The following is a 115,343-nucleotide window of genomic DNA, read 5'->3' on the forward strand; positions in this document are numbered from 1 at the left end:
CGCCAATGGCAGATGCGCGATGCAGCAGGGAGGGAAGAACCTGCGCGGTTGCGCGAAACGGTGGTGGTAAATGACCCTGCCGCAATGCGCATGGCGGCGCTGGTCGGCATGGGGGTGACGATGATCGCCAAGCCGGACGCGCTGCCCTATCTTGAAAGCGGGGACCTGATCCGGGTTCTGCCCCACTGGTATGCCGATGCCGGGCCGATCTCGATCTACTACGCCAACAGGACGCTTCTGCCGCTCAAGACCCGCGTGTTCGTCGATTTCGTCGTGGAAGCCTTCCAGCGGGAAAAATGGCCGGAACGCTTTGCCGGAAGCCTGGGATAGCCAAGGGAAGTTTTGGGCTTCAGAGGAAGCCTCAGTGATATTTAGCGGAATAATGACGCTACTCCACTTTCGGCGGACATGTCCCTGCGCCGTAGTTGATACGTGCCCCCTGCAGACGTCGCTGAGGGCTGAGCACCCTCATCTAAGCCGCCCTCCGAGGCCAGTGACACCACCAGTCATTAACTACGGATCAGGCCGAACCGATGAGCTTCGTTCAGCAGGTCGCGGACGGAGGAGGGCTGCCATTTCTTGCCACCTCTCGCAGGGCGTTCTCCCATCTGATCCATTTGGGCGGCAATGTCTCGCAGTGACAAGCCGGGATCGGTAATAGCGATGGCCGCCACGAGCTTCATATGGTGATCGTCTACTGGTCTGCGGGGAGAGCGGGCCAATAATCCAGGCTCTGCGAGCTTCTCCCTCACCATGCGATGGACGGCGCGGCGCAGGCGCTCGACAGTCCAGTCGTGGCCCTTCCGATTGAGGATTCGCACAACGTTGTCCCAGCTATGCTGCGGTCGAAGCTGCTTTACCATCGGAAGCCAGGTTTGGGCGGACGTGATTAGTTCGTCGAGGTAGACTTGGTTTTTGGCGGCCGCGGCCGCGCGGATCGCTTCTGGTCGTCGTTCGCGAAGGCCTGGGTTGCCTGCAAGGCGGCCACGAGCCTTGGCCGCGCTCATCCCGGACTTTGTCCGTTCAGCGATGAGCGCGCGCTCGAGCTGGGCGACTGCGCCAAGGACCTGCAGCGAGAACATGCCCTGTGGCGTCGATGTGTCGATCGGATCGCGAAGCGATCGGAAATGTACGCCGCGTTCCTCAAGGTTCTCGATGACATCGAGAAGGTGGCTGACGGATCGTGCCAGCCGGTCCAGTCGCACGACGACGAGAACGTCGCCGGCAGACAGCTCCTTCAGCACTCTGGTGAGAACCGGTCGAGCACGAGAGGCGCCAGAACCATGCTCTTGATGAATGCGGTCGCAGCCGGCCATCCGCAGTTCGTCGATCTGCGCATCATGGATCTGGTCGTCGGTGGAAACACGTGCATAGCCGATAAGCCGACGGGACGGGGGAGGGGCAATGTTCTTCGCCGGTTTTGCCATGGATTTTTGCCCTAATTCCGCTATCGCTGTTCAAATAAGGAATGCGCTGATAAAGGTTCCTTTGCAAGCGTGGATTAGCATAGGGACGCGAGTCTGTAGAGCGCGATTTTCGACCTGGTCCCGGCTATGGCCATTTACTGAGGTGAATGCGCTCCAGCGGCGTTCTGCGGCGGAAATGCTGGAAAATAAGGCTTCTGATGGCATGACGTTCGCTGATTGGCTCGCCGACGGGACAATACCGACCGAAGTTCGCTTCGCAGGCTGCGGCGACTGCGCTGTAGGCGAGCGGGCAAAGCGCGAAGGGCGGGTTGTATCCGCCGAATTAGGGCGAAATAGGCCACAAATGACCGGAAATGTGGGGAATCCGCTGAATAAGGATGGCCGACAGGGTGATTTGCGGCTCGAAATCAATCTACCATCGATAAACAGTGCTTATCGATGGTTATACATCGGAAACAGATCCGCACCCATGACGGATGTGGCTTTTACTTCCCGATTTCAATTGAAGTCCTAAGCTGAAAATCCGGCGTGCGGATTTGATCTAGCGCATTCACGGAGGGCAGGCGAGGCGGCTTACGGCTCGGCTCGCGGAGATCCTGGCTGGTCCTCGGTCTCGGGCACCAGTGCTCTCTGCGCTCCCGTGCGGATGATTGTCATAAAAGTGTCATAAAGCAGCGCAGGCAATTGAGACTGAAAGGGAAATTTGCCAACCTCAATTGTCATGAAGCCAAAGAAACGAGACAGTAAGCCCACGGTCGGCAACTCACAGACGCTGCTCCAACAGCTTGCTCGAACCCCGGACAAGCTGTTTGGGGAATCGTTTGGCCAGCAGTACGGTGCCCTGTGCTTCCGGTACAAGGAGGATAGTTCCGAGATTGACGTCCTGGTGATCACCTCGCGGGACAGTCGGCGATGGGTTATTCCCAAGGGATGGCCGATGAAGGGCAAGAAGCCCCACGAAGCGGCGGCCATCGAAGCATGGGAAGAAGCCGGCGTGCGCGGTCGAGCGAAAAAGAAGTCGGTGGGTCGTTATACCTACCTGAAAGAACTTGCTGACGGCAATGTTGCCTTCTGCATCGTAGATCTGTTTCAGATTGAAGTGACGGAGATCGGGACCGATTTCAAGGAGCGAGGACAACGCGTCTTCGACTGGGTTAGCCCGAGCGAGGCGGCTAGGCGCGTTCGCGAAATCGAGCTGAAATCCCTGCTGGTCAACTTCAAGCCGAATGCGAGCAAAGCCCGCGGCTGACACCGGGACAGGGGAGGGGGTCTTCAGAGCCCGGAGGCCTTGGTGAGATTGATTCGGAACCGATCGCGCCGGCGCTGATATTTGCGGGTCATTTCCGCGCTGGCATGGCCAAGCTGTTTCTGCACATAACGCTCATCGACCTCCGCCGAGGAGGCGAGGCCGGCACGTAGCGAGTGGCCAGAGAATTTCTCGGCACGTTCGCTCTCGGAAAGATCGCCTCGCACTCCGGCCGCCATTGCCGTCTGCTTGACGAGGCGGGCAACGTGCTTGTCGGCGAGGCGATCCGGGCCGACATCCTTGCCTTCACCAGTCACACGGCGGAACAGCGGACCGTGCGCGATTTTTGCAAGTTTCAGCCAGGTTTCCAAGGCGGTCACAGGACAGGTAGCGTCTGAGGAGCCACGGCCGATCTCGACTTCGCGCCAACCGGTCTTGCCGCGCAATGTCACCAGCAATCCCTTATCGAGCACCTCGACCCAGCCCGAGGAATCTTCCGTCTGATCGCGGCCGACGTCCAGCCCTACGATCTCCGAGCGCCGCAGGCCGCCGGCAAAACCCAGCAGCAGCATGGCGCGATCACGCAGGCCGCGCAATGAGCCGCGATCGAGGGTCTCCAGCATGGCAATCAGGTGCTCGGGCAGGACGGCTTCCTTTTGCCGGGGAGGGGAGGCGTGGGTGTTGCGAATGCCGGCGAGGACGGTGGCGATATGGCGGTCTTTCCGATCGAGTGGCGTGCCGCGCTGGGCAAAATTCCAGGAGAGGGCCGACAGCCGCCGTTCGATCGTCATGACGGAACTGGGCTTGCGGTCAGCCGTTGCGGTTCCCGAGGCGCAGGCGGTGATGTAAAGACCGATGGTTTGCGGGCTTGGCGGGACATAGGCAAGACCCTGGCGCCGGCACCAGCCGGTAAAATGTTTCCAGTCGGCGGCGTAGGCTTTACGGGTGTTGGCGGAGCTGGCGGCCTCGACATAGCCACGTGCGCGATCGGCGAGCTGTTCCAGATGCGCCGGCAGGCCGGCGCTCGCCTGCGGAGGGGAGGGGAGCCCGGCGCCGTGCATCGGGATACCGGCCGACGACTGTGGCGCCGAAACATCGTCGCCGGCGGCCGTGCCGTCTGGGGGAGCAGCACTCTCCTCAGCGTGATTTTTGGTGTTTTGCTCGATGATTTGGGCCATTCCTCTATAATGACAACAACGTCCGATAATGCAAGATTATCGGACATTATTTGTTGCCGACATAGCGTGCGGTTTGATGCTTTATTTGTGGCAAAAAGCGCGCATTCGGTTTATGTTTTGCCGCATGGATTCGCTCGCACCCTCCGCTTCAACGATCCCGACCTGGTCGCCCCTCCTGCCAGGCTGGATGCGGCCGCGCGCTCATGACATCACCGAAGCCGACGCCGCCTTCGCCGCCGGTACCGCTCTGAAATCGCTTGACGATCTGATCCGCGCCGAGCCGCCGTGGCTCGGCTGCTGGCGCGATCGCTTCGCCCTCAAATCGGCTGCCGTCGCAGCCCGGATGGTAGGTCGCGGCGAGGGGGAAAGCACCATCCGGGACGCCGTTTTGCTGACGGCCGCCGGTGATGATCCTGGGCCAGCCGGAAGGCTGTTTTTCGCCACACGAATGCTGACACGCCGATCCGGGACTATCGGAACCCCCTTTATCAGGGAGCTTGCCGAACTGTTCGCGATCCGATGGGATGACACTCTTGCCTCGATTCCCGACATAGTCGATTCTACGAATCAATCCGGACGAGCGGCACCCTTTGCCGTGGCGGACCTGATAACGGCAATCTTTGCCGTTCGTCCGGACGCCGAGGTCCTAGCCCTAGGGCTGGCCGACGCCGTGTTGGCGCAAAAACTGAAATGGCCGCAACCAATTTCCCTGTTGCTGCTCGGACGCTATGGTCCAGCCTTCCGGACTATCGGTGGGCGAGGTCGCGTGCGGCCCGGCGAGTCAGAGTATCCAAAAGCGATCTGCCTGGCATTGGTCGATGGTGCCGGAGCCGCATTGCGATCCGCCGTCGAGATCGACCGTCGCGCGGCGCGGCTGCTGGACGTGGCGCCAAAGATCAGGACCAAGGGCGCCGAACCTGTTATCCGAAAACTGTTGACCGAGGACGCTGTGCCGGCGTCGACCCCGGGCAGTGCCCTGTCGCGGTGGGCTGCCACTCGGTTGTTCGAGCGTCTCGAACGTTTCGAGGTCGTGCGCGAGCTGTCCGGCCGCTCGTCCTTCCGCATATTTGGGTTGTGACGATGGCGGAAGCGAGTGCAGCCAAAGCCCGTCGTCAAGCGAAAGAGCGGCAACAGGAAGTGTTGTATGATCGGGAGCTGGAGGATCTGCCGGCGGAGATGCGCTGGCGTGAATGGATGATGCGGGTCGAGGCGGTGATCTTTGCCTCGGCCGAGCCGGTTTCCCGCGAGACGCTGGCGCGGGTGGTCGGCAAGGATTGCAGTGTCGATCTGTTGATAGATGACCTCGTTGAGGAACTGCGCACTCGGCCTTACGAGCTGGTCTCCGTTGCCGGTGGCTGGCAGCATCGGACCCGGGTGCGGTTCGCCGAGACCATTCGCGCCTCATCGGCGCCGACGCGGGGAGGGGCGGCGGCAATGTCCGAATTCGAGGCGATGGTGCTGATGGCAGTGGGCTATTTCCAACCGGTCACCCGAGGCGAGTTGTCGAAAATCTTCGGCAGGGAAGTGTCGCGGGACACGATTGGCGCCTTGCGGGGCGCCGGCTTCCTCGGTTCTGGGCCGCGCAGCCCGACGCCGGGCTCGCCCTACACCTACGTGACCACGAAGCAATTCCTGTCGGCGTTTGGGTTGGAGACGTTGCGCGACCTTCCCGACATAGAGGCGCTTGAGGACGCGGGACTTCTCAGTCGCAGGGTTATCGAGCCTGATGCATTCGCTGAGCAGGACCGCGATGACAATGAACAGAATTAGTTCTTCGGTCATGCAAGTTGGTCAACAGGACTGGATCGACGGGTGCCACGCGGGTGATGATGGCCGAGGAAGCAGCTACGAGAATGGCGGTTTGCTACATGAAAAGCCGATACGGATACACGTTTCCTGGTAAGTCAGGAACGTTCGCGATCGTCCTAGCGAGCCGCTGTGAGTATCGGATACTGACCGGTACCGGGTCATACAGCGCGTCGTTGTTCCAGTCCATCTTGGTCAATGCGAGAGCTTCGTGAGCAGTAAGTTCGAGTGATCCGCTACCGGCATGTCTGATTAGTTGGAGAGGCTTGGGGATGCTCTTCTTGCCCTGGTAGTAGTCACCCTTGCTCGATACCTCGGGTGCATTGCCGGCAACCCAGACAAGCGCAGAGTTGCCTGATCGTATGACGACGGTTCCTCGAGGAACAGGGTATCCAGAAGGCTGGCTCGGTGGGCTAGTCCGGCCCGATTGAACGAGCCAGACGCCTCTCCAGCATGACGCCTGACTGACCTCGACGCATTCGACCTCCTGAACGCCCGCCAGTGCGTCAAACGCACCTTCTATTTCTGCTTGTTTGAACGCCGTTGTTTTGTGGATGACCAAACGTTTTGGCAGATTTCCGCCATTGCGTCCCTGGTAGAGTTCGAGGCTGCGGGCGAGCACCGCGCGCATATCGTCTCTGCTCAGGAAGGGGTTCCGCCGGGCCTCGGCAACGTCCGCGACAGGGTCACGCGCCTCGAAAGCAACGAATTGCATTCCGCCCCCATCCATATCGAACACTTGCGAACAGCAGGTCACATAGTGGGCGTCGCGCTGGTCGCCACGCAGCGCGTAGGCGAGTCCGATATAAGCTGTATCGTCGGGTACCCCTTTCAGGGGCGCAAGTTTCCAGGGTGTACCAGCCGCCTTCACATATATTGCGGTCGCAAGGCGCCAGGAACGCGAAGCCGTATGAGTAAATGAAAAGACGCGATCGTTCAGCACCTGCGTCGGAATATTGTATTTCGCCCCTAGCGCTTTGAGCGCATCATGTGCATCGAAGAATTTCCCTCGTGTTGCGAACGTCCAAGTATCGGGGAAATGCACCAACACAACGTCGAAATCATTGCGCACGCTGTCGAGCCGTCGCAATGCGGCGTCCATCGCTTGAAATAATCTGACTTGCGCGTTGCCGTCACCTGGAAGCTCGTCAATGGCATCGGGCCACTTGATGTGAGCATCCCGCGGGGCAGATTCGAGCTTTACTTGAAAGAGAGACTCAAATCCTGGATAGGGAGGGACGTATTCCGAGCGATCGCTGGGCTGGTGAGATTGGAGAAGCGAGGTCATTAGCTCGCCTCGGCGTTTGAACGCGCTTTCTGGCCCAACGGTGGCGATCCGCACCCGTGCTGTGTAGCCACCAAACGAGCCCTTGGAATAGGGTCCAAAATTAAGAAGTCCTCTCAATGGATGTACGTCCACCTGCTTATCGTCTGAGGACGAGAACGAGAGCAATGGCTCATCCAGCAGTGTAAACGGTGGAAGTTTGGATGTTAACGCAGAACTAGCCATCACTTACGCCTGTCAAAATAACGGTGATGATGTCCGGGTCTGCTCCACCCGGTGACACGCGATATGCGGAATACCGCATCGACACCCTCCCGATCATTCAGCTCGAACGCGCTCACACTGCCGTCCTGCGTGTTCGTCAACAGTTGCGCCCAGCCATCAATGATGTCCCCCCACTGTCTATTGTACTTCTGCGCCCAGCGCTCTCTTCGCCAGTCGCCAGCTGGATCTCCGCCGCGGCGCCCCATAGGTAAGCCGACCAGATCATCCGCGTCGTGTGGCGGTTGAATTTCTCCCGCCTTCTCGCCCTCAGCAACTCTCGGAACGTCTACAAAGGTGTAGGGCTCGAACCCACACCACCAGCGCCCCTCAATCTGCTCCAATTTCAAGAACACGCCTTCCTGATAGGGGAAGCCGAGCTGTGGCACACTACCTGTCAGTGCGCTCTTATAGGCCTCTCGAAGCTGGCGAAGAGCTGATTGTCGGTTGCGCGCTTTCTCCTGATCCTCGCCTTCGCGAGGTGCTGCAACAACCAGGGAATGGCCCGCGTGCTTAAACCGCGCAAGGAGCGGGCGTCGCCTGGATAAGGCTTTGACCAAAGCGTCATAAAGAAGCCCAAGTGCCCAGCTGTCCTTGGCTCCATCAAGTTCAAGCGTTCCAGCTGTTCGGGCTCCGAGCGGGGCGAGTGCAGCAAGGATTTCCTCGTCATTGCCGAATGCTGCCAGTTCTCGGCCGTTCGCGGCAACGACTGCTCTGCAGCGTTTTTCCTTCAGAAGTGCTCTTGCGGCGGCAGAGGTTGTGGTCTGGGAAAGTGCAATCTTCCGAGCAGTGCGCGGCAGTGAATCGATCAAAAGGGCGGAATACCGGAGAACGGGAAAAGGCCGAGCTTCGCGGCTCGGCAGATTCACCGGCACCAGCCGAGCGGCGGCCCGCCCCTGCATGACATGATCAACCAGTACTGTCGGTAGCTCAACTGCCTTGATGACATCTGCGGCGAGTTCATCGAACGTCTTGCACTCGACCACGGCGACATCCACCCCAGCGCGTTGGGCCGCTTCGAGGAATTGAGTGACCGCGGGCAGTAGTCGGGAGGCTGAAGACGCGACCCAATATAATCCGTTGGGAAATGGCGACTTCTCCTGGAGGACAGCACTCAGCGCCTCCATGACCGATGCGTCGCGCCCGCTATAGCCGACGAAAACCATGCCGAAGCGTTTACTGGCCTCGACCAGGACGTGTCGCATTTTTTCGTCCTGCTTTTCGAGTTCAGAACCTGTATTTTTGATGGAGACGGATTGATAGTCACCGTGTAGCTTTGCGACCAATGGCCAGTCTGACTCGTTCAGGCACCGCATGGCGCGTTCGGCTGAGTCGATCGCGGCAACAATCGGACGTGCCTGTTCCGTGACAGGAAGGAGTGCATTCGCGGATGTCGCGGACTCTTCAACGAGCGGGTCGAAATTGGTGGTGAACACGCAATCGACCGTCTGGCCGGCGATCAAACTTCCGAGAACCTTATGTCCGAAGCTTGGCGTGCCCTTGGAAATGGCATCGTCGATATATTGTCTGCGATGCCTGGGCTGGGGGTAGACCGCCTCGAAGGCGGCTGCGTATTCGGTAGGATCCCCATCCGGGGGCAGTATCGACGTCCGGCGGAAGAACTCATCAATCCGATCGATCCAGACTTGATCGCCTGTATCGATCTCCTTCTTGGAAAGGTTGTTCTCGCGGCAAAAAATCTGGGCTTTAAAGTCGCGGATCATGGCGTAGCCAGTCGGGATCCCGGACGCTGCCGACGCACCGGCACCCAGAAACCAGGCTACAAGATTTGGCCGCAACGCGAACGCCGTGGAAAATACAGCCGCCGAGATCGTCGGAATAGGATTAATAGTGATGTTCCTCTTCTACGCGATTCTAGACCTTATATATTCCAGTAATTGTGTTCACGGGATACGACTCAATAGGATGTTGTAGGTTAATCCACTATTGTTCTTGACGATGGACCGCAGAAAGACGCTCATGACGAAGATCGATATCGGGCTCCGGCAGGCTCGCAAGCTTACTAACTTGCCACATGACGAGCGTACCGCATTTATCTCCGAAGGCCTGCCGATGCTGTTGGAAAGCGCGCGGGGTCTCTATGCTGCATCGCAAACCGTTTCGCATATGCCGCGGGAATCGGCCGTGCTGAAGGGGCATGCGGAAGAAGAGGCAGCCAAGATTCTTATCCTAATGGATATCGTACGCTGCCCTAAGAAACTCGTCGCCGGCAGGATCGGTACGCTGATGGGCTGGTACTACGATCACCTTGCGCGGCTTCTCTATGCAGAAGCCTGCCGTTGGCGACCGATCAATCTCAAGGAATTGCGCACGATCATTGATCGCCGCCGCGTCACTCACTATCTCGAGGGTGGCATGGGCGAGTACATCGTACCCAACGATCTTATCTATCGTCGGGAAACAAGCCTCTATGCCGATATTGAGGCCCTCGACGACGGCATCTTCCAATGGATTGCACCGAGTGGGTATACAAGTCTGTTCGACGCCGCGCCCGACGCTCTGGTTGTCGCCGAGGCCCTCTCGGCCTTCGGCGCCTTCAGCGTCAAGGGTCTCAACGCGGTTTCGACGGTATGGAACGAGATGGATTTTCAGGATGATACAAGCTGCCACGAGAACGACCGGCTCATCCAAGCCACATTGCAGCGCCTGATTGACGAGCAATTGGCCTCGGAAGCGGCGAACGAGGACCATGTCCAAAGCCTATACGGTCGCTGGCAGATGCCTCTTTATGCACTGGAAATGAGAGCTAAGGAGGTGGACCGCTCGATATTGGTAGCGGAGCAGGAAAATATGCTGTGGGCTGAGATGGGTGTCAGCTATGAATATTGATGGTCAACGAGGGAGCGGACCCATCGCTGCATAGGCCTCGGGAAATTCGCTCTCCAGCAATGCCTCTTTCATATCGTTGAGACCGTGCAGCTTTTGAAGGGTTTCATCGCTGACCGTAGTAAGCGCGTGAGCCATTATCGTCGCGATAAGTATCGCGAAATGGAAACAGGCGAGAAGCGACCGATCATACTCAAGCGATCCCGCATGATGCAGGCCCGTCAGATCGACCTGGACGTGGGTACCGATATCTTTAGGCGGCTGCATATGGCTATAAACTGCTTTCGGGTTCGGATGTGCGCCATAGTCGATCGAGCCTTGATATGCTGCGATGATTACATCGGCTTTTGCCGGTTGCGACTCAGCCCTTGCTATGGCCTTGGCCACATCTGTCACCGCCGATGTAAAACGATTTCGCGCAGCTTTCGTTGATGCTTCGTCCTTATGGCGATCGAGCCATATCCTTTCCACCTCTGCGTCGCACGCCATTAGATGGCCGTAGCAAACGGATTCCAACGCCGTACGCAGCAAGGGATACGTAGCAGCTGCGTGGCCCGTCAGCGCCATTCTAATCGCACTCACATAGAGCATGAAACTATTCATCAACAGGACCGCGCCAGTCGGCGTAACATCCTGTTCACCTGTCAATAAACCATCTTTGAAGAAGGCGTAGCAGTCCTCGATGGCAGAAAGCCAAGGGGAGGGCGTGGACATCGTTTCTGTAAGGTTTGCATGCCCTCCGTCGATGTAATCGCGAAGGCTATTTTCCATTTTGAACAGCATCGAAGCGGCCTTTAGCGATGGGTTGTATTGCACCAAGCGTAGCGAAATCCTATCTAAAGCAAAGAAGCGTTTAGCCTAACAGGCTTAACAGGTGCGGGGGCAGTTCCCGCAGCGGCGCTCTGTGCCGTTGGCTTCTTCCTTCTTCTGCCCCTAATCGGGGTGCAATTCTTCCTGTTCAAGAATCTAGAGAGAAAGGGTACGCCTATGACCACAGAGACGACAACGCTAACGACCGGAACTAACCACCTTTGGAATGCAACCTTGCAAACTATCGTGGCCTTCGGCACGGGCGCCGCGTCAGGGCTTACCCTGTTAGGCTAAATGCTTCGATGACCAAACGGCGGCAACGCCATCTGGATGCCGCTCATGAGTGAAACCTACACCCCTTCCGCGATTGAGGATGCCGATTGGTACGACTGGCTCGTCATCTTCAACGATCGCGCCCGTGATTTCATCGGCGAAATCGCACTCGATCCTCCGCACCGTGAAGATCCGAGAGTTCAGTCCGCGAAATTCGCTATCGCGGCAAGGGCCTTCAACCTGATCCGTTCGGCGCTGATCCTGTTGGAACGGGGCGAGCAACTCGCGTTCCGGATACTGGCGCGGGGTATCATCGAATGTGCGATGCACATGGATGCGGCCTGCAACACCTCCGAATACCTGACCATCCTCTTCGAAGACGATAAGTCTAGCCGGGTCTCACGTGGCAAGCTTTTCCAGAAGATGGCGACCAATCTGTCAGAAGACGCTAATCGTGAGCTGCAACAATTCGTTATGGGCGAGGGCACGAAACCGAGAAGCCTGAATATCGGTGAACTGGCCAGGGGGAGCGATTTTCCGCGCTACCAGCTCCACTACCGGCAGATCTCTGCGGACACCGAACATGTGACCTGGACGTCGTTGTGCCGTCATCCGCAGGAAACGTTCGACAGGATACGCCTCGAGCTAGATCCCCAGCTTGAGAACTACGAAATGTTCGATACGGTCAGCCTCATCGCGCTTTCAGCGATGACGATCGTGAAGCAGTTGCGGGACTCGCTCGGCATCATCCAAAACGAGGGAGAGTTCTCGGCCCTCGGTCGTCGCTATCTCGAGCTGTATCGCGAAGGCGTCGCGGAATTCGGTGAGCAGCCGGACGCCGAAGAAGGTTGAAGTTTTAACTAGAGAATCTCTCAACAACGGGCTCAAGGATACTGGGGTGTTTCATCGGTGCGATGAGGCTATCCAAGCCATCCGGTCGCCGCCGCGATGAGCGTGGCTACCAGCCGCGGAAACGCGGCGACTTTCGCGCCTTGAATGTCAGAAAAAGATAAGCTATTTTCTGACATATGAAAACCGCCCGAATATCAGTTCCAAACCGAATCATGAAGCGCGCCCGTGCCAGCGGGCGTGGTGGCGTTTTCACGCCCAGTGACTTTTTGGACGTGGCCGCGCGGGCGACGGTCGATCAAGCCCTTTCCCGGTTGGCCAAGAATGGGAAACTCCGCCGTCTGGCGCGAGGCCTGTACGACTTCCCGAAGGTTCATCCGCAACTTGGTCCGCTTTCGCCGACCCCTGACGATGTCGCGCATGCGCTAGCGCGGGAGACCGGATCTCAGGTACAGATCGCCGGTGCCCGCGCGGCGAACGCCCTTGGCCTGTCAACACAGGTGCCAGCGAAGAGCACCTATCTGACCGATGGCCCTTCGCGTCGCGTCGTACTGGGCAAACGCGTCGTCGATCTGCGTCACGCTTCGCCCAAGCATCTTATCGCTCCGGGCAGTGCTGCCGGCACAGTCGTCCAGGCCCTTCGTCACGTCGGGGCAATACGTGCCGCCGACGTTGCGCACGTCGCCTCGCGCCGGCTGTCGGCCAGCGACAAGAAGACGCTTGCATCCAATGCGATCCAGGCCCCCGCATGGATGCGGCCGACGCTCGTCTCGATCGCCAACGCAGCATCGGGTGAGATCGATGGATAAGGTCGCTCTTCCTCCGGCCGACGATCGGGCGGCCCTCTTTGGCGAGACGGGCGCTGGCCGAGGCGTCGCCAATACGATCATAGAAAAGGACTTCTGGGTCTGCTGGACCTTGAAGCGGCTTTTCGGCCTGCAGCATAGGGATACTGCCACCCTTGTGTTCAAGGGTGGCACATCCCTTTCCAAGGCGTTCGGCGCCATCCGCCGCTTCTCCGAAGATATAGATCTATCTTTCGATCGGGCGGACCTCGGCTACACGGGTGACCGGGATCCCGAGAAGGAGGGCATCAGCAAGAAAAAGGCCGATAAGCTCATCGAAGCCCTGGTAAGCGATGTCGAGCAGCATATTGCCGAGAAACTGCTTCCGGCTCTTCGCTCCGCGATCGTCGGGCAACTCGGTGAGCCGACCAAAGGCGAGTGGTCGCTGGAGATCGACCCCAGCGACGCGCAGACTGTGAACTTCCACTATCCGACCGTGCTGCCCACCTCGGAATATGAAGGCATGGCCTATATTACGCCGCGGGTGAAACTCGAGCTCGGCGCGCGCGGCGATCCATGGCCCACCGAGGAGAGGGTCATTCGCTCCTATGCGGCGGAGGACTATCCCGACTTCTTCGAAGATCCTGACAGCACTGTCACCGTTCTCTCCGCGCAGCGGACCTTCTGGGAGAAGGCTACAGCGTTGCACGCAGAGGCGCATCGACCCGCAGAAACGGCGACACCGCAATATTTTTCGCGGCATTATTATGATCTGGCCATGCTTCTCGACACCGACGAGGGCAAAGCGGCTGCCGTGGATTTCGACCTACTGGCAACGGTGGCGAAGCACAAAGCGACCTTCTTTAGGTCGGGTTGGGCCAGCTACGACACCGCGCGGCCGGGCACGTTGAGACTGATGCCAAGCGCGGCACGGATTAAAGACCTGCGCGCCGATTATCGCGCCATGGCGCCGATGATGTTCGATGAAAGACCGCCCGCTTTCGACGACATACTTGCGAAAATCGAGAAGATGCAAGAAACAGTCAATACATAGCTTGATGCTACATGCTGGGGGAGGGAAGTTTATTAGCTCGATACGGTCCATAGATCTGCGTATTGTAGATGACCTCGTCGACTTCGTGCGAGGCCCTGGCTTTGTCCTGGACTTTTCAGACACCAGCTTCGCCGACTTTTTCGCTTCCGAACTCAAGGTCAGCATCGACGATCCCAAATATGCGGTGAACGGAGGGTCAAAGGGTAAACGCCTGCGTTACTTCCTGCAGAACTGCGACGACGCCACTGCGCTCCGCACCCTTGCGGCGCTCTGGGAGCACCGCTCGGAATATCTCGCCCGTACTGGTGGCAAGGATCCCGTCGTCAACGCCGAGACCCGTTATCAAGGGCTGATCAACCGGCTGTCGGGCGGGGGCGCTCCGCAACCAGCAACCCATAACTCGACGGCCGGCACAGTAGACCGGCAGAAGATCGCTCAGATCAAGTCGGACCTCTTGCAGGTCACCTCGCTTGCTCCTCATGCCCGCGGCTATGCGTTCGAAGGCTTTCTCAAGGATTTGTTCAACGCATTCGGCCTCGCCGCTCAGGAGCCTTTCCGGCTTCGGGGTGAACAGATCGACGGCAGCTTTCTGCTTGGAAGCGACACTTACTTGCTCGAGGCCAAATGGCACGGCCAGCCCCTCGGCGTCGCCGAGCTCCACACCTTCCATGGCAAGATCGAGCAGAAGGCGGCCTGGACCCGCGGCCTGTTCGTCAGCAACAGCGGATTCACCGATGACGGCCTTGTCGCCTTCGGGCGCGGCAAGCGCGTCATCTGCATGGACGGTCTCGACCTCTACGAAATGCTGGAGCGAGAGTTACCGCTCACTCACGTTCTCGAACGCAAGGTTCGCCGGGCCGCGGAAACCGGCTCCGCCTTTGTTCGCGTCCGCGACCTCTTTCCTCAGTAGCCGGGGAGGAGGGGTATGACGCAGTTCAATGATTGGTGCCTTTCGGTGGACGAGCCCGTCGGCAACCACTTCCGCCGGGTGATGACCGGACAGGCCGCGGGCTTGGCTACGGGGATCCAGGCGACGGCGGCCATTGTGCCCGGGCACTATGCGTCGGAAGAATCGGTTGCGCGGGCACTCAACCGACTCGGCAAGCCTGCCGCCGCAGCGCTCATCGAGGACAAGCTTCCGACAACGAAGAATATCCGTTCCGGCGATCTCGGCGAGATCTACGCAACGGAGTGGATCGACGCACACAGCGGCGGATACCGCGCGCCGATCAAACGCTTGCGCTGGAAGGATCACCGTAACATGGCGATGCGCGGTGATGACGTCATCGGCATCCTTCAAGATGCTGCCACAGAGCGCTTGCTCTTTCTTAAAACCGAGGCGAAGAGCCGCGTGGCGCTGACCGGTCAGGTTCTCACCGACGCGCGCGCGGGCCTGGACAAGGATGGCGGGCTGCCGTCCGCTCACGCGCTGTCCTTCATCTCGGCACGCCTTCTGGAACTGGACAATCTGCCACTCGCCGACGCGATCGACGATGCGCTGCTCAAGCACGGCATTCCCGTCCAGAACGTCAAGCACCTGCTTTTCACGTTTTCCGGCAATGCGCCGGACGCCCTGCTAACCGCTTCGCTCCAGGCCTACCCCGGACCTATCAACCAATGGGGTGTCGGCCTTCGAGTTGAGGCACACGCCGCCTTCATCGGCGCGGTCTATGATCGAGTAATCGCCGATGCCAACAACGCCTGAAGCAATCGCGGCCGACATTACAGAAGCGGCTACCGCCGGCTTTCGCGGCAGTCTCATCGCACGCGGTCAGGCGCGAGCGATCATCTGGCGGGACGGCGCGCTTCCGCCGGACGCACCGGCCTTTGCGTCGCAACTTAGCTACGACTTGCATTCTTATGGCTATGGCCTTCTCGGGCTCGGCCTTCGCCTTCGAGAGCTTGGCGGCGACGCCGCACAGGCGCGTACGGCCTTTGAACAGGCTGCCACAGCACTGGAGGCGGTGATTGCCAAAGGCGATCGCCTTGAGGCTGATCGCGACTTCCATTTCGTCATGGCGGCGGCGAGCTATCATCTCGCCCATCTCTCGGCCCGCGCCTACTCGCTGCTCGCGATCGTCGAAGCCGACGAGAATTTCGCGCCTATCGAACGGGCACTTGCCCTGCTGATGCGGCGAAACTTCAGCACACTTCGCATCAGCGTGCTCGACTATCGGGCGTCCAGCGAAGGGAGTGATGCCCGGATTACGGCCGGCATTCAGGCCAAGCTCGACCAGGTCGAGGCGGCGGGCAATCCCGCGGATGGCAGCAATGATTTCCTCTTCGATGGTCTCGACACCGCGCTAACCGACGCCTTTATGGCGGCCATGTCCCTGTTCCTCCTCGCCCTGGAACGTGGTGAGCGACCGCTGCTCGATCAGGCGTTGGAGCGGCTGCGCACGAGCCTTTCCATTTGCAGCGAGATGAACATGCTGCCGCAATGGTGGGCACATCGCATCGCGCTCCACCTCTTGTCTGATCTCTGGTCGAGCACCTTCCACGAAAAGGTGCCGCTCCAACCAGCCGGCGGCGAGGCGGCAGACTGGCCTCGACTGCGTGAGCTGTTCATCGCCCTGCTGCAACGGCGGCCAAGAGCCGAGGTCGACCTGTGGCCGTCGCAGATCGAGGCGACGACCCGCGCGGTTGACCAGTCCGACGATCTCGTGGTTTCGCTGCCTACCAGCGCGGGCAAGACCCGTATTGCCGAACTCTGCATCTTGCGCTGCCTGGCCGGCGGCAAGCGCGTGGTCTTCGTGACGCCGCTTCGCGCGCTGTCGGCACAGACGGAAACAACCCTGCAGAGGACCTTTGGTCCGCTCGGTAAGACGATCTCGGCACTCTATGGCAGCATCGGGGTCAGCGGCTTCGATGAAGACGCGATCCGCGAACGTGACATCGTCGTCGCAACGCCGGAGAAGCTCGACTTCGCACTCCGCAATGATCCGTCTCTTCTTGATGATGTTGGCCTGCTCGTTTTCGACGAAGGCCATATGATCGGGCTCAACGAGCGCGAGGTGCGCTATGAGGTTCAGATCCAGCGCCTGCTCCGCCGCCCCGACGCGCACACACGGCGTATCGTGTGCCTTTCGGCCATTCTGCCTGACGGAGACCAGCTCGACGACTTTGCCGGCTGGCTGCGGCGCGATCATCCGGGTGGCGTCATCAAGCACGACTGGCGTCCGACCCGGCTGCGCTTCGGCGAGGTCGTATGGACGTCGCCAAACGCGCGGTTGAACCTTCGCGTTGGCGAAGAGCGCCCGTGGGTCCAGCGCTTCCTTACGGGAACGGCACCCCCGAACTGGGTGCCGCCAAAGCGTAAGAGAACGAAGCTCTTCCCCGACGATCAACGGGAGCTCTGCCTGGCAACAGCCTGGCGGCTGATCGAGGATGGGCAAACTGTCCTGATCTTTTGCCCGCTACGCAAAAGCGTCGAGCCATTCGCCGACGTGATCGTTGATCTCCATGAGCGCGGGGCGCTGCGGACGCTTCTCGAAGCCGATCCCGCGATCCTCAGCACCGCAATCGCGCTTGGCGAGGAATGGCTGGGGCCGAACAGCGCAATCCTGAAATGCCTGCGCCTGGGCGTCGCCTTGCATCACGGTGCCCTTCCGACGGCTTACCGCAAAGAGGTGGAGCGCCTGCTGCGCGACGGTGTTCTCAAGGTGACGATCTCCTCACCGACCCTAGCACAGGGCCTCAATCTGTCGGCCACGGCCGTCATCATGCATTCGCTCCACCGCAGTGGGGAGAGGATAGACATCTCGGAGTTCAAGAATGTCATTGGCCGCGCCGGCCGCGCTTATGTCGACGTCGAAGGCATGGTGCTTTTTCCGATGTTCGACGATATTGCGAAGAAACGGCGTAATTGGGAAGCCCTCATCGGCGATCTTGGCGCGCGAAACATGGAAAGCGGACTGGCGCTTCTCGTCTGGACGCTGCTGTCTCGCATGCACGCGCGGATCGGCGGCGACCTGAATCAGGTCGTCGACTACGTCGCTAACAATGCCGCCGCCTGGACCTTTCCCGAGATCGCAAACGAGAAGCCCGAAGACCGCGAGCGCGCACTCGCTGATTGGGAGCGGCATGTCGCTACGCTTGACACGGCCATCCTCAGCCTCATCGGCGAAATTGATATTCCTGACGACGGCATCGAGGCCGCGCTGGACGACATCCTGCAATCATCTCTTTGGCACCGTCGCTTGCTGCGGCAAAACGAGCAGGTGCAGCAGGTTCTGAAGGCCGGCCTCGTGTCCCGAAGCCGCCTTATCTGGAGTCAGTCGACAGCAGCGCGTCGTCGAGGCTACTTCCTGGCTGGGGTCGGACTGACAACCGGGCATGCGTTGGACGCCATAGCGGAAGATGCGAACCTCCTCCTTATCCAGGCCAATGCGGGGATACTGGAAGACGATGCCGACGCGGCAATTGCGGCGATCACGGGTTTGGCCGAGCGCGTCTTCGAATTTTATCCCTTCACCCCTGATCCCTGGCCGGCGAACTGGCGCGATATTCTCCGCGCCTGGCTCCTCGGCCAGCCTCTTGCCGGCATCGCCGCCGGTCAGGAATCCGAAACACTGCAGTTCATTGAGGGGGGCCTAGTCTATCGCCTTCCCTGGGCCATGGAGGCGCTGCGCGTTCGCGCTGCCGCGAACGGCGATTTGGTTGGCGTCTTTAGCCTTGCGCTCGAAGACCATGAGATTGGCCTTGCTGTTCCTGCCGTCGAGACTGGAACGTTGAATCGATCTGCCTCCATCTTGATCCAGGCGGGTTTCAACTCAAGGCTTGCGGCTATCAAAGCCGTCACCGATACTGGCGCGATCTTCCAGACGGGCTCAGAGCTTCGCCAATGGCTGAACTCAGAAGCCGTCACTGCAATGAGCGCCCAGCCGGAATGGCCGACGGCCGAGACGAAGGCGATGTGGACGGAATTTACCCAAAGCTTCACCCCACCGGAAAACCGGACTTGGGCCGATCGCCGATACTGGGCAAATGTGTCGTGGTTTGGCGTCCCACCACCGCCGGGAACGCCGGTCCAACTCCACCATTGGGCCGATCACCCACGGGTGCTCTCGGCCGATGGTGCGCAGCTCGGCACGGTACAGGCCGCGCTCAATCCGGCTCGAGCGGGATTGGTACGCGCCCAGGTCGCTCAAGACGTCAACAGGATCGATATCAGCTATCTTGGACCGGCCGACCTATCAGCAGCGTGAAGCGCAGTTTCCAAAGGCGTCGGCGGATCGTGTGCTGATCGCCGGTGCCGAAGTCCTTGATCAGATCAGCCGTGTGCCGAACAAACTTCTTCGTGACGACCATAGCTCTTTGCCATGGTGGAAATCATTCTGCCCGGACATTTTCAGCTTTCGACTTGCCCGTCTTGCGATCCTGACCGAGTTCGTAGCTCACTTTCTGCCCGTCGCGAAGGGAGCCTGAGCCCTGTAAAGCGGACACATGCACAAACACATCGGCTCCCCCGTTGTCGGGCGTGATGAATCCGAAGCCCTTATCTTGGTTGAAAAATTTCACAGTCCCGGTGGCCATATCCCATCCTCATTTATTGGTCGGTTTCCTCGCCGCGCAATCTAGCGAGCGATGAGCTGCCATGCAACGCATCCCGCAAGCGTACAGAGCCACTTTAGTCGGTCCTGGCAACCTCGGGGTTTCGATTGCAGCAGGCGGGCCTAGATCGCTTGGCCAGCGATCGTCAGTTGCAATACCGGCACGCCCCGCACGCACTTTCTTCAACCAATTTGAGCTGTTCCAGCTTCCCCTTTTCCGACAAGCGCAATTGTCGCCCCCAGCGCGATCACACCGGCACATAGACGAATTCGCATCCGCCCGCGGGATTTCAGGTGAGACCTGCCGATCTGTCAGGCGATCGTCTCAAGAACCTCGTGATGGGCAACAAAGGCTCCCGGACCATTGTTCAGCAACGACAAAATGTTGGACTGAGAAATAGGTACCGTAACGATCTTTTCGATGTTTGTAGCCGTCCATTCGATATCGGAATCTGCCGCAAAGTCCTCGCGCATGGAAAGCACGGTGCGTCTTGCCTCTTCGTGATCGGTGAAAAAGATATCTCGCAGTCCCGTTGGCGTCCAGCGCTCTTCAAGCGGAACAGAGGCGTCGGAATATGTGTAGAACGTATAGGCAAGTCCTTCAGCCACGGTTTCTCCTTTCGCATACCGGCGGTACGCCCCCGCCATTGCATGCTCATTGACCCCTGGTGATCGGGGAGTTGGAAAACCGAGCGTACTCGATCCCTGGGCCTTTAGCTCGAAGAGCCTGTTGCATACGCCGCAGGCTCCCCGACCATAAGGTCAAGGAGTCGAAGCCATTCTGGTTGGCCTCCGACCAGTACGCTTAGGGGTTTCCACGCCCCGAAGCAGCGCGTACTGCTTCAACGGCAAACTTATGTCATCCCGTTGAATTTGTCCTGAAATTTCTTCATCCAGTCGCTGCCTCATCATCGTTACCGCTATTCCAACGCGGCCGTCGGCGCGGATGGCCGGAAGTAGGAGCGGGCGCGGCGGCAGGCGGTGAGGGCGGCGGCCAGGAAAGGAGTAAGAGGGGGGAAGGGGCGTTCTTGGCGGGTTGAGGTTGCTGGAGAGAGGCTCCGGCCGGCCCGCCAAGGAGCAACGACATGGCACAAGCCATTCAGAAAATCGCGCTCAACGCCGGACGCGATATCCCCTTCAACAAGCTCGTTCTCAGCCAGCAAAACGTACGCAAGACCAAGGCAGGCGTCTCGATCGAAGAGCTTGCCGACGACATTGCGCGGCGTGGCCTGCTTACCAGCCTCAATGTCCGCCCGGAATTCGACGCTGAGGGCAAGGAGACCGGCATCTATCGCATTCCGGCCGGCGGCCGCCGCTATCGCGCACTGAAACTGCTGGTCGACCGCAAGCAACTGACGAAGACCATGGGCATTCCCTGCATCGTCAGCGCGGGGGAGACCCTGGAAGCTGAAGACTCGCTTGCCGAAAACGTCAAGCGCGTCGACCTGCATCCGCTGGACGAGTTCCGTGCCATGATGGCCCTGCGTGAGCAGGGACTCGATGAGGAAGAAATCGCCGCCCGCTTCCATATCGCGGTTGCGACGGTGAAGCAGCGTTTGCGTCTGGCGTCGGTCTCGCCGCGCCTTCTCGATCTCTATGCAAACGACGAGATGAAACTCGGTCAGGTCATGGCGTTTTCAATCACCAATGACCATGCCCGGCAGGAGCAGGTCTGGGAGACTATCTCGCGGTCGCACAATCAAGATGCCTATTACATCCGCCGGATGCTGACCGAAACCGCGATCCGGGCTGCTGATCGCCGCGCAGTCTATGTCGGTATCGAGGCCTACGAGGCCGCCGGCGGTGTTGTCCTGCGCGATCTGTTCGAGCAGGACAATGGCGGATGGCTTCAGGATCCGGCGCTCATCGAGCAGCTCGTGTTCGAAAAGCTGGCGGCCGACGCGGAAGTGCTGAAGACCGATGAAGGCTGGAAGTGGGTCGATGCCGCGATCGACTTTCATTTCGGATACGCGTCCGGCTTTCGCCGCTTCTATGGCAAAAGGGCGGAATTCACGGAGGAAGAGTTTGCACGCCATGGCGAGCTGACTGCGGAATTCGACAGGCTCAGCGATGAATATGCCGCCGCTGACGATTACTCGGAGGCAACCGAGGCTCGGCTCGAAGAGCTCGACGACGAACTGAAGGCGCTGAACGACCGGCCATTTGTTTTTGATCCCGACGAAGTCGCCCGCGGCGGCGTGTTCGTTTCGCTTGCCGCCAATGGTCAGTTGAAGATTGAACGTGGCTACGTCCGGCCCGAAGACGAACCTGTTGTGGAGCCGGATATTGATGATGGTGATGGCTCCGGCGATGAAGTCGGCGGAGATAGCGATGCCGCCGTGGCCACCGCCTCTGCCGGCGGTGTTAGTATCAACGGCAAGCCCGTTGGCGTCGAAGAGCCGGAGGAGGACGACAGCAAGATCCGGCCGCTTTCCGATCGTCTCATCGAGGATTTGACTGCGGCCCGCACCGTTGCGCTCCGGAACGCGCTCGCCAATGATCCGGTAACGGCGTTCATCGCGGCGCTGTACGCTCTCGTGCTGAAGACCTTCTACAGCTACGGTGCAGCGTCCTGCCTCGAAATCACGGTGCAGAACTCGGTATCCAACCAGGCGCACGGGCTCGGCGACACCGTCTGGGCAAAGGAGATCGAGCAGCGGCAGGAGAACTGGGGACACGATCTCCCCGGCGAGGCCGATGCAGTCTGGGGCTATCTGATCGCGCTTGATCAGGATAGCCGCATGGCGCTGTTTGCCCATTGCACCTCGCTGACGCTCAACGCCACGATCCAGCAATGGAACAAGCGGGTGAGGGAAAACCATCACGCCCGGCAGCTCGCCCAATCGATCGGGTTCGGCATGGTCGAGGCGGGCTGGACGCCGACGGTCGACAGCTATCTTGGCCGTGTCACGAAAGCGTACATCCTGCAGGCCGTCCGGGAAGCCAAAGGCGAGCAGTCGGCGCAGCTCATCGACCATCTCAAGAAGCCCGATATGGCCCGCGAGGCCGCCCGGCTCCTGGAAGGCAGCGGATGGCTTCCGGAAGTGCTGCGCTATCCGGTCGACGAAACCGCGGTGGAGATCGTGGCCGCGACTGATGGTGCCGATACGCTCGTCGATGACGACGACACCAGCACCTCCGACGCGATTGACATCGATCTGCCGGCGTTCCTGACCGACGACGCGGATATCGTGGAAACACCGGCCAATCCTGCCGAGGATGAGGGCGGGCACCTCCAGGCAGCCGAATAGTCGGCCAGCTCATCATCACTCACTCAGAGGTCCGGCCATCGTGCCGGGCCCTTTCTATTTTCCAGTCATTGGAGACAAGACGATGTCGATGTCCGTTACCGCGCCTCAACGCGCCACCATAGTCCCCGAGGAGCGCCGTCTGCAGTTCCTGCCTGCCTTGTTCGGCCGCTCACTCCTGATGATCGCCGAAAACGCCGTTTATGGTTTCATGGAGCGCCTCAGTCCCCTCGATTACAGTGGCGGCTTCTGGGATTTTTACGAGCACGAAGGCAAACCGCTCTTCCTTGCTCCAAGATCCAAGTCCCGCTTCCGGATCACCGGTGACATCACCTGCTTCCAGGGTGAGGTTTCTGCTGAGGCGGCGGGGATCATCGCAACGATGTTCGCCCATTCGCACCTGTCGTTTCAGTTTCAGTCCGATCTGCTCTCTGAAGGATACGGGCGCCTCTACGCCTATTCGGCCGATCATCCCGAGGCTGCCGAGATCTACCAGGCGATCGACTGAGGCCCTCGCACGGGCCGCAAGACCTTTTTCAATCGCACCCTACTCAACCCCGCCCGGCCATCGCGCCGGGCTTTTGCGTTTCAAGGAGACGACGATGATCGCCGATCAAAACTGCAATGCCCCATATTCTTCTGGGCCTGAACACCTTGATAGTGCTCCCTCCCATGTAAACCTTCTCGCCGCGCTCGGAATCGTCGAGGTGACCTATCGTTTGAGTGGCGGCGGAGACTCAGGTGAGTGCGATCTGGAGCAGGTCGTTTACGCCGATGGTCGCCGCGGTGCGGTTCTTCCGTCCATTCCAATCGGCTTTTCGGACGACGGAACAATCCTGCTCCTCGACAGGGTTCTCGAAGACATCGCCGAAAACGCGCCCGAGGGCGATTGGGTCAACAACGAAGGGGGCCGGGGTACGGTCAGCTTCTTCCCGACCGAGACAGAGGTAGATGCCCGTCTCGTCTGCGACATGACCTATGGGGATGAAGACGATGAGGACAGTGACGATTTCACCGACTTCTTCGACGATATTGATCCGCCGGGCGAAGACGATGCCAGTGAGCAGTTGAACGTTTGCGGCACAACAGAGGAGGATGTCCAATGACGCGCTCCCCCTCGAAAACATGGCCCTCTCTCGTTTTGGTCGGCCGCGAACGCCTGATCGCCGTTCTTCCCGAGATCGAGCGGGTCGAGCATCCCGTGACCGATCTCCTTGCGGATATCATCGGGCTTTCCGAATGCCGGTTTGCTGCCGCCTTGATGCCGCACGCCGTCGATGCAACGGTCACGATTACGCCGGCTCTCCCTGACGATCCAGCCGCCGCCGGTTTCCACGACCTGATCAAGACGTCCATCACCGACCCCGCGCGCACGACGACCCTGGTGGCGCACTTGCCGGTCGGTCAGCGGATTGAGGACGCGGGCTTTCTGTCCTTTGTCATCAAGCTCCTGGGCGCCGGCGCGCAGCAGGAGGAGATCATGGCGATGGCGCGCATCGTATCGGAGGCGGTGACGACATTGGCCAACAATGTCCAGGTGCTCGCAGCCAAACATTTGCGGGCCGTGCTCGATCGTGATCTGCCGGCTGTTTCCGAAGGCTGGAAAATGCTCACTCCAACCTCGGTCTGGCTTCTCGCCACCCACCTTGCCGGTGATCCTCAACGGCCTGAGATCATCAAGCGTCGGCTCCAAGCGTTCCGCCTGTTCGCCGCATTGCCCCATGTTTTGACTGAGCAATCGATCACGACCGCGATCGACAACGGCGCTCCCCTCATTCCCGTTTTGGCAAAGCGCCTCGATCTTACGGAGGCGCAGGTGCGCAGCCTGCATGGCGCGGTCGCTCCCGACCCGGCTTCCTACAGGATCGCAACCACTTTCCTGGACGCGGTTCGCGAACTGAGGGCTCATTCCGTTCCGCTTCATGAGTGGCCAGGAGGGGGGAGACCGAACCAATCGCAGGCGTGGACCAGCACGCCATGGCTCGGCACCAGCAACCGTCAATTGCTACGGCCAGATCAAGCTGACCCCACTGACCGTGAAACACAGGATGCGATCAATGGGTTTCGCGATGACATTCTCCGTCCGATAGCCGCAAGCCGCGCCGGACAGTCTCCGTTTCGCAAATCCCATCAAGTCGGCTATTTCCTCGCCAATCTGGAATTCCCGCCACCCTTGCTTGCCAGCGAAGAACGGCGCGACTATCTCACGGCTGTCCGGCAGGTGCTTATCGGCACACGTGGCTTAAAGTCCTTCCGCGAGGCCGTGGCGATCTGGCACCGCAAGGCCGCGACCGTTGCCGCCGTGCGGCATGAAGCCCAGACGGACCGGCCGGGATGGCCGCCTATTTGCGGGCCTTGGCAAAGCCGGGATGGGGCCCATGCCATCTTTCCGCTGATCACCGCGGCTGATCTTGTCGAAGAAGGCAATGCGCTCGCCCATTGCGTTGGTGGCTACTATGAGCCTTGCAGGCGTGGGAACACACAGATTCTGTCCCTTCGCCGCGACGGAGCCCATACTGCGACGATCGAGCTCCTTCTCTCCGGCAACAAGGATCTGTCCGTACAGGTCGGTCAGTTCAAGACCCGACGCAACGGACGTCCGGACGCCCTCGCACACGATGCCCTGAAGGAGTTCCTCGGGGCGATCAATGGCGGCGAACATCCCATCGACCGGAAATCTCTCGTTGCCTATCGCAGGACAATGCGAAACGTCTGGGATGGTGCCTGGTCAAGCAACCCTTCACTCGATCACGCTCGCAGCGTCTTTCCCCTCTATCTGCCGCTGTTGCCTCGCGGGACCCCGGAGACTTTCGATGCCTGGTATGCAGCGAGTGGTCTCGATCCCGTCATCGACCGGGCGTTTGCCGCGGTTGCCGGCGGCGGCAGTGCTCATCGCTCTGATGCGTTCTGACCCCCTGAAAGGATTGTGCCAATGCACCCCTACGATCACGCTCGTTCCTCCGCAAAGCTGCATGGTGGCCGCTGGCAAGACTATTTCGCGTTCCACCACTATTTCGATTCCTCGAAATCCGTCCTTTGCCATTTCACGCACCGCGCCCTGAAGCACCATCTTCAGGGTGTCGCCGCCGCGCAAGAACTGTTCGGTGAGCAGATCACCAACAGCGACGGCGCTGAGGTTGCGACCGAAACGCTCGGCCACCAGCATCTGACGGAAGATTGCCGGATGTTGCCCAACGCCGGCGACTGGGTGAAGGACTTCGATCCGCCCACCTGGTTGCCGAACATGGTGCCGACGGTCGAGGAACTGGTCGAAGACGATATCCTCCGTTTCGGCGGCGAGGCGGCGGCCTACCGCGATCTGCACCTTTGGTTCTATGACACAAAATGTTGGGTCGATGGTCCGGCCTGGTTCCTGTTTCGCCATCATGCCTATGGTGTGTTTGAAGCTGAGGAGCGTTTCGGCCCAGTTCTCGGCGACAGCGCTGACCCGTCCGTACCGACCCGCGTCGTCGCCGAACGGCATGTCCAGCGGGTGCTTGGCCGCGTGCTGCCGGCGACGGATTTTCTGCGGCGGATCAAGGGCGAACGCTGGATGCTCCAGGCGACCTCGCCACGCAAGCTCGGCCTCGATTGATGCCGATCCTGCTCCCTTTTGCTTTCAAGACGGCTCGGTCCGGATGGTCTTCCTTCCGGTCGAGCCGTCGCGCCAATCGAAAAGGAGAAACTCCATGGCGCAGTTGGAAACCGTGACTGTTGTGACCATCTCCACCGGGCATGTGTCGGCCGAGACAGCAGCGATGCTCGATGCCAAACCGTGCGCGAACTGGCCATGCGCAGGAGGACCTTATGCCGGCTATGGCTGGTTCCTCTACGCCCATGACGAAAACTGCGGCGAAGGCGACCAGCATATTCCCGACGATCTGTTTGCGGTCATGACATGGGCGCGCAACAAAGGCTTCAGCCATGTCCTGCTCGATCGTGATGCCGATCAGGTCGATGGCCTGACGTTCCACGACTGGTAACGCCGCTCGGCCGCCTTATCCCGATCCGGCGTTCCAAGACCGCAAGAGGGAGAGGAGGGCGGCTGCGGGGAGGAGTGCGGGCGTTCAAAGAGAGGGCTTTCCGCGTCTGCCTCCATTCCGTGCCGGATCGTCGGTGCGGTCACTGTCTACTTTTTCCCACCAGCCCGGTTGGCGCGACAGCGCCAGCCGGGCTCTTTCGTTTCAGGAGCTGCCAACATGAACACCATGATTTCCCACCCATCTGCCATATCTTCCGGCTTCAAGGTCGATATCTCTCACGGCGAACGCATCGGCCGTGTGTCGTCCGAATGGTTCTCGCGCCCCGATGACGAGCGCTACCTCTCGCTTTCGGATCTCCACCGCGCAGTCAGTGAGCGGACCGAGCGCGCCCGCGTTCGCACCGTCGAGAGCGCCGACATTCGCGTGGAAGCGACACGCGACAATGCTGAACGTCTTTCCCTCGTCGTTCCCGGCAGCCGCGTGCCGCTGGCGCCGACCCACTGGAGCTACGGGCAGCTTTGCAGCCTGGTGGGCGCTCCTGCGAGCTACATGCGCCAGCTTCCCGCACCGCTCGCTGCGATCAATCTTCAGCACGGGCTCCTCAATCACAGCGCCGAGATGGTCAAGACCCTGGAGATGGATGACGGGCGTGTCGAATTGCGAGCCGTGACCGGTCCCGAATATGGTCGCATCTGGGACAAGGACCTCGTTGCAGCCGTGATGACCATCGCGGGCAATGGCACCGGCGACACGATCTGGAAAGTGCCCGGTGTGCTCGACTGGTCGACCATGACCCACAATCCCTTCGTCGACATCACCAAGGACACGACGACGCTCTATGCGAGCGACAGGGACGTCTTCCTGTTTCTCGTCGATGACACGCACCCCATCGAGGCTGGCCGTCTTCCGAATGGTGAACCGGATCTCTACTTCCGTGGTTTCTATGCCTGGAACTCCGAGGTCGGCTCGAAAACTCTCGGCATTGCGAGCTTCTATCTGCGGGCGGTGTGTGCCAACCGCAATTTGTGGGGCACCGAAAATTTCGAGGAGATTACCATTCGGCACTCGAAATTCGCCGCGCAACGTTTCGCCCATGAGGCCGCTCCCGCACTGACGAATTTTGCCAATTCTTCCCCTGCGCCATTTATCGCCGGCATCCGGGCCGCCCGCGAGCGCGTCGTTGCCCGCAGCGAGGAGGATCGGTCCGATTTCCTGCGCAAACGGGGTTTCACCAAGGCCGAAACCGGCAAGATCATCGAGACGGTGCTTTCTGAAGAGGGGAGGCCGCCGGAGTCCATCTTTGACTTTGTCCAGGGCATTACAGCACTCGCGCGTGGCAAGGCCCATCAGGATACGCGGCTGGAACTGGAGGGCAAGGCGCGCAAGCTGCTCGAAAGTGCAGCCTGACCACGCCCCGTCCTCGTTCATCAGAACTCTCCATCGCCCGGTCATTGCGCCGGGTTCTTCATATTCGCGAAAAGGCAATCGTCATGATCAATCTCGAAACCCGGATTTACACGGACCCGCCAATCCCTCTCTCTGACATCACGCCGCTCGAAAAGCTCGTATTGACCCACGTGCTCGAATGCAGCGAAACCGAAGCAGGACTTGTCTTGTTCACCGACTTTGGCCCGACAAATCCGATCAGTGTGAAGCGGGAACCACTGCTCGAAGCCTACCGAACCTCGGCACTGCAGGCGAACAGCGTGCTCAACGACTTCATTGCCAGCCGCGCCGTCGCGCTGTTGCCCGCACCTGCGGATGATGTCGACGCGGAGGTGATGATCGATATCGACCTTAGCGAATTCCCATGGCAGTTCGTTGTGCAGGACATCGTCGCGCGGTCGCCGAACCTTTCGGAGGTGACGGTGATCCAGTGGATGAACCATCCCTCGCAGCGTCCTGACACCTACGGTGCCAGCGTATCGCTGATCACCGCGAAGGCCATCCATCACGCGACCAGCGAGGACCTGCTGGCCGGGTTCCGGTTACAGGACCGGCGCTTGTTGCGCCCAAGCACATCGCTTGCCCCGATAGATGGTGCTTCGCCTGGAGACGGGCATCGCCTGTTCACGGTTGGCGAGGTCGAGAGCGCCCTCTGCATATGGGAAGCGATGCTGTATTTCCGGGGTCTGCACGAAGACGGGCGCGCGGTCCCGGATAGCATCGCCCGAATGTCGAAGCTGTGGGACGCGGGCGGCTGGCAGGCGATACGATTGTGTGCCCTGGAGATCGTTCCTCTCGCGCAGGATGCCTATGCCGCCCTTTCCGATGCTCTGGAGAAGGACGGTTTCACCTTCGATTTCGATTTCATTCCAGCAGTTGTGGGAACGCTGCTCTGGTCGGAGGAAGGACCCTATCGCGACGGCGAACCCGAGGATTTTTTCGAAAGTGTGATGGCGGCGGTCAAACGCCGACGCCAGGACATTGCCGCTGCTGCGGTGTCCGGATCTAAAGTTGGCCTATGACGCGATCAGGCGCTGATCACGGCCGGGGGCGTGGTCGTCGTTTCCGATAGTGACACCCCCATGGGTGTCTCTGTGTCCCCGACCGTTTGTTCTGCAGCAATCGCGTCGCCGGCGGCCTTCAGATCGATGGGTCCCCAGATCGAGGTCTCTTTCCGGGAGATGCGACGTCGATTTCTGAACTCGACGACGAACGGCTTTTGCTCAGGCTTCATAATGCTCCGGTTGACCGTGGCGGATAAATGTCTCCGCAGCAGGTGTTCTTGTTCGCCGCGCCCTGTCGACCGCTGCTGCCCAGTATCCCGGATCACGGAAGTCGGGGGATTTCGCCATCCGCCACACGCCAGACCCATGGGGTGATCTCCGGTCGTGTCTCGATCATGTCGGCGAGGGCGTGTTCGTATTCATCTCCGGCGCTTGGCGGGACGATGAACATCGCGACGGGAGCCGGCTTCTGCTCAGGGAGTGTCACGGACACGATTGGCGCTTCGCGCGGCAGGTTGAAACGCAGCCCCTTGACACTCTTCCGCTTCAGATGGCCGAGCTTCTCCAGCAGCCGCAATTCATGAATGTCCTCGAATGGCAGCCAGTGCTCATTGACCACCATGAGCGCAACCTCTTCGACCGATGCGATGCCGGCGGCGGAGATGCCGAACGTGGCAATGGCGATCAGATGGAAGGCCTCGCTCGAGCGCCACAGCTCGAGTTCGGTCTCATAGCGGGCCGCCAGCCGCCGCCATGCGCCGTCCTCGATCATCAGTGGGAAGGGCGTGTGCCGCACGACGATCTTCTGGCCTTCGCGCGCCGGGGAAAACTCCTTCACCTCGGCCACGATCATCATCAACTTGCGTGGTCCCGATCCGGTAGCCTGCACGCCCTTGAGCGCCGCCGCACGCCGGGCAGCAATGCCATCTTTGTCCTCCGGCTGGAAGACTTCCGGCACGAAAAGCACGTCGCTCAGAGGACCGCCCCTCGCCGACATCTGCGAGGCGGCATTGATGAGACTGGCGCGGACCCGGCCCCAGCCGCGCCGGCCTGCCCAGGTCGAGCGCCACTCCGTCAATTCGCCCGCTTCCCAGAGATAGTGGAGCATCGCCTTCAGCGACAGTTTCCGGGGCTCGCTTCTGATGCCCGGCTCAGACGATTCTGTCGGCGCAGCGGGCGCCGCCCTTGGCCCGCGTTTCGTCAGGGAGAAATCCAGCTTCAGTTCGGCTTTGCCACTGGCGTCGATCTGGATCGCGCTCCCGATCAACGGACCGAGGCCGGAAAGCTCGTAGGGCGGTTCGTAGGCTGGACAGGCGGGATCATGCTCGCGCCCAGATAGTGGCATGCGCTTGACGAGATACTGATCGTCCAGCCGCGCGATGTACATTGGCACGCCCGCCTCCTTGCAAAGACACATTGGGCGAAGCCGCTGCTCGTAGGCGTGCGGAAGCAGCGCTCGAAACTCCGGCGAGGAGTCGTCGAGGGTTTGATCTCCGATCGTGAACTTTCGCACCCTCGTACTCCCCATTGCTTTGGTTGAAGCTACATGGTCGTCCACGTTTTTACTATCTAAAAATAATCAGTAAAGCAGCGAGGCAGCCAAAGCCATGGCCGGGAAGTTGCCCAACCCACGGCGAACCTGCCTCGCTTCTCATCCTGCTGCCCACCCAGGGAATCCCGAAATGTCGAGACATCACACCAGGCAACTTTGTACGGCTGGCAATGCGCACGATGGTTGATGAGGCGTAGAGCGCGGTGGCAGGGGCTGGGAAGAGTAGGGCTGCGGGCCAGTTGGCCCTGTCGACGTTGGAGAGCGCATGTCGGATCGGGCTGCCCCACCCGCGCTCGGAGGAACCCCGATGAATGATATTGCCTATCAGCGCCTGCGCATCCGGGCGGATGCCGGCTGGCGTCACGTTGTCCGCGTTGCCGCCTGCCAACTCGATCGCAGGAACCGGTCCGATCCCAAACTTCGCTTCGCACGAAAGCGCTTCTACCGTTCGATGCTGGCTGAGTACCGCGCAGACCAGCGCGATTTCGTCAATGCCTTCCGGCTTTGAAGTCGCCCTCGAAAATTTTCCCCAACCCAACCGCCCGGCGCCAGCCGGGCTTATCGTTTCCAGGAGGAGATCATGGCGATACCCGACTATGCCCGCACCAACTTTGAAACCCTGCTTCGTGCCGCCAGGGATGGCAATCTCGCGCTCATGGAGTGCCTCGACGCCAGGACCGAAGAACTTTGCTTCGTTCTTTGTGCAGTCGGGCATGATGGCGGGGATCGCGTGTTCACACCATTCGGACACCTCGCGGCCGGTAACCCCTATGACGCCTATTTCCCGCCGGATCCCAACGATGCCAGCGGATTTTTGACCGGAGGCATTACCGGTTTGAGCGATCCCTCATCGGCCACTCGCAGCCAGGGAGGTGAGGATAGAAATCTGGCGTAAACCGCGACCAGGCGATCCGCGGCAGCATTTCGCCCATTCACTCTCCTCAGCCGAACTCGGCTGGCACGATCCCGGCCGCTATCGGTTGACGTCGCCGCGCACACCCGATGTCCCGCCGCTGGTGCATCCGGGCATGGCGGTGCGGACGTCCTACGGGACAGGCGGCATCGTCATCGCGGTTGAAGGCCCTGTCATCCATGTCGCGCCTGATGGCAGGGCGTTTCCGCATTTCACGATCGTCTATGTCCCGGCCGACCGCTTCGGCCGGCATTCGAAGCTCGACCGCAACTGGATCAACGAGTGTGTCGCCGTCGACGGCCGCATTCTGAAGCTGTTCGAAGCCAATAGCGATGAGGTCTTCATCGAGGCCGTTGCCGCCGGCCCACCCTAACCATTCGCGGGCGAAGGCCCGCCCTCCACCTCCATCTTTCCCAACCAGGCCCGGTACTCCGAATGGAGTGCCGGGCCTTTCCGCGTTTCAGGAGAGCCTTATGACCCTGTCAGCCATTGCCCGTCCGCGCGCCGTCGCGCCGGTTTTCCTCAACTTCCGTTCCGAGATCGTCGAACCCGTCTGTTTTGCGGTCGTCTATTGGGACGGTCCGGGCGACACCCTCTACGCCTTTGAAGATCGTGCGGCTTTCGACCGCCAGCGCGTCTGCGCCGAGCGCCATTTCGTTCATGTCCAGCAACTGTCTGCTGACGAAGCCGCAGCATGGATCGCCGCCGGCAGCAAGGCCGTCCTATACGATGTTTCCGTCGCTGGCGTCGCGGCCTTCGGGAATCTTAAGCTCGCGCCCGGCTGAAGGCCGGGCGCCGGCCGCCTCGTTGGCCGAGAGCGAGAGAGGGGCCGGTAAGGGGTGGCCTGGCGGGGTTTGGAGAGCGCCCGGTATGGCCAGCTCTTTCCTGCTCTCGATGAGGTCTTTCATGAACGCCATCTCCTCCCGCGCTGCCAACACGGTCGCCGTCTCGCTCGGCGCGCCCAATGACCATCGCCGTGGCAGCAAAATTCTCGCCGCCGGCGAGACGCTTCTGCCCTTCCTCGAACGTGGCCAATCCATCGGCGCAGCCGATTTGCGCACGATCCTCACCAACGCCTTCGAGGGTTCGGACGCCGAGGGCTTCTGGGTATGGAAGGATGCCTACGAGGCCTGCGAGGTCGCGCAGGTACTCTTCCTGCGCAAATTTGGGGCTGCGATTTCCGCCCGCGCGAACGCGCCGCAGGCCGTGCTGACGATGCTGACCAGAGTGGCTGGGCTTTCCCGACCCATACGCGCCGCTCCGAGGAAAGTCAGAAACTCCAGCAGTTTTCCACGCCGATGCCGCTTGGCTTTGTCGCAGCCCGCGCCGGCGGCATCCTGGCGGATGACGTCGTGCTCGAACCGTCAGCCGGAACGGGCCTCATGGCGATCTTCGCGGAACTTGCCCACGCGCGCCGCCTCGCCCTCAACGAATATGCGCCGGTTCGCCATTCCCTCCTTCAACATCTCTTTTCCGGATCGTCAGTGACGCAGCACGATGCGGCGCATATCGACGATCATCTCGATCGTTCAATCCGCCCGACGGTCGTGCTGATGAATCCGCCCTTCTCGGCGGGCGTCCATGTCGAGGGTCGCATGATTGAGGCCGCATGGCGTCATCTCGCCTCCGCCTTCGCGCGCCTCGCGCCCGGCGGCCGCCTGGTCGCGATCACAGGCTCCAGCCTTTCCCCCGAAAATCCGAAATGGCGCGACGCCTTCGTTCGCTTGCAGGAGAGTGGCACACTTCTTTTCAGCGCCGCGATCGACGGCTCGGTCTACGCCCGCCACGGCACGACGACGGAGACACGGCTGACGGTGATCGACAAGATCGCTGCGGGCAATCCCGCGAAGCTCGTCTCCTCCATGGACACGGCTCCTGACCTCACGACATTGATGTCGTGGATCTCCGGCCTCCCACCACGCTCGCCGTCGACCGCGCAAAACTCTATCGGTGCACTTTCCAACGGGATCCTGCGTGCCTGTGCCGCGAAAATGGCTACGCGCAAAGCGAGCGACACGATGCGTCCAGCGGTGGTTGGCGGACCCGATACCCGCGACTTTCCCGCGCCCCGCGCACAGCACCCGGTGGTTTCACCTGAGGCCGCCCAGGACGAAATTGTCGAACTGGCCTACGAGTTGCGCGATACAGTGCCGGTCGTGCGCGCGGACGTCGCCGATGGCATCTACGAACCCTATGAATTGCGGGCCATCCGGATCCCCGACGCCAAACCGCACCCGGATAAGCTTGTCGAATCCGTCGCTATGGCGTCCGTCGCGCCGCCGCCGCCGCGTTATCGGCCGCATCTTCCCAAGCGCCTCGTCACCAACGGCGACCTCTCCGATGCCCAGCTCGAAAGCATCATCTATGCCGGCGAGGCCCATTCCGGCCATCTCGCCGGCCACTGGAAGGTCGATGCTTCCTTCGACAACCTCACTGCCGTCACGCCGGAAACCGAAGATGCTGTTCGATATCGTCGCGGCTGGTTCCTTGGCGATGGAACCGGCGCGGGCAAGGGCCGGCAAGCAGCAGGCATCATCCTGGACAACTGGTTGAAGGGCCGCCGCCGCCATGTGTGGATCTCCAAATCCGAGACCCTGATCGAAGACGCCCAGCGTGACTGGAGCGCGCTCGGTCAGGAGAAACTGCTGGTGACGCCGCTCGCGCGCTTCCGGCAGGGCAAGCCGATCATGCTGGAGGAGGGAATCCTGTTTTGCACCTTCGCGACGCTGCGCACCGATGAGCGCGAAGGCAAACGCTCGCGCGTTCAGCAGATTGTCGACTGGCTGGGTCAAGAGGCGGCAAGCGGCGAAGCCGCGACAGGGAAGGCGAAGAGTTTCGATGGCGTCATCCTCTTCGATGAAGGCCACGCCATGGCCAACGCTGCCGGTGGCAAATCCGACCGCGGCGAAAAATCTGCCTCGCAGCAGGGCCGTGCTGGTCTGCGCCTGCAGCGCGCTTTGCCTAACGCCCGTGTCGTCTATATCTCGGCAACCGGTGCATCCGAAGTCGAATCTCTTGGCTATGCCGAACGTCTAGGACTCTGGGGCAGCGCCGATTTTCCGTTCCCAACTCGATCCGAATTCATCGCGGCGATCGAGGACGGCGGTGTTGCGACGATGGAGGTGCTCGCCCGCGACCTCAAGGCGATGGGACTCTATGCCTCCCGCTCGCTGTCCTTCGAAGGTGTCGAATACGAGATCCTCGAACATGCCCTGACGGAGGAGCAGGTTCGCATCTACGATTCCTATGCCGAGGCCTATCAGGTCATCCATCATCGTCTCGACCAGGCGCTGGAAGCTTCCGGCATCACCTCCGCAGGCGGCACGCTCAATAAAAACGCGAAGGCCGCCGCCCGCTCCGCCTTCGAAAGCACTAAGCAGCGCTTCTTCAACCATCTCCTGACATCGATGAAGACACCGGCGTTGATCGGCGCAATCGGTAAAGATGTCGAGGATGGTCATGCCGCCATCGTCCAGCTCATCTCCACCGCGCAGGCGATGACGGAGCGGCGGCTGGCGGAAATCCCGACCGAGGAATGGAACGACATCCAGGTTGATGTGACGCCCCGTGAGATCGTCGCGGAGTATCTGATGAACTCGTTCCCGACGCAGCTCTTCGAGGAATTTACCGACGCGGAGGGTAATCTTCTGTCGCGGCCCGCCTACGACACCGATGGCAATCCGGTCTTGTGCCGCGAAGCGGTTACCCGCCGCGATGAACTGCTGGAGAAGCTCGGTAGCCTGCCGGCGATCCCGACAGCACTTGACCAGATCGTGCAACATTTCGGGACGGAGAAGGTGGCTGAGATCACCGGCCGGTCCCGGCGCATCGTCCGCCGTGATGGCGGCGGCGCGTTTGCCCGCTTTGCCGTGGAAAGCCGGCCAGGCAGCGCCAATCTCGATGAGACGCGAGCCTTCATGGATGACGAGAAGCCGATACTCGTCTTCAGCGAGGCCGGTGGGACGGGGCGCTCCTACCATGCAGACCTGGGCCGCAAGAACCAGCGTCAGCGCCTACACAATCTGCTGGAAGCCGGCTGGCGCGCAGACGTGGCGATCCAGGGCCTCGGTCGCAGTCACCGCACCAACCAGGCGCAGCCGCCGCGTTTCCGCATGATTGCCACCGACGTCAAGGCCGAGCGCCGCTTTCTGTCGACCATCGCCCGGCGCCTTGACAACATGGGCGCGCTCACGCGCGGCCAGCGCCAGACCGGCGGGCAGGGCATGTTCAGGAGCGAGGACAACCTCGAATCCCAGTATGCCCGTGACGCTCTCCGGCAATTCTACAAGCTCATCCACCGCGGAGAGATCGCCGGATGCTCGCTGGAAACATTCGTGGCGATCACCGGTCTCTCCCTCACTGATGAGGAAGGCGGGCTGAAGGACGAATTGCCGCCGATCCATACCTTCCTCAATCGAATGCTGGCGTTGACCATCGCCATGCAGAACCTTCTGTTCGACGCTTTCGAACAGTTGCTGGCAGCTCGCATCGAGGGAGCAATCGCCGCCGGCGTTTACGACAAGGGGCTGGAGACCCTGACCGCCGACGGTATGACGCTTAGGGATCGCAAGCTCGTCTATACCCATCCGGTCACCGGCGCGCAGTCGCACCTGCTCGCCATCGAGTGCATGGACCGCAACAAGCCGATGATGCTCGCGGAGGCCTTACAGATGGCGGCACGCGACCCACGCTCAACGCTGATGGTCAACGGCAAGTCCGGCCGGCCGGCGGTGATGATCCCGACGCGCTCTATCATGCTCGACGACGGCTCCGTCCAGCCGCGCGTCGCGCTGATCCGGCCGATGGATGAACTGCGCTTCGAGGTGCGCCAGCTCGAAGAGACGAGCTGGGAAGAGGCGGACAACCAAGTGTTCTCTGCAGCCTGGGATGCTGAGATAGCCAACGTCCCCGAGTTCTCGACGTCGACGCTGCATGTCGTCTCCGGGCTGTTGTTGCCGATCTGGAAACTGCTACCGCAGGACTATTGCCGCGTCTATCGCCTCCAGACTGATGACGGCGAGTGTATCGTCGGCCGCGTGATCGCGCCCGCCAGCCTTGCCCGGCTTTGCAGCAACTTAGGCATCGACCGGACGCAGGTTCTGAGCCCCGATCATGCCTGGAAATCGGTACTCGACGGGTCCTCGATCATAAGCCTTGCCGGCGATATCACCCTGCGCCGGGTACGCGTCATGAGCGACAACCGCGTCGAGCTGACCGGTTTCACCGACGGCATGCGCGATTGGCTCCGCTCCATCGGTCTCTTTTCCGAGATGATCGCCTGGAAGCTACGCTTTTTCGTGCCGGTGACGGAGGAGGGCTCTGCGATCCTCGCGAAACTGACGCAGCGCCATCAGCTGCTCGATGTCGTCAGCCGGCATTGATGGAGGCAGACCATGCTTTCTGCGGCCGAACTTGCAGACCGTCTCGCGCGCGATGCCGAGGCGGTCTGCCGTCATTACCTCTCCGCCGGCCGCAGGGCCGGCAATTACTGGGTCGTTGGCGATACCGCCAACAGCAAGGGCAAGTCGCTCTATGTCCATCTCACTGGCCCGCGGGCGGGGCGGTGGGCTGACGCCGCGACGGCTGAATATGGCGATCTCCTTGATCTGGTGCGGGAGACCTGCGGGCTTGTCGATTTCCGCGACGTTGCCGACGAGGCACGGCGTTTCCTCAGTCTGCCTCAACCCTCACCGGTGGCGCCCCATAGGGGCGACGCCCACAGCGATCCGCCGGTCGTCAGGCCGGCCGACGAACGCGCCAAGCGGCTGTTCCGGATGACGCAGCCGCTCGCCGGCACGCTGGCCGACAGCTATCTGAGCCAACGCGGCATTTTACGGGCAGCTTTGCTCCCAGCGCTCCGCTTCCATCCCTCCTGCTATTATCGGGAGCTCGTGACGGGCAGGACGAGCAGCTTCCCGGCGCTGATCGCGGCCGTGACCGACCCCGCTGGGACGATCACCGGCGTGCACCGCACCTGGCTAGACCCTCACGGCGACGGCAAGGCGAAGATTGACGATCCCCGCCGCGCGCTCGGCGGCCTGCTCGGCAACGCGGTGCGGTTCGGCTTCCCGGTCCATCACCCCATCCCGGTCATGGCCACCGGTGAAGGCCTCGAAAGCATCTTGTCGCTCATCGCTGTGATGCCAGCCATGCCGATGGTCGCGGCGCTGACCGCCAATCACCTGGCGGCCTTCCGGCTGCCGCCCGGATGCGAGCGCCTCTACATTGCCGCGGACGCTGACGCCGCTGGCCGGCACGGTATCGAAGGATTGAGTCGCCGCGCGCAGGAATGCGGGATACTGCCACTCGTCCTCGCTCCGGAACTCGGCGACTTCAACGAGGATCTGTGCCAACTCGGACCGGACCGGCTGATCGCCAATCTCAGGGCGCAGCTCGCCCCGGAGGACATCCATGCCTTCCTGCCGGCGTGATGAGACCGTGACGGGGAGGGTGCGGCGGCGCGGGTGGAAAGCCGGCTGGTCTATGCCCGGTCACTGCCCGGAATGGCGCGCCTGCGGGCCTGCCGAGAGGCGACCCTTACCATCTGGCCGTCAGGCCTCCAACCCCCGGGACCCAAGTTTTTTCCCCGCGCCGGCAAAGCCGGCGCTCCTCGCGGGACAAAAAACTTGGATCCCGGCGGCCCGGCGCTGCGCTGGGCCGCGGCGTGGACGCCGCGGTTCCGGCCCGCCTACCGGATGGACAGGGATCGCCGTCAGGCCGCGAAAGGCGCGGCCCAAACCGACGGAGACCATCATGAACGTCCTGCTTCCCATCGACACCGCCGCTGAACCGCACCACGCGTCATCTCCAACTGACAGGTTTATCTACGAGATGCAGGTGTTCGGATATCGCCCTTTCCAGGACGAGCCGGATCCGCGTCCGCTACCGGAAGAGCCGGTGGTCCAGTCGGCGCTGACCGCGATGTTCGATGCCTTTGCCGAGATGCTCTGCGATACTCGGCTGGAGACCGACCTTGAAGACCTGCTCTGGTCGACGGTCAATCTCTTTCACCGTGCCGGCGAGCGCATCCAGCGAGAGCTTCAGCGCAACGAGGATGCGCAGCGCTACGGCCAGCGCGAACAAGACGGTTCGGAGGTGAAGAGCGTCGAGTTGGAGCGCCATGTTGCCGAAGGCATCACGCTTCTCGAGCGCCGCAACGCCTTCGAGTTCATGCGCGACTATGCTGCCGACCTCTTTGAGGCGCAGATCGGATCGACATGGCGCCCGCGTACGGGCTCAAAGGTCAGCCACGCCAACATGACCGCGGCGATGATCGATAGCCGCGACTTTCTCTCAGCCCGCCGCCGCGCGGAGACCGAGGTACTGATCCCGGCCGGCACCAAGATCGCCTTCGCTGGTGGAATGGACTACAACGATCACGAGGCGATCTGGGATGCTCTCGACCGCGCCCATACGAAATTTCCCGACATGGTCCTGTTACACGGCGGTTCGGTGAAAGGTGCCGAACGCATCGCTGCGTGCTGGGCGGAGAACCGCAAGGTCACGCAGATCGCGTTCAAGCCGAACTGGACGAAGCACGCCAAGGCTGCTCCCTTCCGCCGAAACGACGACTTACTGTCGGTGATGCCCGCTGGCCTCATCGTCTTCCCGGGCTCCGGCATCACCGGCAATCTTGCCGACAAGGCCCGACGCTTCGGAATCCCCGTCTGGCGCTTCGGTGGAGACGGCGTGTAAACGATCCCTTCAGAGGCCGTTCAGGCATCCGCAGCATGGCCTTTGAAGTTACACAGCCCATCATGAGACACGCGTGTTGCCTCTAAAGATCGCAGGCACGGTTGATGGAAAACACGCGGATGCTATAGTTCGATAAGAATAACGTGCGAATGGTAACTCTGTGACGCCAAACTCTGTTTCATCCTTTGATCAGCGACGTTCACCTCTTCGTCTCGCGGAGATATTTGTCGTATTTCCATTCCGCACGGCCGTTGTTCTAAGCGCTCTCGGTCTTGTTTATTTTGTGATTTCACTCAGACAGGAGGAAAGCCCGGCTTGGCTTGCAACCACCGCAACGGCAGGTGTATGGGTTCTGGTCCTCGCCAGTGTTGTCCGCTCTGTGATTGCACTGACAGCATCGTCTGACAGCCACTATAATCATGCTGCGAGGACAACGGTGGCACTGGTCGGGAAATTTCTCCTGGAGCTGCCCGGGCTCAAGCGCAGGTATCTGGAGATTAGGTTCGAGGATCCGGGATCATCGATACGGTTCCGTTTCCCATGGCAGATGGCTTGTAGCGCTGTTTCTCCGTTGCTTCGGTGTATCGAGGTTCTGCTTCTGCTGGTGGGCGCAATCCCTTCCGTGCTGATCTTGCTCGCCTTTGGCTTGATTGTCGGCAACGCCGATGCATGGGGGCCGGCACTCGGACAGCCTTCTTTTGCGATCGTAGTCGCTTTCGGGTGGATGATCGTCATTCTGAGCGCTATTGCTATCTTGCTTGCTTTGATCGACGCAGTGTTCCTGCTCTTCGCCGAGAGTATCAGGCCGAGTTTCGCGAACAGGGCACATCGGGTAGGGAATTGGTTAACGTCTCTCCGTTGACGGCTTTATTCAGTCGACCAGTCTTCAACACGCAGTCCGTCTACGCGGTTGAACTCGCCGAGATTGTTGGTGACGAGTATCAGGCCGCGGGCTTTGGCCTGACCTGCTATCAAGACGTCATAGGGACCGATAGGCGTTCCCTTTGCGGCGAGAGCCGCCCGGATCTCCCCCGCGACAAAAGCATCCCGTTGATCGAAGTCGAGGATCGGAAAATCAGCAAATAACAGGCGCAATGTTTCCAGATTGTGCTGGATCTTTGCGCTCTTCTGGGCTCCAAAATACAATTCATGTGCGACGATCGATGGCAGGCCGATCGTTCCTTCAGCGCTCTGAAGTACCCGATTGACCAGCACGTCCGATCGACGGCCAATCAACGCAATAACCGCATTCGTGTCGAGAAGATGCGAGATCACGGAAACACCGTATCAAGCTCCGGCCGGTCCTGGGGTTTTGGCTGCTCGCGCCCGCCTTCCATGAAGTCGTCGCTCACGCCGCGCGCCATCGCTGCTTTCAGGGACGACCACGCGTCACCACGCTCGACGTGCGGGCGCAGAATGAGTGCGTCACCCTCCTGCGTTATGTCCACACGATCGACGTCGAAACGAAATTCTTTCGGCAGGCGAACCGCCTGAGAGTTCCCGGACTGAAATACGCGTGCAATATGGGGCATGGCGCGCTCCTGTTTGTATATACCATGATGTATATACGTCGTTTCTGCCCCGATTTCAAGCAATGACGCGTCTAAGATCAACATGCGGGTTAACAACCAGGGCAGGTGTCGAGTAAGTGCGATGTCCCGCTCTACGACATCCCGTTCGTGACTTGCTCGGATTCTGTCGCCGCGCCTTCTGATCTCCGACGGGACCGGCTCCGATAGCCCGGATGGCGCGCTTGCCAATGGCGGTGTGCCTGGCGGATACCACCGGCTCAAGGGCCGGGCGCTGGCAGTCAAGTTGATGAAGGCACGTATCTGGTGCCCCACGCGAACAGCTTCATCCGATATTGCCGTGCGATCCGAAGGCAACGATGCGGTCACAGTGCCAATCTCGCGGCCTACAAAAGTGTGATGTCGAAAGGGGGCATGTTCATCCGCATCCAGCAGCTTGGACCAAGCCGTGGCATCGTGTTGATCCGGACGGCGGCGAAGCGCTCAAGACGCGCGTGGCCAATATCCCGCAGCCCTGGACCGGGAGCCAATGGGTTTGTCTCCTTCTGTTGCCCCGAACCATTCCCGTTTTATGTCGCTCGTATAGACGACCGCCTGCTTTTGCGGCCAACCCCTAAAGGGGTAAGACTCGCCCGAAATTTTTGCGAAATTCGATTTCAGTTGTTTGCTTCGGCGGAAAATAGAATTTCGCAAAAATTTCGGCCAAGCTGACCGCAGCAGGTCGGCCGTCTCTTCGTGCGCCATCGGGAATGGTCCCGAGCAACCGAAGGAACAAGTACCATGGCCACCACAATCGCAACCCTGACGCAGAAGACCGACGGCATCCTCGAAGGCGTCTTCGCCACCATCCGGGTCAACGCCCCGATCGCCATCGTCCCGAACGCCAACAAGGCGAGCGAAGAAGCCCCCGACTACCGCGTCATCCACCGCAAGACCGGCTTCGAGATCGGTGCAGGCTGGAATCGCATCGCCCGCCAGACTGGCGAGGAATACCTCTCCGTCAAGCTGGAGGCTCCCGAGATCGGCGTGATCTTCGGCAACCTCGCCCAGGCACCCGGCGGCGATCCAAACAAGAAGGTGATCCTCTGGAACAATCCGAACTGAACGGCAAGCACCGGCCCCGAGCGATCGGGGCCGGCGTCAGCGAGCGAGGCCAGCCGGCCGGGAGGATTTGAGGAGTGATCGCGGGCATCGAGCCTGCGATGGCCTGACGCCGCCTGTATAACAGCACGCCACCGTCCTGCGTTGGCGGGCGCCGCGGAGAATGCCAAGGGCGTGCTGAAGGAGAAGAGATTGTCCAAACTTCAGCGATTGGCCGTCGAGCAAAACCTCCAAAGGAACGAGAAGGTGCTATTCGACATCGATGTAACCAGAAGATAGCGCCTTATGGAACACGGTCGCGTCCCCTGGTCGGGGCCGCGGGTTCTCTTCTTTCTGGCGTCCTACTTTACGGCTGCTCAGCCCGCCTCAAGGACGAGCGTGGGCCCCCGATTTTGCCTCCGCTCCGGTTCCCTGCGCTCCAACAAAACCGGCACCCCGCTCGCCGCCGCTGGCGGTCGCTTCGCGCTCCTTGACCCGGGCTTCGTGCGCACGTCGCCCGGTTGACGTCATCAAAAGGAGACGATCAATATGACCACTATCGATCAAATCAACGAACTGCGCGCGGAGCTTCGGAGCTGCTACTTCACAAAGACCGAGCGTGCTATGGCAAAGGCCGAGCTTGCGGCTCTCGTCGCTCAGGCACAAGCCGAGGACGAGCAGTTTGCACGTGACATTGCACTCTATCTCGCGGACCTCGAATGAGGTCAATAAAGAAGAGGGAGAGGATACGCTCTCCCTCTTCTCCGTTTGTCAGGACAACCTCATCGACCCCCTCACATCGCCCTGACGGTTGCGACGTTTCTATTGCATCACGTGCTGCAATCTTGTCGATTGTAACCCGATTCAATGGGAGCGCGCGGATGAGAGAGAACAAAGGGGCAGTATTCGGAACAGGCGCGATCATTGGCGCCTTGGGCGGGTTGATCGGACTTGGTGGCGCAGAGTTCCGATTGCCCCTATTGATTGGCATGTTCCGGTTCGGCGCCCTTGAAGCAGTCATCCTCAACAAGGCGATGAGCCTCGTGGTCGTCGCTTTTTCGTTGCCGTTTCGCGCCGGCACGATTTCCTTCGGCCAGATCGCGTCGAATTGGCCCATCATCGTCAATCTGCTGGCCGGAAGTCTGATTGGCGCCTGGTTTGGTGCTGGCTGGGCAACAAGGTTACGATCCGAGACCTTATACAAGGTCATCGCCATCTTGCTGGTGGCAATCGCGATCGTCCTTGTCCTCAGTCATGATACTAGTACCGGCCAGCCGTTTCTGACGGGTGCTGCGCAGATCATTGCGGGTGTTATCGCAGGCTTGGTGATTGGTGTTGTCGCTTCGCTGCTCGGCTCGCAGGCGGTGAACTGCTGATCCCGACCCTGGTGCTGCTCTTTGGCACCGACATTAAACTGGCCGGCAGTCTGTCGCTTGCCGTCAGTCTGCCGACGATGCTCATCGGTTTCTCGCGCTATAGCCGCGACCAGAGTTTTTCCGTGCTCGGACACAACAAGGTGTTCGTGATGATCATGGTGATCGGTTCGGTCTGCGGTGCTTTCATCAGTGGATATCTGCTCGGTATCGTTCCGAACGCCTTTCTTCTTCCGGCTCTTGCCGCGATCCTCCTGATATCCGCTTTCAAGGTATGGCGGCATACATAGGAGCGGCAGATGAAGAAATACCACATCGAGCTTACTGAGGAGGAAGCCGGACTCTTGTCGAAGATCGACCTTCGGTCTCATCATCAAAATCATGACGAGGGCCATGCCGCATATCTTAACAACAAGGAGCCTATCCTTGCGCTCCTGAAATCATTTAGCGCCCGGCGGGCCGTGCCCGAGGTGCGTCTCAGCTACTGGAATGATCCCAACTACCGGTCAGGCCGGATCAAAGGCTCGCGCAAAGGCTTGTTCGAACGCAATGGTCGCACAGGCGCTGACATCTATACCCATCCGCACTTCCTGGAGCACCTGCGATACTTTTTGTTCGGTTCGGAGCTTCCGGATGCCGTCATCGAGGAATTCGAGGCAAAGGTCGGCAATCCGGAATGGGTGAGTTCCAGCGACATCGTCCCGATCGGCAAGGCTGCACGCGACCTGACACGCAGATATAGCCTCGATATTGCTGGCGCGCCCGAGGAGCTTTTCAAGTTGTGCCTGGATATGGGGTTAAGTCTCAGTACGGCCGAGAGTGTTATGCGTTCGGTCAAGCAGGTTCGCTAATCTTCCGCCAAGCAGGCGTGCATTTCAGCGAGTTTCCAGTTGACTGTCACGATAACGCGCGATCTGCGGGAACGCCGTGTATCGCGACGAGTGCCGCGAGATCGAAGCGGAACTCGCCAAGGCCATCGCGGAGCGCGACCTTCTTTTCGTCAACGCTTGCGGGCCTTTCTTCGGCGAGCGTTCCTTCTGAGGAGGCTTTCATTCTGGCAGAAAAACCTGATAGAATCGGATGCTCTGCCGTTGTGGTCACCGACGAAATCTATGAAGTGATCGAGCGGAATCGATTCATGTTGCCGATGCCCTGAGCCTGGAAGCGACCTTCGCGCATCCTTACGACGTCCTCCCAAAATGCGGTTTCAGCCCAATCGATCACCCGCGTTGTTGCGGACTGACTCTTCTCGCTGTCTCTGCCGCAACCTCTTCACATAAGCGGCATCGACAATGTCGTCAGCCCCAAGGTCGAGCGCGCAAGCGGCGATCGATGCGAATGTGCTGTCACTGATCCTGAACCCATGTGGAAGGAAACCATGATCTTTGACTCCGTTCTCTTCCATGGCTGCAAACAGTGCCTTGAAATAGTCGGCGAGGGACGCGCGGCTTGCCTTGGTGCCGACAGCCGTCAACGGATCCGAGGCCAGCGATCTTGCTGCGGCAGCATCATTGGAAAGCGTATGCGCGAATTCGCCGAGCGTAGGCCAATATTTGAGATCGTACTGCCCGCTCAGGGCAGAAAATTCCGGCCGGACAAATGAGTTGAAACGATGGTTTTGAGCCGCCGCCTGGACGATAACATCGCAGACATCGTAGTGGGTATCGCTATGGAATTGCGACTTATTGTGAAGCTCCGAGCGCTCTTCCAGAAGCAGTGCCAACTCGCCTGCTTTTGACGCGATCGCGGCATTCACAGCGTCTAGCCGTTCTCTGTCCCTTCGTGCCTTATCGAGCTTTCCCGGGCTCCAGAAAGCGCTCGTATAGAGGATGGCTTTCAGGCAGCTCTCCAGGGCATTGCGATGTTTATGAAGCTTGCCCACCAATTCAGTGTAGGCTTCTACCAGTTCCGGTTGTCTCGACAGGAAACGATGCGCCACGATGTTTTCGCTTGGCAGGATGTGGCGTTCGGTATTGTAGCTGATCTCGGCGCGAAGAATAGACTCGCATAGCTCGACCGGATTGTTTGATGTCATGGCTCTACCTCGGTTGCTTCTTGGTCGTGAAGCGACCCTATCCCAAGTCTGAATGAGTGGCGGTACCCGACGTCAAAGAAATCGTGAGGCACTCCGGTACCGGATGCTCAAGGTATCCGTCGGCTGATCGGGAATTTGGAATTTCGTATTTGAGCCGCAGCGATCAGGCGTTCTTCATATCCCTGATCGTTTCCTGCATTTTTTCGATCTCCGTCTTGACTTTGTCCGGATCCGCATCGCCAAGGAAAGGCATTCTGGGGCGGAAGAGCGAATTTTTATCCGAAGCCATTTTCTCGACCGCCTGCTCGATCTGTTCCAGTTGACGGCGAGCCCGCTCCGCGTAGCTATTCTGGCAGATGTTAGGCCGCCATGCGCGGTTGAGGACTGGAGATCGCCCTTCGCGCTGGCGGAGGCTCTCTTTTGTCTGGTCGAATTCGGCGCACGTGGCTGCAGCTGCGGCAAGTCTCTTCGGCAACTCATCCTTTATCGACGCCAGTTGAACCTGTGCCGCCTTGATCGCATCGGCTACTTCCCGCATTCGCTGCTGTTGCCGGTCTTGTTCCTGCCTGGCAAGTTCGGCTTTACGGCGCTCGTTCTCACGCACAGCAAATGCCTGTGCTTCCTCCTGCGCCTTCGCGCGAACGGTTGTCAGCCGTTCAGCAAATTCCGCTCTCTCAACATGTTCGAGCTTCAAGTTTGCACGATTGAGGGCTGGATCACGCAGGCGCTCGCTGATCGTGCGGCGGCATTCGGTCTTCAATTGGCCAAGCATTTCCTGTGGCATGTCCTTGAAGACCGCGTCTTCCAGCCCAGAAAGAAGGCGCACGCATTCCTCGGCCTTTTTCGGGATCGTCTTCGGCGCATCGGCACCAGACGTAAACACGGAAGCGGAAGAGAACAGCAAGAGAATTTGATCATCGCTTACGTCCGGCGCGGATTCGGTGCAACTGGAAAGAGACAATCCCCAAAACAACGAGATAGCAGTTCTGGACGCAAGACGCTTCATAATGACCTCGTATATAATTTTACCACTGGTTGTATGGGTGATATGATCGCCGAATTCCAGCCTTTCTGAAGATTTTGCTGAAGGACTTTGGATGCGCTCAGTGAGTGCCAACTGGAAGCTATGGCATTGCGCTCCTCCTATGTTTGTCCCGGAGGCTATGTCGCTTGCTCATTCCGTGGGCGGTAGGGCTCGACAGCGCCGCACGCCTCTAACGATCATCGATGAGCAGCTCCGCCCTTCTTCGTGTCCAGTCTGCAGGCGTGCGCTAACCGTTGCCTTCACCAGGCGATGCGTTCATGCCAGGGTTGCCTTCGGTCGATAACCACGAGCCCGTTTCCGGCGGACGAGATCGAGGAACAGATGCACCGCGTCTTCCTCTCGCTCAAAATGATTTACGGTCATCTGCCCGCTGCAGCCGATGCGGCCCCATCGGCGGGTCAGACAGAGCGTTCCGAACAACGTCGGTTCGATCGTAAGCGCGTAGTAGCGCGCCATGTTTCTGGCGGGGTCCGTGCGTTCGATATAGAGCTGGTACGGTTGAATGAGCATGGCCCAAGAATCGCCGATCGGGGAAACCCCGTCCAACGACAGTTTTGAATCTATTGCCATGCAACGATTCATTTTGCTGATGGAATGATGCTGCGGCAAAAAGCGGTGGTCGGGCAAATCGGCTATCGCCGACCGGGCTCTAGTCGCGCCGTTCCGTCGCTCCCTGAGCCGGCTTCGCCGGCGCGGCCTTCGGTGACGATCCCTTTTGCAGGCGGCAACGATATCGGCCAGCCGCTGAACCGCAGGAGACATCGTCGCTGGATGCGGTTGGCTGATCGACGCTGGACAGATGGAAGTTCTCGCCAAACAGTCCGTTCTTGCTTTGATCTCCATAGTGACCTAGTCTTCCTTTGGCCGCCTAGGAGCGCGTGTGCAATTGATCAGACAAGAGGGTGCGATGAGCGAAACACAGCCTCGAGCCAGAATCCTTTCACAGGCCACTCGACGCAACCATGTTCTGCGACTGCCGTGGTTTTTCGTCCGACTGATCACCGTGATCGTTGTCGGAAGTGCCATGGCCGTGTTCTTTTGTGCCTGGCATCTCGCGTTTTTTCTGCTTTGCATGTTTCGACCCGTCGTCAATGTTCTTGTTCTAGGCGGTGTCGTCATGCTGCCGCTCTCGTTCGCAGCCATGGTAAAGCCGGAAGCGGCGAACGGAATGCCATTCTGGGCGATCTTCCTGATGGCGGTCGGCTCCATCGGCTTCGCGATGGCTTATTCGAAGTTCGTCGACTGGTTCGCACCGCCCGGCGAGACCGATCCGTTCAAGCGTTATTGCCGTTCGGATTGGTGATGGTCAGCGACGACATCGAACACTCGCTTTCACCGCTCACCGTTGTTAATGTGCGCGCAAGAAATCAGCGGAAGCCATCGAACGAACTTTGAAGAGGAAGATACTATGTCGTCAATTCAGAAAGCTGCTACCGCAACCGCCGAAATTGATGGGCATGTCTCCACGGCTCTCGAAGCGCTCCGTGGATTCGATGGACGCATCGCGAACGGCTACGGTGTCTACAGCGATCCTTCGAACCTCCGGCGCGATCTAGTCGAAGCCCGCAAGGCAATCGAGTCTGCGCTCAGCGTCATGCAGGCAACGACATGGCCGACCGCCGCCGAATACGATCGCGAGGAACACGCCTGAATTCTTCACGGCTTGGATTTGACGAACCGATTGGTTTTGGCAGCCTCATTCATGGTCTTACGCCGGAAATAGATCGCCCGCCCGCAGCGGATCGGGCTATGCCCTTGCACGATGATGATCTGCTCGTCTTTCCGCATCGACTGCGTAATCTCGTGCGGCATGATCAGCGGCCGGCGTTGAAAGTTGAGGCTCTCCGATTTGCGCGATGCGCTGTTCTTCGTGTCCCAGCCGATGTTTCGGGAACTGCCCTTCACTTCAACGGTCATCTCCCCACATTGTGCCGAGACGTTGCGCGCCGTCTCCAACGCTTTGATCGCGGCATAGCTCGCGAACGCGCAGCCATCGATCCATGAGACCGCGCCGTCTTTTCCAAAATGCCGTTCCAGCTGACCGACGGACTGGTAGAGGAGCATCATGCTGATGCCGTACTTACGGCCGCGATCGCGCGCTTCTTCCAGCACGCGCATGTAGCCGAGCAGGTCCACTTCGTCCAACATGAACAGGGCGCGGCGCTCGAACGCGCCGTCGGCCTCGATCATCGCGTTGATCAGAGAGCCGACGATCACACGTCCGATCCCCGGATAGGATCGCAGGATCGATGCGGGGATATTGAGGAACACGTCTTTTTTGCCTCTGATGAGATCGCTGGGCTTGAATGTGTTGCCGCAGACGAGCGCCGCGTAATTGTCGAGCGAGAGCCACTGCGTATCTTTCGACGCGGTCGAATAGACGCCAGAGAACGTCTGCTCTGTCATGTTGACGAACACGCCCAGCGTTTCGCTGATGAACTTGGATGCTGAATGCTGCTGAACGTCACGGAGCATGGCGAGCACGGACGTCTCCGGCTCGGAGACGATCTGGCGAAGGCTGCGCAGATTGCGCCGGCCTTCATATTCCGGCGACAGCATGACGTGCGCGAGCAGGCCGGTCAGCAGGTTATGCGCCTGAGATTGGAAATAGGAGCCGGTGGAGGATTCGAAGCGCACGCTTTCCGAAAGCAGCATGTGGGCGATACCGACGATGTCCTGTTCCTTCTGCCTCGACGTCTCGATGCCATCAAGTACGTTGAAGCCCATGATCGGGTTCGTCGGGTCGAGCACCATTACCTGACGCCCAAGTCTCTCCCGCCGATGCTCGACGACCATCGGTGCCACCTCTGTCGACGGATCGAGGCAGATCAGCGGTCCCGAATACCGAAGAGCCGTCGGAATGACGTTGCTCGTGGTTTTGTACCCACCGGATCCGGCGAAGAACAGCATATGGGTGGAATCGAAATCCTGCTTGTAGGTGAGCAGCGGCGCTTTGCCACCCTGTCCCCAAGTTGCCGGATCGTTCGGATCGAAGGGCAGCGCATGGACGATTTCCCTGTCGACGCGGTAACGCTCCCCGACGACAATCTCGCCGTCGTCGGGGAAGAGCCGGCCCGCCGCGGACATCGACAGCCAGTCCGCGTCTCCGAAGGTGCCGCGCCTGGCACGCTTTACAGGTTCGGATACCACCGTCGAAATGCGTGCGGACACGGCGGTCGCCATGAAGCCGACAACACCGCCGACGACGGCCACCATGTCGAGGAACGACAGCGCCTGGTTCCATGTCACAGCGCCGCTCTCGACGGAACGTGAAAGCCGGCTGAATTCCCGCAGCACATAGAAGCCAGCGACCGATAGGAAGCACATGAGCGTCGCCATCGCGATCGGTCTTCGCCGATGCAACGGCAACGCCCAGACTGTCAAAAGCCCAGCCAGCGGTCCAAGCAAGAGAACCGGAACAGGAGCGGCTCGAAGGAACCAGTATTGCGTTTTCCCCGTCATGCCCACGGCAAGCTCTGGCCAGCGCCAGCCGATGACATAGGCGGCAAACGCGGTAACTGTGATCGGCACAAAAGTGAGCAACAGGCTGGGATGCGGCTTTGCCCTTATTGTCATTCTGCCGCCTCGATCATAGGCGGGATGTTGCCATCCAGAATAGGGGCCTTGAAAGCTTCCTCGCCGATGCCCCGAAGCCGCCGATGTTCGAACGAGCTCGGCGCGATCCTCGCAAGCTCTAGCAATCCGCCAAGCAGGAAAGCGCGGTCGGTCTTCGACAGTCCCGCTCGGACGACGATGCCGCCGAGCAGGAATTTTTCGCGGGCCTCCTTTTTCCGGTCACCTGTCATGAGGAACCTCCGTCGCCGCTCCAGCGCCACCACCTGCCGATCCACGCGGCGCAGCGAATGCGCCAGCAGGCTTTTTCTTCTCCCCTCTGCGAAATCGCGCTGCGATCTCTTCGAAGATGCGATCGACCTCCTCGTCGGCGATCTCCATCTCCGCTAGTCCCGATTTCGTTGCTGCGCGGGCAAATCGATCAGCTGATTTGACTATTAAAGTTTTTCTGCGTTCGCGCAGTTTTTCGATTTGCGCATCGATATCGAGAATTGACGGTTTAGCAGCCATATTCTGGTCCTTTCCAATTGCAGTAAACTTTCTGCTTTTCGATTTAACTAACTAGAAAATAGTAGTCAAATAAGCTACGTTGCACAAGTCCCCAAAACGTCGATGCCGGAATTCCGGCTTGGGCCGTCTTCCGGAAAAGCGGCATGGCCTTGGCAGGCCATCGGTTTGAGGGCGCAATATACGTCGCTTGCGCGACGTGCTTGGAAGGTCAGGAGACGGCATTGGCGATCATGTTCGTCAGAGCGCAGGTGATCAGCAGGGGAGCGGGACGCAGCATCGTCTCGGCTGCCGCCTATCGTCATCGCGCCCGGATGATGGACGAGCAGGCCGGCACGTCCTTCAGCTATCAGGGCGGGGCATCCGAGCTCGTGCATGAGGAGCTGGCGCTGCCGGATCAAATCCCCGCCTGGCTGAACACGGCCGTCAACGGCAAAACCGTGGCTGCGGCCAGCGAGGCTCTCTGGAACGCGGTCGATGCCTTCGAGACGCGGGCGGATGCGCAGCTTGCCCGTGAGCTGATCATCGCCCTGCCGGAAGAGCTGACGCGGGCGGAGAATATCGCCCTGGTCCGTGAGTTCGTCACGGACAGTCTTACGTCGAAAGGTATGGTCGCCGATTGGGTATTCCACGACAAAGACGGCAATCCGCACATCCATCTGATGACGACGCTCAGGCCGCTGACGGAAGAGGGGTTCGGGCCGAAGAAGGTGGCGGTATTGGGCGAGGACGGAGAACCGCTGCGTGTCGTCACGCCCGACCGGCCGAACGGTAAGATCGTCTACAAGATCTGGGCCGGCGACAAGGAAACGATGAAGGCATGGAAGATCGCCTGGGCGGGAACGGCCAATCGACATCTAGCCCTTGCGGGACATGATATCCGCTTCGACGGTCGCTCCTATGCCGAACAGGGCCTCGACGGCATCGCGCAGAAACACCTCGGGCCGGAAAAGGCAGCACTCGCCCGTAAGGGGATCGAGATGTATTTCGCGCCGGCCGATCTCGCCCGTCGGCAGGAAATGGCCGACCGGCTGCTGGCCGAACCGGAGCTTCTGCTGAAGCAGCTCGCCAACGAACGATCCACTTTCGACGAGCGCGATATCGCCAAGGCGCTGCATCGCTATGTCGACGATCCCACCGATTTCGCCAATATACGCGCGCGGCTGATGACTTCCGACGATCTCGTGCTGCTGAAGCCGCAGCGGATTGACGATCAGAGCGGAAAGGTCGCAGAGCCCGCTGTCTTCACCACGCGCGAAATCCTGCGCATCGAATTTGACATGGCGCAGTCGGCAGAGGTCTTGTCGAAGCGAACCGGCTTCGGCGTTGCCGATGCCAAGATTGCCGCCGCCGTGCGACAGGTGGAAACGGCCGATCCAGAAAAGCCTTTCAAGCTCGATGCGGAACAGGTCGATGCCGTCAGGCATGTCACCGGTGAGAACGCCGTCGCCGCAGTCGTCGGTCTTGCTGGTGCGGGGAAGTCGACGCTGCTGGCCGCGGCCCGCGTTGCCTGGGAAAGGGACGATCGCCGGGTTTTCGGCGCAGCGCTTGCCGGTAAGGCAGCAGAAGGACTTGAAGACAGTTCCGGCATCAAGTCACGCACGCTCGCCTCCTGGGAACTGGCGTGGGCGAACGGAAGGGATCTTGTCGGAAGGGGCAACGTCTTCGTCATCGACGAGGCCGGTATGGTGTCATCACAGCAGATGGCGCGGGTGCTCAAGGTCCTGGAGGAGGCCGGCGCGAAAGCCGTTTTGGTCGGCGACGCCATGCAGCTTCAGCCGATCCAGGCGGGCGCAGCGTTCCGCGCGATCAGCGACCGGATCGGCTTTACCGAACTTGCGGGCGTGCGCCGCCAGCGCGAGGAGTGGGCGCGCGAAGCTTCGCGCCTGTTCGCGCGTGGCGAGGTGGAAAAGGGTCTTGATGCCTATGCCGCACATGGCCGCCTTGTCGAAAGCGAAACGCGCGACGAGATCATCGGCCGCATGGTTTCAGACTGGGCGGATGCGCGCCGCTCCCTCGTTCAGGCATCCCGGGATCAAGAAAACGGACCTCGCCTTCGCGGCGACGAGTTGCTCGTCCTCGCCCACACCAACGATGACGTTCGCAAGCTGAACGAAGCCCTGCGCAAGGTGATGATGGACGACGGCGCACTCACCGGCGCGCGCGAATTCCATACGGCGCGGGGGATGCGCGAGTTTGCCGCCGGCGACCGCATCATCTTCCTTGAGAACGCCAGGTTCCTTGAACCGCGGGCAAGTCGTCTGGGCCCGCAATACGTCAAGAACGGCATGCTCGGGACGATCGTTGCGACCGGCGACAAACGCGCCGGCCCGCTTCTTTCGGTGCGTCTCGACAATGGCCGCGACGTCGTCATCAGCGAGGACAGCTATCGCAACATCGATCACGGCTATGCCGCGACGATTCACAAATCTCAAGGGGCAACCGTCGACCGGACCTTCGTGCTCGCAACCGGCATGATGGACCAGCACCTCACCTATGTGTCGATGACCCGCCATCGCGAACGCGTCGACCTTTATGCGGCCAAAGAAGATTTCCAGCCAAAGCTGGAATGGGGCAGGGCGGCACGCGCCGATCATGCCGCGGGTGTCACCGGCGAGCTCGTCGAAACCGGTCTTGCGAAATTCCGGCCTAATGATGAAGACGCGGACGAAAGTCCTTATGCTGACATGAAGACCGATGACGGGGCAGTCCATCGGCTCTGGGGCGTCAGCCTGCCGAAGGCGCTGGAAGAGGGGGGCGTCTCGGAAGGCGACACCGTGACGCTGCGCAAGGATGGCGTCGAACGGGTCACGGTCACCGTCCCTGTCGTCGACGAGAAAACAGGGAACAAGAGTTTCGAGGAACGAACGGTTGATCGGAATGTCTGGACTGCGGAGCTGAAGGAAACGGCCGATGTCCGTCGAGAGCGGATCGAGCGCGGGAGCCACCGCCCGGAATTGTTCAAACAGCTTGTCGAGCGTCTCGGCCGCTCTGGCGCAAAGACAACGACGCTCGATTTCGAGAGCGAGGAAGGTTATCAGGCCCATGCCCGCGACTTTGCCCGGCGGCGCGGTATCGACACGCTCACCGGGGTCGTGGCCGGAATGGAGGAGGGCGTCTCGCGGCGGCTGGCGTGGATTGCGGAGAAGCGAGGGCAGGTGGCGAGGCTTTGGGAGCGGGCGAGCGTGGCGCTTGGCTTTGCTATCGAACGGGAACGCAGCATCTCCTACAATGAGGCACCGGCGGCGACTGTCGCGGCGGATATCCCGGTCGGTGGCTACCATCTGATCCCGCCCACCACCACGTTCACCCGCAGCGTCGAGCAGGATGCCCGCCGTGCGCAGCTTTTGTCCGAACGCTGGAAGGAGCGGGAGGCCATTCTGCGGCCGGTTCTCGAGAAGGTCTATCGCGATCCGGATGCGGCGCTGATCCGCTTGAATGCGCTCGCTTCGAATTCCGCGATCGATCCCCGCAAGCTCGCCGACGATCTCGCGATGGCTCCGAACCGTCTCGGTCGCCTGCGCGGGTTTGATCTCATAGTCGACGGACGGGCGGCACGCGATGAACGGACCGCAGCGATGGCGGCACTCAATGACTTGGTGCCGCTGGCACGCGCGCACGCGACGGAGTTCCGCAGGAATGAGGGTCGCTTCCAGGATCGCGAGAAGACCCGCCGTGCTCATATGTCCTTGTCGATCCCGGCGATGTCGAAACGGGCCATGGCGCGCCTCGTGGAAATCGAGGCCGTACGCAAGCAGGGCGGTGACGATGCCTATAAGACCGCGTTCTCCTTCGCCGTTGAAGATCGAGAGATCGTGCAGGAGGTGAAAGCGGTAAGCGACGCGCTGAGCGCGCGCTTCGGCTGGAGCGCCTTCACCGCGAAGGTCGATGCGACCGCCGAGCGCAATGTTGCCGAGCGTATGTCGGAAGACCTGACCGATGAGCGCCGCGAAAAGCTGGTGCGCCTGTTCGAGGTTATCAGGCGCTTCAGCGACGAGCAGCATCTTGCGGAGAAACAGGATCGATCAAAGATCGTCGCCGGCGCGAGTGTCGAGGCCGGAAAGGAGAGCATAGCCATGCTTCCCATGCTTGCCGCCGTCGTCGAGTTCAAGACGCCGGTGGATGACGAAGCCCGCGCACGGGCGATCGCCGTCCCGCATTATCGACATCATCTTTCAGCACTTACCGAGACCGCTGGACGCATCTGGCGCGATCCCGCCGGCGCGGTGGGCAAGATCGAGGACCTGATCGTGAAGGGCATCGCTAGCGAACGGATTGCGGCGGCGGTCACAAACGATCCCGCTGCCTATGGTGCGCTGCGCGGCTCCGACCGCATCATGGACAAGTTGCTCGCCGTCGGCCGGGAGCGGAAAGACGCGCTCCAGGCTGTGCCTGAAGCCGCCAGCAGGGTTCGCTCGCTCGGCGCATCCTGGGTCAGCGCGCTCGATGCGGAGAGCCAGGCGATCAGGGAAGAACGTCGGCGCATGTCCGTTGCAATTCCCGGTCTGTCACCGGCGGCCGAAGGAGCTCTTCTCGACCTCGTCGCCGACCTGAAGAAGCAGAAACAAGAAAAGGCAAAGAGTTCCAGGATCGAGACCGCCGCTCGCTCCCTCGATCCTGACATCGTCCGAGAGTTCGCCGCTGTCAGCCGGGCGCTTGACGAGCGCTTTGGCAGAAACGCGATCCTGCGCGGCGAGACGGATGTCATCAATCGCGTCTCGCCGGCGCAGCGCCGCGCCTTCGAGGCGATGCGGGAGCGCCTGCAGGTCGTACAGCAAACTGTGCGGACGCACGGCAGCCAGGAGATCATATCCGAGCGCCAGCGCCGTGCCATCGATCGCGCCCGCGGTCTCATTCGATAGCCAGTTTTTGAAGAACGAAAGGAAAGCACATGACAGAGCAGAAAACGTCCTACGACGGGATCGTCCGAACCGAGATCGCCATCGAAATCCTCAACCAGGCGCGTGCCATCGTCACTGCCCGCGTCTACGAGCTTGAGGGTACGGACCCGGTGGCAACTGAGGCGCTACGCCAGCGGCGTCGCGATCTCATCGATGTCCAGCAGCGCCTTTCCGCCGATGGCCGTGATGCTGTCGAGAACGTCATCGCGGTCTGGGGACCGCGCGTGCAGGACGAGACCCGCTTCTGGGCGGAGTTCTGATCATGGCGGAGGATCAGGCATCCGGCCCGCTCTCGCGTGAGAGGAACGAGAGCATTTTCCGCAATGACATTCTTCCCGATTATCTGCCGACGACAATGACGCCGGCAGAGCGGCCGCGCCTTATCGTGCTCGGCGGCCAGCCAGGCGCCGGCAAGACGGGCGTGCTGATCGCCAGCCATGCGGAGCTTGAACAATCTGGCTCGGCGATCCGCATCGTCGGCGACGATCTCAGATCCTACCATCCGCAGTTTCTGCGCTTCCAGCGACAGGATCCGGAGACTGCCTCGCAGTTCACGCAAGTGGACGCCGGGCGATGGACGGAAAAACTGCTGGCGGCGGCGGCCGAGCGCAAGGTGAACATCGTCTTCGAGACGACGATGCGCACCCCCGAAAACGTCGCTCGTGTCATAGGGATGGCGCGCGAGGCTGGCTACGACGTCGAGGTCCGCGCTGTTGCCGTCAATCCGCGCCTCAGCTGGCAAGGTAATCATTATCGCTTCGAGGAAATGCTGCGTCTCGGCGACGCCGCGCGCATTCCGCCGCAGCATATTCATGACGCCGCCGTCGACGGGCTTCGCATGAGTCTGGAGAAGATCGAAAGCGAGCACATGGCCGATCGGGTGCAATTGCGCACGCGTGGCGGCGCGATCCTCTACGATAACGAGAGGCGGCAAGGAGAGTGGTTGCATCGCCCCGGCGCAAGGCAGGCACTGGAAGCGGAGCAGGCTCGGCCGATGGGCCGTTCGGAACTCCAGCGATTTGCCGACGACTGGAGTTATGTTCTGAGCCGGATGGAAGAACGAAGAGCCCCGGCGGACCTGATTGCCGAGGTAAGTATGCGCGCCGCCGATGATGTGAACTATCTGCTCACGCAACGACGCGAGGCCGACGGCGAAGACGCACGGCGGGCGCGGACCATCTTCCAACGCCAGGCTGATGCGCTCGGCCTGTTCGTCGAGCTCTACGACAATGCCCTGCGTGATCACGAGCGCCGGCCGATCGGCAATGTCGAGGCTCACGCCGTCGGGCGTCTCTCCCAGAGCTACATGGCGCTGCGGCTCATCGAGGCGGCACGCGATCTTGGTCTTCTCCCTGAGAACGGCAGGATCGTTGCGACACGCGCCATTGTTCAGGACAAGCAAGCGAGCAGCGAATTCCCCGCGGCCCATCGGTTGCCGGCGGATCTCGCTGTGGAAACATCGGAAGGGATACGCAAGCGTCTGACGGACTATTTTGGCGTCGCGCTTGATCGAGCGGCGATCGACCGGGATGTGTTCAGCCCCACGGACCGCATGTCGCGCCTCACCAATGTCGCGGATGCCTGGCTCGAAAGTGCTGGGATGCGCAAGACCCTCGCGCGGGCGGCGAATAAAGTTGCCGCCGGTCCGATGTCGGCCGACGCGGCGATGACTCAAATCGTTGAGCCCGGATACGCGGCGGCGATCGATGAAGCGCGGCGGAAGGTTGGACGCAACATGGCGCTTGCCGAGCGGAAGGCGATCGTATCCGCAGTGGTCGATGAGACGGGAACGCCCCTGCGGGCGATGCGGGATGATCTCAGGCTACGCACGAAGGATATCGCCAATCGCACTCGGGCGCAGGCCATGATGGGGGCGGTCTTTGGGGAGACGGCGCGGCACGATCGCCTCGGCCAGCAGCAGCGTCGCGCTGCGGATGCTTTCGTGGAGGGCATTGCCGCAAACGAGCGGACGCTGGGTCTGGGTCGCGACGGCGCGCCGGTCCGCAGCACACCACTCGTTCCTGCGAGGCACCTGCCGGATCTCAGCGCGGGCGAAATCGACGCGCGCCTGCAGAATTCCGTTCGCTTGGCCGACAAGCGTGCCGAGATCGACAATCTGTCGAGGCTCGTGTTCGGCAACAGCCAGGCGGTGTCGTTTTCGGTGCTGAACATCCGCGATGCCGGCAGTGGTGCTGCAGCCGGCGATGATGTTCGTGAGGGTCGACTTGGCGAGATGGTTGGGGAGGGGCGTACATGGCTAAAGCGACCGAGTCCGGCTCGCCAATCTGCCCAGGCTCATGCGCCGAGGCTCGCGGCGGCACTGGTGGATTATGGGGTGGCGGTCGATTTCGAGCGGCATCAAATCAACCTTCACCACCGCGAGGAGCAGGCGCGACACAGGGTAGAGGTTCCCAGGCCGTCGAAGGAACTCTCCGCCTTGATGTCCGGTACTGACCAGGAGGAGGTACGTCGCTTGGATGCCGATCCAGCCCTCCGCCGTGAGCTTGAGAAGATCACCCTGGCGATGACCAAACGTCTTTCCTCGGCGGATCGCGCTGACCTGAAAGGGGGAAATGTCACGAGGTTAGCGTCTTCCCTTGGGATAACGCCGGAGCAGGCTGCTTCACTCAAGCTCGTTCAGGATCGCGCCGGTGCGCTGCAGGATAGGTCCCTTCGGCAGACGCGCCACGTTACGAGCACGCCCCAGCTCGGAATGCGGCGTTGATCCCAAAGATCGACCCCTATTAACCAGCGCACGCCCTGTCAGCATCGGCCGGTGCGGCCCGCCCGCCGACCAATCATGTCGGACAGCTCGTCGCCAGCCGTATGCCATTCGAGATGACCGGACTGATCATTCAAGGCCCGAGACAGGGCCACTTGCAGCAGGGACCGGATTCCGAAGAATGTTGCAAGGTCTTCAGCCTCCACGCGAAGATGTAGGCCGCAAACGTTCGCCTTGATGATCGCCCTGCCGTCGCCAAAGTTCAGGACCTGGTCGGCACGATTGGTGTCGATCGACAGGGCGCAATCGCGGAGTGATCCGCATAACGTCTCAGCGATCCGGTCCGCATCTGGGACCGCAACAACCGTTTCGGAATTATGTTTTGCCATGAGAACTTCTTGGGTTGCCTGGTCACGCAAATTGCAATGTCGGCGCGGAGGTGGCGCGCGATGGAAACGCTGGTCGGCGATATAGCGGCTCGCCCACCCGGAGTTTGGCGCGCATGACACCGAGGACGCGGTGCGAAACCTCGAACGCACCGCAGCAGACCGGGAAACGGCCATAGCCATCGGAACGGCCGAGTTCATCGAGTTCGGCGCCGGCTTTTTGATAAACACGCCGCATGTGCGGCTCGTAGTTCGAGATCATGGTGTGGATTGCACTGGCAAGCGCCGCCTCGCACAAGGCAAGAAGCAGCAGAGAAAAGGCTCTGTCCGGTCGCATGTCAGGGAAGTCACGTTCGATGGCATCCTCATCGATGCACATTCGCGTGCCCTCCCAGATGCCAGGCGCGATCAGGTCGCACACATCGGGAAATGTCTCGCGAAAGACGTCATAGAGCAGCGTCGGACCAGTCGTTGGCATGAGGCGAACAGAGCCATAAAGCTGCCTACGATCTTCATCGCACCACAGCAGATAAGCTGGGTGGAGTTCGTCATAGCGATCCCGTTCGCGATGGCCGGATACGGACACGTCCCAGCCGAGTCGGTCTGCAAAAACTCTTTTTCTCAACCGGAACGACTGATCGAGCAGTACGGTATATTTTTGATATTCGTGTGCTTGAATAAGGAGATACATGCTTGCCTCCGCATATTGATCGAGGCCAGCGTGCAACAGGATTCGCGCGCGCGATATATTCGGAGATTAGCTCCCCGAATCCTGGGTATTGCCATAGGGGTTTATCAGGCGGAGCTGAATCGCAAGAGCGGTTGCCGATGTGGTCGACGCCGCTCCGAGCTTGTGGCGTGCCGACATCAGATATCGTTGCGTCGTGTGCATTGAGAGGCCGAGGATTTCGGCGATTTCATCGTTCGTTTTTCCAAGAGCGGACCAGTAAAGGCATTCCTTCTCGCGCGGACCGAGCTGCGGGATTGGATCATGCTCGCCGTGAAGTTCGAACACCGCTTTTCTGTGGATCAAAAATGCAAGATCGAGCCACTCGTGGCCATACGTCTGGACCAGGTTGCTCCATTCGCTGGCGGGCTTCCTGGAGTTCAACGATAAGAGAGCACGGCGCTTCTTGTCGACAATGGGAATGGAATATCCATTGGCTCCAACGCCGTGTTCCTGGGCGTCGAGCAGAAAGTCATGGGCTGCCTGTGGAACCTCGACCTCGCGCCAATCGAACGGCATTTGCCGGATGAGACCTTCGCGCACGATCGGATCGACTTTCACGTATCCCCGCAGCAGGTAGCGCGCTACCCAAGCATCGCGATAGGTTGTGCGAACGTACGGAGTGTCGACCACGTCTGCTACGGTCAGAGCCAGATGGTAGGTGGAAAACTCGATCCCGTACGCCGCTTCCAGAATGCGGAGTGCATCATCGACACTCGGTGCATTCTGTATTTTTAGGCTGAGATTTTCAAAATCATCCAGTACCCGTAATTTCTCCATTTAAAACTCCGGAAGAACACGCTCTTTGACGACATCGACAGTGCGGCCAAGGGGCTTTGCTCTCCGATAGTCTATCGTAATGGTATAACATATTGAGTGCTCGTTTCCCGAGGTTGGCGGAGCCAAGAAGTCGAGATCCGCAGAGTGTCGTCTTGCGATCAATCAACGCGTGTAAAAGCGTCGTTCGAGCCAACTGCATGCACGTTCTAAATGTGCATCGACCTCCTTAATCAGTCCCAGCCACCGGATGAACCCGTGGTTCATATCTCCTGCGACATCCAGTTCGGTAGGTACTCCATCCGCCACGAGTTTCGCCGCAAGCGCGCGTCCTTCGTCGAACAGCACGTCGAATCCCGCTAACTGTATGTATGATGGCGGAAGCGCACTGAATGTGGGAGCACGAAGCGGTGCAGCCGCAGCAATCGCTTCTGTCGCCTCGGAATCGATGTAATGGTCCCAGAACCAGCGCATCATCTTTGCGGTAAGTCCGAAGCCTGTGGCGAAGTGCTCATAAGAAGCTCGTTGCGAACTGTAATGATCAGCGACAGGGAACAGCAACATCAACGCGCTAACAACGCGGCGGTTACTATCGTTAAGTCTCAGGGCCGATAGAAGAGCCAGGCAGGCACCCGCGCTGTCGCCGACGAGTACTAACTTGTTCGCATCGCCTCCGAGCGAAATGGCGTGCTGTTGGACCCATCGTGTGGCATCAACGCAATCGTTAAGTCCCGCCGGAAATCGTGCTTCGGGTGCAAGAGCATAGTCGACCGAAACGACGATCGATTGGGTTCTCGTAGCGAGAAAACGACAAAAGGCATCGTGCGTATCGATGTCTAGAATACAGAAGCCGCTACCGTGAAAGAACACCGTCACGGGCAGTCCCGTTTTGTCAGTCGGGCGATAAACTCGGACAGGTACGGGTGATCGGTCGAGGTCCAAAATTTGGTCTAGAACCGAATGAAGCGTCAGCTTTGGTGCACCCGTCTCATAGGCTAGGCGAGAAAGCCGACGTACCTCTTCGACGGGCAATTCGTGCAACGGCGTGCTTCCCTTTGCTGCTAGCAAAGCCTCAGCGATTTTCGGATGCAACTGCAAGAATTCCTCCGCTAAAGGAAGCGGGCGGTGCCTTACCCGCCGTCGCTTCAGAGTTACACCGTGGCGAATGTCTTGCCCCTTATCAGATCGGCGGCCTTCTCGCCGATCATCATGGAAGCTGCATATGTGTTCGCCGAAGGTATCATCGGCATGATCGATGCATCGGCGATACGCAGACGGTCGATTCCAAACACTCTCAGTTGATCATCAACGACTGCGAGGGGGTCGTTTACGCCGCCCATCCGTGCGGTTCCGACCAAATGATAGCCCGTGGAGCCGTTTTTCTTCACGAAGTCGAGCATGTCCCCATCAGTCTTTACCCGCGGACCAGGAACAGTCTCTTCAACGAGATATTGTGAGAGTTCTGGCGCATGAAGCAATTCTCGTATCATTTGCATGCCTCTGACCATCACCTGCTGGTCAGTTGGATGGTCCAGATAGTTTGGTTGAATAACGGGATCGACCCAAGCGTCTTTCGACACCGCGCGTACATAGCCTTTGGAGAGCGGACGGTGCTGCCAGGCACCAGCGGTCACACCGGGATAGGAGTCGAGAACGTAGTGTTTCCCCTCCTTGTAGCTGCCCGGCGTAAAGACACACTGAAGGTCAGGGAGATCCAGACTTTTGTCGGATTTCAGGAAAAGGAAAACCTGCGATGGCGACAATGCCAGGATGTTCGGCCGACGTGCGAGCCAACGGAGAACCTGCCAAACCAGTCGCGGGCCGCGCGCCATCTCGTTAAGCGTCACCACGTCCCGTTTCGCACGCATGACAGCGCGAGCCGAATAGTGGTCGATCAAGTTCTGGCCAACGCCGCGGAGCTCGCGGACGACGTTCACACCCAGCTCATTGAGCAAATCGCCCGACCCTATACCGGAGACCTGGAGGAGACGGGCTGTATTGACCGTTCCGGAGCATACGATGACTTCTCGACGAGCGCGGATGGTGGTCTCCGCTCCTCCACGAGATCTGACGAACCTGACGCCTTGCGCGGCGCCTCCTTCGATCACCAGAGAGGTTACGCGCGCACTCGTGATGAGCTTAATATTACCGCGCTTCAAGGCCGGCCGCAGGAACGCGGCGGCAGTGCTCACGCGAAGTCCATTCTTTATGTAGCGCTGGAAGTAGCCGACACCTTCCTGATCGCCGCTGTTGTAGTCCGGATTGCGGGGAAGGCCACGTTTCATCGCTGTGGCGATGAACGCTTCGGATACCGGATGGACCCAGTCCATATCGGTCACTGGAACCGGGCCACTCCGCCCCCGGATCGCGTCGTCGGCCTCGCCGATTCTCGCCTCCGAACGTTTGAAATAGGGAAGAATGTCGTTGTAGCCCCAGCCGCGATTGCCGAGTTGCGCCCAGTGGTCATAGTCCTGGGGCTGGCCGCGATTGTACATCAATCCATTGATCGAGCCAGATCCACCAACCACACGGCCCTGGGTCGTCGAGATGCGTCGTCCCCCTGTATTCTCCGTCGGCTCGGTCTTGAACTGCCATGTCACCGCGTCTTGTGTCAGGGTCTTGGTGAACCCGGCCGGAAGATAGACGTACGGGCGCAAGTCGCTCGGGCCGGCCTCGATTACGCAAATGGAAAGGGACGGATCCTCGCCAAGACGGGACGCGATGATCGACCCGGCGGTGCCCGCTCCGATGATGATATAGTCGAAAGATTCCGATGCTTCGTCGGAGCGTGCCATTGCCAGTTCACTTTCTATATTTGCAATTTGATGACCGATGCGATCGATCGGCTAGTTGTTCGCTCGCTGTGGCATGGAGGACTTGAACTCCTGCTTGAGAGCTTCTGTGTGCGAGCCAAGGGCTGGGACGGCACGGAAAGCCGGCGCCTTGTCACCATTGAATATCGCGGCAGGCGCAATCATTTCCACCTCGCCGCCGGGGGTGGCGACGCCAACCCGTCTCAAGTGCGGATGTTGGGAAACGTCGGCGACTTGGTTGAGCCTTCCATAGGCCATTCCAGCCGCTTCAAGTTCTTTCATCGCTACATCGCTCGTCAATTCTGCGAAGCGGGCATTGATGATGGAGTCCAACTGGGCACGGTTGCCGAGACGCTCCATATTATCGGCAAAGCCGGCGCGTCGGGTCAGTTCCGGCTGATGGAGGAATTTCGCGCAGAAATTCACCCATTCGCGATCGTTCTGAACAGAAAAAATGACGTCCTTCCCGTCGGCGCAGCGATATGCGCCATAGGGCGCGAGCGACGGATGGTTCACACCGGCGCGAGCCGTATGATATTCGCTGTAGTCGTGCTGCAGAACAGGAACATTCATCCAGTCGGCGATCGCATCGAAAAGCGAAACCTGTATGCTTGCACCCTCACCCGTACGCTCTCGCTGGAATAGCGCCTGAAGGATCGCGTTAAGCGCAGTCATACCGGCCGAGATGTCACACACTGAGACACCAACGCGAGCCGGGCCGTGCGACGTCCCGGTTATGGCGCATAGACCGGTCTCCGCCTGGACGATCAGATCATAGGCCTTCAAATGGGAAAGCGCTCCGCCTTCGCCGAAGCCGGATATGTCGCAGGTGATCAGCCGGGGAAAGCGCTTTCGCAATTCGGCCGACCCGAAACCAAGTTTTCCGATGCTGCCAGGCTTGAGATTCTGGACGAAGACGTCCGCCTCGGCAATCATAGAGTCGAGGATGGCGCGATCTTCATCGGCGGTAAGATCGAGGCAGATCGATTCCTTGCCCCGATTGAGCCATACAAAGTATGCGCTCTGCTCACGCACGAGTTTGTCGTAATTGCGGGCAAAGTCCCCTTCCGGGCGCTCGATCTTGATGACGCGTGCGCCTGCATCGGCCAGTCGCGACGACGCATAGGGAGCGGCCACGGCCTGCTCGACTGCGACAACGGTGATTCCTTCCAATGCCTTCGTCATGCGGATACCGCCTCGATCTTCGTTTCGGAACTACGGGAGCGCCGGTAATCCAGAACGGAGAACAGACGGCTCTGCTCATTCCCGACGATGGAAATGCCTTCATCTACGCCCATGCCGGGCTTCGCCAGCATCATGTCCGCCTGCGTGGCTACGGCAACGTTCACCGCCGCTCTGGCGGACAGATCGGTTTCAGCGCAGCTTCCGCCCACATAGGCGCCGACGCCGTTCTGCTTGCAGACGAGAACAGCTCGCGCTGTGTCCGCAATGGATCCGACGTCGGGCATCTTGATCTGCACGAGATGGGCGGCCTTTGCGTTCGCGAAGAGCTTGATGTCTTCCAGCGTGTTGCATCGCTCGTCGACGACAATCCGCGCATTCGTGCCGCGCGCGTCGAGCAGCGAGATGATCTTCGCGTACTCGTCAAGCTGGGCGGCCGTCGAGCCGAAGTCGGCTGGGCATTCGATATTCAGCCGGAAGCCGGGCACATCATCGGCTACGCGGGAAATGAAGTCGGCGATTTTCTCGGCATCCAATCCGATTTCGAGACCGATCCATCCATAGACGTCGAAATGGAGGACCGGGTGGTAGCCAGGTTCGCCGATCTCAGTCGTTCGTTTTGCGACCCAGCGCACGAACTCGCGGAACGTTTCACCAGACGGGCCGAACTTTTCACGCGAATTGAAGAGACCGTGGGGGAGAACGTCGACAGATTTCAGAATCATCTTGTCGACGTTGATCTCCCTCGCATCACCGCTCTGGGCAAAGATCGGGACACGCTTCTCCGGCAGCGGAAGCGAAAACTCACTGCAAACCACTTCGGCAAGCGTCGTGCGCGCGATGTGGGCGGCGGCACGCAAAAGTGCTTGACTCACGCCGTATTCGATCGCGAGCGGAAGTCGCTTTCCACCGTGGTAGGCTAGCACCTCGTCGCACGCGGGAAGGAACCTCGAAGCGTCCGCGGCGAGGAGCCGCGGAATGATCACGGATCGCACGAGCGTCTCGATCACCTCGATCTGAAACAGCGGATCCCGTCCGGCAGCGCCGGAGTACTGCACGCTCATCATGTCGCCCCAGACAATCGTGTCGTCGTCCAATACTAGGCCGATGCTCAACGAGCGCGACGGCATCCGGATTGTCTTGAAGCCCGGTGTGACCGGCTGACCGACGTAGCAGAAGCCGTCATGCCCCACGCCTGCGCGAATTGCAGCCTGATCGTCATAGAAGAAACTGCCGTTGCCGGGGGCTAGAATTACATCTCTAATTTTAGGGGAAGTTCCCATCGTTGATCGCTCGTTCTGGAATGGTTGGTGAACGGAGTGCGATAGACTTCAATGTAATCTTGTCCGCCGCCTTCCTCGCCAAGCTGAAAGAGTGCCAGCTCTCGCCGCCAATATGGCCGTCGGGCCGCGAAACAATCCAATACATTTTCTACTTTCCAGCCATCTGGTTTCGAGATAGTATGTGTAAATACGTTGAAAACACAATGATTTCCGGAAATCGCCCGCCGATGGCGATGTGAAAGGGCGCTCCCCGTTGGATCTAAGGCAGCTGAAGTATTTTGTGGGAGTCGTGGAGGCAGGTAGTTTCACGAAAGCTGCCGCGCATTTGAATGTTGCACAGAGCGCGATCAGTCTCCATGTGCGCCAAATGGAGAGGCATTTGGGACGCAGCTCATGGTCCGCGACCGTAGCGGGATAACGCTGACCTCGGCAGGAGAAAAACTCCTGAAGCATGCTCGGACCATACTCCATCAAGTTCAACTCGCAGAGGAAGAGCTCACCAGCAAAGCAAAATCACCTTCTGGCGAGGTGACGATCGGCATTCCGTCCGGTGCTGCAAAGGTGATGGTGGCGGACCTTCTCGCCTGGGCGAAAGAGCAACTGCCGAAGGTGTCCCTGAAGATTGTCGAAGGCATGAGTGGGCCGATCGAGGAAGCGATGGCTGCCGGCCGCTTCAATCTCGCGATCCTTTATAGAACTGTAGAGAATGCAAACTCAGCAACCGTGCTTGCAAGAGAGGAATTCTGCCTGGTAGCTCCTCCGAATGAGCCACCGTTCGGCGATACCATTCGCCTGTCAGAGTTACACGAGTTTCCGTTGGCAGTACCGATGCGCGTCAACAACGTCCGTCGTTCGGTCGCAGATGTCGTTGCCCAGCACGGCTGCACACTCGACGTAAAATTTGAGGTCGATTCCCTATCGACGATCATCAATATGGTGATGGACGGAAAAGCTTACTCAATTCTCACGCCATCGGGCGTCCAACGCGAGGCATCCCTTGGTCAAGTGAGAACGCTTCGGATCGTCGATCCTGTCATCACGCGCTCCGTAGTTCTCGCGGTCAACCCGAGGGATGAACGCTCGGTAGAAGTAGCAGCCGTGCGGGCGTTGGTCCCCAAAGTGGTCCAAAAGCTCACGCATGACGGCAAATGGCCCGCAATGTTACCGGAGGACCTGCCGGCCCCGATCTGAGATCGGGACCGGCTCATCGAGATCACTGCCGGACGCGCATGCCGGCCTTTTCGTCAAACTTCAGAATCTTGTCGAACTTCTGAAGCGGCGCTTCAGCAACTTCGCCGATCGTGACCCCATACTGCCAGTCCGGCGGGCAGATCGCGATATAGCGCGCGTATCCACCCAGTCCGCCGCCGAACTTCGGAAAACCGATCGCCACAAGCGCGCCGGTCTCAGGAACCTTATCGAGATTTGCGACACCTTCGGCCTGAGCAAAACCGTTGTGCATCAACCAGTGCTCACCTTCGAGCGTCGGGGTCGCATCGGTGTCGAGCGGCTCATGGCCATGGAAAAGGATTTTCCGTTCGTTGTGGAGAAACTTCAACGCCTCCAAGCCAACGCCAGGGAAAGGCTTCTTCTTTGCTAGCGCTGGATCAGGCCATTCCTTCGACCATCCTGAACGTACGAAGACCACCGAACCTTCGGGTATCTTTCCGTGCTTCTTTTCGAATTCCTCAACGTCGGCCACCTGCAGGGAATAGCCGAAGTCTTTCTTCACCTTGTCTTCGATGTTGATGACGACTAGCGGCCGTATGGTATAGGTCGCCGGAATTTCGTCGATAGCGGCATATTCGGGAGCCCAATGCGCCGGAGGATCAAGCTGCGTACCGAGTTGGTCCGTGCGAAGCACATAGCTGGTCGCTTCGAAGCCATGTTTCTCGAAGGTAAAAACATCCCCCTTCTTTACATATCCCTCGATGTCAACGCCTGCGGATGCCGGCAAGAAGGTAGGACCACCGAAGCCTATCCATACCGGAATGTTGGGCGTGATAGTGTGCGTGAGATCGACGTATTTCGCGGTCTTAAAAGTCTCGTTGTAGGCCTTCCAGAGCCCTGGCTCATCGGCCAGGGCAAAATTTCCAACTGTCGTAGCGCACATCGCCGCGCCGAGCGTCATAAACAGATACTTCCTCATTTTCATATTATTCCCCTTTGTTTTGCACCATTGCACCGATTAACTCCGTGGGAGGCAGAAGACGCGGCTCGCGGTCTCTCCCGATGAGAAAGCACTCTCCCAGGCCCGCTCCTTTCGAAGTTTCTCTTCCGCACCGTCGATCAAATCCACGACCTCTTCGGGTGAAAGAACGACGACGCCGTCGTCATCACCCAAGACCAAATCGCCGGGCGAAACAATTTTTCCGCCGATTCCGACGGGAATGTTGACGGCACCCCGCTCGCCGGACCGTGGGCCGAGTGGGGCTACTGAACGGGCATAGACCGAAAAGTCATCCCACTGGGTTAAGCGGCCGACGTCACGTACGGCGCCATCGCAGACGAGACCTGTGGCACCATTTTTGCGCGCGTAACCGCCGAGAATGTCACCGATCATTGCCGTTTCCCGGTGACCATTGGCGGCAATCACCAGCACACTTTGAAATTGAAGGAGATCCATGCTATGCAGCACGGCTCCAAAGTCCGGCGGCTCGCATCGCGCCGTCACGGCAAAACCAAAGAGCCGGGGCTGGGAGCCAGCCGGTCTGATCGGACGAATTGAAGGATCGACCTGTTTTCCATGCTGGAGATCAGCGACCACAGATGTCGGAACCTGCCGCCATCGATCCAGCAAATCACCGTCGTGCATTCGCTGGACGTAGGTCTGTATTTGCACCGACATGCCTAGCTCCATGCGCCCCACGAACGGACGCTTCCTTCTGAAGTAACCGTATTGTTTCGCGACAATGCAGCTCAAAAAGCGCAGCGACAAATATAGAAAATATCGGGGCACCATCTCGAAATTAGATGGTTCTTCTCCCGTCTTGCATTGCGACGCGCTCGGGCATCGCCATGTCCATTTCATGAAAAAGCGTGCCGAACGGTGGAAGCAGCGCCCTTCCACGCCGGATAACATTCCGAGCTAAAGCGCCTCTAAACGCGCAATAAAATCTCAAATAATCGGGAACTAATGGATGCTCCAATGTATAGAGGTCGAAAAGGCCTTCGGAAACTTCCGTGCAATCAACAAGTGCACCTTCTCTATTGAGAAGGGGACGATCACCGGACTTATCGGTCCGAACGGCGCCGGCAAAACGACGATGTTCAATCTCATCGCCGGCGCCTTTCCTCCAAGCAACGGAAAAATTCTGTTCAAAGGCGAAGACGTCACGCGTCTTTCCTCAGACAGGCGGTTTCATCGTGGCTTGGTGCGGACCTTCCAGATCCCGCACGAATTTCAGCACCTTACCGTCTTGGAGAACCTGATGATGGTTCCTCCCGGTCAACCGGGTGAGAGCCTCCTCACCAATTGGTTCGTGCCCGGGAAGGTGCGCGCGGTTGAAAAGGCGACGCTAGCCAAGGCGTGGGAAGTACTCGAGTTCTTAGAGCTTACGCATGTGGGCCGTGAACGTGCCGGTCGTCTTTCCGGCGGCCAGAAGAAGCTCCTCGAGCTGGGAAGGACAATGATGACGCACTCGGAGCTCGTGTTGCTCGACGAGCCGGCCGCGGGTGTGAATCGTACGTTGCTTCGCAAGCTCGAGGAGAAAATCCAGTACCTCAATCGCGAGCGCGGTTTCACATTCATCCTGATCGAGCATGACATGGAGATGATCGAAAAGCTCTGTGATCCGGTGATCTGTATGGCCGAAGGCAGCGTTCTGATCGAAGGCGGGTTTCATGACGTTCGCTCCGATACTCGCGTCCTCGAAGCCTACCTCGGCGAAGCGCAAGGACAAGCAGCATGACCGCGCTCCTAACAATGACCAAATTGCGGGCAGGCTACGGAGAGACCGACATCCTTTCCAACGTCTCTCTCAATGTCGACAGAGGCGAGATCGTCGCGATTGTCGGTCCGAACGGCGCTGGAAAATCCACGGCGATGAAAACGATCTTCGGTCTGCTCCACATTAGGGCAGGCTCGGTTGTGATCGCCGGAACGGACATCACCGGCTGGGCACCGAACCGAATCGTGCAGGCTGGAATCAGCTACGTGCCCCAAGTCGACAATATCTTCCGGGATATGACGGTCCACGAAAACCTTGAAATGGGAGCTTTCCTGCGGAAGGGCGACTTCTCAGCGGCTTGTGACCGTGTGTACGGCCTTTTTCCAGACCTTAAAGGGAAGCGGCAGACCGCAGCAGGAAGTCTTTCAGGCGGGCAGCGCCAGATGGTCGCAATGGGCCGAGCGCTTATGCTCGACCCGAAAGTCCTTCTCCTTGACGAGCCGACGGCGGGGCTTTCGCCGAAGTACATGGAGCAGATTTTCACAATCTGCCGCGATGTTCGCGACGCCGGCGTTGCAATTCTGCTCGTCGAGCAACATGCGAAGCAAGCTCTCGCGTTCTCCGACCGCGCCTACGTGCTTGCGGCCGGGGCAAATCGTCACCATGGCACTGGGGGCGAGCTTCTCGCAGACAGAGCTGTCGCTGAAATGTTCTTGGGCGGATAGGCGGCTCCAATGGATCTTCTGAACTTCATCAATTTTTACCTCGTGCCAGGAGTTGTTCTCGGCTCGGTTTACGCACTGTCGGCTGTGGGAATCACGCTGGTCTTCTCGATCATGCGCCATGCGCATTTTGCGCATGGTGACCTAGCGACCGTTGGCGCGTTTGTAGCGCTCGCTGTCGTCGCCGGGCTGGGTTTATCGCCCTATATCGGGCTGGTTGTCGCGATTGCCTTCTCCACAATCCTCGCCGTGGGAGTGGACAAGCTCTTCTACGAGCATTTGCGTGATCGTCCCAAGATACTCACGACGATCGCATCGCTCGGCGTCGCCTTGATGATGCGCTCCCTCGTCCAGGTGTTCTGGGGTGTTGAAACGACTACCTACACGCCCGGTATTTCTCGGCCGGAAACATGGCTCGGTGTTCGGGTGAAGACGCCGGAGCTTCTCGCAGTTCTTGCGCTCGTTTTTATCATAGTCGCGCTCATGTTCTTCCTTCAGCGGACGAAGTGGGGCAAGGCGATGAGGGCGATGTCGGACAACCGCGACCTAGCTCTCCTGTCCGGCGTGGATAACCGCCTCGTCATCGTCCTAACCTGGTCCATCGTCGGGGCTCTGTGCGCAGCTTCTGGCTTCTTCCTCGGCATAACCACCGAACTGAAGCCGATGATGGGCTTTAACATCCTCCTTCCGGCTTTTGCAGCCGCGATCCTCGGTGGGGTCGGGCGCATCGAAGGCGCCGTCATTGGCGGCTTGCTCGTCGGAGTTATCGAGGAGATGTCGGTGATGGTTATTCCTAGCGAATACAAGGCGCTGAGCTCATTCGCCATCATTCTCCTTGTACTGCTCGTTCGTCCGACCGGGCTGTTCAAAGGCAAGATTTTGTAGGAGCCGAACATGGATCTTGGTTTTCTGAATTACGTCGTCTACCTCGCCACGTTCATCTGCATCTACGGCTGCCTCGCAGTTGGCCTGAACGTGCAATGGGGATACGCTGGTCTTTTCAACGCTGGAGTGGCTGGATTTTTTGCGGTCGGCGCCTATACGTCCGCAATCCTGACATCGCCGTATGTCGAAAACCGGCTGGGCGGCTTCTCGCTGCCTGAGTATGTCGGGGTGATCGGTGCGATGGCGGTTTCGGCGTTGATCGCCTTGCCTATCGGCAAGCTGTGCCTGCGCTTCCGCGGCGACTACCTTGCGATCGTCACCCTCGGAATTGCCGAGCTTATCCGGCTCGTCGCTCGCTCGGAGGATTGGCTGACTGGCTCGTCCCGTGGCGTCACCGACGTCCCCCGCCCCTTCGGTGATTTGCCATACACGCAATCCCAGCTCGCCTATCTCGGGCTTTGCGCTGCTGTCCTTTTAGCCGTTTACCTTCTGGTGGAGAAACAATCGAAGGCTCCTTGGGGCCGGATGATGCGAGCGATCCGGGACAACGAAATATCGGCGACTGCGATGGGCAAAGACATACCGTTTCGTCGCCTTCAGGCATTCGTGCTGGGTGCAGCCCTTATGGGTCTGGGCGGTGCCCTCTATGCGCATCTTAATCGGGCGATCACGCCTGAGGCTGTGGACCCCATGATGGCAACGTTCCTGATCTGGATCATGGTCATCCTTGGGGGCTCAGGAAACAACCGAGGCGTACTTCTCGGCGTCGTTATCGTCTGGGTCATCTGGTCGGCTTCTGAAATCCTGACCGACCAACTTCCAACGGCTCTCGCACTCAAGGCGAAGTACGGCCGCATTTTCCTCATCGGTCTGCTGCTGCAGCTCGTATTGCGCTTCAGATCGGAAGGCATTCTTCCCGAGCCGGTCTCTAAGTTTAAGGAAAACGGCAGAGAGGGGGTGCCCGCCGCCAAGATAACTTGACGAGAAATCAGCAACAAAAAAACCCGTCCGGGGAACAATTAAACGGAGTGAACAATGAAGAAATCGGTTGCTTTACTTGGAATGCTGCTCGGCGCGACGGCGCTTGCTGGACCTGCCACCGCCGCAGATGTGAAAATCGGCATCGTCGGCGACATCACCGGTGCGATTGCCGCAATGGCGCCGGAAGTCATGAAGTCTTACGACTTTGCAATCAAGCAGGTGAACGACCAGGGCGGCTTGCTGTCGGGTGACAAGCTTGTCGGCGTGGTTGGTGATAGCGGCTGCAATCCGCAACTTGGTGCGGATGCTGTTAACAAGGCAGTGAATGTCTCCGGAGCTATCGCGGTTGTGGGACCGTGGTGCTCTGGCGCGGTCATCGCGGCTTCGAACTCTGTGACCATTCCTGCTGGAATCGTCCTCATCACTCCGGGCGGTACGTCGCCTGCGATCAGCACGCTCAAAGACAACGACACGGTTTTCAGGACGGTACCTTCGGACGAGTATCAGGGGCAGGCTCTTGCCCGCACCGTAATCGCGCGCGGCACGAAGACCGTTGCCGTCTCCTTCCTGAACAACGACTACGGCAAGGGCCTTGCTGAAGCATTCAAAACCGAGTTTGAGAAGAACGGCGGCACGATCGCCAGCTATGCGGCGCACGAGGAAGGTAAGCCCTCCTACCGCTCTGACCTCGCAGAGCTTGCCAAAGGCGGAGCCGACACCCTCGTTCTCTTTGACTATGGCGACGGCGCCGGCCTTACGATCCTCCGCGAGTCACTGGAGAATGACTTCTTCCAGAAGTACTATGGCGGCGAAGCCATGAAGACCCCGGCAGCAATTAAGGGCGTCGGTGCTGAGAATCTCACGGAAGCTCGCGCCTCCGCGCCGGTTGCGGTGAAGTCGGATGCGGCCGAGATCTTCAACAAGGCGTTTAAGGAGTCCGGCGGCGACCCGAATGCAGTCTTCACCAACACAGCCTACGATGCTGTCTTCATGGTCGCTCTCGCGATCGAAAAGGCCGGCGGCGACAAGTCGAAGCTTCCCCAGGCGCTGCGCGAAATCTCCAGCGGAAGTGGTGAGCCCATCCTTCCCGGCGAGTGGAAGAAGGCAAAGGAATTGATCGCTGCGGGGAAGGCGATCGATTATAAGGGAGCGTCCGGCGATCTCGACTTTGACAAGAATGGTGACGTCCCCGGCGACTATTCACTCTTCAAGGTGGAAGGCAACGACTGGGTGGCTGAAGAGTCGATGAAGTAACAATGCCCACCTGACATCCGAACGGCGCGACCTTGTCGCGCCGTTTTTTTGGCAGTTGACCCATCTCGTTTCGAGATGGGTTCGGGATAGTTTCTGTATTTGCGATTGACCAAGAAGTGCGAAAGACTTGGAACCAAGAGCAGAAAAGCAGCACCTCTCGGCCAACGCCGTGGATTCAACGACGAGACCCATGTTTCGGACGGGAGCGAAGCTGTGTCTTGAGTTTGGGAACGAACGGGCGCGGCCGCGAGAGCAGGAAAGCAATAGAGCAGGCGAAACCTGAACATTGCGGCTCTCCCTTACGCCGACCCCAATTCTGAGAGGGGCGAGAAATGTCAACTTCGAGATCAACAATCGATTTCGATCGACATAGTGGAAGGCTGCGAACCACCCCGGCAAATTGCACTGGCCGGCAGAGGATCCGCAGGTCGGTCGGTCGCCATGTCTTCCGGATGGCGAATCTTGGCGCGGAAGCTGAAGCGCCGAATCTCGAACGCGGTGAACTGACAATTGTACTCACGATATTCGACTGCCCAGCGGGAACAGAATGTCTGGGCGACGCCATGCACGGAAGCTTCACCGTGTTTCCTCCGAACGTGGAGAGCCCGTGGGACGTGCCTGTCGGACATCAGAGCCTTGCTGTGATGATGCCAATCTCGACCATTCTAGAAGCCCTTTACGCGGAAAGCGTTAGGGCGGTAGAAAATGCCCTTTGGCTTTTGGCCGAGCGCGCCTTTTCGGACACCTTTTTAGAAATTCTCTTCCGTCGACTTTGGGATTGCTTGGAGACCGATGGTATCGCGGAGCGTAACTTTGCCGATGGTGTGTTGATCTCCATATTGTCCCACCTCCTTCTAAAGACAGGCGGAAGCAACGTGCCCACACCGACCGTTATGCCACTCTGGCGCCTGCGCAAGGTCGAAGAATACGTTGACAGCCGGCTGGGAGAGACGATCGATCTGGATGAGCTTGCTGCTATTGCAGGTGTAGGCAGAAGACATTTTGGCCGCAGTTTCAGACAGCAGACGGGCGAGACACCTCACCGATGGATTATGCTGCGAAGGACTCAGCGGGCAAAGGAAATGATCGACGATACCGACACTCCTCTATGCGAAGTCGCCCTGATGTGCGGCTTTGCCAGTCAGAGCCACTTAACGATCGCCTTTAAGAAGCTGCTGGGAACGACTCCAAACCGTCGAAGGCAGAACGCGAGGGCTCTGAACGACACCACCGAAATGCTGCTGTTACCTCGTGCGGGTTGAGGCGATCGGCTTGATCGCCTCTATTCGTCTCAGCGCGAGTAAAACAGTCCTGCGTGTAAAAGACCCTCTGCGCGGCGAATGACCGGCGCATCCACCATTTTTCCGTCCAGCCCAACCGCGCCGGTGCCACTGGCACGTGCGGCCTCGGCGGCGTCCACGACCCGCCGTGCGTAGTCGAGTTCGGCTGGAGAAGGTGCAAATCCCTCATTTGCTATCTCAACCTGCGCTGGATGAATGCACAAGGTGCCCTTCAGCCCCGCGGCGCTTGAACGGCTGACGAAGCTCCGGAATCTGTCGGCATCTCGGAATTCGGAGATCGATCCGATTAGCCCCAATGGCCGAATTCCCATGAGCGCCGCTGCAACGATCAGGCGATACTTGATTGCTGTGACCGTTTCGGATGCTGGATCGCAGCCAAGATCTGCGGCGAGATCCTCGTCACCGCAAACGATAGCGACCACGCGTGGTGTGGACGAAATTTCGTTCAGCCGAGCCACTGCATCAGCGGTTTCGACCAGTGGCACGATTTGCGTATGGCCGATCGGAAGACCTATTGCGGCTTCGCGATGCTCGATCACCTCGGTCAGCAGCGCAAGATGCTCCGCGCTTCCTGCCTTTGCAACAACAATGGCTGTGACGGACTCGCAGACGGCCGCCTCGATGTCGCGCACGGCCAAATCTAAGGGGCGATTGACCCGCACGAGAATGTCACGCCCCTTTTTCTTGAGACCTTTTGCAACTTCGAATACCGCATCCCGTGCTTCAGCTTTGTTCTCCGGCAAGACAGCGTCTTCGAGGTCCAGGATAATGGCGTCCGCAGTCGAGGTGCGCGCCTTCTCTGCGAAGCGCGGGTTGTTTGCAGGGACAAAGAGGAGGGATCGCCAGTAAGCGCGCTGTAGATGAGTGTTCGTCATAAATCGACCGAGTCCATAGAGGTTCAAAGGATCGTGGAATTGTCCATGCGGTTTGAAAGCGGTCAAATATGTTTTGTCGCAGTTACCCATCTTCCCTCAAGATGGAAGTCGAGTTTATCTGATCAATCTGGAAACGAGATGGAAAACCACAATAAACGGTATTTGACCGGCTGGGCGTAAGCGGTGAAATTCCATCGACGGCGCTGTGATCGCCCATGTCCCTGGCAGGCGGGTGAACGAACTATTGCGTTCGAGATCAAGCGTCCACAACCGTACAAAACTCGCGGAGCAAGGCATGTCCGAACGCAAAGAATATCGACTTTACATCAACGGCACTTGGCGCTCAGGAGGCGACGGTGAAGAGCTCGGGCTTATCAATCCCGCAACCGAGCAAGAATTCTCGCGTGTCGCCGTAGCGACTGCTGCCGACCTCGACGAAGCCCTTTCATCCGCTCAAGGCAGCCTGAAGGCATGGGCAAGCACTCCCGCGCGAGACCGCGGCGCCCTTTTGGTGAAGGCAGCTCGAATCCTCGAGACAAGGGTCGATGCGGCCGCTGCAGCGCTCTCCAAAGAACAGGGCAAGACCTTGGCCGAGGCAAAGGGGGAGTATGCGCGCGCGGTCGAAACGCTCGAATGGAACGGCAATCACGCCGAAGAACTTTCCGCTTCTGTTCCGATGGGCGAGAAGCGTATAATCGCCCCTGAGGCGATCGGTGTCGTCGCGGCGTTCACCCCCTGGAACTATCCCGCCGTCCTGAACGCTCGCAAACTCGCGGCGCCGCTTGCAGCCGGGTGTCCGGTGATCCTCAAGGGTGCGGAAGAGACGCCGAGTGCCGGGGTCTTCATCGTGGAGGCGTTGGTGGAAGCCGGAATTCCGGTTGGCGTGGTCAGCCTAGTTTTCGGACATCCTCCGATGATCTCGGAGCACCTTCTGGGCTCGCCAGTCGTTCGTGCACTGACCTTCACCGGCTCAACGCCAGTCGGAAAGCAGCTCGCCAAGATCGCAGCAACGAACCTGCAGCGCTGCGTCCTAGAGCTTGGCGGGCATTCTCCGGTCGTCGTTTTTGAGGACGCGGATATCGCCAAGGCTGTTGCGGCGATCTCGGAATACAAGTTCGAATGTGCAGGCCAGAGCTGCAACGCACCGAGCCGCATCCTTGTCGCCAATAGGATCTACGACACATTCCTCTCGCAGCTCGTCGAGGCAGTTAAGAAGATTCGCATCGGCGCGCCGGACGACCCGCAGACTGAAATGGGTCCCATGGCCAACCCGCGTCGCATCGAAGCAATGGAGCGCCTTACGAAGGATGCGGTCGGTCTGGGCGCAAAAGTAGAAACCGGCGGAGAGAAGCTCAACAGGCCTGGCTTCTATTGGCCACCGACGATCCTCAGCAATGTCCACCCGGATTCAAAGGTGCTGCGCGAAGAGCCGTTCGGCCCGATCCTTACGGTCGCGCCGTTCGATACCATCGAGGAGGCCATCGAAGAAGCGAACGCGACCGAATATGGGCTTGCTTCCTATTTCTTCAGCAACTCGCCTGAGGTGCAAAGGCGCATGATCAGGGGCCTCTCGGCCGGCGCGGTGAGCGTCAACTACCTCAAGGGCGTTTCGGCCGATGCACCGAACGCAGGCATAGATCAAAGTGGCTATGGGTATGAGGGCGGGGTGGAGGGTCTGCGGACTTTCCAAAACCTCAAGCTGGTAAACACTGCCGCGCCCATCAACATCGGTTAGGCGGACGAACGGCTCACCTAATCCCAAACACTGGAGCTATCGCTTTGCTGGACGAGATTCGAATTCTGTCACCGACTGCAATTCTGGGCTACGGTTTCCCTGAGGCGTCGTTCCAGGAGGGCTTACGCCGCGACCCGCACGTCGTTGCAGTCGATGCCGGCTCGAGTGATCCGGGACCGTACTATCTTGGCGCCGGTGTTTCCTTCACGGACCGCAGTGCGGTCAAGCGCGACCTCCAAATCATCCTGCGGGCTGCTATCGCCCGCGGGATTCCAACGATCATTGGTTCAGCAGGCGGAGCTGGAGCACGCCCCCATCTAGACTGGACGGCCGACATCATTCGCGAAATTGCCAACGAGGACGGCCTCAGTCTGCGGTTCGCAACCATCGACTCGGAGATCGAGAAGGAAGATGTCGCGGCAGCTCTCAAAGAAGCGCGCATTTCATCTTGCGGCGGCTCTCCGGAACTTCTCGAGGACGACATTAGATCTTGCACGCATATCGTTGCGCAGCTTGGCCTCGAACCGATTGTACGTGCGCTTCGCATGAATGCTAATGTTATCCTCGCTGGGCGTGCTTACGACCCGACGGTGTTTGCCGCTTTCCCGGTGATGCACGGTTTCGATCTCGGACTTTCGCTCCACCTCGGAAAGATTCTCGAATGCGCGGCAATTGCCTGCACGCCAGGTAGCGGCAGCGACTGCATGTTTGGGACATTGCGTCGGGACCATTTCGAGTTGGAGCCTCTCAACTCCCGGCGAAGGTGTACGATTGCATCAGTTGCCGCTCACTCGCTCTACGAAAAGAGCGATCCATATCACCTGCCTGGTCCAGGTGGCATCCTAGACCTGACGTCAGCACGTTTCGAGCAGATCAGCGAGCGTAGTGTCCGCGTGTTCGGAAGCAAGCATATCGATACGGCCTATGCGGTTAAACTCGAAGGCTCGCGTCGTGTCGGGCATCGATATGTTTCTGTGGCCGGTGTGCGCGATCCGGTCTTCATCTCCCAGGCAGATACGATCATCGACGCAGTACGCGATCGTGTTACCGACAACTTTCCCGGTGTCACCCCTGACGAATACACCCTTCTGTTTCGCATCTACGGTCGTGATGGTGTTCTCGGACCGATTGAGCCGCTACGCGACGTGGTGCCGCACGAGGTCGGCATAGTCATCGAGGCGGTTGCGGAAACCGCAAACCTCGCGAAGTCGATTTGCGGCTTCGCACGATCCACGATGTTGCATCTGGGTTATCCTGATCGCACTTCAACCGCTGGCAACCTTGCTTTCCCTTACTCTCCATCTGACTTCGATGCCGGTGAGGTCTTCGTGTTCAGCATCTATCATCTCATGCAGATCGACGATCCTACGGCGCTCTTTTCGACCGTGATCGAAGATATCGGTAACGGAAAAGGAGTACGCAAATGAGCGCGAGCCTTATAGATATCGCTACCGTCGTGAGAAGCAAAAACTCTGGTCCCTTCGAGATGACGCTCGACATCATCTTTAATTCGCCTGAAATTTATAATGAAGTGAAGTTGTCCCAAGCTATCGATTCCGGCCTGATTTCGCGGCTCTACGGCGTTTCGGAAGCGGATCGTATCAAGATCATTGCATTCGATCCTGCTTCGGCCATCAAAATTACCTTCCCGCGGCGAATAGCGTCGGGAAACATAGGTGACACAGATATCTATGGGGCACAGCAGCACGCGCCCCTATTGTCATTACAAATCGAAGGGGTGTCCTTCATTGGATAGCGAACGAACGGTCGTCAGCGGCGACGACATCATCCAAAGCGTTGCGGACGCCTTACAGTATATTTCTTACTATCACCCGCCCGACTATATTCGGTATCTCGCGGCGGCATACGAGCGTGAGGAGAGCGCTGCGGCGAAGAACGCCATGGCCCAAATCCTCGTTAATTCTCGCATGGCAGCGTTTGGTCATCGACCAATCTGTCAGGACACCGGACTCGTTGTCGCCTTTGTGAAAGTCGGTATGTCCTTACATATCGATAGCGGGCGCAGCCTTACAGAGTTAATCAACGAGGGAGTTCGGAAGGCTTACCTCGATCCGGATAACCCGTTGCGGGCCTCCGTTGTGCTCGATCCTTTGTCGAGTAGAAGGAACACCCAGGATAACACGCCCGCAGTCGTGCATTTGGATCTCGTTCCGGGAAACGAGATCACATTCACTATAGCAGCCAAGGGCGGCGGTTCTGAGAACAAGGCGCGATTCACGACCCTGAATCCGAGCGCGTCGGTGTCGGACTGGGTCGTTGACACGGTGTCGACTTTGGGAAGCGGCTGGTGTCCGCCTGGCCTGATCGCCGTCGGCGTGGGCGGTAGCGCCGAAAAGGCGATGCTCATGGCGAAGGAGGTACTTAACGATCCTATCGACATGTTTGATCTGCTCGCCCGTGGCACCGCAACGCCGGAAGAGGAGCTTCGGGTAGAGCTCTACCACCGGATTAATGCGTTGGGAATTGGGGCTCAAGGTCTTGGTGGGCTTACGACAGTCGTAGATGTGAAGGTTGCGACACACCCCACGCACGCGGCCTCAAAACCAGTCGCGCTTATTCCTCAGTGCGCGGCCAACCGACATGTGAAATTCACTCTGGATGGCAGTGGCCCCGCGATCTTCGTACCTCCTGATCTTAGAGATTGGCCGGACATAGACTATGGAAGCTCGCTGTCCGCGGACGCACGACGGGTCAACTTGGACACCTTGACTAAGGAAGAGACTGCAACGTGGAGAGCCGGAGAGACCCTATTTCTCTCTGGAAAAATGCTGACAGGCCGCGATGCCGCGCACAAGCGTATGGTGGATCTCATCGACGCCGGCCAGCCGCTCCCAGTGGATCTGCGCGGCCGCACCATCTATTATGTTGGGCCTGTTCGTGCAGTGCGTGATGAGATCGTCGGCCCGGCCGGACCAACAACATCCACGCGCATGGATATGTTCACGGAAAAGGTGCTCGACGCGACAGGGCTCTACGTCATGGTCGGGAAAGCAGAGCGCGGGCCAATCGCGATCGATGCGATCGTAAAACATCGCACGCCTTATCTCATAGCTGTCGGTGGTGCCGCCTATCTAATCTCAAAATCGATCAAGTCCGCCCAGGTTGTAGCTTTCGAGGATCTGGGCATGGAAGCAGTATACGAGTTCGAGGTCGAGGATATGCCTGTCACTATGGCTGTCGATGTTACGGGCGAGTCGATTCACAAGAGCGGACCCGCCAGGTGGCGTAGGGCAATCGGAACGACCTAGCTATTCCTTTTCGTTCGCAATGATCAACAAAAATCGCCGCGCCATTGCTCGCACGAACGACATCCCATGTCCATCAAAGGGGTCTTCATTGTCTATTTCCAAAATCCTTGTCGCCAATCGGTCCGAAATTGCCATTCGCGTGTTTCGCGCGGCAAACGAACTGGGGATCAAAACGGTTGCGATATGGGCGGAAGAGGACAAACTCGCGCTGCACCGGTTCAAGGCGGACGAGAGTTATCAGATCGGTCGTGGGCCGCACCTGGCCCGCGATCTCGGGCCGATCGAAAGCTATCTGTCGATCGAGGAAGTGATCCGCGTCGCCAAGCTCTCTGGTGCCGATGCGATCCATCCCGGTTATGGCCTGCTGTCGGAAAGCCCGGAATTCGTCGATGCCTGTCATGAGGCCGGTATCATCTTCATCGGCCCTAAGGGCGACACGATGCGCCGTCTCGGCAATAAGGTGGCCGCCCGCAACCTGGCGATCGAAATCGGCGTCCCGGTCGTTCCGGCGACCGAACCGCTGCCCGAGGACGAGGCTGAAATCCGCCGCCTCGCCGACGAGATCGGTTATCCCGTCATGCTCAAGGCCTCCTGGGGTGGCGGCGGTCGCGGCATGCGCGCCATTCGCGATCCGAAGGACCTGATCCGTGAAGTGACCGAAGCCAAGCGCGAGGCGAAAGCCGCCTTCGGCAAGGACGAAGTCTATCTCGAAAAGCTGGTCGAGCGTGCCCGCCACGTTGAAAGCCAGGTGCTTGGCGATACCCATGGCAACGTGGTTCACCTGTTCGAGCGCGATTGCTCGGTGCAGCGCCGCAACCAGAAGGTCGTCGAGCGCGCTCCGGCACCTTATCTGACCGAGGCTCAACGCCAGGAACTGGCCGGCTATTCGACCCGGATTGCCGAGGCGACCAACTATATCGGCGCCGGCACGGTCGAATATCTGATGGATATGGATAGTGGCAAATTCTACTTCATCGAAGTCAACCCGCGCATCCAGGTCGAGCACACCGTTACTGAAGTCGTGACCGGCATCGATATCGTCAAGGCGCAGATCCATATCCTCGAAGGCGCTGCGATCGGCACGCCGGAATCGGGTGTTCCGAAGCAGGAGGACATCCGCCTCAACGGTCATGCCCTGCAGTGCCGTATCACCACGGAAGATCCGGAGCAGAACTTCATTCCCGACTATGGCCGCATCACCGGCTATCGCTCGGCCTCGGGCTTCGGCATCCGTCTCGATGGCGGCACGGCCTATCCGGGCGCGGTCATCACCCGCTATTACGATCCGCTGCTGGTCAAGGTCACCGCCTGGTCGCCAAACCCGCAGGAAACCATTGCCCGCATGGACCGCGCGCTGCGCGAATTCCGTATCCGCGGTGTGGCGACCAACCTGACCTTCCTCGAGGCGATCATCGCCCATCCGAAGTTCAAGGATAACAGCTACACCACCCGCTTCATCGACACGACGCCGGAACTGTTCCAGCAGGTCAAGCGTGCGGATCGTGCCACCAAGCTCCTGACCTACCTTGCCGACGTCACGGTCAACGGTCATCCGGAAGCCAAGGGCCGTCCGAAGCCGAATGTCGATGCGGCAAAGCCGATCGTTCCGTATATCGATGCGCCGATTAAGCCCGGTACCAAGCAGAAGCTCGACGAGCTCGGCCCGAAGAAGTTCGCCGAATGGGTGCGCGCCCAAAGCCAAGTCCTGATGACGGACACAACCATGCGCGATGGCCACCAGTCGTTGCTGGCGACGCGCGTGCGCACCTATGATATCGCCCGCGTCGCGGGCACCTATGCCAAGGCGCTGCCGAACCTCTTCTCGCTGGAATGCTGGGGTGGCGCGACCTTCGACGTCTCCATGCGCTTCCTGACGGAAGATCCGTGGGAACGCCTCGCACGGATCCGCGAGGATGCGCCGAACCTGCTGCTGCAGATGCTGCTGCGCGGCGCCAACGGCGTCGGCTACAAGAACTATCCCGATAATGTCGTGAAATACTTCGTCCGTCAGGCGGCCAAGGGCGGCATCGACGTGTTCCGCGTGTTCGACTGCCTCAACTGGGTCGATAACATGCGCGTGTCGATGGATGCCGTCGCCGAGGAAAACAAGATCTGCGAAGCGACGATCTGCTATACCGGCGACATCCTCAATTCGGCCCGCCCGAAATATGACCTGAAATACTATACGGCGCTTGCCGGCGATCTGGAAAAGGCCGGCGCGCACATGATCGCGCTGAAGGACATGGCGGGCCTTTTGAAGCCGGCCGCCGCGACCGTGCTGTTCAAGGCACTGCGCGAGGCGACCGACCTGCCGATCCATTTCCACACGCATGACACGTCCGGCATCTCGGCCGCGACCGTTCTGGCGGCCGTGGAAGCCGGCGTCGATGTCGTCGATGCAGCGATGGACGCCTTCTCGGGCAACACATCGCAGCCCTGCCTCGGCTCGATCGTCGAAGCCTTGTCCGGTTCCGAGCGCGACCCGGGTCTCGATCCCGAGTGGATCCGCCGCATCTCCTTCTACTGGGAAGCGGTGCGCAACCAGTACGCGGCCTTCGAGAGCGATCTCAAGGGACCGGCATCCGAGGTTTATCTGCACGAGATGCCCGGCGGCCAGTTCACCAATCTCAAGGAACAGGCCCGTTCGCTCGGTCTCGAAACCCGCTGGCATCAGGTGGCGCAGGCCTATGCCGACGCCAACCAGATGTTCGGCGATATCGTCAAGGTGACGCCGTCCTCCAAGGTGGTCGGCGACATGGCGCTGATGATGGTGTCCCAGGACTTGACGGTTGCCGATGTCGAAAATCCGGCCAAGGACGTCTCCTTCCCGGAATCGGTCGTGTCCATGTTGAAGGGCGATCTCGGCCAGCCTCCGGGCGGATGGCCGGAAGGCCTGCAGAAGAAGGCGCTGAAGGGCGAGAAGCCCTACACCGCCGTTCCCGGCTCGCTGCTGGCGCCGGCCGATCTCGATGCCGAGCGCAAGACGGTCGAGGAAAAGATCGGTCGCGAGGTCTCCGACAACGAGTTCGCTTCCTATCTCATGTATCCGAAGGTCTTTACCGAATACGCGCTGGCGGCCGATACCTACGGTCCGGTCTCGGTCCTGCCGACGCCGGCCTATTTCTACGGTCTTTCGGCCAGAGAGGAACTGCTGCCGGAGCTGGAAAAGGGCGTTTCTCTCGTCGTGCTGCATCAGGCGACCAGCGAGCCGGACGAGCAGGCCATGGTCAAGGTGTTCTTCGAGATCAACGGCCAGCCGCGCCTGATCAAGGTTCCCGACCGCAACCGGTCGGCATCCAGCGCCGCGCGCCGCAAGGCCGATCTCGGCAATGCGGCCCATCTCGGCGCACCGATGCCCGGCGTCATCTCCACCGTGTCCGTCACGTCGGGCCAGACCGTCAAGTCCGGCGACGTGCTGCTTTCCATTGAGGCGATGAAGATGGAAACCGCGCTCCATGCCGAGAGGGACGGCACGATTGCCGAGGTTCTCGTCAGGACCGGCGACCAGATCGACGCTAAGGATCTTCTTATCGTGTTTCGCGGCGCGGAGGCGTGATCTAACGCTTGGAACGCCTCGCTACTGCCTGACCGACCATCGCCAACGTTTTCCGAAGGAATGAACGTTCACGACCCCTGATTTCTAGTCTTTGACCAAGGGCGCTCCAACTGGGGCTGAAGCGAAAAAGGCGTTTGACATCGTACTGCCAAAACCTGCACAAATCGCGATGCTCGAACAGGCGTTTCGCCGACCGAGTCGCTCGGACATCGACGTCGCAAGCCATTTGGACTCGCCTAACCTTCCCGACATCACGGTTCATGAAACTAACGATGCGGAAGCCACCGCGAAGCGAGATGAATTCCTGAAGCGCTGGCATTCATACGCCGAAGCCGCGCAGTGAACAATTCCTCCCGAGAACTGGCGTCCCCGGCTAATGGTCATCCAGCCGGGAGATCGAGACAGGAGAGCCTGTCCAGGTGCAGGAATACTGTCCGCAAACTACCGGCCAACTGCGAGCATTTTTGGCACCGGCCGGCATGCGCGTCGCCTCTCGATTACACCGGGGCTATGCGCGATTGCCCTCACTGATCAGTGTTGGTATGATGCACCATCTACAGTTGGAACAACCATTAGCGCCACGAATTAGCGGCTGAATAGGCCACATGACGAAGCGCGGACAGAGATATCCAAAGCTGCTTAGCGATGCAGAGCCCATGCACGAAAGGTTACCGTTCTGCACCATCGTAGTCATTGCCACGCTGGCGCGTCTGTTCTGCCTGACGGAGGATCTGCTGACGCTGATCGTCCTAGGCAGCCTTCGAGGCACCGGCATGCTCTCGCGCCGTGCGGGAAGCGCTGCCGGCGGCTATTGCCTGCTGCTGGGTGGCGATCGCAGGATCGACGGCTGTCGGCGCTGGCTGGTCGTGAGTGCCGGCCTCGTCAACAAGCGCCGCCGGCGGCATTCCCCCTGCCCCCGTTGTGTCGTTGAACGGGCTCGTCTGCTGCATGTCACAGCGCTGATCTTCGAACAGTGCGGAGATCTCGTGACGCATTTCCTCGATCGACGCTTCGCGTGCGCTGTTGTCGACCATCGTCAGGCGATCCATGGATTTATTCGCCCGCGAAACGCGTTCGTCAAACTGCTCCAAGATAAGGGCATGGCCTCTGCAGTCGCAGGCGATCCTGTCCCTCGTTTCGACCGGGCTCGGCCTAGCGGTCGTGCCAAGCAGCGCGGCCAACGTAAGCTTCGGAAATATCGTCTTCCGGAAGATCAGGCTGCGTCGGCTCGACGACAAGCTTCTACGCGCAGACCTCGTGGCGGCATGGAAGCCCGAGACACGCAATGATGCCCGGGCCTTCCTTCTGGACATCGTGAAGTCCATGCCGCCAGGCTGATCGTGTCAGCCGGCTTCCTCCTGAAAGGCCTCTTCCCGCTTGGCGCGAAGGCTCGGCACGAGAACGAGCATCAGAAGCAGGATGGCGAAGCCGATCAGCGTGGCGCTGATGGGCCGCTGCGCGAAAACCATCGGATCGCCATGCGAGATCATCATGGCCCGTCGCAGGTTTTCCTCCAGCATCGGGCCGAGGATGAACCCGAGAAGCAGCGGCGCCGGCTCACAGTCGAGCTTGCGCATGACGTAGCCGAGCGCCCCGAAGATCGAGAGCAGGACGATGTCGAAGGTCGAATTGCTCAGGCTATAGACGCCGATCGTGCAGAAGGCGAGGATGGCAGGATAAAGGTAGTGATAGGGCACCGCGATCATCTTCACCCACAGGCCGATCAGCGGCAGGTTGAGGATGAGCAGCATCACATTGCCGATCCACATCGAAGCGATGATGCCCCAGAACAGGGCGGGCTGCTCCGTCATGACGGAGGGTCCCGGCTGAATTCCCTGGATGATCATCGCACCGATCATCAGCGCCATGACCGGGTTCGACGGGATGCCGAGCGTCAGCATGGGGATGAACGAGGTCTGCGCACCGGCGTTGTTCGCCGATTCCGGCCCCGCCACGCCTTCGATCGCACCCTTGCCGAACCGCTCGGGGTTTCTCGAGAGCTTCTTTTCGACGGCGTAGGATGCGAAGGAGGCAAGCATCGCGCCACCACCCGGCAGGATGCCGAGAACGGAGCCGAGGCCCGTGCCGCGCAGGACCGGCGCCACCATGGACCGCAGGTCCTTCATCGTGGGCAGCAGGCCGGTCACCTTGCCGCTCAGGATGGAGCGACTGTCCTCCTTGTCGCCAAGGTTCGACAGGATTTCGCCGATGCCGAACACGCCCATGGCGACGACGACGAAATTGATCCCCTCGACCAGTTCCATATAGTCGAACGTGTAGCGCATCTGGCCTGTGTTCACGTCCGTGCCGACCATGCCAAGCAGCAGGCCGAGCACGATCATGCCGACCGCATGCAGCATCGAGCCGGACGCCAGCACGAGGGACGCGACGAGGCCGAGCAGCATGAGCGCGAAATAATCGGCCGGCCCGAATTCGAGCGCGAGATCGGCGAGCGGCGGCGCAAACAGCGCGATCAGGAAGGTGGCGATCGTGCCGGCGACGAAGGAGCCGATCGCGGCGGAGGCGAGCGCCTTGCCGGCCTGCCCCTGACGCGCCATCTGGTAGCCGTCGATCGCCGTCACGACCGAGGCGGATTCGCCCGGAAGATTGACGAGAATTGCCGTGGTCGAGCCGCCGTACTGGGCGCCGTAATAGATACCGGCCAGCATGATCAGCGAGGATTCCGGCGGCAAGCCGAAGGTGACCGGCAACAGCATGGCGATCGTTGCCGTCGGCCCCAGACCGGGCAGAACGCCGATCGCGGTTCCGAGAAACACGCCGATGAAACAGTAGAGCAGATTGTAGAGCGTGCCGGCAGTCTCGAAGCCGAGCAGGAGATTTGCGAATGTTTCCATGATATCAGCCAAAAACTGTGCCGAAGAGCGGCATCGGAACGCCGAGGCCTTCCACGAAGAGCCCGATGCACGCTGCGATGAAGCAGACGAGAAGCGCGAGCGATTTCAAGGACAGGGAGAACCGGCTGCTCCCCATCGCGCTCATGAGGATCATGAGCGGCAGGGCCACGATCAGGCCGACGAATGGCAGGACAAGCGCGAAGAGCGCGGTGCTGCCGATGACGAGGGCGAACCCTTTCCAGTAGATGGTGCGAAGCGGCCCGGGCTCGCCATCGCCGCCACGGATGAAGGCACGACCGAGGGTAAGAAGACCGATGCCGATCAGGATGTATCCGAGGACGATCGGGAAGAACCCGGCATCCATCTCGGTCAGCGACCCGAAACCGTAATCCTGCCCCATGATCACGGCGACGGCGCCGAATGCCACATAGAGGATACCGGTCAGGAGCTCTTTTTGATTGAAGACACTGCTGTTCATGTGCACTCCGCAGGACGGGCGCCACAGGTGTCCATCGGAAACCCGCAGCGCCCGAAAAAGTCGGTTATCAGTTGACGGTGGCGCCGGACGACTTGGCCGCGGCTTCCCAGTTCTTGATCTCGGATGCGATGAACGCCGTATATTCCTCCGGCGTGTTGCCGCCGACGATATAGCCCTTGGCTTCGAGCGCCTGCTTCAGCGTCGGCTCGTTGAGGACGGCCACCATCTCCTTGTGAAGCCGCTCGACGATTTCAGGCGGCAGGCCCGCAGGCGCGGAAAGCCCCGTCCAGGACATCGCCGAAAAGCCGGGATAGCCTGACTCGGCGATTGTCGGCGTGTCGAGATAGAGCTTGTTTCGCTCCGGGCTGGCGACCGCCAGAATACGCAGCTTGCCCGCCTGGATATGCGGCAGCACGACATCCTGATTGACGAACAGCATCGGCACCTGACCACCCAGCACGTCGGTGATTGCCGGGCCGCCGCCCTTGTAAGGGATGTGCTTGATGTCGAGGCCGGCGGCAACCTTCAGCATCTCCATCGCGAGATGGCCGGACGCGCCGTTGCCCGAGCTTGCGAAATTGTACTTGCCCGGGTTCGCCTTGATCAGATCGATGAATTCCTTGAAGGTCTTCGCCGGAAAATCGGGGTTGACGACAAGAACGTTCGGGCCTGCGGCGAACATCGTGATATGCGTGAAATCCTTGACGCTATCGAACGGCATTTTCTTGTAGAGGCTCGGATTGATGGCATTCGAGCCCACGCCGGTCAGCCCGATCGTATTGCCGTCCGGCTTTGCCCGTGATAGGAGCGACAGGCCGATATTGCCGTTGGCGCCAGGGCGGTTTTCCACCACGACGGTCTGGCCGAGCCGCTTCGACAGGGCCTCCGCCATGATCCGCGAGTTCGCGTCGCTCGTGCCGCCCGGCGGGAACGGTGCGATGAAGGTGATCGTGCCGGATGGCCATTCCTGCGCGTTCGCATCCGCCGGGCTGAACGGCAAGCCTGCGGCAAGCGCCCCTGCCAGTCCCGCGAGAACCGCGCGTCGTTTGAAAAGATGTTTCATGGAACCTCCCTGTGTTGTTCGGTAGCCGGATACACTTGCATCGGCCCCGCCTCCATGGACGCCGGCCGCTCCTGAAGTTGCCGACGATCCTCCCCTTGATCACGCGCTAATCTTGATGGATGCCGCGTCCACGAACAATGACACACAGCAAGCCTGCACCATTACCGTCTCACAATATGGACTTTTGGGAGAAATTACTGCTCGTGGCGGCACACGGAAGCATGTAACGTAGCGATATCGAAGACGTGACTTCAAATTATGAGATGGGAAGAGGGCGCGCCCTTTATCGGCAAGCACACCCGCCCTCCATCGACAACTTTACGGAATTCCATGCTGCACGACGACAGGACCACGTATCTCACCGGCATCGGACTGAAGATCGGGGCAACGTTTTTCACCGCTGCGACGATCGCGGCGGCCAAGCTCCTGGGCGACGACATCCCCCTTGGCCAGATCGTTTTCGCCCGCGCCTTCCCGACGCTGCCGATCGTTTGCTTCTTCCTTGTCTCGAAAGGCACCATGCTCCAGTCGCTTCGCACGCGCGAGCCGTTCAGCCATCTGTTCCGGGGCCTGATCGGCGGCCTGGGAATGCTTGCCTGGTTTTCCGCCGTCCAGCGGCTGCCTTTGTCCGATGCCCAGGCGATCGCCTTCGCGAGCCCGCTGATCGGCGTCATCCTCGCCGTGGTGATGCTGAAGGAAAAGGTGCAGGTCTACCGGTGGAGCGCCGTCGTGATCGGATTTCTCGGCGTCACCATGATCCTGTCAGAACATCTTTTCGTCGGCCAGATTTCCGATCGTGATCCGCTGGGCGCGCTTTTAGCCCTCGTGTACGCCGGGCTGCTGGCGCTGGCATCGATCCAGATTCGCAGGATGACCAGTTCGGAAAAAACGGAGACCATCGTTCTCTACTTTGCGCTCGCGACAAGCCTGTTCGGCCTGATGACGCTGCCGTTCGGCTGGGTGGTTCCCGACCTTCGCCAGGCGCTGCTGCTGCTCTTCACCGGCATTGCCGGCGCTGCGGCGCAATTGATGCTGACCCATGCTCTGAAGTTTTCGGAAGCGTCGGCGCTCGCGCCGTTCGACTACGTGTCCATGCTCTGGGTCATCGCCTTCGGCATCCTCATCTTCGACGAGATACCCACGGGCGCCGTCCCCGTCGGCTCGGCGATCATCGCCGCCTCGGGGATTTTCGTCATGCTGCGGGAACGGGCGCTTCGACGGCGCGGACGGCTGTAAGGCTACAGCCTGTAGACAAGCAACTGTCCCGAAAGCGGCGCGTTGTCGAGAACTTCCCTTGCGAGGCCGACACGCGCCGACGTGATAAACAGGCTCCGATTGTCCTCGCCGCCGAATGCAAGGCCGGTCGGGCGCGGCACGGGCAAGGCCGCGACATGCTCGATTTCCCCTTCGCCCGAGATGCGCGCGACGCTCCAGCCGTCATAGAGCGCGACCCACAGCCGCCCGCCCGGATCGATCGCGATGGCACGCGGCTCACCCGAGACACGCGCGATACGACTGAAAACCCGGGGCGCCTTCGCGCCGGACTGGAGACTGTAGATGGTTCCCTTCTGGGCATCCGCGGCAAACAGCGACGAACCATCGGGCGCCCAGGCAAGGGCGACGACCTGGCCGTTGAGCGACCATGAATTGCCGTCAGGTCCCTCTATCCGGCTTCCCTCGCCCTCCCTGATCGAGCGCCAGATCGCGCCGGAGGGATGGACCGCCGTCGCAAGCAGGTCGATTTCGGCGCGCTCGGCCGATGTCGATATCTTGCCGCCTGACAGGATGGTCTTGTCGCCCGGCAGCCAGACGTGCAATGCGCCGTTGACGAAACTCACCGCGCGGACCGGCCCATCCTGGGGCAGCGAATGCGACTTGAATGCCGTCGGGCCTGCCTCGAACACGGCAGGCCCGAGCCGATCGATCCACAGGACCGACTGCCGCGCGTGGTCCCACACAGGATCGCTGCCGTAGAATGCCAGCTTGCCGGCTTTCGGGTGCGCCATCGGATGCCCGGAGGTCACGGCGACATGCTCGCCGCCGCCTCGCATCTGCGCGCTGATGTTGCGCGCGACAAGCGCGATCTCAGGGCCGAGTTGCTCCACCCTTTCGCTGGTCAGCCGCCATACGGGCCCGGCGACGCTAATCGCGGCCACCGGCTTGCCCGCGTGATCGAGGATCGCGGCGCCGACGCAGCGGTTGCCGGCGATAATTTCTTCGTCTTCGATCGCGTAGCCTCGATGCCTCACGATCGCCAGGTGAAGCTTCAAATGCGCCGGTTGAATGATCGTGTTTGCGGTGAAACGCTCAAGTTCCTGGTCCCCCACGAGACGTTCCATTTCGGCCTCTGGCAGAAACGCCAGGATCGCCTTGCCCTGGCTTGTGCAGTGAAGCGGCTTGCGGATCCCAAGTCGCGCCGCAGACCGGACAGGGTGCGTGCCTTCGAATTTGCCAAGCGCCATCATCGCACCGTCATGAGGAACGGCTAGATAGGCCGTCTCTCCGGTCATGTCGCGCAATCGGCGCAATTCGCCACTCGCGATCGCCGCAAGATCCGGTCCCGACCAGACGTTTTGGGCAAGCTCTAGGAAACGGTATCCCAGCGTGTAGCCCTGCGCCACCGGATCAAGCCTGAGATACCCATTCGCTGTAATGGCAGAAAGGATGCGGTAGAGCGTGGGACGTGCCCATCCCGTTTCACGAGCAAGCTGGGGTATACTGACGTGTCCAGGCGCAGCGCCGACAATGTCTATCAGTTGAAAAGCTTTGTCGATGAGCGCTGCACCTTTAACGGTCTCCTTCTCCGGCTTCTCAGTCCACTCAACATTCATGCCAATTTCCCTGTCCATAATATGAGATAAACGCCGGCCTGAAATTCTGTTTTGCTTCAATTCCGTCCGTATCATGGATATATCATAGCTCATCAACCTGAACTTGGGTAGGCCATGCAATGGATATGAAAATGGGCGGAAAATATCAGATCCAACACGAAATCGATGTTCCTACATCAGTCATCAGCAGGCTCAAGGAATGCTCCAGCGGCTCCTTGACGACGGAGCTTTTCAAAAAGGGATTGCGTCAATGCTTCCTCGTAGGCCTCAAGCCTATGAACACTGAGGCCGCACGTTTTGCTGGCGAGGCTTTCACATTGAGGATGATCCCAGCGCGTGAGGATCTCGATACGATTGATACGCTGAAGCCGCATCCAAACAAGGACAACCTTCAATGGGAAGCCGTCGAGAACATCGGCGAGGGACAAGTGTTGGTCATCGATAGCAGGAACGATCCGCGAGCCGCATCGGCTGGCGCGATGTTGCCAACGCGCATGAAGATGCGTGGAGCCGCTGCGATCGTCACCGACGGTTCTTTCCGCGACGGGCAGGAACTGGCTCAGCTGGACTTCCCGGCTTATGGCCAAATGGTGGTGGCTTCGACACGCCTCTCCTATCATCGCGTTGCTGATCTTCAGGTTCCAATCGCGTGCGCGGACGTTGCGGTCTATCCGGGCGATATAATCGTCGGGGACGGCGACGGTATCACAGTCATCCCGCGCCATCTCGCCGCGGAAATGGCAGACCTTTGCGAAAAGCGGGACGAGCTCGAAAAATATCTGTCTTACCGGGTGGGCTCGGGTGAGGCGCTCTATGGCGTCTATCCGCCGACGGACCAAACACGCGCCGATTTCGCGGCGTGGAAGGCCGCAGGCTCCAAGCCAGAAGACGCGCCGACGATTCGCGCGGGAAAGTAAAAAATGAGCAAGCTGACCCCCACGCAGATGGAGAAGACCATCCGCGACTATTTCGCGGCCTGCAATGCCGCGGACTATAATGGCCTCGTCAACAGTTTCACGCCCGACGGTGTCCACTATTTCCCGCCCGGCCTGCCGGATATCCCCTGGCGCGGCGCCGACACGATCGCGCGCAAGTGGATCTGGTGCATCGAGAACCTCGGCTCCCAATGGACCATCGAGAAGGTCCTGTGCTCGTCAACCGAGCCGGAGGCCGTCATCGAATGGACCCATTGGAAGAACAAGGCGGGTACCGCACTTCGCGGTGACGAGTGGTACATCTTCGACGAGGAGACGGGCCGGATCAAGGAAATCCGCGCCTATTACGCCTCGCCCGCCGACTCGTCGGTCGCCATCTCGCAATTGTATGATTTCGACTATGCGGGGCGAGGTTATCACCTCGAGTCGCCATAAGGCCTCCCAAGGCAATGCGGCCCCGCGTCTTCGTGCCCGGCACGGGCGCGGGGCCGATGACATGATTTGAGGAATTCGAACCAGGGAGAAGCGCCATGGGAGAGGCGACAGCGCCGCGCGCGGGCTTTTACAGATACATCGCTCTTGCTCTGATCACCATCGTGCTGGCATTCAGCACCGGCGACCGCGCAACGCTTTCCGTCGCGGGACCGGGGCTCACGAGTGAGCTCGGCATCAGCAAGATCGAACTCGGCTGGATATTTTCGGCCTTCGCCTGGGCTTACGTTCTCGGGCATCTGCCGGCCGGATGGCTCGTCGATAAGCTCGGCGCGAAACGCACGGTCTTCTACGGGCTGATCCTCTGGTCGGCGGCTACCTTCCTCGCCGGTTTCGTGACACACGTCGCGTTCCCGTTCATCGCGCTGCTGTGCCTGCGCGTCCTGTTGGGGATATTCGAGTCACCCGTTGGTCCTGCATCCGGCCGCATCATCGCCGCATGGTTTCCGTCGAGCGAACGCGGCATCGCGGGCGCCGTCTTCAACAGCGCGCAATATCTCTCGCTGGCGATTTTCACGCCGCTGATGGGATGGCTGAACCATCTGTTCGGGTGGGAACACGTCTTCACCGTGATGGGCGGGCTGGGCTTCATCCTGGCAATCGGATGGTGGCGCTTCTACCACGTCCCCAAAAAGCATCCCAAGGTAAGGACGAACGAAATCGCCTATATAAGGGCGGGTGGCGGCCTCGTGGACCTCGGCGACGAACCGCGCGACAAAACGGAAGCCGCCAAGGGTCCGACGAGCGGTCAGATATTCGCGCTGTTTCGCAGCCGTATGCTGGTAGGCATCTTCATCGCGCAATACTGCATCACAGCTATCACCTGGTTCTTTGTCTCTTGGTTTCCTACCTACCTCGTGGAGGGCTTGGGCCTCGACATTCTCTGCGCCGGTTTCGTCGCGTCCATCCCTGCGATCGCAGGATGCATCGGCGGCGTCTCCACGGGCTTCTTCTCCGATTGGTTGCTCAAGCGGACGGGTTCGCTGAGCATCGCGCGCAAGACGCCGATCACCATCGGGCTCCTGCTGACAGGCGCCATGATCCTGTGCAACTATGTCACGTCCGAATTTATGGTCGTCGTCCTGATGTCGCTCGCCTTCTTCGGCAAGGGCTTCGGATCGCTCGGCTGGACGGTGATCGCCGATACCGCGCCGCGCGAAATCATCGGCGTGACCGGCGGCGTTTTCAACGCGATCGGCAACACTGCCGGCATCGTGACGCCGCTCGTCATCGGTTATCTGGTGGCGGGATCGGGCTCGTTCGCCAACGCGCTGCTGTTCGTGGGTCTCCACGGCATCGTGGCCGTCTTCAGCTACTGGGTCATCGTCGGCCCGATCAAGCGGGCGGAACTGGAAACCGGACCGTCTTCGGATGACGCGATCGCGTCCTACGGCGCGAGCAAGTCCTGAAATGACGAAACGCATAAAGACACCCGACACGCTCAGAAGCGCCCGCTGGTTCGCGAGCGACGATTTCCGCAGCTTCAATCATCGCTCGCGCATGATGCAGCTCGGTCTTGATCTCGACGACCTGAACGGCAAACCGATGATCGCCATCATCAACACCTGGTCGGACATCAACCCGTGTCATGCGCATTTCCGCGAGCGGGTCGAGGACGTCAAGCGCGGCGTCGCCAAGGCGGGCGGCGTTCCGTTCGAGCTGCCGGCCATTTCCCTGTTCGAGAACCTGTTGAAGCCGTCGGCGCTTCTGTTCCGCAATCTTCTCGCCATGGAAGTGGAAGAGATGGTGCGGGCCTATCCGATCGACGGTGTCATCCTGATGGGTGGCTGCGACAAGTCGACGCCGGGCCTTCTCCTCGGCGCGACCAGCATCGGCCTGCCTGCGATCTTCGTTCCGGCCGGTCCCATGCTGCGCGGCCACTGGCGCGGCAAGACGCTCGGTTCGGGCTCCGATGCCTTCAAATATTGGGACGAGCGGCGGCTGGGCACGATCAGCGACAAGGACATCGGCGACATCACCGCGGGCATCGCGCGGTCCTACGGCACCTGCATGACCATGGGCACGGCGAGCACGATGACGGCGATCGCCGAAGCGATCGGAATGACGCTGCCCGGCGCCTCGGCGATCCCCGCGGTCGATTCCGCCCATATCCGCATGTGCTTCCATGCGGGCCAACGTGTCGTCGCTATGGTTTGGGAAGATCTCACGCCCGCGAAGATCCAGTCGCGCGAAGCTTTTCTCAACGGCATTACCGTGGCGATGTCGATGGGCTGTTCCACCAACGCCATCGTTCACGTGCTGGCGCAGGCGCGCCGCGCGGGACAGGATATCTCGCTCGACGACTTCGACAGGCTGAGCCGCGAGGTGCCGGTCATCGCAAACGTGCGCCCGAGCGGCGACACGTACCTCATGGAGGATTTCTATTACGCGGGTGGTCTGCCGGCGCTCATGAACCGGATGCGCGATCAGCTTCATCTCGGCGAGATGACCGTCAACGGCAGGACAATCGGCGAGAACATCGCGGACGCCACCGTTCATGACGACGACGTCATCCGCCCGCTCGATAATCCGATCTATGCCGAAGGCGCGCTCGCCGTGCTGCGCGGCAACCTGGCACCCGATGGCTGCGTCATCAAGCCGAGCTCCTGCGATCCCCGGTTCCTGACGCATACCGGCCCGGCGCTCGTCTTCGACGACTACGCGACATTGAAGGCGCAGATCGACAGCGACGATCTCGACGTCACCGCCGAGCATGTCATCGTGCTGCGCAACGCTGGCCCGCATGGCGGGCCGGGCATGCCGGAATGGGGCATGGTTCCGATCCCGAAGAAGCTCCTGAAGCAGGGTGTCCGCGATATGGTCAGGATTTCCGACGCACGCATGTCCGGCACCAGCTACGGCGCGTGCATCCTGCATGTATCGCCGGAAAGCTTTATCGGCGGACCGCTCGCGCTCGTGCGCACCGGCGACATGATCCGGATCGACGTCCCCGCACGCAGTCTCGACCTGCTCGCCTCCGACCAGGAAATCGCTACCCGCAGAGAGCAATGGGTGGCACCGCAACCGCGTTACGAACGCGGCTATGGTTGGATGTTCTCGCGTCACATACAGCAGGCGCATGAAGGCTGCGATTTCGATTTCCTGCAGACGTCCCACGGCCGGCCCGTGGACGAGCCTGCCATCTTCTGAGGAGAACACCCGATGCATTTCGCCATCATCGCCCGCGACAGCAAGACCCCCGGAACCCTCGAAAAACGCCTCGCGTCGCGGCCCGAGCATATGGAAGGCCTCAAGACTATGAAGGCGGACGGGCGCGTGGTCGATGGCGGCGCCATGCTGGACGGAGACGGCAACATGGTCGGGTCCGTCATGCTGCTCGACTTTCCCGACCGCGCCGCGCTCGACGCCTATGTCGCCACCGAACCCTACAAGCGCGATGGCGTCTGGGGCGAGGTCGATATCATCGAGATGCGCCTGGTCGATTGGAAAAAGCTGATGGGACAGAGCTGACATCCATCTGCCGCAGAATCCGATTTGAAGACATCACCGAACACTGGAGTAATCCCCATGGAACTGGGCGAACAGATCATCAACCCGACCGAACAGAGGCTTCGCCTGTCGACGCAATACGGCGTCAAGCACCTCGTCATCGACAGCCGCCCGAACGAGCAGCTGAAGAACGATGACGGCGCCTGGGATGCCGCCAAGGTCAAGGCGCAGCGGCAATGGGTCGAAGGCTTCGACATGTCGCTCGACGTTCTCGCGCTCGACGTCGATTCCATCCTGCTGGACAGCATCCACAATCCGGAAAAGGCGAAGAAGACCGGCGAGCGCCTGCGCAAGGACATCCGGGCCGCGGCCGATGGCGGCGTTCCCATCCTCAAGTACAATCTCCAGATGGTCGGCATCACCCGCACCGGCTTCGTCGAGGGTCGCGGCGGCGTTCGCGGCAGTGCCTTTCAGGCGAAGCAGTACGACGCCGATGCCGACGCGAAATTCTCGTACTGGGGCGTCGGCCATCCCGGCGCTGACCAGCACGGCTCCGACATCGCCGCCAACGCGCTCGGCACCAGGGAAGCAGTTGGACAGGTTCGCGGCGACCAGTCGGGCGGCGTGAGCGAACGCCAGGGCTGGGATGCGCTCGAATTCTTCGTCGAGCAGGTCATTCCGACGGCTGGAGAGGCAGGCATCCGTCTCGCCGCGCATCCGCACGATCCGGCCTACCCGCCGGGCGGCCTCAACGGCGTCGAACATGTCGTCGGCTCGATCGAAGGTATCCGCCGCTTTCTCGACATCGCGCCGGAAAGCAAGGCACATGGCCTCAATTTCTGCCAGGGAACGGTCGCGGAAATGTCCGAGGATCCATCCGACTACGTCGTCAAGGCGATCCGCGAGTTCGGTGGCCGCGACCGCATCTACATGGTCCACTTCCGCAACATCAAGGGTGGCTACCTGGACTTCTCGGAATGCTTCCCGGACGACGGCAGCGTCGACATGGCGGCATCGATCCGCGCCTACAGGGACGTCGGCTACACCGGCATCCTGTGCCCCGACCATGTTCCCGTTTCCGATCTCGACCCCGCGCGCGAACGCTTCTTCGGCTTCGCGCTCGGCTATACGCGCGGCCTGCTACACGCCATCCCCGCCTGAAATCGATCAAAGGATAGAACCAATGACCCTGACCGGCACATTGCTGATAGGCGGCGCGGAGACGCGCGGCACGAACGGCGAAATCTTCGCCATCGAGGCCACGAGCGGCGACAAGCTCCCGGTTTCCTTCGGAGGCGCGACGGAGACGGACCTCGAACAGGCGGCGTCCCTGGCCTGGGCCGCGTTCCAGACCTATCGTGAAACGCCGCTGGAAGAGCGGGCGATGTTTCTCGAAACGATCGGCGCCAACATCCTCGATCTCGGCGACGCGCTGGTCGAGCGGGCCATGGCGGAAACGGGCCTGCCGAAGGGTCGGATCGAGGGCGAGCGCATGCGCACCGTCAACCAGTTGAGGATGTTCGCCGCCGAAGTCCGGTCCGGACGCTTCCTCGAACGCCGCGCGGACGCAGCCGATCCGGCGCGCACGCCGCCGAAGCCGGACCTCAAGCTGCGCAACATCCCGGTCGGGCCGGTCGCCGTTTTCGGCGCCTCCAACTTCCCGCTCGCCTTCTCGGTCGCCGGCGGCGATACGGCGTCGGCGCTTGCCGCCGGATGCCCGGTCATCGTCAAGGCGCATTCCGCGCATCCCGGCACATCCGAACTGGTCGGCCGCGCGGTCGCCAGGGCGGTCGCCGACTGCGGCATGCCAGCGGGCACCTTCGCGCTGCTTCATGATTCCGGCCGCACGATCGGTCAGGGGCTTGTCGCCGACAGGCGCATTCGCGCCGTCGGGTTCACGGGATCTCGCGGTGGCGGCACGGCGCTGATGAAGATCGCCGCGGCCCGGCCGCAGCCGATCCCGGTTTATGCCGAAATGAGCAGTATCAACCCCGTTATCCTGCTGCCGGAAGCTCTGAAGGCGCGCGGCGCGTCGATCGGCACCGCGTTCGTCGGATCGCTGACGCTTGGCGCCGGCCAGTTCTGCACCAATCCCGGCCTGATCGTCGCTCTGGAAGGCGAAGGGCTGGATGCGTTTCGTGATGCCGCGAAGGTGGCCGTCGAGCGGGCCGGAGCTCAGACGATGTTGACGCCTGGGATATGTAATGCGTTCGTACGGGGAACTCAGTCATTAAATTCCAACGCAAAGGTGAGGACACTGGCGATCGGAATGAGAGGCTCCGAAAATCAAGGACAGGCGGTATTATTCGAAACGACTGCCGCGGACTTTCTGTCTGACCACACCATGCAGGAGGAGATGTTCGGGGCCGCTTCTCTCGTCGTGAAATGCAAGACCCAGTTTGAGCTTTTCGAAGTTTTGAGCGCTTTGGAGGGGCAACTGACTGCCGCTGTTCATTTAGACGACGGCGACCATGCCTTCGCGGTCAAGCTGATTCCCGAACTCGAACTCCTCGCCGGGCGCGTGGTAGTCAATGGTTTCGGGACAGGCGTCGAGGTATGGCAGCAATGGTGCATGGCGGGCCGTACCCATCGACCTCTGACGGCCGATCCACTTCGGTTGGCACGATGGCAATCTACCGCTTCCTTAGGCCCGTTTGCTATCAGGACATCCCTGCGGATCTCTTGCCGGTGCTTGTCAGCAACTGACATTTTCGAACGTAAGGCGGCCGCGAGGGATCGGGGCGCCTTACGCATAAATTGTGTGGCGCGCCGACCGCAGTTACACCGTACTTCGCCTAGGTCTGATGGCGCGCATACAGCTTGCACCCGATCACAACTTTGAAAGTGTTGCACCGAAAAGAGCAGGCTTTCAGGAATGCTCGTCAACTGGCTAATCAGGTCCCGGTATCTCTTGTTCGGATCGATATCCTTTAACAGATCGGGGTGAATCGCTTTTACCTAAAGCTCGAGAGCTACGATGTTGTAGTGTGGTCATAGAACTGGTGACAGACACGACGGACGTTTCCACCCTGAACCGCCTTGATAGATTTGTCCCCTCGCGTTCTGACAACTGCCGCATCGACGCCTTAACTTGTTCGTTTGTGGTCCCTTGGCCGAACGGTACCGCCTTAATTCCTTTGTTTGTCCTTTGAGAACTGGGGACAACGTAGACATCAGGTATTCGGTCGAGAAGCAAAGTTTCAAGAGCTACGTCGCCGTAGCGCTGAAAGGAGGTGAAAACCGACCGGTCCAGCCGTAGGCACCTTTGGCGACGGGCAAATTGCATGTCTATTATGTGGATGGCGGCCGTCAAAACTTGCTTCAAATGCCGCCAATCGTCGAACATCCAACCCCTATTATCACATTGTGATACTTGAGCGGGCGAACGATGGTTGACGTGCTGGCATATGCCGCCTGCGAAATGTATGAAGTGCTCTTGGATGACGTGGAGGTCATCTTCGGAGGAGAATCACATGAAAAATACCATTGGGTTTGAAAGCCGCTCTCGAGTTTTGACGGCATTTCTGGCGCTAACCTCAACGTGCGCATTCTCGGTACCAGTCAGCGTTTCCGCACAGCCGCAACAGATCAACATTATCGATGTTGCCGGCAACCTCGCACTCACTCAGAAGATATTTGAAAATTACAAGGCCGCTCATCCTGACGCGATCTCTCGGTTCACATTTACCAAGGCACCAGCGCCGGAACTCGCTGGGAAGCTGCAGGCGATGCAGAATGCCGGGCGTCTGGATGTCGACATCGTACTAACCGGCACCGATGGGCTCGCAGCTGGTATGGAGACCGGCGTTTGGGAAGACCTGACCGCCTCTACCAGCACATTTGGAAATCCGGACGATATCCTGTCACCTGGCGCCATCGGGCTGCAGAAGCTTGCGAAGATGAATGGCATCGTCATTGCCTACTCTCAGCAAGGTCCTTTCATCGAATATGCTCCCGACCGGGTAAAAGCGGCGCCGACAACAGCACAGGACCTGCTTGCTTGGTGCAAGGCTAATCCGAACAAGCTGGTTTACGCACGGCCGGCCAATTCTGGCGCGGGTAGAACGTTTCTGATGGGTCTGCCCTACATTCTTGGAGACAAGGACCCTAAGGATCCTGTCGCAGGCTGGGATAAGACATGGTCCTACCTCAAGGATTTGAACTCCTGCATCGAGTATTATCCATCCGGGACCACGGCCGCCTTTAAGGAATTCGCAAACGGAACCCGTGATCTGATCGTCACAACCATGGGCTGGGATATCAATCCGCGCGCACTGGGGATCGTTCCTGCCGAGGCTGAGGTCAAAATGCTCGACAACACGACGTTCGTCGGCGACGGTCAGTTTTTTGCAGTTCCAAAGGGTCTTTCAGACGAGAAGAAAAAGGTCGTTCTCGACATCCTGAAATTCGCCCTTCAGAAGGATCAGCAAGCCATCATCTACGACAGCGGATACCTCTATCCCGGGCCGTCAGTCAAGGACGTCACCCTTGACATGGCGCCTGCGGAAAGTCGTGAGGTGATCGGAAAGTTCGGCCGTCCGATGTACGATGAGTTGATCGCCAAAACGCCCACTGAAGTGCTGCTCGAACCGACCGCGATGGTGAAGGCATTCCGCAAATGGGATGAGGAAATTGGCGCCGGCAAGGGCCAGTGAGCGATGCCGGGTCGTCAGGCGACCCGGCATTCTATCCACATTAGGTAGCTCATTGCCGCGAGCAAGGGCGATCCATACTTCGAAAACGTTGAGGTGTACCGTGTTTCAGAAATTGGAACTGCGATCAATTACAAGAAGCTTTGGCGGATACAACGCTTTACACAGCATGAACTTATCAATTCGAGCCGGCGAGTTTGTCTCGTTACTAGGACCGTCGGGCTGCGGAAAGTCGACAGCATTAAATTGTTTGTCCGGTCTGCTCTCCCTCTCATCCGGCGAGATATGGCTGGATGATCGACGCGTCGATATCGCGCCACCCGAGAAGCGCGGCTTTGGCATGGTGTTTCAGAACTACGCTCTTTTTCCCCACATGACTGTGGCCAAAAATATTGCATTCGGCCTGGCAATGCGGAACGTTTCCGGATCGGAACAAAAGAAGCGCGTCGATGCGGCTCTCTCACTCATCAAGCTGACCGCTCACGCGGACAAGCTTCCCGGGCAGCTATCAGGCGGTCAACAGCAACGTGTTGCCATCGCACGAGCAATCGTTATCGAGCCTCCACTCGTTTTGATGGACGAGCCGCTATCAAACCTCGATGCAGCGCTTCGTATCGAAATGCGGGAGGAAATCCTCCGCATACACAAGACGCTCGGCCTCACGACCATCTACGTAACGCATGACCAGGACGAAGCACTCGCGATGTCCGACAGGATCGTGGTCATGAAAGAGGGTGTCATGCAACAGCAGGGCTTGCCAAGCGACCTCTATAATCGCCCGACCAATCTCGACGTTGCGCTCTTTATGGGTTACCGAAACCTGCTTCCGGTAACGCCAGCAACATCGCATTCTGGTTTTGCGGTTGGGTTCGACGAAAATGTCCTCCCGGCAACGGCGGTCGGACCAATTCAGGGAGTTGGTAGCATGATCGCAGCCTTTAAGCCTGACGATGTATCGCTGGGCGAGACCGGGCTTCTTGCGACAGTCAGCGAGGTAACCTACGGAGGGCGCGAGAGCACAGTCAAGCTCACACTCGCGAATAGCGTCACAGTGCATGCCCGTGTTCGTGACCGGGTCAATGAGGGTGAAGTCGTGCGTTTCAGCGTACCCGCCGACCATCTCCTAGTGTATCCGGAGCCTGCAAAACCGGCGATGAGGTCTTAAGATGACGGCCTCGATCGCAGCTCGAACAGATAACGATACATCAACTGTTGCTGGCAAGGATCTTCGCCTTCTGATGATCATACCCGGTCTTCTGGTCGTACTCGCTTTATTTCTTTACCCGTTCATCTACGGATTTTTGCTATCTTTCGAACCAAAAATCACAACCGCATCATTCATGGTCAACTATCAACGGTTTTTTTCGGAGCCGCGCCTCTATGAAACGGTCGGTAAAACGCTGGGACTCGCGCTACCAGTTACAATCTTCAACGTCGGTATTGCCGTTCCTTTTGCATTCATGCTGCGCAAGCCGTCGGCCGGGCAACGCGCACTTTCCACGCTGCTGGTCATACCGATGACTCTCGGAACAGTCATGGTTGCCGAAGGCCTCATGCTCTATCTGGCACCGAACGGCTGGTTCAATCGCACTCTCCTCGAGCTCGGTGTGATTGGGTCGCCGGTGCGGTTGCTCAATAACTACTGGGGAGTAGCGCTCTCGCTTGTAATTACTGGCTTCCCGTTCGCCTTCATGATGATGCTGTCCTATACAACAGGGATCGATCCGACGCTCGCAAGAGCCGCAGCCACACTCGGTGCGTCACCGGCCCGGCAGTTCCGCCACATCTATCTTCCACTTTTGGTTCCCGGGCTGGCGATCACGTTTTGCCTCACATTCGTCCAGGCGTTCGCAGTCTTTCCATCGGCGGTGCTTCTGGGCGCTCCGGCTGGCATCACCCGCGTGATTTCAATAGCAGCCTACGAAGCGGCTTACGAAGACTACGATACATCGATGGCATCTACGATTGCGATTTTGATGGGAGCCACGCAACTCGTTGTCGTCGTTACAATCCTTTGGCTTCGAAAACTTTCATATCGCGGCCCGGTCGTTGGAGGAAAAGGCTGATGAACGCTATTCAAGAGCGCTTGGCGCCTACGATCTGGCGCTGGATCGTCTGGGCAGCGATGGCATTTTTTGTCACCAATGTCACGCTGATGATTTCGATGGTGCTTCTAAGCTCTTTCGGGACGAGCTGGTTCTCGGGCTGGCTACCACAAGGTGTGACCACGAAATGGTACTCGTCGGCTTGGGATGAATTCCAGCTCAGATACGTGCTGCTTGTGACGGTGCAAATCACCCTATCGGTGGTCGCCGTCTCCCTCGCCGTCGGCGTCCCCGCCGCCTATGTCCTGGCCCGCATGGAGTTTCGAGGAAAGCAAATCGTGATGCTGTGCTTTCTAGTGCCGCTCATGGTTCCGCCTATGACATACGGCATTCCGATGGCTACCGTCCTCTATCAAGTCGGTCTCGGCGGAACAATGTGGGGCGTCATTCTCGCCAATCTTGTACCGAGTGTCCCGTTCGTTGTCTTGGTCATGACCCCGTTTATCGAACAGATTGATCCTAAACTGGAATCGGCCGCTCGCGTCTTTGGCGCGTCCGCGATGACTACCTTCTTAAGAGTGCTCGTACCTCTTCTCATGCCCGGGATACTTGCTGCGGGTATCCTCGTTCTTATCAGAACCATCTCTATGTTCGAGTTGACTTTCCTGACGGCTGGACCGGACAGTCAGACGCTCATAGTCGCGCTTTATTATTCGATCTTCGCCGCCGGCGTTCGCGCCCAACAGTCAATTGATGCAATGGCAGTCATCTACATGGTCACAACGATGACCGGCCTTCTCATCGCTTTGCGTTTTGTCGATCCTTCACAATTGGTGGGTCGCGTGAAAAGTCAGAAAGTCTGAGAACCAGAATGGCACGAATAGTTGATCTGAAAACGATCTTCGCCGAGATCCCGTTTGACGACGGTGGACGAGGCGAAGGGATTACCCCTAGTCGCTGGCACAGCTTCCATAACGTCCTCGTTCGTCTCGAAGACGAAGACGGACTTGTCGGTTGGGGCGAGGCTTTCGCCTATTTCTGCGCGCCTGCGGTCGTCGCCGCCGTCGAGAAGATGGTAGCTCCGCTTGTTGTCGGAAAAGACATTGACGACATTCCAGCATGGAACCAGGCGACCCAGAGAGCGCTTCACATATTCGGCCGGTACGGCATCACGATCTTTGCTCTCTCTGGTGTAGACATCGCCCTTTGGGATATCAAAGCAAAGCGCGCGGGCAAGCGGTTGGCCGAGCTAGTGTCACAGAGGGCCCGCACTGATGTCGAGGCCTATTCGAGTCTCGTTGCCTACCGTGACCCGGTCCTCGTCGGCCGGTACGCAGGCCAATCGGTAGAAGAGGGCTTCAAGCATGTGAAACTGCACGAAATAGCTGCTGACGCAATCGCCGCCGCCCGCCCGGCTATGGGTGACGGAATTGGCCTGATGGTCGATGTCAACTGCAACTGGACCATCGAATCCACACTCAAGATCCTCCCGCAGCTTATCGCGGACAACACAATGTGGCTTGAAGAGCCAATTTTCCCGCCAGAAGATTATAAGGTAATGGCGCAGATCGAAAAGCAAGGGATTGCAATCGGAGCAGGGGAAAACGCCTGCACCGCTTTTCCGTTCAACGAGTTGACGAGTTCCATCACATACCCACAGCCGAGCCTGACCAAAGTTGGTGGAGTATCCGTATTCCTGGAAATTGCGGCAATCGCTGCCCGAGCCGGTAAGGCGCTCATGCCGCATTCGCCGTATTTCGGGCCCGGCTATTTCGCAACGCTCAACCTGTTCGCCGCATTGGATGAACGAAGCCTCTTCGAGTTCCTGTACGTGAAGCCCCACGCCTTGCTCGGGGTTGAGACGCCCCTCCCAATCAATGGGCGGATCGCACTACCAGCAGGGAAAGGGATCGGGTTTGAACCCGACGAGGATGTACTGCGGGCATTTGCGGCAAAGTAACAAGAGGCCTCTACATGGAAATCCTTATCACCGGTGCCTCCGGCAGCGTAGGCACAGCTCTTCGCCCGCAACTTCGAGACCTTGGATATCGCCTACGGTTACTCGATCTCAACCAACCAGACGACACCGCTCGGGGAGACCTGGTATTCACGGGCAGCATTGCGGATCCAACGCTGCTCCGGGAGGCGTCTGAGGGCGTGGCAGGCATTCTCCATCTGGCGGGATGTACTACCGATGCGCCGATGCCAGACCAAATTCAGGGGAACGTGATAGGAGCTTCAAACGTCTACGAGGCGGCAAGGCAAAACGGAGTTCCGCGCGTTGTTTTCGCCAGTTCTCACCACGTAGTCGGTTTTTATCCGCGCCGGCGTCGGATTGATGAAAATATTCTTTTGCGGCCCGATAGCCGTTACGGCGTCACCAAAGCTTTTGGCGAGCAGTTGGGCGCGTTCTATGCCGACAAGTATGGGATGCGCAATCTCTCAATTCGTATCGGCTTTGCTGATCATGAACCGATTGACCGTCGCCGGCTGTCGACGTGGGTTAGCTGGCGCGATCTCGCCCAACTCGTCGATATTGGGTTTAAGCATCCAAAACTTCGCTTTGCCGTTGTTTATGGGGTGTCAAACAATGATCGGTCTTTTTTCGACAACAGCACCGCATTTGCACTGGGGTACAGCCCAAAGGACAAAGCGGAAAACTTTGCGGAGAAGGTGCTGTCCTCTGTGTCCCCGGAAGATGAAAGTAAAGTCGGGACCCATGTCATCGGCGGACCTTTCGCGGAAGGCGAGTTCGAAGGTTCCTTCGAGCGAATTTACGAATACTAGCCAAGGGACCACCTTATTGCGAATTAGTTCAGAATTCCTGACTGCCGAATTCCGCCCCGAGCTTGGCGGACGGGTCTCGAAGCTAAGGCACTCATCTGGTGTCGATATCCTTGTCCCCCTTGGGATCGATGCCTTTGAGGCACTCTACTGGCCAAAAGCGGGCGCCTATCCCCTCGTCCCCTACCATAATCGAATTTCCAACTCACAATTGCAGACGCAAGAGGGCACGATCTCTCTCCAACCCCATCCGCAGACAATTCCACATACTTTGCACGGACCAGCCCAGTTGCGACCATGGTCGGTAAAAGAACATTCCGCCAATTCACTGACAATGCAGATTGGCTGGAAGCCTGACGAAGCCTGGCCGTGGGATTTTGAAGCCAAGCAAATTTTCACAGTTTCCGGAAATTCGCTTGAACTTCGATTCTTGCTTCAAAATATCGGCCGATCCGCTATGCCAGCTGGCCTAGGATGGCACCCGTACTTCAACTCCGCGTCGCCGGTCGCGCACGATGCCGAATATCTCTGGCCTCATCGAGCAGACTATCTGCCAGAGGGGCGACGCCTGAAGATAAGCAACCCAACGGAGGTCAGCAAACTCAAGACAGCATATCTTGACACATGGTCGACAGTAAGGTTCCCGCTTGGGAACAAGCTATCGGTCACGCTTACAGCGTCATCGATATTTGAGCATTTGGTTATCCATCAAGCGGATGACTATTCATGCATTGAACCTGTTACGCATGTCGCAGACGGCTTCAACTTAAAGGCCTCTGGCGCTGCGAACACCGGTGTATTCCACCTAGCACCCGGCAAGACACTCGATGGCTCAATCTTTATTGTGGTGGACAATGGAAATCTACCTTAAGCTACGGCGATGACAATGCTCTCTGCCCGCAAGAAATCCCCTCTGCCCAAGGCGTCATCCCCCTCCTCCTTGAAGCCGCACAAACCACAGTGTTGATGCCGAGCAAATTATCTGATGCGAACCAAGGCCCCAATGTGGTCTTGCAATGGCTTGAATCGTCGTTGTGGCCGCCTTTGATCGCTGTTCCCAAGTCCGGACATTTGCTTCAGGACGATCGCCCGGAAGTCTTGGTGGCGGAGATCTTGAAAAACCTCGGCTGAAGCTGCCTGGCAAGAAACCATGTCTACGCGTTGTGATCGCACGCTCAACGGTCGCATCAAATAACAAGGAGCCGGGTCTGGCGGACGGACCGGCGTTCAGCAACAGTATAGACAGCGCGATGAGGATAGAGGGCTCCCTAGTCCTCCCAGCAACGCTCAACGCAAACGCCAGATTCCCCTCGGTAAGCGATGCCTATTCCGGTCGTCGCGAGGATCGACGAATAACAACGCAACTTCGTTACGCCGCCCCTTCCCTTTGACCATACACAGTGTATGGTGGTTTGCAATTAGGTCGGGGCCGCCATGTACAGATTCTCGTGTTTCGCATTGATCGGCCTGGGCGTCCTGCATCTGATCGCGCTCGGCGTTGACGCGGCCATTTACGCGCCCGGCTGGCTAGAGGGCATTCTTTGGACGTTCGAGCATTGGGCAGGGGTTGAGGATCAGCGACGGGATCTGGTTTTAGCCGGATTTGCATTCTGGTCGACGGTGGGAAGCATCGGGGTCGCGTTCGTCGGGCTGGGCTACGTCCTGCTCTGGATCGACGATCAGGGCCTAACGGCGCCGAGGCTCCTCATTGAAGGCCTCGTCGCATGGGCGCTCATTGCCACCCTGCTGATGCCCCCGAGTGGATTTCCGCTGGTTTTGCTAGCCTCGCTCGGACTGCTCACCAAGCAGCGTGGCAATCCGGGGACGAAAGCATGACAAAGCAACCGGCGAAAGCGTCCAAGGAGGATCCGCGGAACCGACTCGGCCCGGAGGAATGGGTCATGGTCGCCTATCAGGCCTTCACCGATGGTGGCGTGGAAGCCGTAAAGGTTGATGCCCTGGCCCGAGCGCTGGATGTGACGCGAGGAAGCTTTTACTGGCACTTCAAGGATCGCGACGCACTGCTCGCCAAGGTCGTCGACCGTTGGCTGCTGGTGGAAACCCTGCGCATCATTGACATGGCCGACGAGGCGGGCGGCACTGCGGCCGACCGGCTCTGGCTCGTGATCGAGAGCGTGCGAAGTGATGACGGCCGCTTCGAGCTCGCGGTGCGCAACTGGGCGTGCCGCAATGCCTATGCCGCGGCTATTGTCCGCAAGGCCGACGAGAAACGGATTGGCCATCTTGAGGGAATGCTGCTCGAACATGGCGTGGCGACGGCGGTCGCCGCGCGGCGCGCCCGCTTCCTCTACCTCGCTTGGCTGGGCCACTACGTCGCCCTGACGGACGCCGGCCTTGCCGAGATGGTCGACGACCTTCGCGAACTCTACCGCCTGATCCTCACCTGATGAGGATCCAGATGCGAATACCTTGTCGGAGAATAAGTTGTTGACGTTTAGGCCCGCCCACGCCGTCGACCTGCCTGAGCTGGAAGCTTTACAAGCCCGTGCCTCATTGGCCGCCGGCGAGAACGTCAACGACCTCATATCCAATCCCGATGCGATGGTGATCCCGCCGGAGAATCTTTCCCTATCGGTTGTCGCGGAGATCAGCGGAGTAGTTGCCGGGTTCTGCACGATCCTGCCGACATCGCTGGATGGAGCAGAGGTGGATGCTGTGTTCGTTGACCCGAAGGCCTGGCGCACGGGATTGGGACGAGCACTGCTGCTGTACGCCGAACAAGAGATCCTGACGAAGGAAACGCGCTCGCTCGGAGTTGTATCCGGAAGGCATGCGGTACCCTTTTATCAATCGCTCGGCTTCAGAGAATCCGGCGTTGTAATGACCCGGTTCGGGCCGGCCGTGCGGCTAATCAAGACTTTGAACTCGGCCTGTGACAGGCCTGCCGACCCACGCGCTGAGCAAACCGAATGAGCGATCGTTTTCTACATCGCCTCGAAACGTCGCAGCACATTACCAAACGGGATTTCCACTTCAGTAAATGATCGGCTTTGCCTTCGGTAGGCGCCGGGCGTCGTACCTGTCATCTTGGAGAACGATCGGCTGAAGGAAGGGACGTCCTCATATCCGGTAGCGTGACATACGTCGGCGATCGTGAGATCAGTTGATTTAAGCAGATGTCTCGCGCGAAAAATTCTTCGCTCGGTGAGCCATTCCTTCGGCGTCAGCCAGATCTCTTCGGAAAATCGCCTGACCATAGTGCGTGGCGATAGAGCCAATCGTTTGGCAAGATCGGCCACGCTAAGACGCATGACATCCCGCTAGGACAGGTCCGCCAGTTCGTCGCGCTCGACGAATGGCGCGGTACCGTCGAAGCAACGCTTGAATCAACGGAACTGGGCAAGCAATTTCCGCTTGACACTTTAATTAACGCGGCCAGGAAACGCTTGTTAAGCCTAGGTTTTCGGATAAGAGGCCGGCGACTGCTGGCCTCTTAGACCGACAGAGTCTTGACCGTGGACGACAGATCAACGGAGTTCTTTCGCCGCCTGATCGGCATGGAAGTTCTTTGGCGGATGGGATCGCATCCGCCACAACTTGGCTCGGATGCGGGGCCTCGTTAAGGCACTCATTCTGTAGACCCCACTCTTCATGCGCAACATTTCGTACCGGTCGTCGGGCCGCAACATGAACTTTCTGACGTAGGCGTTTCTTGGAGCCAGCGATCCCTTGGTTTGCAGCTCGACGGACGAGCTTGCAAAGCCACTTCCAACACGCCCGCGTACAACCGGGGGGAAGAAGCGCAATAGAGCGACATCGGCCTTTCGCCGTCGCTGACCTCGAACGTGAGCTTGGCGTCCGGATTCAGACGAACGTGATCGGAAACCTTGCGGATAATTGCCGAGAACTTTCCCGCCGACATATGTGTCCGATCATCCTCATCGATATCCCACAGTTGGACGAAGATCTCAGACCAGGCCTCAGGATTGGCGCCGCAATCAAGGGCCGAAAACTGCCCGGCCTTGACTTCGGTGACATGATAGCCCGGCCGAACGGAGTTACCCCCATACGTGAAGATCAATTGCGCATCAGGCGCGACTGAGAGGACATCGAGGAGATGACCGAGAGAAATGTCGGACGAATGTGTCTTGCCGTTTGCGTTCATGTACGTTATCCCTATCTCCAATAATTCAAGGATTATTGAATAATGGAAGAACGTCAAGCCCTATTATCATTTGCTGCGCTGTCCCAAGAGACCCGTCTGGCCATTGTCCGTGCGTTGGTCATCGCTGGGCCAGAGGGAATGGCTGCCGGCGCGATCGCGGAACGCATGGGCGTATCGGCGACGAACGTCTCGTTTCATTTAAAGGAGCTGGAGCGGTCGAGATTAATTTCTCAGCGACGAGAATCCCGCTCGATCATCTACAGCGCCAGCTACGACGCTCTCGCCGCTCTCGTCAAGTTCCTGATGGAAGACTGCTGCGCCGGACATCCGACAGTCAGGGAAAATGTCGAGCGTAGCGACGGGTGCTGCGTACCGGCCAATGAGGGTGACGTCGTTGCATAATTCGAAAGTTCCTGCGGGCATCGTATCGGCTCTCGGCCTGACGCAGATTATCGGCTACGGAACGCTTTATTACAGCTTTAGCATCCTTGCACCCGACATGGCGAAAGACCTCGGCCTGTCGCTGGCCGAAGTGTTCGGGGTGTTCTCGGCATCTCTGTTCATCGGCGGACTATCAGCCACCTATATCGGCAAACAGATGGATCGGGTCGGCGCAGCGACGATCATGACTATCGGCTCCGTGCTAGCGGCCCTGACGCTCGCGATTTGCGCTTGGTCGCCTTCGGTCGCCGTCTTCGCAGTGGCGATCATCTTGCTCGAAGTCTCCTCCGGAATGGTACAGTATCAGGCGGCTTTTGCGGCATTGGTCGAGAGCGATCCCAAAACGGCCTCGCGAAGCATCACCTACCTAACGCTGATCGGCGGCTTCGCATCAACGATCTTCTGGCCGATCTCGGCCGCGCTTTCCGGATGGCTGTCCTGGCGCGAAATCTATCTCGTCTTTGCAGGAATGAACCTGTTTCTTTGTATGCCACTTCACTTCTGGATCATGCGCGTCGGCAAATCTGCATCTAGTGGCGATCCATCGGTGCGTAAGCGTGAGACGGTGATCGGGGCAATCCCTCCTCACGCCAGACAACGCGGTATGATCCTTGTGTCATCTGCATTTGCGCTTCTCGGCTTTTCGCTTGCGGCGATCCTCGCCCACATGGTGCCGATGCTCGGGTCGCTAGGACTCGGCGCGGCTGCCGTCGTTATTGGTTCTATCTTCGGCCCGGCCCAGGTGTTGAGCCGTCTTATCAACATGGTCTTCGGGAAGAACCTGTCACCGCCTGGGCTTGCCGTCCTCTCGGCCTTGCTGATCGTCTTCGGTGTCCTGATCCTGCTTGTGACGGATAACTGGCTACCGGGTGCGGTCGCCTTCGCCATCTGCCTTGGGCTCGGCTCTGGTATCAACAGCATCGCGCAAGGCAGCCTGCCGCTTCATTTATTCGGATCGGATGGATATGGCGCAATCACCGGAAAGATGGCCGCCGCTCGCCTGGCAGTCGGTGCTGGCGCGCCATTCGTGTTTGCGGTTGCCATGGAGAATATTGGGTTGAGTTCGGCGCTTATCGCAAACGCCTTTCTGGGTGCCATCAGTGTCGCAGCATTCGTCGCAGTCGCCGCATTGTCCCGGCCAGTTTCGACAACTTCACAGTCACCTCGTGGATAGTGACTTTTGCAACTTTTGACGGCGGTCCTTCAGATAATTTGTGGCAAGCCAAATCTGAGGCATTGACAGTGAGACCATTATTTCTATATTTCAAACAGTATTGAAATTATTGGTCCTAGACCGGCCCAAGGTTCTCAGATGCTGATATCGATCTAAAATTTGAGCCTGAGCAACGACAGACGGGCAATTCCGAACAAGCATACCTGTCCGATCTAATGGGATGGCCAATAATCTGCAGAGCGAATTGAGTTCAACACGATGATCGAGCAACAAATTCTGGATGCGTTTAGCGCGCTGTCTCAGCAAACACGGCTTCGGGTTGTCCGGAAACTTGTGACTGCGGGCCCGGCTGGCCTTGCATCGGGTGCGATCGCAGATGCCGTGAATGTTTCACCTTCCAACATCTCCTTCCATCTCAAAGAGCTCGAACATGCGGGACTGATTGCAGCGCGGCGCGAAGCACGCTCAATAGTCTATAGCGCCAATTTTGAAGCTCTCCGCCTACTCGCCCGCTTCATGATGGAGAACTGCTGCGCAGGCGGGAAAATTGAGTGTTCACCACAGCCAAGCGCCGGCCAAGTTCAAGAGTCGGCCGCGACAACAATACGAATATCGTGAAATGGAGTTAGATATGGCCGACCTACCGGCAGCATCGATTGAATTTGTTCGCCATCCCGACTTGGCAGCGCTTCGCCCCGCATTTTCAACGCACAAGCCACGCATCCTGATCCTGTATGGGTCGCTTCGGAAAATTTCTTTCAGCCGTCTTCTGGCCGAGGAAGCCGGTCGTCTTCTCGAGCACCTCGGATGCGAAGTTCGATTTTTCGACCCGGAAGGGCTACCTCTACCTGATGGCGCGCCTGAAACCGATCCGAAAGTTAAGCAACTGCGTGAGCTCTCGCTCTGGTCAGAAGGTCAGGTTTGGGTGAGCCCCGAGCGCCATGGGGCGATGTCCGGCATTTTGAAAGCCCAGATTGATTGGATTCCTTTGACGACCGGTTCCGTGCGCCCGACGCAGGGCAAGACACTTGCGGTCATGCAAGTGTCAGGCGGATCACAGTCGTTTAACGCTCTGAACCAAATGCGTGTTCTCGGTCGCTGGATGCGCATGATTACCATCCCAAATCAGTCGTCTGTCGCAAAAGCGTGGCAGGAATTCGATGAGGATGGTCGAATGAAGCCATCGGCCTATTACGACCGCGTCGTCGATGTTTGCGAGGAACTCGTTAAATTTACGCTGCTTACGCGTGATGCATCCGACTATTTGACCGACCGCTACAGCGAGAGAAAAGAGGATGCTGCGAAGCTCGAACAACGGGTTAGCTTAAAATCCATCTGATCTTGGCATCATCGGCAGGCGCAGCGCCAGAAGTGACGACATTGGATTGGCTCAACGACTGTATCGAGTCGTGGCGCCGTTTATCAGTTTTGTTCCAGGGCGGTGCGCCCAGTGCTGTCGATTAAACTGGATTTTGCCCGAAGCGCACGATTTCTCTTCTTGGTCCTCGCGATTTGAGGGCCGCTGGTAAAACGGGAGCGGCTTACGGCTCTGCTCTCTCACCTGCACGGCGTGTTCGCAAACAGCCTCCACCGGAATTAAGCATGAGAACTTTTCAGACACTTATCATCGGTGGTGGTCAGGCTGGCCTGGCGACAGGCTGGCACCTCGCGCAGCAGCAGATCGATTTCCTGATACTGGAAGCCTCCGACCGATCCGGTGGTGCCTGGCGCAATTACTATGATAGCTTGGAATTGTTCTCGCCTGCGGGCTATTCCGCGCTACCCGGCCTAGCGTTTCCAGGACCGCAAGGGCATTACCCACAACGCGACGAAGTCGTCGCTTACCTAGACCACTATGCACGGAAATTTCAGCTGCCGGTTCGCACCGGCCAGAGGGTGCTGAACGTTGTCCGCACCGACAACTTTTTCGAGGTCGTCACTGCGGAAGGTCAACGCTTCCGCGCCAAGGCGCTGGTCGCAGCGTCAGGCGCTTTCGGAATGCGTCACGTTCCCTTGATCGAGGGACAAGAGCAGTTTGGTGGGCGCATGTTGCACAGTTCCCAATACCTAAACGCTAAGGAATTCGGTGGACGTCGAATCATCGTCGTTGGCGGCGCGAATTCTGCTGTCCAGATCGCGACGGAGCTTGCTAGCGAGGCCCGTGTGACGCTGGCTACCCTCCGGCCCATTCGCTTTTTCCCACAGCGGATCCTTGGCTTGGACTTTCATTTCTGGGTGAAATGGACTGGCCTCGAGCGAACACGTTGGCTCAACGATCACAGCACGCCGGTCCTCGACAGTGGTAGATATAGGCATGCGATAAAGACTGGACGCGTGCAATGCCGGGAAATGTTCACCCGGATCACTGAACGCGGTGTCGTCTGGCCAGACGGAGCTGAAGAGCAGGTAGATGTTCTCTTGTTCGCGACAGGTTTCCACCCAAATGTGTCCTACCTCAAGGAGCTTGGCGCTGTTGGCGATGACAATCGCTTGGTGCAGCGCAACGGCATCTCGCAGGACGTCCCTGGCCTTTACTTTGTTGGTTTTCCAAGGCAGCGAAACTTCGCTTCCGCTACCTTAAGAGGCGTGGGCAGGGACGCCGGCCACATAACGCCGCACCTGCTCGCTCATTTGCATGAAAGCGATAAAGCTGACAGCAGCCAGCCCAACTAAGCTTCTCGTGATCGTATCGTCAGCACCCTCGCCATCACTCTAGCGATGCAACGAGTTGAGGTATCATATCTCGCGCCGTCCTTCCCGCGCCGAGCAGCGTCGCTGATGCCGCTCCGGTCCAGTTTCCGTAACCGGCAAGCCAAAGGCGAGGTTGTTTCAGCGATTGTCCGTCCTTAACCTCGATCTGACCATCTGGCGTGATGACATCGAGATCACGGAGGTGATCCAGCGCTGGACGAAACCCGGTGCACCAGATGACCGAATCCACATCACTGATTGTTCCGTCCTGCCATGTGACGCCTTGCTCATGAAAACGCGAGAACGGCCGCACAGACCCGAGCGCACCACGGTCTCTTGCGTCTTTGACAGGTGGCACCATGACAATGTCGCCAAGGCCGCCAGTTGGAGACCCATCGTCCTTTTCAAGGGCGCGGGCGGTCGCGCGTTGAAACAGCACGTGCCCATCGACGTCGTCTGGCAAAAAGATTGGAGGCTGAGGCGTCACCCAGACGGTTTTAGCGACCGTCGATACCTCTGCCAGAATTTGGGCACCGGAATTCCCACCACCGACAATGGCGACGCGCTGGCCCGCAAATTCGTCAGCAGAAACATAATTAGCAGAATGGATTTGCTGGCCTTTGAAATCGGCGGCGCCGGGATACGCCGGTATAAAAGGGTGACGCCATGTACCCGTCGTGCTCAAAACCGCTCGTGCTTGCCACCGTCCTTTATCTGCGATCACTTCCAAAGTCCCATCAACGCTTCTGACCGACGTGACCACCATGGGGCGCTCTATAGGAAACTTATATCGCTCCTCGTAGCGCGTCAGATAATCGATCACCTCACTCTTCGCCGGATAGCTAGCTTTGGTTCCCGCTGGCATCATCCAGCCGGGCAGCGAACTGAACGATGCCGGTGAAAACAGATGGAGCGAATTCCATCCATGTCTCCATGCGCCACCCGGCCCATCCTCTGCATCGAGCACCACGAAACTGAGGCCGGCGCGACGCAGGTAGTAGGCTGACGCCAGGCCTGCTTGCCCGGCGCCAATCACAACGACATCAAAAGTTTCGGAAGACATTGCGGTTCCTCCCCGTTTTATTCTGCGGGGCTGCCTGCCGACCTGACAAAATACTTTCGACCCATCCAAAGCGCCATTTGCACCAGAAGGATCAGAACCGGAACTTCCACGAGAGGACCGATCACCGCAGCAAAGGCAACCGGAGAGGCCAGACCGAATGCTGCGATGGCAACGGCAATCGCGAGCTCGAAATTGTTACCTGCGGCTGTGAAGGCAACGGCGGTCGTACGCGGGTAGTTGGTACCGACCGACTTCGCCATCCAGAAACTGACCAGAAACATCACGATAAAGTAAATCGTCAACGGGATCGCAATCATTACCACGTCACCAGGCAGTTTGACGACATCGCCGCCCTTGAGGCTGAACATCGCCACAATGGTAAATAGCAGCGCAGCCAGCGTGATCGGGCTGATTTTCGGCAGGAAAACGTTCTCGTACCAATCGCGACCTTTGCTTGCGGTCAAGATGCGGCGAGACAGATAGCCCGCGAGGAACGGGATTCCGAGATAAATCAGCACGGCCTCGGCGATCGTCCAGAACGACACGTCGATAACGCTACTTTCGAGGCCAAACAGAGGCGGCAAGAAAGTAAGGAAGAACCAGGCGTAAACGCTGAAAAACAGAATCTGGAAAATCGAATTGAAGGCG

At 59.4% G+C, this 115,343-nt stretch carries 105 protein-coding genes and 4 pseudogenes (1 of these 109 running past the window's edge); 74 read left to right on the forward strand and 35 right to left on the reverse strand.

Annotated elements, in window-relative coordinates; translation table 11 throughout:
• Positions 1-330 (forward strand): LysR substrate-binding domain-containing protein (locus tag L904_RS07010; RefSeq protein ID WP_245303275.1); only part of this gene is annotated, 330 nt, incomplete at its 5' end.
• A 179-nt stretch (positions 331-509) separates the two neighbouring features.
• Here the strand turns inward: L904_RS07010 and L904_RS07015 are convergent.
• On the reverse strand, positions 510-1,427 hold the full coding sequence (locus L904_RS07015; protein ID WP_020809951.1) for a recombinase family protein: 918 nt from the start codon (positions 1,425-1,427) through the stop codon (positions 510-512).
• Here L904_RS07015 and L904_RS27620 point away from each other — a divergent pair.
• Together L904_RS27620 and L904_RS07020 are read left to right on the forward strand one after the other, a co-directional pair.
• The gene (locus tag L904_RS27620) at positions 1,405-1,941 is read left to right on the forward strand and encodes a hypothetical protein (protein ID WP_155246252.1); all 537 of its coding nucleotides are present in this window, start codon (positions 1,405-1,407) and stop codon (positions 1,939-1,941) included. The two genes, L904_RS07015 and L904_RS27620, sit on opposite strands and share 23 nt — an antisense overlap.
• Before the next feature lie 207 nt (positions 1,942-2,148).
• Positions 2,149-2,676: an NUDIX hydrolase gene (locus L904_RS07020; protein ID WP_020809952.1), complete on the forward strand. Its 528-nt coding sequence runs from the start codon at positions 2,149-2,151 to the stop codon at positions 2,674-2,676.
• 23 nt (positions 2,677-2,699) lie between these two features.
• On the opposite strand, the gene L904_RS07025 is transcribed toward L904_RS07020, so the two are convergent.
• On the reverse strand, positions 2,700-3,851 hold the full coding sequence (locus tag L904_RS07025) for a site-specific integrase (protein ID WP_020809953.1): 1,152 nt from the start codon (positions 3,849-3,851) through the stop codon (positions 2,700-2,702).
• 112 nt (positions 3,852-3,963) lie between these two features.
• On the opposite strand from L904_RS07025, the gene L904_RS07030 reads away from it, so the two are divergent.
• On the forward strand, positions 3,964-4,929 hold the full coding sequence (locus L904_RS07030) for a DUF1403 family protein (protein ID WP_155246261.1): 966 nt from the start codon (positions 3,964-3,966) through the stop codon (positions 4,927-4,929).
• A 2-nt stretch (positions 4,930-4,931) separates the two neighbouring features.
• Entirely contained in the window at positions 4,932-5,621 is a 690-nt protein-coding gene (locus L904_RS07035) for an SMC-Scp complex subunit ScpB (protein ID WP_035261456.1), read from the forward strand.
• Between the two features lie 94 nt (positions 5,622-5,715).
• Here L904_RS07035 and L904_RS07040 read toward each other — a convergent pair whose 3' ends face one another.
• Together L904_RS07040 and L904_RS07045 are read right to left on the reverse strand one after the other, a co-directional pair.
• Entirely contained in the window at positions 5,716-7,167 is a 1,452-nt protein-coding gene (locus L904_RS07040; RefSeq protein WP_031233806.1) for a nuclease PIN, read from the reverse strand.
• Positions 7,167-8,927 carry an SIR2 family protein gene (locus L904_RS07045; RefSeq protein ID WP_020809957.1) on the reverse strand — a complete coding sequence of 587 codons (1,761 nt, stop codon included), beginning with the start codon at positions 8,925-8,927 and terminating at the stop codon, positions 7,167-7,169. The genes L904_RS07040 and L904_RS07045 overlap by 1 nt, the downstream gene beginning before the upstream one ends.
• A 256-nt stretch (positions 8,928-9,183) precedes the next feature.
• Here L904_RS07045 and L904_RS07050 point away from each other — a divergent pair, with 256 nt between their 5' ends.
• Positions 9,184-10,053 (forward strand): hypothetical protein, encoded by an 870-nt coding sequence (locus L904_RS07050; protein WP_020809958.1) that lies wholly within the window; start codon positions 9,184-9,186, stop codon positions 10,051-10,053.
• Positions 10,054-10,056: 3 nt separating this feature from the next.
• Here L904_RS07050 and L904_RS07055 read toward each other — a convergent pair whose 3' ends face one another.
• Entirely contained in the window at positions 10,057-10,869 is an 813-nt protein-coding gene (locus L904_RS07055) for a hypothetical protein (RefSeq protein ID WP_155246253.1), read from the reverse strand.
• A 330-nt stretch (positions 10,870-11,199) separates the two neighbouring features.
• Between L904_RS07055 and L904_RS07060 the strand changes: the two genes are divergently transcribed.
• The 6 genes from L904_RS07060 (at position 11,200) to L904_RS07085 (ending at position 19,028) form a co-directional block, all read left to right on the forward strand.
• Positions 11,200-11,985: a DUF5677 domain-containing protein gene (locus tag L904_RS07060; RefSeq protein ID WP_155246254.1), complete on the forward strand. Its 786-nt coding sequence runs from the start codon at positions 11,200-11,202 to the stop codon at positions 11,983-11,985.
• A 212-nt stretch (positions 11,986-12,197) separates the two neighbouring features.
• Positions 12,198-12,791 carry a DUF6088 family protein gene (locus L904_RS07065; RefSeq protein WP_020809962.1) on the forward strand — a complete coding sequence of 198 codons (594 nt, stop codon included), beginning with the start codon at positions 12,198-12,200 and terminating at the stop codon, positions 12,789-12,791.
• On the forward strand, positions 12,784-13,821 hold the full coding sequence (locus L904_RS07070) for a nucleotidyl transferase AbiEii/AbiGii toxin family protein (protein WP_020809963.1): 1,038 nt from the start codon (positions 12,784-12,786) through the stop codon (positions 13,819-13,821). Before L904_RS07065 ends, L904_RS07070 begins: the two co-directional genes overlap by 8 nt.
• A gap of 4 nt (positions 13,822-13,825) precedes the next feature.
• A complete protein-coding gene (locus tag L904_RS07075; RefSeq protein WP_245267288.1) occupies positions 13,826-14,731 on the forward strand; it encodes a restriction endonuclease in 906 nt (301 codons plus the stop codon).
• 15 nt (positions 14,732-14,746) lie between these two features.
• Positions 14,747-15,526 (forward strand): Hachiman antiphage defense system protein HamA, encoded by a 780-nt coding sequence (locus L904_RS07080; protein ID WP_020809965.1) that lies wholly within the window; start codon positions 14,747-14,749, stop codon positions 15,524-15,526.
• On the forward strand, positions 15,510-19,028 hold the full coding sequence (locus L904_RS07085) for a DEAD/DEAH box helicase (RefSeq protein ID WP_020809966.1): 3,519 nt from the start codon (positions 15,510-15,512) through the stop codon (positions 19,026-19,028). Before L904_RS07080 ends, L904_RS07085 begins: the two co-directional genes overlap by 17 nt.
• Positions 19,029-19,152: 124 nt before the next feature.
• Here L904_RS07085 and L904_RS07090 read toward each other — a convergent pair whose 3' ends face one another.
• Together L904_RS07090 and L904_RS07095 are read right to left on the reverse strand one after the other, a co-directional pair.
• Positions 19,153-19,356 (reverse strand): cold-shock protein, encoded by a 204-nt coding sequence (locus tag L904_RS07090; protein ID WP_020809968.1) that lies wholly within the window; start codon positions 19,354-19,356, stop codon positions 19,153-19,155.
• Positions 19,357-19,685: 329 nt separating this feature from the next.
• Positions 19,686-19,982, reverse strand: coding sequence for a hypothetical protein (locus L904_RS07095; RefSeq protein ID WP_020809969.1), 297 nt, complete (start codon positions 19,980-19,982; stop codon positions 19,686-19,688).
• Positions 19,983-20,458: 476 nt separating this feature from the next.
• On the opposite strand from L904_RS07095, the gene L904_RS07100 reads away from it, so the two are divergent.
• The 8 genes from L904_RS07100 to L904_RS28330 all read left to right on the forward strand — a co-directional run bounded on the left by L904_RS07100 (position 20,459) and on the right by L904_RS28330 (position 29,072).
• Positions 20,459-22,624 (forward strand): ParB/RepB/Spo0J family partition protein, encoded by a 2,166-nt coding sequence (locus L904_RS07100; protein WP_020809970.1) that lies wholly within the window; start codon positions 20,459-20,461, stop codon positions 22,622-22,624.
• 82 nt (positions 22,625-22,706) lie between these two features.
• Complete coding sequence (locus L904_RS07105; RefSeq protein WP_020809971.1) at positions 22,707-23,129, forward strand: antirestriction protein; 423 nt, start codon at positions 22,707-22,709, stop codon at positions 23,127-23,129.
• Positions 23,130-23,223: 94 nt separating this feature from the next.
• Positions 23,224-23,727: a hypothetical protein gene (locus L904_RS07110; protein ID WP_020809972.1), complete on the forward strand. Its 504-nt coding sequence runs from the start codon at positions 23,224-23,226 to the stop codon at positions 23,725-23,727.
• Positions 23,724-25,532, forward strand: coding sequence for a PcfJ domain-containing protein (locus L904_RS07115; RefSeq protein ID WP_020809973.1), 1,809 nt, complete (start codon positions 23,724-23,726; stop codon positions 25,530-25,532). The genes L904_RS07110 and L904_RS07115 overlap by 4 nt, the downstream gene beginning before the upstream one ends.
• Positions 25,533-25,553: 21 nt before the next feature.
• The gene (locus L904_RS07120) at positions 25,554-26,216 is read left to right on the forward strand and encodes a hypothetical protein (protein ID WP_020809974.1); all 663 of its coding nucleotides are present in this window, start codon (positions 25,554-25,556) and stop codon (positions 26,214-26,216) included.
• Positions 26,217-26,310: 94 nt separating this feature from the next.
• Positions 26,311-26,604, forward strand: coding sequence for a hypothetical protein (locus L904_RS07125; RefSeq protein ID WP_020809975.1), 294 nt, complete (start codon positions 26,311-26,313; stop codon positions 26,602-26,604).
• Between the two features lie 216 nt (positions 26,605-26,820).
• Complete coding sequence (locus L904_RS07130) at positions 26,821-28,011, forward strand: hypothetical protein (protein ID WP_020809976.1); 1,191 nt, start codon at positions 26,821-26,823, stop codon at positions 28,009-28,011.
• Positions 28,012-28,094: 83 nt separating this feature from the next.
• Positions 28,095-29,072, forward strand: coding sequence for a hypothetical protein (locus tag L904_RS28330; protein WP_049832286.1), 978 nt, complete (start codon positions 28,095-28,097; stop codon positions 29,070-29,072).
• A 304-nt stretch (positions 29,073-29,376) separates the two neighbouring features.
• Here L904_RS28330 and L904_RS07145 read toward each other — a convergent pair whose 3' ends face one another.
• Entirely contained in the window at positions 29,377-30,567 is a 1,191-nt protein-coding gene (locus L904_RS07145) for a DUF1173 domain-containing protein (protein ID WP_031233809.1), read from the reverse strand.
• 346 nt (positions 30,568-30,913) lie between these two features.
• Here L904_RS07145 and L904_RS07150 point away from each other — a divergent pair, with 346 nt between their 5' ends.
• The 8 genes and pseudogenes from L904_RS07150 (at position 30,914) to L904_RS27625 (ending at position 40,076) form a co-directional block, all read left to right on the forward strand.
• The gene (locus tag L904_RS07150; protein ID WP_020809980.1) at positions 30,914-31,114 is read left to right on the forward strand and encodes a hypothetical protein; all 201 of its coding nucleotides are present in this window, start codon (positions 30,914-30,916) and stop codon (positions 31,112-31,114) included.
• A 72-nt stretch (positions 31,115-31,186) separates the two neighbouring features.
• Positions 31,187-31,501: a DUF6117 family protein gene (locus L904_RS07155; protein WP_020809981.1), complete on the forward strand. Its 315-nt coding sequence runs from the start codon at positions 31,187-31,189 to the stop codon at positions 31,499-31,501.
• Positions 31,479-31,892: a hypothetical protein gene (locus L904_RS07160; RefSeq protein WP_155246255.1), complete on the forward strand. Its 414-nt coding sequence runs from the start codon at positions 31,479-31,481 to the stop codon at positions 31,890-31,892. The genes L904_RS07155 and L904_RS07160 overlap by 23 nt, the downstream gene beginning before the upstream one ends.
• 100 nt (positions 31,893-31,992) lie before the next feature.
• On the forward strand, positions 31,993-32,304 hold the full coding sequence (locus L904_RS07165) for a hypothetical protein (RefSeq protein WP_035260098.1): 312 nt from the start codon (positions 31,993-31,995) through the stop codon (positions 32,302-32,304).
• A gap of 121 nt (positions 32,305-32,425) precedes the next feature.
• Positions 32,426-36,900: pseudogene (locus tag L904_RS07170) on the forward strand (strawberry notch-like NTP hydrolase domain-containing protein).
• A 12-nt stretch (positions 36,901-36,912) separates the two neighbouring features.
• The gene (locus L904_RS07175; RefSeq protein ID WP_020809984.1) at positions 36,913-37,950 is read left to right on the forward strand and encodes a toprim domain-containing protein; all 1,038 of its coding nucleotides are present in this window, start codon (positions 36,913-36,915) and stop codon (positions 37,948-37,950) included.
• Positions 37,951-38,272: 322 nt separating this feature from the next.
• Entirely contained in the window at positions 38,273-39,214 is a 942-nt protein-coding gene (locus tag L904_RS07180) for a DUF2493 domain-containing protein (protein ID WP_020809985.1), read from the forward strand.
• 160 nt (positions 39,215-39,374) lie between these two features.
• Positions 39,375-40,076 (forward strand): hypothetical protein, encoded by a 702-nt coding sequence (locus L904_RS27625; protein WP_155246256.1) that lies wholly within the window; start codon positions 39,375-39,377, stop codon positions 40,074-40,076.
• A gap of 5 nt (positions 40,077-40,081) precedes the next feature.
• Here the strand turns inward: L904_RS27625 and L904_RS07190 are convergent, their stop codons facing one another.
• Together L904_RS07190 and L904_RS07195 are read right to left on the reverse strand one after the other, a co-directional pair.
• Entirely contained in the window at positions 40,082-40,489 is a 408-nt protein-coding gene (locus tag L904_RS07190; RefSeq protein ID WP_020809987.1) for a type II toxin-antitoxin system VapC family toxin, read from the reverse strand.
• Positions 40,486-40,746 (reverse strand): AbrB/MazE/SpoVT family DNA-binding domain-containing protein, encoded by a 261-nt coding sequence (locus L904_RS07195; RefSeq protein ID WP_031233812.1) that lies wholly within the window; start codon positions 40,744-40,746, stop codon positions 40,486-40,488. The genes L904_RS07190 and L904_RS07195 overlap by 4 nt, the downstream gene beginning before the upstream one ends.
• A 777-nt stretch (positions 40,747-41,523) precedes the next feature.
• On the opposite strand from L904_RS07195, the gene L904_RS07200 reads away from it, so the two are divergent.
• The 4 genes and pseudogenes from L904_RS07200 (at position 41,524) to L904_RS07210 (ending at position 44,047) form a co-directional block, all read left to right on the forward strand.
• Positions 41,524-41,847, forward strand: a complete 324-nt coding sequence (locus tag L904_RS07200) for a DUF736 family protein (RefSeq protein WP_020809989.1) — start codon at positions 41,524-41,526, stop codon at positions 41,845-41,847.
• Positions 41,848-42,372: 525 nt separating this feature from the next.
• Positions 42,373-42,546 (forward strand): hypothetical protein, encoded by a 174-nt coding sequence (locus L904_RS28075; protein WP_020809991.1) that lies wholly within the window; start codon positions 42,373-42,375, stop codon positions 42,544-42,546.
• Between the two features lie 158 nt (positions 42,547-42,704).
• Positions 42,705-43,486 (forward strand): annotated as a pseudogene (locus L904_RS07205) (TSUP family transporter).
• A gap of 9 nt (positions 43,487-43,495) precedes the next feature.
• The gene (locus L904_RS07210) at positions 43,496-44,047 is read left to right on the forward strand and encodes a hypothetical protein (RefSeq protein WP_020809992.1); all 552 of its coding nucleotides are present in this window, start codon (positions 43,496-43,498) and stop codon (positions 44,045-44,047) included.
• A 356-nt stretch (positions 44,048-44,403) separates the two neighbouring features.
• On the opposite strand, the gene L904_RS07215 is transcribed toward L904_RS07210, so the two are convergent.
• From L904_RS07215 to L904_RS07225, 3 genes are all read right to left on the reverse strand, one after another.
• Entirely contained in the window at positions 44,404-45,231 is an 828-nt protein-coding gene (locus tag L904_RS07215) for a hypothetical protein (RefSeq protein ID WP_020809994.1), read from the reverse strand.
• Between the two features lie 163 nt (positions 45,232-45,394).
• A complete protein-coding gene (locus L904_RS07220; protein WP_155246258.1) occupies positions 45,395-46,237 on the reverse strand; it encodes a hypothetical protein in 843 nt (280 codons plus the stop codon).
• A 294-nt stretch (positions 46,238-46,531) separates the two neighbouring features.
• On the reverse strand, positions 46,532-46,846 hold the full coding sequence (locus tag L904_RS07225) for a WGR domain-containing protein (RefSeq protein ID WP_020809996.1): 315 nt from the start codon (positions 46,844-46,846) through the stop codon (positions 46,532-46,534).
• Positions 46,847-47,156: 310 nt separating this feature from the next.
• Between L904_RS07225 and L904_RS28335 the strand changes: the two genes are divergently transcribed.
• Both L904_RS28335 and L904_RS07235 read left to right on the forward strand, forming a co-directional pair.
• Positions 47,157-47,579: a hypothetical protein gene (locus L904_RS28335; RefSeq protein WP_245303276.1), complete on the forward strand. Its 423-nt coding sequence runs from the start codon at positions 47,157-47,159 to the stop codon at positions 47,577-47,579.
• Between the two features lie 105 nt (positions 47,580-47,684).
• Entirely contained in the window at positions 47,685-47,927 is a 243-nt protein-coding gene (locus tag L904_RS07235; RefSeq protein ID WP_020809998.1) for a hypothetical protein, read from the forward strand.
• 5 nt (positions 47,928-47,932) lie between these two features.
• On the opposite strand, the gene traG is transcribed toward L904_RS07235, so the two are convergent.
• Genes traG through L904_RS07250 form a run of 3 tightly spaced genes read right to left on the reverse strand, consistent with a single transcriptional unit; the run spans position 47,933 to position 50,359 of the window.
• Positions 47,933-49,852: a Ti-type conjugative transfer system protein TraG gene (gene traG, locus L904_RS07240; protein WP_020809999.1), complete on the reverse strand. Its 1,920-nt coding sequence runs from the start codon at positions 49,850-49,852 to the stop codon at positions 47,933-47,935.
• Positions 49,849-50,082: a conjugal transfer protein TraD gene (locus tag L904_RS07245; protein WP_020810000.1), complete on the reverse strand. Its 234-nt coding sequence runs from the start codon at positions 50,080-50,082 to the stop codon at positions 49,849-49,851. Before L904_RS07245 ends, traG begins: the two co-directional genes overlap by 4 nt.
• Positions 50,072-50,359: a TraC family protein gene (locus tag L904_RS07250; RefSeq protein WP_020810001.1), complete on the reverse strand. Its 288-nt coding sequence runs from the start codon at positions 50,357-50,359 to the stop codon at positions 50,072-50,074. The genes L904_RS07245 and L904_RS07250 overlap by 11 nt, the downstream gene beginning before the upstream one ends.
• A gap of 221 nt (positions 50,360-50,580) precedes the next feature.
• On the opposite strand from L904_RS07250, the gene traA reads away from it, so the two are divergent.
• From traA to L904_RS07265, 3 genes are read left to right on the forward strand one after another with little or no spacing between them, the layout of a single operon-like run.
• Positions 50,581-55,218: a Ti-type conjugative transfer relaxase TraA gene (gene traA, locus L904_RS07255; protein ID WP_031233815.1), complete on the forward strand. Its 4,638-nt coding sequence runs from the start codon at positions 50,581-50,583 to the stop codon at positions 55,216-55,218.
• 29 nt (positions 55,219-55,247) lie between these two features.
• Complete coding sequence (locus L904_RS07260; protein ID WP_020810003.1) at positions 55,248-55,517, forward strand: hypothetical protein; 270 nt, start codon at positions 55,248-55,250, stop codon at positions 55,515-55,517.
• Between the two features lie 2 nt (positions 55,518-55,519).
• Complete coding sequence (locus L904_RS07265) at positions 55,520-57,982, forward strand: zeta toxin family protein (RefSeq protein ID WP_020810004.1); 2,463 nt, start codon at positions 55,520-55,522, stop codon at positions 57,980-57,982.
• Between the two features lie 38 nt (positions 57,983-58,020).
• Here the strand turns inward: L904_RS07265 and L904_RS07270 are convergent, their stop codons facing one another.
• The 7 genes from L904_RS07270 to L904_RS07300 all read right to left on the reverse strand — a co-directional run bounded on the left by L904_RS07270 (position 58,021) and on the right by L904_RS07300 (position 65,147).
• Positions 58,021-58,368, reverse strand: coding sequence for a hypothetical protein (locus L904_RS07270; RefSeq protein WP_020810005.1), 348 nt, complete (start codon positions 58,366-58,368; stop codon positions 58,021-58,023).
• A gap of 22 nt (positions 58,369-58,390) precedes the next feature.
• On the reverse strand, positions 58,391-59,056 hold the full coding sequence (locus L904_RS07275) for an acyl-homoserine-lactone synthase (RefSeq protein ID WP_020810006.1): 666 nt from the start codon (positions 59,054-59,056) through the stop codon (positions 58,391-58,393).
• A gap of 66 nt (positions 59,057-59,122) precedes the next feature.
• A complete protein-coding gene (locus tag L904_RS07280) occupies positions 59,123-59,872 on the reverse strand; it encodes a LuxR family transcriptional regulator (RefSeq protein ID WP_020810007.1) in 750 nt (249 codons plus the stop codon).
• Positions 59,873-60,034: 162 nt separating this feature from the next.
• On the reverse strand, positions 60,035-60,967 hold the full coding sequence (locus tag L904_RS07285; RefSeq protein WP_020810008.1) for an alpha/beta hydrolase: 933 nt from the start codon (positions 60,965-60,967) through the stop codon (positions 60,035-60,037).
• Between the two features lie 53 nt (positions 60,968-61,020).
• Positions 61,021-62,664 carry a GMC family oxidoreductase gene (locus tag L904_RS07290; RefSeq protein ID WP_020810009.1) on the reverse strand — a complete coding sequence of 548 codons (1,644 nt, stop codon included), beginning with the start codon at positions 62,662-62,664 and terminating at the stop codon, positions 61,021-61,023.
• A 51-nt stretch (positions 62,665-62,715) separates the two neighbouring features.
• Entirely contained in the window at positions 62,716-63,867 is a 1,152-nt protein-coding gene (locus L904_RS07295; protein ID WP_020810010.1) for a CaiB/BaiF CoA-transferase family protein, read from the reverse strand.
• Positions 63,864-65,147, reverse strand: a complete 1,284-nt coding sequence (locus L904_RS07300) for a methylaspartate ammonia-lyase (RefSeq protein ID WP_059762485.1) — start codon at positions 65,145-65,147, stop codon at positions 63,864-63,866. Before L904_RS07300 ends, L904_RS07295 begins: the two co-directional genes overlap by 4 nt.
• Positions 65,148-65,400: 253 nt before the next feature.
• On the opposite strand from L904_RS07300, the pseudogene L904_RS07310 reads away from it, so the two are divergent.
• Positions 65,401-66,338: pseudogene (locus L904_RS07310) on the forward strand (LysR family transcriptional regulator).
• A 22-nt stretch (positions 66,339-66,360) separates the two neighbouring features.
• Here the strand turns inward: L904_RS07310 and L904_RS07315 are convergent.
• Together L904_RS07315 and L904_RS07320 are read right to left on the reverse strand one after the other, a co-directional pair.
• Positions 66,361-67,278, reverse strand: coding sequence for a cyclase family protein (locus tag L904_RS07315; protein WP_020810014.1), 918 nt, complete (start codon positions 67,276-67,278; stop codon positions 66,361-66,363).
• 57 nt (positions 67,279-67,335) lie between these two features.
• Positions 67,336-68,229 carry an RraA family protein gene (locus L904_RS07320; RefSeq protein WP_245285033.1) on the reverse strand — a complete coding sequence of 298 codons (894 nt, stop codon included), beginning with the start codon at positions 68,227-68,229 and terminating at the stop codon, positions 67,336-67,338.
• 58 nt (positions 68,230-68,287) lie between these two features.
• Here L904_RS07320 and L904_RS07325 point away from each other — a divergent pair, with 58 nt between their 5' ends.
• From L904_RS07325 to L904_RS07350, 6 genes are all read left to right on the forward strand, one after another.
• Positions 68,288-69,058, forward strand: coding sequence for an ABC transporter ATP-binding protein (locus L904_RS07325; protein ID WP_020810016.1), 771 nt, complete (start codon positions 68,288-68,290; stop codon positions 69,056-69,058).
• Positions 69,055-69,762, forward strand: a complete 708-nt coding sequence (locus L904_RS07330; protein WP_020810017.1) for an ABC transporter ATP-binding protein — start codon at positions 69,055-69,057, stop codon at positions 69,760-69,762. Before L904_RS07325 ends, L904_RS07330 begins: the two co-directional genes overlap by 4 nt.
• Before the next feature lie 9 nt (positions 69,763-69,771).
• On the forward strand, positions 69,772-70,644 hold the full coding sequence (locus L904_RS07335) for a branched-chain amino acid ABC transporter permease (protein WP_020810018.1): 873 nt from the start codon (positions 69,772-69,774) through the stop codon (positions 70,642-70,644).
• 9 nt (positions 70,645-70,653) lie between these two features.
• Positions 70,654-71,625 (forward strand): branched-chain amino acid ABC transporter permease, encoded by a 972-nt coding sequence (locus tag L904_RS07340; protein ID WP_020810019.1) that lies wholly within the window; start codon positions 70,654-70,656, stop codon positions 71,623-71,625.
• 54 nt (positions 71,626-71,679) lie between these two features.
• Positions 71,680-72,879 carry an ABC transporter substrate-binding protein gene (locus tag L904_RS07345; protein WP_031233819.1) on the forward strand — a complete coding sequence of 400 codons (1,200 nt, stop codon included), beginning with the start codon at positions 71,680-71,682 and terminating at the stop codon, positions 72,877-72,879.
• A 452-nt stretch (positions 72,880-73,331) separates the two neighbouring features.
• Complete coding sequence (locus L904_RS07350; protein WP_020810021.1) at positions 73,332-74,141, forward strand: helix-turn-helix domain-containing protein; 810 nt, start codon at positions 73,332-73,334, stop codon at positions 74,139-74,141.
• Between the two features lie 29 nt (positions 74,142-74,170).
• Here the strand turns inward: L904_RS07350 and L904_RS07355 are convergent, their stop codons facing one another.
• A complete protein-coding gene (locus L904_RS07355) occupies positions 74,171-75,145 on the reverse strand; it encodes a CoA ester lyase (protein WP_020810022.1) in 975 nt (324 codons plus the stop codon).
• 205 nt (positions 75,146-75,350) lie between these two features.
• On the opposite strand from L904_RS07355, the gene L904_RS07360 reads away from it, so the two are divergent.
• From L904_RS07360 to L904_RS27635, 6 genes are all read left to right on the forward strand, one after another.
• A complete protein-coding gene (locus L904_RS07360) occupies positions 75,351-76,790 on the forward strand; it encodes an aldehyde dehydrogenase family protein (RefSeq protein WP_020810023.1) in 1,440 nt (479 codons plus the stop codon).
• Between the two features lie 44 nt (positions 76,791-76,834).
• Complete coding sequence (locus L904_RS07365; protein WP_020810024.1) at positions 76,835-78,217, forward strand: acyclic terpene utilization AtuA family protein; 1,383 nt, start codon at positions 76,835-76,837, stop codon at positions 78,215-78,217.
• Positions 78,214-78,546, forward strand: a complete 333-nt coding sequence (locus L904_RS07370; RefSeq protein ID WP_020810025.1) for a DUF4387 domain-containing protein — start codon at positions 78,214-78,216, stop codon at positions 78,544-78,546. Before L904_RS07365 ends, L904_RS07370 begins: the two co-directional genes overlap by 4 nt.
• Positions 78,539-80,059 carry a fumarate hydratase gene (locus L904_RS07375; RefSeq protein ID WP_020810026.1) on the forward strand — a complete coding sequence of 507 codons (1,521 nt, stop codon included), beginning with the start codon at positions 78,539-78,541 and terminating at the stop codon, positions 80,057-80,059. The genes L904_RS07370 and L904_RS07375 overlap by 8 nt, the downstream gene beginning before the upstream one ends.
• An 88-nt stretch (positions 80,060-80,147) precedes the next feature.
• Entirely contained in the window at positions 80,148-83,615 is a 3,468-nt protein-coding gene (gene pyc, locus L904_RS07380; protein WP_020810027.1) for a pyruvate carboxylase, read from the forward strand.
• Between the two features lie 91 nt (positions 83,616-83,706).
• Complete coding sequence (locus L904_RS27635) at positions 83,707-83,958, forward strand: hypothetical protein (RefSeq protein ID WP_147401463.1); 252 nt, start codon at positions 83,707-83,709, stop codon at positions 83,956-83,958.
• Between the two features lie 406 nt (positions 83,959-84,364).
• Here L904_RS27635 and L904_RS07390 read toward each other — a convergent pair whose 3' ends face one another.
• Positions 84,365-84,664: a hypothetical protein gene (locus L904_RS07390; protein WP_020810029.1), complete on the reverse strand. Its 300-nt coding sequence runs from the start codon at positions 84,662-84,664 to the stop codon at positions 84,365-84,367.
• Here L904_RS07390 and L904_RS07395 point away from each other — a divergent pair.
• On the forward strand, positions 84,663-84,953 hold the full coding sequence (locus L904_RS07395; RefSeq protein WP_020810030.1) for a hypothetical protein: 291 nt from the start codon (positions 84,663-84,665) through the stop codon (positions 84,951-84,953). The two genes, L904_RS07390 and L904_RS07395, sit on opposite strands and share 2 nt — an antisense overlap.
• Positions 84,954-84,958: 5 nt before the next feature.
• Here L904_RS07395 and L904_RS07400 read toward each other — a convergent pair whose 3' ends face one another.
• From L904_RS07400 to L904_RS07410, 3 genes are all read right to left on the reverse strand, one after another.
• Complete coding sequence (locus L904_RS07400) at positions 84,959-86,470, reverse strand: tripartite tricarboxylate transporter permease (protein ID WP_031233827.1); 1,512 nt, start codon at positions 86,468-86,470, stop codon at positions 84,959-84,961.
• A 4-nt stretch (positions 86,471-86,474) separates the two neighbouring features.
• Positions 86,475-86,948, reverse strand: coding sequence for a tripartite tricarboxylate transporter TctB family protein (locus L904_RS07405; protein ID WP_020810032.1), 474 nt, complete (start codon positions 86,946-86,948; stop codon positions 86,475-86,477).
• Positions 86,949-87,015: 67 nt separating this feature from the next.
• Complete coding sequence (locus L904_RS07410) at positions 87,016-88,011, reverse strand: tripartite tricarboxylate transporter substrate binding protein (RefSeq protein WP_020810033.1); 996 nt, start codon at positions 88,009-88,011, stop codon at positions 87,016-87,018.
• A 330-nt stretch (positions 88,012-88,341) separates the two neighbouring features.
• On the opposite strand from L904_RS07410, the gene L904_RS07415 reads away from it, so the two are divergent.
• Positions 88,342-89,247, forward strand: a complete 906-nt coding sequence (locus L904_RS07415) for a DMT family transporter (RefSeq protein WP_020810034.1) — start codon at positions 88,342-88,344, stop codon at positions 89,245-89,247.
• A 2-nt stretch (positions 89,248-89,249) separates the two neighbouring features.
• On the opposite strand, the gene L904_RS07420 is transcribed toward L904_RS07415, so the two are convergent.
• Positions 89,250-90,842, reverse strand: a complete 1,593-nt coding sequence (locus L904_RS07420) for an IclR family transcriptional regulator C-terminal domain-containing protein (protein WP_162144077.1) — start codon at positions 90,840-90,842, stop codon at positions 89,250-89,252.
• Positions 90,843-90,961: 119 nt separating this feature from the next.
• Here L904_RS07420 and L904_RS07425 point away from each other — a divergent pair, with 119 nt between their 5' ends.
• The 17 genes and pseudogenes from L904_RS07425 to L904_RS07505 all read left to right on the forward strand — a co-directional run bounded on the left by L904_RS07425 (position 90,962) and on the right by L904_RS07505 (position 108,134).
• Complete coding sequence (locus L904_RS07425; protein WP_020810036.1) at positions 90,962-91,759, forward strand: ribonuclease activity regulator RraA; 798 nt, start codon at positions 90,962-90,964, stop codon at positions 91,757-91,759.
• Positions 91,760-91,762: 3 nt separating this feature from the next.
• Positions 91,763-92,212, forward strand: coding sequence for a nuclear transport factor 2 family protein (locus L904_RS07430; protein ID WP_020810037.1), 450 nt, complete (start codon positions 91,763-91,765; stop codon positions 92,210-92,212).
• Positions 92,213-92,307: 95 nt separating this feature from the next.
• Positions 92,308-93,678 (forward strand): MFS transporter, encoded by a 1,371-nt coding sequence (locus tag L904_RS07435; RefSeq protein WP_020810038.1) that lies wholly within the window; start codon positions 92,308-92,310, stop codon positions 93,676-93,678.
• A 1-nt stretch (position 93,679) separates the two neighbouring features.
• Complete coding sequence (gene araD / locus L904_RS07440; protein ID WP_020810039.1) at positions 93,680-95,419, forward strand: L-arabinonate dehydratase; 1,740 nt, start codon at positions 93,680-93,682, stop codon at positions 95,417-95,419.
• 12 nt (positions 95,420-95,431) lie between these two features.
• Entirely contained in the window at positions 95,432-95,740 is a 309-nt protein-coding gene (locus tag L904_RS07445; protein ID WP_020810040.1) for a YciI family protein, read from the forward strand.
• A gap of 57 nt (positions 95,741-95,797) precedes the next feature.
• A complete protein-coding gene (locus L904_RS07450) occupies positions 95,798-96,880 on the forward strand; it encodes a mannonate dehydratase (RefSeq protein ID WP_020810041.1) in 1,083 nt (360 codons plus the stop codon).
• A 22-nt stretch (positions 96,881-96,902) separates the two neighbouring features.
• Positions 96,903-98,425 (forward strand): annotated as a pseudogene (locus tag L904_RS07455) (aldehyde dehydrogenase (NADP(+))).
• A gap of 767 nt (positions 98,426-99,192) precedes the next feature.
• Positions 99,193-100,374 (forward strand): ABC transporter substrate-binding protein, encoded by a 1,182-nt coding sequence (locus tag L904_RS07460; protein WP_031233832.1) that lies wholly within the window; start codon positions 99,193-99,195, stop codon positions 100,372-100,374.
• Positions 100,375-100,474: 100 nt separating this feature from the next.
• Complete coding sequence (locus tag L904_RS07465) at positions 100,475-101,536, forward strand: ABC transporter ATP-binding protein (RefSeq protein ID WP_020810044.1); 1,062 nt, start codon at positions 100,475-100,477, stop codon at positions 101,534-101,536.
• Between the two features lies 1 nt (position 101,537).
• Positions 101,538-102,437, forward strand: coding sequence for an ABC transporter permease (locus tag L904_RS07470; RefSeq protein ID WP_020810045.1), 900 nt, complete (start codon positions 101,538-101,540; stop codon positions 102,435-102,437).
• The gene (locus L904_RS07475) at positions 102,437-103,279 is read left to right on the forward strand and encodes an ABC transporter permease (protein ID WP_020810046.1); all 843 of its coding nucleotides are present in this window, start codon (positions 102,437-102,439) and stop codon (positions 103,277-103,279) included. The genes L904_RS07470 and L904_RS07475 overlap by 1 nt, the downstream gene beginning before the upstream one ends.
• A gap of 8 nt (positions 103,280-103,287) precedes the next feature.
• The gene (locus L904_RS07480; protein ID WP_020810047.1) at positions 103,288-104,376 is read left to right on the forward strand and encodes a mandelate racemase/muconate lactonizing enzyme family protein; all 1,089 of its coding nucleotides are present in this window, start codon (positions 103,288-103,290) and stop codon (positions 104,374-104,376) included.
• A gap of 14 nt (positions 104,377-104,390) precedes the next feature.
• The gene (locus tag L904_RS07485) at positions 104,391-105,203 is read left to right on the forward strand and encodes an NAD(P)-dependent oxidoreductase (RefSeq protein ID WP_020810048.1); all 813 of its coding nucleotides are present in this window, start codon (positions 104,391-104,393) and stop codon (positions 105,201-105,203) included.
• 16 nt (positions 105,204-105,219) lie between these two features.
• A complete protein-coding gene (locus L904_RS28080) occupies positions 105,220-106,071 on the forward strand; it encodes a hypothetical protein (protein WP_162144078.1) in 852 nt (283 codons plus the stop codon).
• 563 nt (positions 106,072-106,634) lie between these two features.
• Complete coding sequence (locus tag L904_RS27640; RefSeq protein ID WP_020810051.1) at positions 106,635-107,036, forward strand: DUF6463 family protein; 402 nt, start codon at positions 106,635-106,637, stop codon at positions 107,034-107,036.
• A gap of 65 nt (positions 107,037-107,101) precedes the next feature.
• Complete coding sequence (locus tag L904_RS07500) at positions 107,102-107,608, forward strand: TetR/AcrR family transcriptional regulator (protein WP_162144079.1); 507 nt, start codon at positions 107,102-107,104, stop codon at positions 107,606-107,608.
• Between the two features lie 40 nt (positions 107,609-107,648).
• A complete protein-coding gene (locus L904_RS07505) occupies positions 107,649-108,134 on the forward strand; it encodes a GNAT family N-acetyltransferase (RefSeq protein WP_156428574.1) in 486 nt (161 codons plus the stop codon).
• An 11-nt stretch (positions 108,135-108,145) separates the two neighbouring features.
• Here the strand turns inward: L904_RS07505 and L904_RS26815 are convergent, their stop codons facing one another.
• Together L904_RS26815 and L904_RS26820 are read right to left on the reverse strand one after the other, a co-directional pair.
• Positions 108,146-108,460 (reverse strand): helix-turn-helix domain-containing protein, encoded by a 315-nt coding sequence (locus tag L904_RS26815; RefSeq protein ID WP_162144080.1) that lies wholly within the window; start codon positions 108,458-108,460, stop codon positions 108,146-108,148.
• Positions 108,461-108,810: 350 nt separating this feature from the next.
• Entirely contained in the window at positions 108,811-109,326 is a 516-nt protein-coding gene (locus L904_RS26820) for a DUF6428 family protein (protein ID WP_020810054.1), read from the reverse strand.
• Between the two features lie 42 nt (positions 109,327-109,368).
• On the opposite strand from L904_RS26820, the gene L904_RS07515 reads away from it, so the two are divergent.
• From L904_RS07515 to L904_RS07535, 5 genes are all read left to right on the forward strand, one after another.
• The gene (locus tag L904_RS07515) at positions 109,369-109,728 is read left to right on the forward strand and encodes a helix-turn-helix transcriptional regulator (protein WP_020810055.1); all 360 of its coding nucleotides are present in this window, start codon (positions 109,369-109,371) and stop codon (positions 109,726-109,728) included.
• Positions 109,706-110,941 (forward strand): arsenite efflux MFS transporter ArsK, encoded by a 1,236-nt coding sequence (gene arsK / locus L904_RS07520; RefSeq protein ID WP_031233835.1) that lies wholly within the window; start codon positions 109,706-109,708, stop codon positions 110,939-110,941. The genes L904_RS07515 and arsK overlap by 23 nt, the downstream gene beginning before the upstream one ends.
• A gap of 258 nt (positions 110,942-111,199) precedes the next feature.
• Positions 111,200-111,559, forward strand: coding sequence for a helix-turn-helix transcriptional regulator (locus L904_RS07525; protein ID WP_020810057.1), 360 nt, complete (start codon positions 111,200-111,202; stop codon positions 111,557-111,559).
• A 13-nt stretch (positions 111,560-111,572) separates the two neighbouring features.
• On the forward strand, positions 111,573-112,280 hold the full coding sequence (gene arsH, locus L904_RS07530) for an arsenical resistance protein ArsH (protein WP_020810058.1): 708 nt from the start codon (positions 111,573-111,575) through the stop codon (positions 112,278-112,280).
• 263 nt (positions 112,281-112,543) lie between these two features.
• Positions 112,544-113,614: an NAD(P)/FAD-dependent oxidoreductase gene (locus L904_RS07535; RefSeq protein WP_020810059.1), complete on the forward strand. Its 1,071-nt coding sequence runs from the start codon at positions 112,544-112,546 to the stop codon at positions 113,612-113,614.
• A 34-nt stretch (positions 113,615-113,648) separates the two neighbouring features.
• Here the strand turns inward: L904_RS07535 and L904_RS07540 are convergent, their stop codons facing one another.
• Both L904_RS07540 and arsB read right to left on the reverse strand, forming a co-directional pair.
• Entirely contained in the window at positions 113,649-114,695 is a 1,047-nt protein-coding gene (locus L904_RS07540) for an ArsO family NAD(P)H-dependent flavin-containing monooxygenase (protein WP_020810060.1), read from the reverse strand.
• A gap of 17 nt (positions 114,696-114,712) precedes the next feature.
• A protein-coding gene (gene arsB, locus L904_RS07545; protein WP_020810061.1) for an ACR3 family arsenite efflux transporter crosses the window boundary here: on the reverse strand, positions 114,713-115,343 show its 3' portion. 440 nt of this gene lie beyond the right edge of the window; the window shows 631 of its 1,071 coding nt (coding positions 441-1,071); its start codon lies off the right edge, out of view; it ends in the stop codon at positions 114,713-114,715.

The sequence above is a fragment of the Agrobacterium sp. LY4 genome, from assembly GCF_001526585.1.
In the GTDB taxonomy this organism is placed as follows: domain Bacteria; phylum Pseudomonadota; class Alphaproteobacteria; order Rhizobiales; family Rhizobiaceae; genus Agrobacterium; species Agrobacterium leguminum.

Coding starts and splice junctions, on each gene's coding strand:
- L904_RS07225 (WP_020809996.1), bottom strand. CDS start 46,846: ATGGCAATAGATTCAAAACTGTCGTTGGACGGGGTTTCCCCGATCGGC.
- L904_RS07330 (WP_020810017.1), top strand. CDS start 69,055: ATGACCGCGCTCCTAACAATGACCAAATTGCGGGCAGGCTACGGAGAG.
- L904_RS07100 (WP_020809970.1), top strand. CDS start 20,459: ATGGCACAAGCCATTCAGAAAATCGCGCTCAACGCCGGACGCGATATC.
- L904_RS07275 (WP_020810006.1), bottom strand. CDS start 59,056: ATGTATCTCCTTATTCAAGCACACGAATATCAAAAATATACCGTACTG.
- L904_RS28330 (WP_049832286.1), top strand. CDS start 28,095: ATGATCAATCTCGAAACCCGGATTTACACGGACCCGCCAATCCCTCTC.
- araD (WP_020810039.1), top strand. CDS start 93,680: ATGACGAAACGCATAAAGACACCCGACACGCTCAGAAGCGCCCGCTGG.
- L904_RS07435 (WP_020810038.1), top strand. CDS start 92,308: ATGGGAGAGGCGACAGCGCCGCGCGCGGGCTTTTACAGATACATCGCT.
- L904_RS07475 (WP_020810046.1), top strand. CDS start 102,437: ATGAACGCTATTCAAGAGCGCTTGGCGCCTACGATCTGGCGCTGGATC.
- L904_RS07020 (WP_020809952.1), top strand. CDS start 2,149: ATGAAGCCAAAGAAACGAGACAGTAAGCCCACGGTCGGCAACTCACAG.
- traG (WP_020809999.1), bottom strand. CDS start 49,852: ATGACAATAAGGGCAAAGCCGCATCCCAGCCTGTTGCTCACTTTTGTG.
- arsH (WP_020810058.1), top strand. CDS start 111,573: ATGGCCGACCTACCGGCAGCATCGATTGAATTTGTTCGCCATCCCGAC.
- L904_RS07480 (WP_020810047.1), top strand. CDS start 103,288: ATGGCACGAATAGTTGATCTGAAAACGATCTTCGCCGAGATCCCGTTT.
- L904_RS07340 (WP_020810019.1), top strand. CDS start 70,654: ATGGATCTTGGTTTTCTGAATTACGTCGTCTACCTCGCCACGTTCATC.
- L904_RS07290 (WP_020810009.1), bottom strand. CDS start 62,664: ATGGCACGCTCCGACGAAGCATCGGAATCTTTCGACTATATCATCATC.
- L904_RS07400 (WP_031233827.1), bottom strand. CDS start 86,470: ATGGAAACATTCGCAAATCTCCTGCTCGGCTTCGAGACTGCCGGCACG.
- L904_RS07125 (WP_020809975.1), top strand. CDS start 26,311: ATGGCGCAGTTGGAAACCGTGACTGTTGTGACCATCTCCACCGGGCAT.
- L904_RS07345 (WP_031233819.1), top strand. CDS start 71,680: ATGAAGAAATCGGTTGCTTTACTTGGAATGCTGCTCGGCGCGACGGCG.
- L904_RS28075 (WP_020809991.1), top strand. CDS start 42,373: ATGACCACTATCGATCAAATCAACGAACTGCGCGCGGAGCTTCGGAGC.
- L904_RS07395 (WP_020810030.1), top strand. CDS start 84,663: ATGGATTTATTCGCCCGCGAAACGCGTTCGTCAAACTGCTCCAAGATA.
- L904_RS07090 (WP_020809968.1), bottom strand. CDS start 19,356: ATGGCCACCGGGACTGTGAAATTTTTCAACCAAGATAAGGGCTTCGGA.
- L904_RS07265 (WP_020810004.1), top strand. CDS start 55,520: ATGGCGGAGGATCAGGCATCCGGCCCGCTCTCGCGTGAGAGGAACGAG.
- L904_RS07360 (WP_020810023.1), top strand. CDS start 75,351: ATGTCCGAACGCAAAGAATATCGACTTTACATCAACGGCACTTGGCGC.
- L904_RS07115 (WP_020809973.1), top strand. CDS start 23,724: ATGACGCGCTCCCCCTCGAAAACATGGCCCTCTCTCGTTTTGGTCGGC.
- L904_RS07300 (WP_059762485.1), bottom strand. CDS start 65,147: ATGGGAACTTCCCCTAAAATTAGAGATGTAATTCTAGCCCCCGGCAAC.
- L904_RS27620 (WP_155246252.1), top strand. CDS start 1,405: ATGTTCTTCGCCGGTTTTGCCATGGATTTTTGCCCTAATTCCGCTATC.
- L904_RS07045 (WP_020809957.1), bottom strand. CDS start 8,927: ATGATCCGCGACTTTAAAGCCCAGATTTTTTGCCGCGAGAACAACCTT.
- L904_RS07535 (WP_020810059.1), top strand. CDS start 112,544: ATGAGAACTTTTCAGACACTTATCATCGGTGGTGGTCAGGCTGGCCTG.
- L904_RS07335 (WP_020810018.1), top strand. CDS start 69,772: ATGGATCTTCTGAACTTCATCAATTTTTACCTCGTGCCAGGAGTTGTT.
- L904_RS07070 (WP_020809963.1), top strand. CDS start 12,784: ATGGATAAGGTCGCTCTTCCTCCGGCCGACGATCGGGCGGCCCTCTTT.
- L904_RS07390 (WP_020810029.1), bottom strand. CDS start 84,664: ATGGATCGCCTGACGATGGTCGACAACAGCGCACGCGAAGCGTCGATC.
- L904_RS07110 (WP_020809972.1), top strand. CDS start 23,224: ATGATCGCCGATCAAAACTGCAATGCCCCATATTCTTCTGGGCCTGAA.
- L904_RS07210 (WP_020809992.1), top strand. CDS start 43,496: ATGAAGAAATACCACATCGAGCTTACTGAGGAGGAAGCCGGACTCTTG.
- L904_RS07120 (WP_020809974.1), top strand. CDS start 25,554: ATGCACCCCTACGATCACGCTCGTTCCTCCGCAAAGCTGCATGGTGGC.
- L904_RS07050 (WP_020809958.1), top strand. CDS start 9,184: ATGACGAAGATCGATATCGGGCTCCGGCAGGCTCGCAAGCTTACTAAC.
- L904_RS07165 (WP_035260098.1), top strand. CDS start 31,993: ATGACCCTGTCAGCCATTGCCCGTCCGCGCGCCGTCGCGCCGGTTTTC.
- L904_RS07430 (WP_020810037.1), top strand. CDS start 91,763: ATGAGCAAGCTGACCCCCACGCAGATGGAGAAGACCATCCGCGACTAT.
- L904_RS07445 (WP_020810040.1), top strand. CDS start 95,432: ATGCATTTCGCCATCATCGCCCGCGACAGCAAGACCCCCGGAACCCTC.
- L904_RS07270 (WP_020810005.1), bottom strand. CDS start 58,368: ATGGCAAAACATAATTCCGAAACGGTTGTTGCGGTCCCAGATGCGGAC.
- L904_RS07155 (WP_020809981.1), top strand. CDS start 31,187: ATGGCGATACCCGACTATGCCCGCACCAACTTTGAAACCCTGCTTCGT.
- L904_RS07245 (WP_020810000.1), bottom strand. CDS start 50,082: ATGACAGGTGACCGGAAAAAGGAGGCCCGCGAAAAATTCCTGCTCGGC.
- L904_RS07130 (WP_020809976.1), top strand. CDS start 26,821: ATGAACACCATGATTTCCCACCCATCTGCCATATCTTCCGGCTTCAAG.
- L904_RS07320 (WP_245285033.1), bottom strand. CDS start 68,229: ATGTTATCCGGCGTGGAAGGGCGCTGCTTCCACCGTTCGGCACGCTTT.
- L904_RS07195 (WP_031233812.1), bottom strand. CDS start 40,746: ATGCCCCATATTGCACGCGTATTTCAGTCCGGGAACTCTCAGGCGGTT.
- L904_RS07080 (WP_020809965.1), top strand. CDS start 14,747: ATGACGCAGTTCAATGATTGGTGCCTTTCGGTGGACGAGCCCGTCGGC.
- L904_RS27640 (WP_020810051.1), top strand. CDS start 106,635: ATGTACAGATTCTCGTGTTTCGCATTGATCGGCCTGGGCGTCCTGCAT.
- L904_RS07410 (WP_020810033.1), bottom strand. CDS start 88,011: ATGAAACATCTTTTCAAACGACGCGCGGTTCTCGCGGGACTGGCAGGG.
- L904_RS07150 (WP_020809980.1), top strand. CDS start 30,914: ATGAATGATATTGCCTATCAGCGCCTGCGCATCCGGGCGGATGCCGGC.
- L904_RS07425 (WP_020810036.1), top strand. CDS start 90,962: ATGGATATGAAAATGGGCGGAAAATATCAGATCCAACACGAAATCGAT.
- L904_RS07035 (WP_035261456.1), top strand. CDS start 4,932: ATGGCGGAAGCGAGTGCAGCCAAAGCCCGTCGTCAAGCGAAAGAGCGG.
- L904_RS07295 (WP_020810010.1), bottom strand. CDS start 63,867: ATGACGAAGGCATTGGAAGGAATCACCGTTGTCGCAGTCGAGCAGGCC.
- L904_RS07470 (WP_020810045.1), top strand. CDS start 101,538: ATGACGGCCTCGATCGCAGCTCGAACAGATAACGATACATCAACTGTT.
- L904_RS07040 (WP_031233806.1), bottom strand. CDS start 7,167: ATGGCTAGTTCTGCGTTAACATCCAAACTTCCACCGTTTACACTGCTG.
- L904_RS07105 (WP_020809971.1), top strand. CDS start 22,707: ATGTCGATGTCCGTTACCGCGCCTCAACGCGCCACCATAGTCCCCGAG.
- L904_RS07525 (WP_020810057.1), top strand. CDS start 111,200: ATGATCGAGCAACAAATTCTGGATGCGTTTAGCGCGCTGTCTCAGCAA.
- L904_RS07540 (WP_020810060.1), bottom strand. CDS start 114,695: ATGTCTTCCGAAACTTTTGATGTCGTTGTGATTGGCGCCGGGCAAGCA.
- L904_RS07065 (WP_020809962.1), top strand. CDS start 12,198: ATGAAGCGCGCCCGTGCCAGCGGGCGTGGTGGCGTTTTCACGCCCAGT.
- L904_RS07405 (WP_020810032.1), bottom strand. CDS start 86,948: ATGAACAGCAGTGTCTTCAATCAAAAAGAGCTCCTGACCGGTATCCTC.
- L904_RS07260 (WP_020810003.1), top strand. CDS start 55,248: ATGACAGAGCAGAAAACGTCCTACGACGGGATCGTCCGAACCGAGATC.
- L904_RS07450 (WP_020810041.1), top strand. CDS start 95,798: ATGGAACTGGGCGAACAGATCATCAACCCGACCGAACAGAGGCTTCGC.
- L904_RS07235 (WP_020809998.1), top strand. CDS start 47,685: ATGTCGTCAATTCAGAAAGCTGCTACCGCAACCGCCGAAATTGATGGG.
- L904_RS07485 (WP_020810048.1), top strand. CDS start 104,391: ATGGAAATCCTTATCACCGGTGCCTCCGGCAGCGTAGGCACAGCTCTT.
- L904_RS07370 (WP_020810025.1), top strand. CDS start 78,214: ATGAGCGCGAGCCTTATAGATATCGCTACCGTCGTGAGAAGCAAAAAC.
- L904_RS07355 (WP_020810022.1), bottom strand. CDS start 75,145: ATGGGTAACTGCGACAAAACATATTTGACCGCTTTCAAACCGCATGGA.
- L904_RS07350 (WP_020810021.1), top strand. CDS start 73,332: ATGGCGAATCTTGGCGCGGAAGCTGAAGCGCCGAATCTCGAACGCGGT.
- L904_RS07075 (WP_245267288.1), top strand. CDS start 13,826: ATGCTACATGCTGGGGGAGGGAAGTTTATTAGCTCGATACGGTCCATA.
- L904_RS07515 (WP_020810055.1), top strand. CDS start 109,369: ATGGAAGAACGTCAAGCCCTATTATCATTTGCTGCGCTGTCCCAAGAG.
- L904_RS07015 (WP_020809951.1), bottom strand. CDS start 1,427: ATGGCAAAACCGGCGAAGAACATTGCCCCTCCCCCGTCCCGTCGGCTT.
- L904_RS07085 (WP_020809966.1), top strand. CDS start 15,510: ATGCCAACAACGCCTGAAGCAATCGCGGCCGACATTACAGAAGCGGCT.
- L904_RS07500 (WP_162144079.1), top strand. CDS start 107,102: ATGGTCGCCTATCAGGCCTTCACCGATGGTGGCGTGGAAGCCGTAAAG.
- L904_RS26820 (WP_020810054.1), bottom strand. CDS start 109,326: ATGAACGCAAACGGCAAGACACATTCGTCCGACATTTCTCTCGGTCAT.
- L904_RS07420 (WP_162144077.1), bottom strand. CDS start 90,842: ATGAATGTTGAGTGGACTGAGAAGCCGGAGAAGGAGACCGTTAAAGGT.
- arsK (WP_031233835.1), top strand. CDS start 109,706: ATGAGGGTGACGTCGTTGCATAATTCGAAAGTTCCTGCGGGCATCGTA.
- L904_RS07215 (WP_020809994.1), bottom strand. CDS start 45,231: ATGACATCAAACAATCCGGTCGAGCTATGCGAGTCTATTCTTCGCGCC.
- L904_RS07180 (WP_020809985.1), top strand. CDS start 38,273: ATGAACGTCCTGCTTCCCATCGACACCGCCGCTGAACCGCACCACGCG.
- L904_RS07250 (WP_020810001.1), bottom strand. CDS start 50,359: ATGGCTGCTAAACCGTCAATTCTCGATATCGATGCGCAAATCGAAAAA.
- L904_RS07325 (WP_020810016.1), top strand. CDS start 68,288: ATGCTCCAATGTATAGAGGTCGAAAAGGCCTTCGGAAACTTCCGTGCA.
- L904_RS07025 (WP_020809953.1), bottom strand. CDS start 3,851: ATGGCCCAAATCATCGAGCAAAACACCAAAAATCACGCTGAGGAGAGT.
- L904_RS07315 (WP_020810014.1), bottom strand. CDS start 67,278: ATGACGCTCGGCGCGGCGATGTGCGCTACGACAGTTGGAAATTTTGCC.
- L904_RS07200 (WP_020809989.1), top strand. CDS start 41,524: ATGGCCACCACAATCGCAACCCTGACGCAGAAGACCGACGGCATCCTC.
- L904_RS07175 (WP_020809984.1), top strand. CDS start 36,913: ATGCTTTCTGCGGCCGAACTTGCAGACCGTCTCGCGCGCGATGCCGAG.
- L904_RS07280 (WP_020810007.1), bottom strand. CDS start 59,872: ATGGAGAAATTACGGGTACTGGATGATTTTGAAAATCTCAGCCTAAAA.
- L904_RS07060 (WP_155246254.1), top strand. CDS start 11,200: ATGAGTGAAACCTACACCCCTTCCGCGATTGAGGATGCCGATTGGTAC.
- L904_RS07415 (WP_020810034.1), top strand. CDS start 88,342: ATGCTGCACGACGACAGGACCACGTATCTCACCGGCATCGGACTGAAG.
- L904_RS07030 (WP_155246261.1), top strand. CDS start 3,964: ATGTTTTGCCGCATGGATTCGCTCGCACCCTCCGCTTCAACGATCCCG.
- L904_RS07460 (WP_031233832.1), top strand. CDS start 99,193: ATGAAAAATACCATTGGGTTTGAAAGCCGCTCTCGAGTTTTGACGGCA.
- L904_RS07220 (WP_155246258.1), bottom strand. CDS start 46,237: ATGAAGCGTCTTGCGTCCAGAACTGCTATCTCGTTGTTTTGGGGATTG.